Origin of the sequence: Variovorax ginsengisoli (assembly GCF_030486595.1) — a bacterium.
GTDB classification, from domain to species: Bacteria; Pseudomonadota; Gammaproteobacteria; order Burkholderiales; family Burkholderiaceae_C; genus Variovorax; species Variovorax ginsengisoli_B.
This window is the reverse complement of the sequence record NZ_JAUJZH010000020.1, coordinates 1-112,738: the sequence shown is the minus strand read 5'-3', so window position 1 is coordinate 112,738 and position 112,738 is coordinate 1. Positions and strand designations below refer to the sequence as shown.

The following is a 112,738-nucleotide window of genomic DNA, read 5'->3' as shown; positions in this document are numbered from 1 at the left end:
CAACTCGGTGGTCGGCCTCAAGCGCTTCGTGCGCAGCACCGACGGCGTCACGATCATCGGCGCCGGGCTGGCCGCGGCTCCGGAGATCGCGGCCGGGCACCTGGTGGCGCTGGAGCTGGCCCACCCGCTGTGCCGCTCGGCACAGGTCAGGCTGGTGGTGCGCCGCGGTCGGCCGCTGTCGGTCGCGGCGGGCAGCCTGCTGGGCGAGATCCGGACCGGGTTCTCCGCCTTCCAGGGCCGGCCGACACGCGCGCGGGCCTGAGCCAGGTCACCAGCTGTTGCGCAATTCGCGCAGCTTGGTGAACACCGTCTTCGGGTCCGGCTGGTCGGGAAGATCGGGGAAGGCCTCGCGCAGCGCAGCGATGACGCTCGGGCTGCTCAGGCGCAGGAAGGTGTTGATCTGCTTTTCTTCCTGCAGCGTCGTGACCCGGGCCGTCGCCGGGTCCTGCGCGGCCACCTGCGGCAGCAGCGCATGGGCGGCCGCGTTGTCGGGCTCGCGCGCGAGCGTGAAGCGCAGGTTGTTCTCGATGTAGTCGTGGCCCGGGTAGACGCGCGTGTCGGCGGGCAGCTTGGCGAGTTGGTCGACGAAGCTGGCGTACAAGTCCTCGACGTTGCCGCCGTTGTGGCAGTTGCCCGCTCCGGCGTTGAACAGCGTGTCGCCCGAGAACAGGGCCGGGCTGTCGGTGTGGGAGCGCAGGCAGATGTGGCACATGGTGTGGCCGGGCGTGTCGAGGCATTCGAGCTCGACGGTCCGGCCGACCTTGATCACGTCGCCGGCCTTGACGCCGCGGTCCACGCCGGCGATGCGCGAGCCCGACTGGTGGTGCGCGATCAGCTTGGCCCCGGTCGCCGCCACCACGGCCGCATTGCCGCCGGTGTGGTCGTGGTGCTCGTGCGTGTTGAGGATCTGCGTGATCTGCCAGCCCTTGTCCTTGGCGGCGGCCAGGCATTTCTGGTGGTCCAGCGGATCGATGGCCAGGGCTTCGCCGCTCTCCGGGCAGACGATGAGGTAGTTGTAGTTGCGGTAGGCGTTGCCGGTCCAGATGCGCTCGACGATCATGGGGATGCTCCAGGCTGTCAAAGAGATACGAGGCGGGAGCATACGTCGGGCGCCTGGATGCTGCGGGCGAAGGGGCAAGCCCCTCGCCCGCCCTCGCTCGCTCAGAAGCGGTCCGCCAGCCCCATCGCCGGATCGCTGACCGAATGCCGGCCGGTCTCCAGCCGGCCGGCCAGGCGGCGATAGAAGGCGGGGTCGGCATCGCAGGTCACGACGAAGTCGTACCACTGGCCGCTGGTGTCCAGGCTCCAGCGCATGCGGGTGTCGTCGCCGCCCTTGACCCGGACGCTCCACGAGCCGTCCTTGTTGCCGTTGTAGCGGCCGCGCTCGTCGCGGTCGTCGTTGCCATGGCCGTGGTCGTCGTGGCGGTCCTTGCCGCCGCCCTCGAAGGCCTCGGGGCGCGCATAGAGCTTGTTGGACTGCACGGTGAAGCGGCAATCGCGGCGGCCGTCGTTGCGCAGCTGCAGGTAGAGGTCGCCTTGGCGCCGCTCGTAGCCCACGCGGATCTCCGGCAGCGCCACGCCGCCGGCGCGCAGGCGGTTCAGGTCGCCCTTGAAGTGGCGGTGGAAGCCGTTCGGCCCCAGCACCCAGAGGTCGTACAGGCCGGCGTCGTCGGTCATCGACGCCCAGTCGCCGGCCAGTTGCTTGCCGGGCTCGACCACGTAGCGGCGCGGCAGCCGGTCCGACAGGTGCAGCTTGTCATAGACGTGGAACACCGCCGCGGCCCGGCCGCTGTTGGCGAACAGCAGCTGCACGCGGCCGTTGAGCGCGTCGGTGCGCGCGCTGGCGTGCAGTTCGTAGGGCAGCGCCCGCGAGGGCCGCACGCCGGTGGCCTGCACCGGCAGCGCGGCATCGGCGGCCGGGGTGATCTTCGGCAGCGCTTGCTGCGCGGCGGTCAGCGCGTCGGCGTCGCCCTTGGTCGTGTGCCCGGCCAGGGTCGGCAGCGGCTCGTTGTTGGGGCGCTCGAAATTGAATGCGCTGGTGAGGTCGCCGCAGACGGCGCGGCGGTACTTGCTGATCTGCGGCTCGACCACGCCGAAGCACTTCTCGAGGAACATCAGCGTCGACGTGTGGTCGCAGACCTGCGAGTTGACCCAGCCGCCGCGGCTCCAGGGCGAGACCACCCACATCGGCACCCGCGGGCCGGGCCCGTAGGGCCGGCCGTCGATCGCGGGCTGGCTCGTGGTGGCGGGCGCGAAGTCGTGGTACTCGACCGCCACGTCGGCAGCGGCCAGCGTGCAGGCGCCGGCCAGCGTGCCGTCGGCATTGCGCGAAGGCACGGCCGGCGACGGCAAGTGATCGAAGAAGCCGTCGTTCTCGTCGAAGTTGACCAGCAGCACGGTCTTGCTCCAGACCTCCGGGTTGGCGGTCAGCGCATCCAGCACTTCCTGCACGTACCAGCCGCCCTTGGCCGGGCTCGACGGCCCGGGGTGCTCGCTGTAGGCCGAGGGCGAGATGATCCACGACACCGCCGGCAGGGTGCCGTTCCTGATGTCCTCGCGGAAGGTCTCCAGGAAGCCTTGCGGCATGGTGTTGCCGAAGCCCTTGGCCAGCGGGCTGAGCGCATCGTCGACCGACGCGTCGTAGAGCGGGCCGGCGGCATCGACCGGCTGCGTGATGTCGGTGGCCGCCACGTAGACCGGGCGCCGCGCTGGCGGCATCTGCTCGATGGCGGCGCGCCAATGGCGGAAGCCCATCATCTCGTTGCAGCCGTAGTTGTCGATCAGGCTCTGGTAGACCTTCCACTTTACGCCGGCCTTCTCGAGCCGGTCGGCATAGGTGGTCCAGGTCCAGCCCTGGGTCGACGGGCCGATGTCGTTGCCGCCGTTGAACTGGTTGTTCAGCGCCGCCACCTGGACCTTGCTGCCGTCGACCGGGCTGATGCCGTTCGGGCCGTTGGTGCCGCTCCAGTAGAACAGGCGGTTCGCGATGGTGCCCGTGTGCATGCCGCAGTGATAGTGGTCGCACAGCGTGAAGGCTTCGGCCAGTGCCCGCTGGAACGGGACTTCGGCGCTGTCGTAGTAGCCCATCGACAGCAGGTTCTTGGCATCAGGCCACTTGAACATGCGGCCGTGGTCCCACGCCGCCTGCGAATCGGCCCAGGTGTGGGGCGTGCTGCCGGCGCGCTGCGCGTTGCCCTTGCTCTCGTCGAGCCGGTAGGGCACGTAGGTGCTGGGCGGCGTGGTCTTGGTATAGCTTTGGTGGAACACGTTCTTGCCGTTGGGCGCCGGGACCGCCATGCGGTCGCCATAGCCGCGCACCCCCTTGAAGGTGCCGAAATAGCTGTCGAAGGAACGGTTCTCCTGCATCAGCAGGACCACGTGCTTGACGTCCTTGATGGTGCCGGTGTCGTGATGGGCGGGGATGGCCAGCGCACGGCGGATGCTGGGCGGAAAGGCGGCCAGCGTGGCGGCGGCGATGCCGGTGGTGGCGGAACTCTGGAGGAAGTTGCGGCGTGAGGTCATGTCAGGGCGAGTGTCGGGGAATATCGAGCGGGGGGTCAGGGGGCGTAGCTGACGCTGGGCTGGCTGCTGGCGTCGGCGGCCGTCGACGCGGTGTCGGTCGTGGTCTTGGCGGTGGTGCCGGCCGCGGCGGCTGCCGTGCCGGTGCCCGCGGCGCCGCTGCTGCCGCCGCCGCAGGCGGTCAGGGCGCAGGCCAGGGTCGACAGCGCAGCCAGTGCGCGAAAGGTGGGCCATGGGTACATAGGGGAGCACTCCGTGTCTTGGAATCGTGGGGCGTTCAGCAGGCTAGGCGAGCGCCGTGACGTCGCGATGAAGCGACGATGACATCGCGCTGAGCGGGCTAAGATCGGCGCCTCTTTCAACCACCGACCGGAGGTCACCATGGAAAGCCACATCGCCCCATCCATTGCGCTCACCCGGTCCGTCGCGTCCCACCTGGCTGGCTGAAGCTGGCGGCCCTGCGCCGCTCCACTGCCTCGCCGCCTCGAACCGCCCGAGTCCCAGCTGCCGCTGCCGGCACGTGCCGGCAGCGGCCCTGTCGTCTCTAGAAATCAAGGCAAGCCCCATGTTTGGCAACGAAAGAGATTCGATCGCGGTCCACTACTTCGATCCCGAGGCCGCTTCACCCGAGGACTGGGCGAAGCTGCATTCATTCCGCCGCGCCCGCCATGCCGAAGACCTTCCCGGCGAGCCGGTGCTGCCCGACGCCGACTTCGAGCGCGAGTTGCGCCTGCATCGCCCGCTGGGCGAGCCGCGCCGCTTCATCGCCACCCGGCAGGGCGAATTCGTCGGCAACCTGATCCTGATGTTTCGCCGCGACGGCTCGCCCGGCTGCGAGGAGTTCGCGGCCCACGTGGACGCGGCCGGCGGCGTGCTGCGTGCCTGTCGCCGCCAAGGCATCGGCAGGGCGCTGGCCAGGACACTGCTCGCGTTCATGCAGGCGCGGGGCCGGACGACCGCCACCTTCAAGGTGCACCTGCCCGACGGCAACGCGTTCATGGCGGCACTCGGCGCCGTCGGCAAGTACCACAGCGCCGAGAACCGCCTGCGCCTCGATGCGCTCGATTGGCCGTCGCTCGCGCGCTGGCGCGAGGCGGTGCCGCTGGCCGCCGACGGACTGCGCTGGGAGGTGCACGCGGGGCGGGTGCCGATGGCGCGGCTGGGCCAGTTGATGGCGCCCTTCTCGGCGCTGATCAACGAGCAGCCGCTCGACGCGCTTGAGGTGCCCCGCATGCGCTACGAACTGCCGGGCTACGTGACCTGGTACGAAGACATGGACCGCCGGGGCGGCGAACACTTCCTGGTGCTGCTGTGCCACGGCGACGACGTGGCCGCGATGTGCGATGCGAGCTGGGACGCGCGCTTTCCGGAACGCGTCTACCAGCAGCTCACCGCCGTGGCCCGGCCCTGGCGCGGGCGTGGCCTGGCCAAGGCGGTGAAGGCCGCGATGCTGGAGCTCGTCCACACGCGGCACCCCGGCGTTCGAACGATGATCACCCACAACGCGCACGCCAATGCGCCCATGCTGTCGATCAACGAGCGGCTGGGCTTCGCGCGGCATCGCGACGACCGCACCTACCAGCTCGACCGCGCGGTGCTGGCGTCGGCGCTGGCGCGCTAGGGTCGTGGCGCGCGCCCGCGCAGCCGCAGCAGGATCGCCGCGTTGTCGAGTTCACCCTCGCCCTGCGCCACGGCCTCCTCCAGCAGCTGCGCGTGGACACGCGAGAACGGCAGCTCCAGCGCCGCGGCACCGGCGCTGTCGAGCATCAACCGCACGTCCTTCAGGTGCTGGCGGATGCGCGAGCGCGGCGCGAAGTCGCCTTCGACCATCAGCGGTCCCTTGATCCTGGCCGCCTCGGAACTCGCCGGGCTGGCCAGCACCAGTTCGAGGAACCGGCGGGGGTCGAGGCCCAGGCTCTGCGCGAAGGCCAGGCCCTCGGCGAAGACGGCGCGGTTGAGTCCCAGCACGAGGTTGGTGGCCAGCTTGGCCTTGGCGCCCATGCCGGGCGCACCGACATGGATCCAGCGGCTGGCGAGCGCCGACAGCACGGGCGCCGCCCGGGCCACGCCGGCGTCGTCGGCGCCGACGAGGGCCGTCGCTTCGCCCTCGCCGATCTGCTGGCTCGAGCCCGAGAGCGGCGCCTCGACGAGGTCGATGCCGCGCGCATGCAGCCGGCGCCCCAGCGCCACCAGCAGGTCCGGCGAGCCGGTGGAACAGTCGATCACCAGGCCGACCCGGCTGCCGGGCCCCAGCAGCCCCGGCTCGCCTTCGAGCACCTGGAGCGCGCCGTGGGTGTCGAACACGGCGAGCACCACGGTGTCGACCGAGCGGCCCAGCGCCGGCAGCGAGCCGGCGCCCTCCCCGCCCGCGTCCTCGAACGCCTGCACAGCCTCCGGCCGCAGGTCATGGCCCAGCGTGCGCCAGCCGGCCGCGCGCAGGCGCAGGCCCAGGGCCTGGCCGACCAGGCCGAGGCCGACGATGCCGATGGTCGGGGCGGGCACGTTCATCCTAGGTGCTCCACCACGTCTCGCATGACCCGTGACGCATGAAACCGGCGCAGCCAAACGCCAGGGATACCGCGGAACCGGCTTTGCCGGGCCGCTGGTATCGCCCCCCTTGAGGGGGGAGGCGCCGTAGGCGCATCGGGGGGTGTTTCATTCAGGCCTCCAGCGAAGCGCCGCCGCAGACCTGGATGTCCTGCCCGGTGATCGCCGCGGCGAGCGGCGAGAGCAGGAAGGCCACCAGCGCCGCGACTTCCTCGGGCCGGATCAGCCGCCCCATGGGCGTCAGCCGGGGCTGCGACGACTGGCGCCGCGGGTCCTGCAGCATGGCGGTCTCGGTGGCCGCCGGCGAGACCACGTTGACCGTGACGCCCGCGGCTGCGACCTCCGCCGCCCAGCTGCGCGCCAGCGAAACCAGGGCCGCCTTGGTGGCCGCGTACTGGCTGCGGCCGGCGATGCCGCGCGCCACCCGGCTGCCCACCAGCACCACCCGCCCGCCGCCGGCGCCCACCATCCGGGGCACCAGCCGGTCGGCCAGGCGGGCGGCGGCGTCCACGTGCAGTCGCCACATCTGCTCGCCCGCGGCGCCGTCGAGTTGGCCCAGCCGGCCGACGCGCAGCACGCCGGCCGCGTGCACCAACGCCTGCACCGGGCCCTGCGCATGCAGAGCGGCCTCGGTCGCGGCGGCGTCGCACAGGTCCAGCTCGACCGAACGGAAGCGGCGATCCTCGATCTGCGCCGGCGCGCGGTCGAGGCCGGTCACCGACCAGCCCTCTGCCAGCAGCGCACGGCTGATGGCCAGGCCGATGCCCGAGCTGCTGCCGCTCACCAGTGCCCGCCGTTCCTCACTCGACACGGATCTGTCCTTCGGTGATGATCTTCTGCGACTTGGCCATGTCGGCCGCCTGGAAGCGGGCGAAGTCCTCCACCGAGCCCGGCGTGAAGACCAGCCCCTGCTGCGTGAAGCGCTCGCGCAGTTCCGAGGCCAGCGCCTTGTTCACTTCGGCGTTGAGCCGCTTCACGATCTCGGGCGGCGTCTTGGCCGGCGCCCAGAAACCGTACCAGCTGTAGAACTCGAAGCCCGGCAGGCTCTCGGCCACGGTCGGCACCTCCGGCAGGCTGGCGGCGCGCTTGTCCGAGGTCACGGCGATCACCCGCAGCATGCCCGAGCGGTGGTATTGCAGCGAGCCGAGGATCGGGTCGATGAAGCCGCCGATCTGGCCCCCGATCAGGTCCTGGAAGGCCGGCGCCGTGCCCTTGTAGGGCACCACCAGGTAGTCGATGCCGGCCGAGCGCTTCAACAGCTCGGTGGCCAGGTGCCCGGCCGATCCGATCGAGCCGACGGCGAAGGTCATCTTGCCGGGATTGGCCTTGGCATAGGCTTGCAGCGAGGCGATGTCGGTCACCGGCAGGCTCTTGCTGATCGCCACCGACAGCGGCGCCTTGGCGACCAGCGCCACCGGCGCGAAGTCCTGCGTCACCGCATACGGCACCGACTTCATGGTCATGGGGGCGGTCACGAAGGTGGAGGCGTTGAACAGCAGCGTGTGGCCGTCCGCCGCCGCCTTGGCGACCTGGTCGGCACCGATCACGCCGTTGCCGCCCGCCCTGTTCTCGATCACGAAGGGCTGGCCGAGCTGGTCCTGCAGCTTCTGCGCCACCGCGCGGCCCAGGGTGTCGAGGGTGCCGCCGGGCGGGAACGGAATGATCACCCGCACCGGGCGCGAGGGATAGGTCTGGGCCGACGCCGACCAGGCGCAAAGGCCCAGCACAACGGCGCCGAGCAGGCGGGTGGCGATCTTCATCCTGTTGTCTCCTGTTGGGTCGGCGCGTCCCGCGGAAGGCGCGCCGTGGCCCTAATCTAGGAATGCAAGGCAATCAGGTCAAATAATGTTTTCTGACATTGCCATCAATCCAACTGATACCGTAGCGCATGGACCAGCGACAGATCCAGTACTTCGTCTGCCTCTACGAGGAGGGCTCGGTGACCCGGGCCGCCCAGCGGCTGCATATCGTGCAGCCGGCGCTGAGCATGCAGATCGCGAAGCTCGAGGAGGAGCTCGGCCGCCAGCTGTTCGTGCGCGGCAGCAAGGGCATGACGCCGACCGAGCATGCCACCCACATGTACGCGCTGTTCCTGCCCGTGCTGGCGGATTTCGAACGGGCGCGGGCCCAGCTGCTCGCGACCAGCAGCGAACTGGCCGGGCACGCGCGCATCGGCCTGCCGGCCAGCATCGCGCAGGACATCCTGGCACCGGCGCTGCTCGCGTTCTCGTCCCGGCACCCGCAGGTGCGCGTCTCGGTGACCGAGGCCTACACCGAGGCGCTGGTGCAGGGCGTGGCCGCGGGCCAGCTCGACGCCGCGATCGTCAACAAGCCGCGGCGGCTGATGCTGAAGGCGCAGCCGGTGCTGCGCGAGGGCCTGGTGCTGGTCACCGCGACCTCGCACCGGCCGCTGCCGGCCCAGGTCGGCTTTCGCCAGGCCGTGAAGATGCCGCTGGTGCTGCCGACGCGCCAGCACGGCCTGCGGGCGATCGTCGAGAGCGCCTGCGAGGCCACCGGCCTGCAGCTGCACTGCGCCTGGGAGGTCGATTCGCTGGGCGCGATCATGCAGCTGGTGCAGCAGCGGCCCGAACTCGCCGCGCTGCTGCCGCGCACAGCCGTGCGCAGCCGGCTGGCGGAGGGCAGCCTGCGGGCGCACCGGGTGGTCGGCCCGGCGCTGGCGCGCGAGCTGGTCTGCGTCTCGCATCCGACGCGGCCGGTCGCGCCGCCGGCGGCCGCCTTTCTCGAGGTGCTGATCGGGCAGATCCGCGAGAGCGGCGGGCGCTGAGGCCTACTTGGCGAGCCGGGCGGCCGTGTCCGCAGTGCCGACCCAGCGGCTGATCTTGCTGCCGTCCTTCCAGTTGAAGACCTGGACCCATTCGGTCTCGTGCACCTTGCCGTCGGGGCGCGCCCGGCCCTTGGTGCGGCCCAGCACCGTCACGTGGCCGGGGCCTTCGAGGAACTCGCGCGGCTCGAACTCCAGGATCTCGTCGGCCTGCGCCAGCTTGCCGAAGAACTCGGCCACCTGCTGCTTGCCCCTGCAGGTTCCGCCGTAGGGCGTGCCGGTTTCCGGGCTGGCCAGGAACCGCCATTCCACATCATCGGCAAGGAGCTCGAGCAGCGCCGGTATGTCACGGCGGCCGAACGCGGCGTAGCCCTGCTTCGCAATCTCGGTGGGAGTACCCATGGCGACTCTCCTTGCAGATTTGAGGGGCGAGTATTTTAGTACTTCATTCGAGAGGTGGCGGCATCGTCACAAGCGGCTGTCGAAGGTGGCGCGAGAGAAACGACGGCTGCCTCCATGCCGGCGATCGGCCTTTTCTTCCGGGACGACCGAGGCATTCAATGCGTCCGCGACATCCGTGAGCTTCTGCAAGGTGGCATCGAATTTCCGAAGCTCGGCAGGCGACAGCGCGCCGAGCACCCTGTTGTTGAACGCCACGGATTTCGGAAACAGCTCGTCATGGATGGTTCGTCCGGCGGCGGTGAGCGAAATCCTCGAGCGGCGCTTGTCGGTCGCAACGATCTGGCGCGTCACCAGCTTCTTTTCGGTCAGGTCGGCAACGTGGCGTGAGATTCGCGCGCGCGTGAGATGGGCACGTTGCGCCAGCGCAGAGGGGGACAGGCCGTCTTGCGACGCGAGCATGCAGATCAACCGCCATTCGCGCCGGGTGATGCCATAGCGGCCTTCGCACAGCCTCGTGACCATGGCGCCGCTGCTGGCGAGCAGGCGGCTGAGCTTGTAGTTCAGGAGGTCCTCGACGACGACAGGCTGGGCGAACGACATGACAGCAGGATCGATAGTTGTATAGAAGAACTACCGCATCGACTCCTAGACTCGCCCGCAACTTCCATGACGAAAGGGCGATGGGTGATGATTCAGCAGCTTGAGCGCGATGCCAGAGTGGCGGGTTCCGACGTTTTTGATTTGAGCACATCGTGGCGCGGCTACCGCATCAACAAGATGTGCAATGCACTGTCGCAGGCGCAGAACCGCGACGCCTGCGCACGGGACGAGGAAGCCTTCATGGCGGCCTACTCCCTCACGGACGACGAGAAGGAACTGATGCGCAAACGCGACTTCCCGGGCCTCCTGGCGGCTGGCGGAAACATCTACTTCCTGATCAAGCTGGGCGTGGTGACGCGCAACGGGCTCTATCACATGGGTGCCCAGATGCGTGGCGAAAGCTACGAGCAATTTCTCTCCACCCGCAACCAGAGAGAGGCCGTCTGATGGGACGCATCGTTGCAGGGATCAGAACCTCCCACGTGCCTTCGATCGGCGGGGCGTACGACCGGGGTCGCGACAGCACGCCGGCCTGGAAGCCGCTCTTCGACGCCTACGTGCCGGTGCGCGCCTGGCTGAAAGAGATGGAGGTCGACGCCGCCATCATGGTCTACAACGATCACGGCGCGGATTTCTTCTTTGACAAGTACCCGACCTTTGCGGTCGGCTGCGCGGAAAGCTACGCCATTGCCGACGAGGGCTTCGGCGTCAGGCCCTTGCCGGTCATTCCGGGGGACCTGGCGTTCTCGCAACATCTGTGTCGCTCGCTGGTCTATGACGAATTCGACATCACCATCTGCCAGGAGATGCGCGTCGAGCACGGCTTCCTGGTGCCGATGCACCTGTGCTTCGAGCACGGCGAGAGCTGGCCCGTGCCGACGATCCCGATCGCCGTGAACGTGTTGCAGCATCCATTGCCGACCGCGCGCCGTTGCCATCGGCTGGGCCAGGCGATTGGCAGAGCGGTCGCGTCTTTCGAGCGCGACATCCGCGTGGCGATCATCGGCACGGGCGGCATGTCGCACCAGTTGACCGGCACGGAGTTCGGAGCCATGCACACGGAGAACGACCTGGACTTCCTGGAGCGGATCGAGTCCGACCCCGACAGCCTGCTGCAGCTCACGCACCAGCAGCTGATGGAGAAATTCGGAGTGGAAGGCATCGAACTGATCATGTGGCTCGTGATGCGCGGCGCGTTGCCCGACAACGTGCGTCGGATCCATCGCAACGACTACGCGCCGATGACGACCGGCATGGGGCTGATCACGCTGCAGGGGGACGCATGAATCGCACACAGGTAGGCATCGTCGGTGCGGGTCCGGCGGGATTGATGCTCTCCCACATGCTCCATCTGGAGGGGATCGAATCGGTGATCATCGAACGCGCCGGGCGCGAACACGTGCAAGGTCGGCTGCGAGCCGGGGTCCTCGAGCATGGCACCGTCGAGATGCTCAGGGAGGTCGGCCTTGGCGGTCGCATTGCCAGCGTCGGCCTGGAGCAGCACGCCATCGACTTTCGCTTCGGCGGCGAGTCGCATCGAATCGACTTCCACGAAGCCACGGGCGGACGCAGCGCGTGGGTGTATCCGCAGCACGAGGTTGTCGCAGACCTGATGGCTGCCCGGCTGCGCGCCGGCGCCGAAATGCGCTTCGATACGCCGGTCGAGCGCATCGAAGGCATCGATACCGCGCGCCCCGTGCTGCACTACGCGCAGGACGGCGCGCCGCGCGAACTGCATTGCGATTTCGTGGTCGGTTGCGACGGGTTTCGCGGGATCAGTCGCGGGGCGATACCGCCCAGCGTGCTCAAGACTTGCGACCGGGTGTATCCGTTCGGCTGGCTCGGCATCCTTGCGGAGGCGGCACCCTCGACCAACGAAGTGGTCTGGGGCTGCGACGAAGGCGGGTTCGCGATGCAAAGCATCCGCTCGCCCAGCGTGACTCGGCTGTACCTTCAATGCGAGCCGGACGAGAACCCTGACAACTGGTCGGACGACCGCATCTGGTCCGAGTTGCACCAGCGCCTCGATGTGCCGGGCATGCCACCCATCAACGAGGGGCGGATCACCCAGAAAGGTGTGACCGCCATGCGCAGCTTCCAGTCGGAGCCCATGCAGCACGGCCGGCTGTTCCTGGCCGGCGATGCCGCGCACATCGTGCCGCCCACGGGCGCCAAGGGTCTGAACTCTGCGATGGCTGACGTCAAGGTGCTGGGCCGCGCGTTGACCGCGTACTACCGGCGTGCGGACGAAGGCCTTCTGGCACGCTATTCGCAGACCTGCCTGAAGCGCATGTGGCTGGTGCAGCGCTTTTCCGGCGGGCTGTGCACGATGGTTCATCGGTTCTCGGGCGACAGCGTTTTCGCGCGGCGCCTCAAGCGTGCAGACCTCGACTACATGACCGGCACGCCAGCCGGGCGCCTTCAGTTCTCCGAGAACTTCACCGGGCTGCCCGTCGAGGCTTGAACGCACGAGGCGCTTGAACAGCCTGTTCTCGAGCTGCGTTCGTCATTCGACGACCACGACCTCTTCGAGCAAGGGCGCCGCGCTGGCCAGGGCCAGTTCGATCGCCGTGATCACGAAGGGCGCGACACCCGGCGCCCGGAAGTCGAGCAGCAGCCTGCTCGCATGAATGGTGGCTTCATTGGCATGCAGGAAGGCGACGATCTGGTCCCTCAGGGCGATCGGGTCCTCGGCGGCGCGCACCAGCGCGCGCGGAACGGCGCTCACCGGTGCCCGCGGGTGCAGCGACCCGGGTTCGCCCAGCCGGTTGACGTCGTCCGCGAAGTCGCTCAGGGTCGTGCTGTCGATGCCGTATTCCCGCGCATAGGTGCTCAGGGGCGCCAGCCCTCCCTCGGCGTAGGTCAGAACGTGGAACTCCTTGCGGCGGGGCCAGATGGCGGCCTGCGTGGTCCGCTCGATGCCGAGTGCCGATCCGGCCTCCTGCGGCTGCCTCGGCGGCGCGCGCAGGCGGATCGACGTCGGCGACAGCACCTCCACCGAGATCGATGCCGACACCGTGGCCGCCGCCTGGAACCAGTTGCGAAGACCGACCCCGCCCATGATCCGTGGCGTTCCGTTGGTGTTGGCGCGGCGGTTGATGGTGCCGAGGATCGGCTGCGGATCGTCGCCCAGGAACATCTCGAGGGTCTCGCCGTCCTGGCCCAGCAGGCGCTGGGCCGCAACGCCGACATTGAAGAAGCCCTGCGCGAAGTAGGTGGGCTGGAGGATGAACGTGAAGCCGCCGACGGCGGAGGCCGCGGGCTCGGTCCCGTCCTCCTCGCCGCGGGCGCGCTCCTCGGGCGTCGCCGGGGGATGCACGCCGTCGTCCACCTGGCCGCCGTTCCAGGGCGGATCGATCACCCGGATGAGGTCGTCCTCCAGGGCGGCGGCCAGGTTCAGGTGGAACTGGCCATAGTGCAGCAGGCCGTTGTCGGGCAGGGCCAGGATCTCGACCGCCGAGCCGCGCTCGAGCAGGGCCCGGATGTTCTTGTGGTTGCGGGCGTTGGTGCTTTGCGTCGGCGCCGGCCTTCGGTAGCCGGCCATGCGCCGGGCCAGCGGCTGCACCGCCCTGCCGACATACATGACCTGGCCGTCGCACACGAACGCATAGAGGATGTTGCGCTGGGTCGAATGCCGCGCCAGCGAAAAGTCCAGCGCAACGCCGTCCAGGAGCCAATGCCCTGCAGGGTCGAAGCCGATCTCGAGCAATCTGTTCATGCGCGTGCCCCTTGAATCCGGCGGCGGGCGAGCCGGCGCAAGCGTACGCCAAACTGCCGCCGGGTTGGCGCAGAATGCTCCGCCCGCGCAGCAAAAAATGGGGCTCGCGGCTTCATCACCTCGAGACAAGGAGACGATCATGGCATTCAATGGTTCGGCCATCGCGGCCGTTCTGGACGCAGCAGTCGCCAAGGGCGCCCTGCACGGCGTGGCGGCGGTGGTGGTCGATCGCAACGGCCAGCTGTTCCATCACGCCGCCGGCGAAGCGAATGAACGCAGCATGTTCCGCAATGCGTCGATGACCAAGGCGGCGGCCACGACGGCCGCGCTGCAGCTCGTGGAGCAAGGGCGGCTCGGCCTCGATGCCACCGTCGAATCGGTCTTGCCGGAGTTCGGCCGGCTGCTGGTGCTCGACGGCTTCGACGGCGACACGCCGCGCCTGCGGCCCCCCGCCAGCCAGGCCACGGTGCGCCAGCTCATGACGCACACGGCAGGGCTGGGTTACTTCTTCACCAACGAGAAGCTGCTGCGCTACCACGCGGTGACAGGCGAGCCGAACCCGTTGTCGGGCCTGAAGCGCAGCCTGTCGGCGCCGCTGGTCAACGACCCGGGCACCGCCTGGGAGTACGGCGTCAACACCGACTGGCTGGGCCTGATCGTCGAAAAGATCTCGGGCCAGAGCCTGGGCAGCTACCTGCGCCAGTTCGTCTGGGGGCCGCTCGGCATGAACGACTCGACCTTCGAACCCAGCCCCGAACAGCGCGGGCGCCTGCTGCGCGTGATGCAGCGCCAGCCCGACGGCAAGCTCGCGCCCTCGGCGCTCGACCTGCCGGCCAGCTCGGAATGGGAAGCCGCCGGCCACGGCTCCTATGGCACGGTGCAGGACTACGGCCGCTTCGTGCAGGCCTGGCTCAACGACGGCGCCGGCATCCTGAAACCGGCCACGGTCGAGCTGGCACTGCAGAACCACATCGGCCGGATCCAGCTGCCGGCGCTGATGAAGTCGACCGTGCCGGAACTGTCGAACGACGTGCCCGGACTGCCGGTCCCGCAGGGCTGGGGCCTGGGCTTCCATCTGACCTTGGCCGACCTGCCGGGCATGCGCAGCAACGGCACCGGCGACTGGGCCGGTGTCTTCAATTCCTACTATTGGATCGACCGCGCGAAGGGCATCGGCGGCGTGCTGATGACGCAGCTGCTGCCCTTCTTCGACATGCCCGTCGTCGAGACGCTGATGGGTTTCGAGCTGGGGGTGTACCAGCAGGTGGGCGCGGCCGTGCCCGCGGCCTGAAGCCGCGCCCTTGGGCTACTTCTGCACGCCGACCGAGCCTGCGCCCTGAGCCTGGCCGTCGAGCTTCGCGCCCGAGCCGGCCAAGCCGCCGGCGGAGCCCGCCACGCCGCCCAGCGTGCCGCCCACGGTGTTCGTCACGCCGCCGATCGCGCCGCCTGCGGTGCTGTCCAAACCGCCAGTGGCGGGTGCGTGCATCCCGGTACCCGCACCGACACCGGCTCCGGCGCCGACACCAACGCCTGCGCCAGTCTTGCTGCGAGCGGCCGCCGCGGCCGCGTCGGTGCGCACGCGGGCATCCGCGCCGGCGGTCTGCTTCGGAACCGGTTTGACGTTGGCGTCGACGCCGGCGCCGGCAGCGACGCCCACGCCCAGGTTCGGCGTCGCGATCGCTTGGGCATGCGCGCCTCCGCCTGCCGCCAAGGCGCCGGCCAGCAGAGTGCCGAGAAGGATGCGATTGGCGTGTTGTTGCTTCTTCATGGTGATTGTCCTTTTCAAGTGGATGGGTCTTGCTCGACGAACCGGCCCTCGGCCCACGTTCTGCTCGAACCGTAAGGACCGGGGGCATGGCGCCCTGTGCGCCACCACCCCCGCTGCACGTGGGAACCGGCCGTCGGCGAGATCGAGGGCTGGCGCGTTCGGGTGCGTATCACGACCTATCATGTCGAGGCATGAAGACCCAGTACTACACCGCCTGCAGCCTGGACGGATTCATCGCCACGGACGACCATTCGCTGGAATGGCTGTTCCCGCTCGGTGACATCAACGACACCAGCTACCCCGTTTTCATCCGGGGCGTCGGTGCACTCGCGATGGGATCGTCGACCTATGAATGGATGCTGCGCCACGTCGTCGGGGCGGGGGCCGCATGGCCCTACTCGCAACCCGCATGGGTGTTCAGCAGCCGCGAATTGCCCGGTGTTCCCTCGGCCCCCATCCACTTCGTCCGAGGCGATGTGCGGCCGGTGCACGATGCCATGAAGCGGGCCGCCGGGGGCAAGAACATCTGGCTCGTCGGCGGCGGCGACCTGGTCGGGCAGTTTCATGACGCCGGACTGCTCGACGAAGTCATTGTCCAGGTCGGATCCGTGACGCTGGGCTCGGGCAGGCCCCTGCTTCCGCGTCGCATCGTGTCGCCGTCCTTGCAACTCACGGCGGCGAAGTTCGTCGGGCCGGGCTTTGCGGAGCTCACCTACTCGGTGCCTTCGGGCGCAGCCCCATCCAGACAGCCAAGCTGATATCTCCCATGGTCACCTGCTACCTGCGCTACCTCATCGATCCGTTCAAGCTCGAGGAATTCGAGCACTACGGCAAGCTGTGGATTCCCCTGGTCGAGAAGTTCGGCGGCAAGCACCATGGCTACTTCTTGCCATCGGAAGGCGCGAACAACATCGCGCTCGCGATGTTCACGTTTCCAAGCCTTGCGGCGTACGAGGAATATCGCACCTTGTCCGCGGCCGACGCAGAGTGCCAGGCTGCCTTCAAGTACGCGGAAGACACGCGCTGCATCCTCAGCTACGAACGCAGCTTCTTCAGGCCTGTCTTCGGGTGAGCGCCTGCGGCTGCAACGCCACGTGAATCCTGTAAGCGATCGTCTCACGCGATCGCTTCGCTGCGGCCTACGGGCATCGACTCACGCCTGATTTGAAATGCTGCATCTCCGGCGGGAGCCACGCGCGGAGGGCGCGAGTGGCTCGCCGGGCCCAAGGAGCGAACCATGCCCGATGCCACCGGCCCGAGTGCCCCGGAGAAGGAGCCGACCTCCACGCCGACGCCCGTCGAAGCCTCGCGCCGCGGCTTCATTCGAAACGCGATCCTCTACGCCATGTTCGCCGGCACCGGCGTCAGCATGTATGGCTGCGGCGGCGGAGGTAGCGGCGGTGGCGGTGGTGGCGGCCTTGTCGGAGGCGTTGGCGGCACGGGAAGTACGCCACCCGAGACGTCGCCGACCTTCGTCCACGGCGTCGGCAGCGGCGACCCGCTGTCCGATCGCGTGATCTTGTGGACCCGCGTCACGGTCGCCAGTCCCGGAGCGCTCAACCTGAGCTGGGAAGTCGCCAGCGATTCCAACTTCGGTGCCATCGTCGCGCGAGGCACGGTCGGCACCGGGCCCGAGCAGGACTACACCGTCAAGGTGGATGCGACCGGCCTGCGGCCCGCGAGCGTGTACTTCTATCGCTTCATGCTCGGCGCCGAGCTCTCGCCCGTGGGGCGCACGCAGACGCTGCCGGTGGGCAGCGTGTCGCGGCTTCGGCTCGGCATCGTCTCGTGCTCGAACTTTCCGTCGGGCTATTTCAATGTCTGTGCCGATCTCGCCAAGCGCACCGACATCGATGTCGTGTTGCACCTGGGCGACTACATCTACGAGTACGGCCCGCTCGGCTATGCCTCGCAGCTGGCGATCGCGATCGACCGCGAATCGGCGCCGTCTCACGAGATCCTGTCGCTCGAAGACTATCGGCGGCGCCATCGCCAGAACCGCGCGGACCCGGACCTGATCGCGCTTCATGCCAAGGTACCGGTGATCGCCATCTGGGACGACCACGACGTGGCGGACAACGCGTGGTCCGGCGGGGCGAAGAACCACGACCCGGCCACCGAGGGGAGCTTCGCCGCCCGGCGCGCCGCGGCGACACAGGCGTTCCGCGAATGGCTTCCCGTCCGCATGCCCGATCCGGCCGACTTGCAGAAGATCTATCGCTCGTTCGACTTCGGCACGCTGGCGTCGCTGCACATGCTCGACACGCGTCTGATCGGCCGCGACGAGCAGGTGAGCCTCGACAGCTATGTCGCGGGCGGTGCTTCCGCCCCGACGCGCCAACTGCTCGGCCCCGACCAGTCCGCCTGGTTGTCGACGCGAATGGCCGCTTCCGGCGCGACCTGGCAGGTGCTGGGCTCGCAGGTCCTGATGGCCCGCATGGAGATCCCGCTGAGCATCGCCAGCGCCTTCAACGCGCAGACCCTCGGCGCCTTCCTGCTGGCGCAGTCGACCCCCGAGCCGCTGCGCAGCGACGAGCAACGCGCACTGCTGGCGCAGCGGCGTGTTCCCTACAACCTGGATGCATGGGACGGCTACCCGGCGGCGCGCGAGAGCGTGCTGGCCGCCGCGCGCTCGATGGGCAAGAACCTCGTCTCGCTCGCCGGCGACACGCACAACGCGTGGGCGAGCAACCTGACCGACGCCAACGGCCAGCGCGTGGGCGTGGAGTTCGCGACCGCCTCCATCTCGTCGCCGGGCTTCGAGCGCGTGCTGCCCGTCATCAGCAGCACGGTGCTGTCCGATGCCTTCCCGAAGATGGTGAAGGACCTGCGCTATGCCGAGACGAGCAAGCGCGGCTATGTCATCATCACGCTGACGCCCGCCGAGGTCCGCGCCGATTTCATGGAAATCAGCACCGTGCTGAGTCACGACTACAGCACTCGGACCGCGATGAGCCTTCATGCCCTGCCGGGTGCCAGCGGCCTTGATGTGCTGCCGGCGTAGCAGGAAAGGAGGTCCAAAATGGAACGCATTTTCTGGATTGCGCTGTGGCTGGTCTGCGGAATGTTGGCCGCATACGAGATCGGCCTGCGCGACACGGCGTTGGAGAGCGACCCTGCCTTGGCGGTCTTGTATGGGGCGGCGGGCACCTTGGGGCTCTGGATGATGGTCCGGCGTGCGGTGCGCGCGAGGCGGCCGGCGCGCCTTGTTCCGCCTTTGGCGCTGAGCTTGGCCGGTCCGGCCGCCATCGCCTGGCTCATCCGCCAGGGAAAGCCTGCGCCGGAATGGATCGACACGCTCTTTGGCGCATCCAGCTTTCTCGCTTTCTCCGCCTGCGTCATCGTGGTCGGGATGATCATCGCGTGGCGACGGCGTGAATCGGATCGCGATCGGCGCCAAAGGGAGATGCGGGAGTCGGCACGACGGCGGTTGGAGGAGCGGCCGTCTTCGGGGCCGATGCAGGAGTTCGCCGACGAGCTGGAATATCCTCCCGCAGTGGATGAAGCTGAGCTGCTGCCTGCGCGAATAGTGAAACGCTGAGGTGGGTGGCCCGGCAGTGCTCGGCCGCAGCGGGTACCCTCCATGGCAATGAGCCAGCCAGAACCTCGCCCCGCCTCCGTCTGGAACCGCTTCTGGTCTCCGAAGAGCTTCCTCGAACGGTTTCCGCCCGAGGCCTCCGACGAAGAGGCAGAAGCCATCGCGCAACGCAACGATCTCTGGCTCAAGACCTACATGGACATGTACATCCTCCGCTGGGGCGCGCTATGGGCGGCCTCGGTGGTGGTGGCGCTGCTCCTGCTGGAAGCGGGGGGCCTGCTGTTCGCACTGGCCCTGGTGGTGAATCTCGCGGCGTTGGTGGGGCTGGCGGGGATGATCGCGACCTATAGGCGGGCGGCGCGGGCTGTGGTGGACCGGATTGGGAAACGCAAGTAAGGCGTTCCCGTTGATCGTCCGAGTTCATTGGCGGCTTACAGCTCGTCCCGGCGCTGTCTTCGGTCTTTGGTTGAACCGAGCGGAACTCGCCCGGCGATCACCTAAGCGAAATCGAAGCGAAGCAAAATTGCCGAGAAAGCAGCCCGGCACTCAAGCCTTCCGTTGTCCCTTGCCACGGCGGCACGCGAACCAGGCCGTAGGCCATCCGCCTACTTGGACAAGAAACCGGTGCACCACTGCTGCTCGCAGGGCACGCCGTCGTGGTTGCCGTCCATTTGAGTACCGGGACAATTCTTCAGGAAGAACTTGGCCTCGCTGCAGGATGTCATCTGCGAGCAATGGGTCCGACCATCGCATCGGTAGCCTCCCACCAACGGCTCGGCAATAACGGTCTCCGCAGACGGCAGCGCGGCAGCCGGCGCAAGCCGCGCCGAATGACGTTGGTATTGCGAATAGCCGTAGGCCCCGATGACGACCACGATCACGAAGCCGATGAGAGCGCTGATCGGCGAGCGCCTTGCGTCAGTCGTGGGCCGCGATGGCGAACGCGGATACGTGGACGGCCTGCCAAGTGCTTCCCGATAGACGTTCACCGCTTGCGGCCTCCCGTCCTTGCCGCGACCCAGTTCGTAGGTGACCGTCTCGCCCACAGTGGGCCGGGATCCGTCCCTTGGGAGCGCGCTGATGTGGACGAACAGTTCGCGGCCGCCGTCTCGTGGCGCGATGAAGCCGAAGCCACGCTCGTCGTTCCAGCTTCTGAGTTTTCCGGTGAGTGCCATGTTCGACCAAGCGTTGTTGCAGGAGGTGCCAGCACCGCAAAACTATACCGACAGTTTTCGGCGTGCTGCTCGGCCGGGAGGTGGGCGTACGTCAACGGACGCCGTACGGCGCGAACACTTCCACGGTCCAGTCGACAAAGGCGCGCAGCTTGGCGCTCGGGTGCCGACTGGACGGGTAGGCTATCGACACGGGCATCGGCGGCGGTTCCCAGTCGGCCAGCAACTCGACCAGTGCCCCACTCTCGACGTGCGGCTGCGCCATGAACGCAAAGGTCTGCGCCACGCCAAGCCCAGTCAGTACCGCCGTCAGGTGGGCCGTGCTCTCGTTGACCGCAATGACCGCATGCCCGTTGATCTCGATGCACTCATCGCCGCGCTCGTAGTGCGGAGGAATGTAGCGCCCCGTACGCGACGAGAAATAGCTCACCACCCGGTGTCCGTCGAGCAGGTCGGCCGGCGTCGCGGGCACGCCGTGGCGCTTCAGGTAGTCGGGTGTGGCGCAGGTCATGTAGGACATCCGAGCGACGCGACGTGCCACCAGCGACGGGTCGCTCAGCACCCCACCGCGGAGCACGCAATCCACCCCTTCGCCGATCAGGTGGACCGGCCGGTCACCCACGCCGAGCTCGAGCAGGATGTCCGGGTAGCGCGCGTGAAACGCCGGCAGCCTGGGGATCAGGATCCGGTTGGCCAGCGAGGAGCCGATGTCCACACGCAGCCGGCCTCTGGGACGGGTCTGTGCATTCGTGACATCGGCCTCGATGTCGTCGATCTCGTCCAGCACCCGCAAGATGCGCTCGTAGTAAGCCGCGCCCTCGGGCGTCACCGTGACACGCCGCGTCGTGCGCTGCAGCAGCTTCACACGCAAGTGGCTCTCCAGTTGCTGAACGAGCTTGGTCACGCTGGGCTTCGGCAGCTGCAGCAGATCGGCCGCCCGCGTGAAGGTGCCGGCTTCGACGACCCGGGCGAAAACGCGCATGGCTGCGATCTGGTCCACCGCCAGATTATTGGCGATCTGGAAATAAACATGTCCGGTTCACCGTCTTGGTCGCCTCAGGCTCGAAGCCGACACTTGCCGGCAAGCGATCCAAGCCCTATCGCGATGCCACTGGCGCAGGACGCACGCAAGCGTCGGCGCTCCAACTACAGGGCCAACCAGCCGAAAAGGAAATATCCAAATGACCACCAAGATCCAACAAGTTCTGATGACGGGCAAGACCCATACGACGGCCAGCCGCCGCGCAGGCGGCCCGCGCGACGATGCGCACGTCGACATCCGGATGTCGACGCCCGGAAAGACCGGCCATGAAATCGTGCTCGAGGCGGTCGAGCTGCATCCCACCGCAGAACAGTTGTTCGCCGGAGCCTGGTCGGCCTGCTACACCGGCGCGCTGGGCGTCGCAGCCAAGGCGAAGAAGGTGGCGCTGCCCGCCGACATGGCCGTCGACATCGAAGTCGACCTCGGCCAGACCGGCGGTGCGTACTTTCTCCAGGCCCGGATCGATGTGCGCATGCCCGGCGTCGCACATGACGTGGCCGAGGCCATCGCGCATGCGGCGCATCAGATGTGCCCTTATTCGAAGGCCGTCCACGGCAACATCGACGTCGCCACGAACGTGATCGCCGCGGAAGCCCTGGCTGCGCAATAACTCGGCCTCATCAGAAACCGAAGCTCGCTGTCGACTCGACAGCGAGCGCGACGAATCACTCATCCTCCTGGAGAAAACAATGTCCAAGCCCCTCTCTGACAAAGTAGCCCTCGTCACCGGCGGTTCACGCGGCATCGGGGCCGCCATCGCGCGCCGACTGGCGCACGACGGCGCCGATGTCGCCATCAGCTATTCGGCCTCTCCCGACCGCGCTGAAGCGCTGGTCAAGGAACTGCAGGATCTGGGCGTGCGCGCCGCAGCCTTTCAGGCCGACCAAGCCGATCCGCTGCAGGTCGAGGCGCTGGTCAACGACACCGCTCGCCGTTTCGGCAAGCTCGACATCCTCGTCAACAACGCCGGCGTGTTCGTGGTCGGCCAGGTCGGCGCGCCAGACAGCAACGTCGCCGCCCTGGAACGCCAGTTCGCCATCAACGTCGGCGGCGTGGCCGCTGCCGTGCGCGCCGCAGTGCCACTGATCAGCGACCATGGTCGCATCATCTCGATTGGCTCCGGCGCCGCCGATCGCACGCCCTGGCCAGGTGTGGCCGACTATTCGGCGACGAAGGCAGCTGTATCCGCCTACACCCGCGGCTGGGCGCGCGACCTCGCCCCACGCGGCATCACCGTCAACACCGTGCAGCCAGGCTCGATCGACACCGAGATGAACCCGCAGGACGGCGACTTCGCCGCCGTGCAGAAGGCAGCCATTCCGCTCGGCCGCTATGGCCGGCCCGAAGAGATCGCGGCGGCGGTAGCTTTCCTCGCAGGCCCCGACGCCAGCTTCATCACGGGCATTTCACTCGATGTTGACGGAGGCGCTGGGGCGTGATCGCCAGGCCTGGCAACAGCAGGGCGCCATCGAGTGGCGAGCATTGGGCTTGCACAGTGCTCTTGTTGCATCTCGGCTCGCGAACCTGCGCCCACAGCGCGGTGCCTGCAGTCAGCTGAACAGCATCGCGCCCACAGAATTGGGGATTCGGGCACCGGCGCTTGTGCCTAGGCTACTCGGCGCTGCAACAACCGGCCCAGGCGCGCCCGCGGGCCCGAATTTCCAACGAGGAGGAAGTCGATGTCCGCAAATCCGAACGCGAGCTGGAATGCCTTCGATGTCTGGCGCCAGTGGATGCAGCAGCCACCTGGTGCCTTCGTTCAGCCCATACTGCCCGGCTGGTCGCTGAACATCAACAGCAACAATTCCACGGCACCCGAGACCGAGGTCGACATCGTTGCCAAGCACAGCTACGGTCGCCAGATCGGCCGTATCTCGGATGCGCTTCGCGAATTGATCCAGGATGCACACCCCGAGTTGCCCGAGACCGGACCGCTGAAGGACTTCTTGACGATGTGGAACGACATCGAGAAAGTGAAGCTCGAAGCTGCGTCGGAACGACTCGGGCGGATTGCCTCCGACCTGGCGTTGCTAAAGGGCAAGGACCGCGACCGATACCGGAAGCTGCGCGATGCCTTGGGGCGGGCGCTGAAGCAAACCGAATAAACGGCTTCGGCGATGGCCTTGACCACCCTCGTCCGAATCATCCGGTCTTGTTCGTGCGTGCCGGATTTCGATCATTAACGCTGGGCCTCCGTCGTCCTCCCATCACCACAAGCGCGGCGCCACCCATCACCAGCGCAATGCCAACCAGGGTTACCGGCGCTGGCACTTCCTTCAGGAAGAGCATGCCGATCAAGACGGCAAAGCCCGGTGCGAGAGCGCCGAAGATCGCAGCCCTGGGCGCACCCAGCCGGCGCACGGCCTCCGTGTAGAAGTACATCCCCAGGATGGCCACCGCGATCCCCTGCGCGACCACCTGGAACGCCACGGCCGCAGGTGGTGCCGAGAAGAGCTTGGGCTTCAGCCAGATGAAATAGACGGGCGCGAACAAGACGGCGGAACACACGTTCACCAAAGCGGTCGCATGCCAAGGGCTGACGCCGGAACGCCGCTGGGCGATCGTGAAGCTGGCAAAGCACAGGCCGGCCAGCAGAAACAACAAGTCACCCCGCCACTCGCCCGCCGCCCGGTTCGCGAACAATGCATAGCCGCCGATGCAGAACACGCCTGCCACGACCACCCCCATGCCTGCCAACTGCGGCTTCGCGAACCGCTCTCCGAAGAAGAGACCGGACAGCACCGCGACCCAGATCGGCATGGTGCCGATCATGAGCGTGGCGACATGCGACGCAGGCGCAAACTGCATGCCCACCGACCCGAGCATCATGAAAGGAACGCCCGCACCGAGCACCATCACGAGCATTCGCACGACGCCGATTCTTTCGATCCCGAAGCCGTTTCGAACCAGGATCGGCCACAGCAAGAGCGCCGAAACACCGAAGCGCAGAAAGGTCACGTCGTGCGGCCCCAAAGTGGTGGTGACGGCAAAGCGCGTCGCGACCGACCAACTCGACCAGATCAGCGCGACAGCGAGGCCGCAGAGCACCCCAAGGACGATGGCCCGTCGACCGCCGGAGCCGGCCTGCGAATGATTGATTACCGCGGCCACCTCATCTTCCCTTGCGCAAGATCTTGATGATTCCGATGGCGTCGTCTTGCGCCAGCCCGGCCGCCATCGCCTCGGCGAACAACGAGTGATTGACCGTGGCGATCGGCAGCCACACGCCACGTTGAGCCGCCTCCTCGCAAACCAGACCGATGTCCTTGGCCACGTGGCGAATGGGCGCCTGCTGCGTGAAATCGTCCGCCACCAGCTTGGCGACCTTGGAGCGCAACACGTCGTTGGCAAGCGGCCCCGCCTGGGCCAGCTCCAGGAACAGCGGCACGTCGAGGCCAATGCCTGCGGCGAAGTGCGTTGCCTCGGAGATCGCCTCGAAGCATGCGATCAGCAAGAGTTGATTGGCGAGCTTCATCCGCATGGCGGTCGGGACCGGCCCGCAGCGCACCGTCTTCTTGCCGACGGCATCGAAGATCGACTGGACGTAGTCGATGTGGCTCTCTTCTGCAGCCGACGCCAGGATGACGAGTTGCGCCGTCTCCGCTGGCTGCCTGGAACCCGAAACGGGAGCCTCGACGTAGCGCGCGCCGACGGCTTCGAGGCTCTTGGCAAGCTCGACTGAATAGGCCGGCGCAACAGTGGCCATCAACACGATGGTCTTGCCCCACACCGGCGCCCGGATCGCGCCTTGCTGCGTACGCTCCAACGCCTGGTCGACTTCCACGTGACTGGGCACCATGAGGATGACGGCCTCGGAAACCTCGATGGCTTCGCGAGCGGACTCTGCAACCTGGATGCCCAATGGCCTCAGGGGATCGCATCGGCTTGGTGTTCGGTTGTAGACCGTGACGCCATGCCCTGCCTTGTGGAGATTTCTAGCCATGGGTTCGCCCATGACACCGACGCCGACTATTCCAACTTTCATGTGAGAGCTTTCCTTTGCCGCTTTAGCGGACCGATTCAGGCTGTACTCACTTTAGGCAAAACCCCACTTTCTAGAAAACGAGTTATCGAGAACGAAAAGTTCGGAACGGGCGATGTATGGAGCTATCTGATCTTCAAGTGTTCAGGGCAGTGATCAAGGCCGGCGGCATAGCGCGCGCAGGGGAAGTGCTGCATCGTGCTCAGTCGAGCGTGTCAGCGCGCATTCAGGTGCTGGAAGAGAAGTTGGGCGTGGAGCTGTTCACGCGGGAGGGCCGAAAAATGCATCTCTCGCCGTCCGGCCGAATCCTCGCGACCTACGCGGACCGCTTGCTGGATCTGGCCAGCGAGGCCGCGAGTGCTGTTCGGATGGATCGACCCATCGGAGTGATGCGGCTTGGCGCCATGGAGAGCACGGCGGCGGTACGTCTGCCGGAGCCGCTTGGTCGATTTCACGAGCGCTACCCGGAGGTCGCGCTGGAGCTCTACTCAGGGAACCCGCAGCAGCTGATCGACCAGGTTGTCGATGGCAGTCTCGATGCGGCACTCATCGCGGAGCCGGTGACGGACCGCAGGCTGGCGTCGATGATCATCTATGACGAGGAACTGGTCATCGTGGCCGAGGCGAAGCACGCCACGATCTCGGGGCCGAAGGACCTGTCTTCGACGACGATACTTGCCTTCCATCCAGGCTGCCCGCATCGCAAGCGACTCGAAGACTGGTTTGCGCGCGCGCACGTCACGCCAGAGCGCATCGTCGAAGTCGCCTCGTACAACCTCATCCTCGGCTGCGTCGCGGTCGGCATGGGGATCGCGCTGTTGCCTCGCAGCGTGCTCCAGGTCTATGCGGAGCGCGACCGGCTGAGCGTTCACAAGCTTCGCTCGACATTCGGGCATGCGAAGACCTGCCTGATCTGGCGCAAGGAGGCGCCTCAGGCGAATGTCCTTGCGCTGTCCTCGGTGTTGCTCGAACGGAGCAGGACTCAGCCTGCGACCAGCGAAGCGAAATCGAAACCAAGATGAGCCCGGTCCGATCGGGCGCGGGTACTCTCAAGGGCGTCGAAACGCCGCCGATGGCCGCTCACACGGGCACCGCATTCGCCACGATCAACCGCGAGGTCGCCCGCGTCGCCCCCACATAGAACAAGCGCATCTCCTCCAGCGGATCGCCCTCCTCCGCGGTATTGCGATCACCACCCGCCACGGCCTGCCGCGCGCCCATCACCGCCACTACCGGAAACTCCAGCCCCTTGCTCGCATGCAGGGTCATCACCTTGATGGTGACGGCCAGCGGGTCGAAGTCGCGCGCGCCCTTGCGCACCTTGTGCGGCAGGCGGCGGCGGCTTAGCGCCTTGGCGCATTCGTCCATCAGCGCCCAGCTGCGGCACAGCACCGCCATGTCGCCCCAGGCATGGCCTTCGTTGTGGGCGCTGGCCATCAGCTCGGCGATGCGCTCGGCCTGCTCGCGCGGAGTCGGCAGGTCGATGACGATCGGCTCGGCGCCGTCGCGGCTGCAGCTCACGGGGTGCAGCAGCGGGATGCCGTCGTCGTCCTGCTCCTGCGCGCGCAGCAGATCGGTCGCCATCGCGCTGGCGGCCTGCAGGATCTGGCGGGTGTTGCGGCAGTCGCCCGAATTTTCGGCACCCACCTTTCGTTCCATCAACTGGCAGGCATCGCCCTAACCAGAAGCCGCCAAAGCTGCTCATCGAAGTCCCGGTCCACCGCCGCCTGCCCCGTGCGCACGACAACCAGCTTGCGGCTCGGCACGACGAACAGCCTGCGGTCCAGCGCGCCCATCGCAGCCACCATGTCCGCAGGAGCGGCGGCGACCAACGGACCGGGCCGACGCCGCGCATTGGCGCCCACACCGACGGTCTCAGCGCCACCGTTGAGCCACCAGAGCCGTCCATAGGATGGATTCGTCTTCGTCCGCACGAAGAGCGCATCGAACTGCGCCTTGGAAATCACGCGCACGCCCGCGTCCGTCACTCCGCCGTTCAAAACGACCTGCCCCATGCGGGCGATGTCCCCCGGCGTCGTGACCAGTCCAGTCGGGTTGCCGACATCCGCCATCAGCGCCGGACGCTTGCGCCAGCCCGTGTCGTTCATGCCGGCGGGGCGCGCGAGCCAGGCTTGAGTGATCTCGGTCAGCGGCTGCTTGGCCGCCGCTTCGAGCACCGGCTTCATCACCGCGTAGCCCGGCGTGTTGTAGAAGAACTTCGCGTCCGGCGCCGCGTCGAAGCTCAGGTCTTCCTTCAAGCCCGAATTCATCTCCATCAGGTTGCGCACGGCAATCGCGGCCTCCTGCTGCGGCGTCGCCTTCGACCAGCCAGCGCCGATGTACGACGTCACCGGCCGCGAGACATCCAGCAAACCCTTGTCGACCGCGATACCGGCGAGGATCGCAACGAAGCTCTTCTGCTGCGAGGCGACGTCCTCCAGCGTTGCGCCGTCCGCCGCCGTGCCGTGCACGAAGGCGGCACGGAATCCCCTGGCGTCCGCGGCCGGCGGCCAGAGTTTCTCGGCGATGAGTTTGTCGTTCTGGACGATGACCAGGCCGGTCGACTTCTGGCGGGCGACATAGTCGATCACCGCATCGAGTGCCGCGGCGTTCCAGCCCGCGGCGACAGGGTCGACGCTGGCCGGCTCGGCGCGTGGCGCGCCGGCCGGCATCGCGATGGCGCACAGCGTGGCCAGCGCCACCGCGCAGAGGGCCGCCAGCGATCTGCGCATGGCGCCGCTCGCCCTCAAGCCAGCTTGAAAGGCAGCTCCCGCACCGGCTTGCCAGTGATCGCCGCCACCGCATTCGCAAACGCTGGCGCCAACGGCGGCAGGCCCGGCTCGCCCATGCCCGTAGGCGCATCCGCACTCGGCACCGTGAACACGGCGATCTGCGGCATGTCCGTCATCCGCGGCACCACGAAGTCGCCGAAGTTGCTCTGCTGCACCACGCCGTCCTTCAAGGTGATCGCGGCGCCCGGCAGGCACATCGACAGCGCCATCACCGCGCCGCCCTGCACCTGCGCCTCGACGCTCTTCGGGTTGACCACCAGGTTGCAGTGCACGCCGGCCGTCACGTTGTGCAGCGTGGGCGTGCCGTCCTTCACCGAGGCTTCGACCACATAGGCCACCACCGAGTCGAAAGACTCATGCACCGCCACGCCCCAGGCCCGGCCGGCTTCGAGCTTCTTCTTGCCATAGCCGGACTTGTCGACCGCCAGCTGCAGCGCCGCCTTGTGGCGCGGGTGCTTGTCGCCGATGAGCTTCATGCGGTAGGCGACCGGGTCCTGCCTGGTGGTGCGCGCGATCTCGTCGAGCAGCGTCTCCATGACGAAGGCCGTGTGGGTCGACCCCACGCTGCGCCACCACAGCACCGGCACGTTGAGCTTGGGGTGGTGCACCGTGAGTCGCATCGGCAGCGCATACGGCTCCTTCATGCCTTCGACCGCGGTGGCGTCGATGCCGTCCTTGACCATCATCGGCTCGAACATGCTGCCCATCAGCAGCGACTGGCCGACGATGACGTGGTCCCAGCCCGTGACGTTGCCCTGCGCGTCGAAGCCGATCTTGGCGGTGTGCAGATGCATCGGGCGGTAGTAGCCGCCCTTGATGTCGTCCTCGCGGCTCCACAAGGTGCGGATCGGCGCCTTGATGCCCGCCGCCTGCGCAGCCTTGACCACGCCGCAGGCCTCGACCACGAAATCACTTGTCAGCAAGCCGCGACGGCCGAAGCCGCCGCCCGCCATCTGCACGTTGACCTTGACGTTCTCGGGCGGCACGCCCAGCACCTTGGCCGCCGCCATACCGTCGATGCCCGGCATCTGCGTGCCGGTCCACACGACCGCCTTGCCGCCGACCAGGTGGACGGTGCAGTTGAGCGGCTCCATCGGCGCATGCGCCAGGTACGGGAAGACGAACTCGGCATCGATCTTGTGCGCCGCGCCGGCGATCTTCGAGACGTCGGCGTCGTACTTGCGGGCGCCCGGCTTGGTGGCGAGCTCGCGGTATTGCACCAACTGCTTCTCGCTGTCGACCTTCTCGACGCCGCTCGCGTCCCATTCGATCTTGAGCGCATCGCGGCCCTGCTTGGCGGGCCAGTAGCCATCGGCGACCACGGCCACGCCTTCGGCACCGCGGTCGAGCGGCACGCGCAGCACGGCCTTGACGCCCTTGATCGCCTTCGCGGCGCTGTCGTCGACCGACTTGATCTTGGAGCCGAACACCGGCGGATGCGCCACCACGGCGGTCAGCATGCCGGGCAGCTTCATGTCGATGCCGTAGTCCTGATGGCCGCTGGACTTGGCCTTCGCATCGAGCCGGCCGGTGGGCTTGCCGATGAGGCGGAAGTCCTTCGGGTCCTTGAGCTTGACCGTCTCGGGCACCGGCTGCTTCATCGCCGCTTCGGCCAGCTCGCCGTAGCCGAGCTTCTTGCCCAGGGGGCTGATGACGAAGCCGTCGCGCGTCTGCAGCGAGGCCGGGGCGAGCTTCCACTGGGCCGCCGCCGCGCCGACCAGCATGGCGCGCATGCGGGCGCCGAGTTCGCGGTACTGGGTGTACGAGTTCTTGATCGAGCCCGAGCCGCCCGTGATGTGCATGCCGAAGGCGGGGTCGACGTAGGCCGGGTCGTTGCTGCCGTGCACGCTCTTGACCTTCGACCAGTCGGCGTCGAGTTCTTCGGCCAGGATCATCGGCAGGCCGGTCTGCACGCCCTGGCCGAAGTCGAGCCGGTTGATGGTGATGGTGGTGGTGCCGTCGCGGTCGATGTGCACGAAGGCAGCCGGCTGCTGCAGCGGCTTCAAGCCCGCCGCGGCCTTGGCGGGTGCTGCTGCCGCTGCGCTCTTGCCGTCTTCCTGCGCCAGCACGGCCGTCGGGAAAACGCCGAGCGCGAAGCCGCCCGCCGCCGTGAGCTTGAGGAAGCTGCGGCGCGGGAGGCCCTGGGGTTCGGCTTGTTCATCGTCGCGCGTGGTCATCAGCGCGCGAAGATTGGCGGGCAGCTCGAAGGTGGTCGGGTCGAAGTTCATGGTGATCCCCTTGTCCTTCAAGCCAGTGCCTTGGCGGCGTCGGCCACCGCGGCGCGGATGCGGGCGTAAGTGCCGCAGCGGCAGATGTTGCCGGCCATCGCCGAATCGATGTCGGCATCGCTGGGCAGCTTGCCGGGCGCGATCGTCTTGAGGAAGGCCGTGGCCGACATGATCTGCCCGCTTTGACAGTAGCCGCACTGCGCCACGTCGTGCTTGACCCAGGCGGCGCTCACGGCCTTGCCGACCTTGTCGCTGCCGTCGGTGACGGCCTCGATGGTGGTGATCTTCTGGCCCGCCGCGGCCGAGATCGGCGTGATGCACGAGCGGATCGCCTGGCCGTTGAGGTGCACCGTGCAGGCCCCGCAAAGCGCCGCGCCGCAGCCGAACTTGGTGCCGGTCATGCCCAGCGTGTCGCGCAAGGCCCAGAGGATGGGGGTGGAGGGGTCGGCGTCGACCTGCCGGTCCTTGCCGTTGATGCTGAGGGTGGTCATGGTGGGCTCTCTTCTTTTGGGTGAACAAAAATTCGGCTAAACGATAGACCTGTGGCTTCGGCGGGTCAAGGGGTTTTCAGGCTTTGATGCCGTCCCAGCAGAGGCCGAAGGCCATGGCCAGGTTGGCGTCGGTGCGCTGGAGGGCGCCCGAGCGAAGCAGGTTGGCGGTCTCGCGCACCGAGCCGCCGAAGCTGTTGATGAGCAGCACGGTGGGCACATCCTTCAGGATCTGCTGCGACTTGGCGGTCTCGATCAGGTCGATCCAGGCCTTGATGAGCCGGGCCGAGAGGTTGCGGCTCTCTTCGCTGAACCAGGGGGAGTTGTAGTACTGCTCGATGAAGACGACCTGCGCATAGTGCGTGAGTCGGTGGTCGAGCCAGTTCATCCACATGTGCTGGAAGCGGCTGCGAAACGGCGCCTTGGGGTCGTCGCCGTGCATGAGGCTGGCCGTGGTCGAGGTCTTGGCCTGCTCGTAGAGCGCGACCATCAGCTCTTCCTTCGACTTGAAGTAGACGTACAGCGTGCCCGTGGCCAGGCCCGCCTCGCGCGCGATGGCCGCCATGGTGAGGCCGCTCAGGCCGGTCTGCTCGACCAGCGTGAAGGTGGCCTCGGCGATGGCGCGGAGCTTTTCGTCGTCCTTGGGTTTCACGGGGGCGATCTTAGTACTTTCTGGCGCTTTGGCGAACGATTATTCGCTCAACGGGCAACAATGGGCGGTGCATCGCATCGCCAGTCAGGGCCACAATCGACGCCGAATTCGTCGAAAGGAACAGATGGCGATGTCGAACGAAGCAGTGGTCGTCACCCAGGCCGTCGATGTCCCGGCCGACGTGGTCTACGCCTTCGCCCGCCAGATGGACAAGCTGCCGCTCTGGGCATCCGGCCTGGCCAAGGGCATCACGCAGCGCGATGGCGAATGGTTCGCAGACTCGCCGATGGGCGAGGTCAAGGTGGCGATGGCGCCCGCCAATGCCTTCGGCGTGCTCGACCACGACGTCACGCTGCCGAACGGCGTCAGCGTCCACAACGCGTTCCGGGTCACGCCCTGCGGCGACGGCAGCCTGCTGAGTTTCGTGGTCATTCGGCCGGCGGACGCCAGCGCGCAGAGCTTCGAGGCGGACGTCGCCCATGTGCGCCGGGACCTGGCGGCGTTGAAGCAACTGGTGGAGCGGCAGCACCCATGACCCCGATCCGGATCACCACCCAGCGGCTGCAGCTTCGCGAGTGGAAGGAATCCGATCGCGCGCCGTACGCCGAGATGAACGCGGATCCGATGGTCATGCGCTTCTTCGCTGGCCTGAAGACCCGCGAGGCCAGCGATCGCGAGCTGGACGGCTGGCAGGCCGGCTTCGACGCCCGGGGCTGGGGCAACTGGGCGGTGGAGACGCGCGAGTCCCCGGGTCTCATCGGCTTCATCGGCCTGTCGATCCCGCGCCGGGCCCTGCCCTTCATGCCGTGCGTGGAACTCGGCTACCGCCTGGCCCGGGCGCATTGGGGAAAGGGCTACGCCACCGAGGGTGCCAGGGCGGCGCTGCACGTGGCCTTCGAGCAACTTCGGCTCGAAGAAATCGTGTCGTTCACGCCGCTGGTCAACCTGCCTTCGCGCGCGGTCATGGCGCGCGTCGGCATGACCACCAACCCCGACGAGGATTTCGACCACCCCAATCCGGCCTTGCCGGAGGGCGAACTGAAGCGGATGTGCCTTTACCGGCTCAGCCGCGAGACCTGGCTGCGCAACCAGCGGGCTTGAGGCTGCCGGATGCCGGCGCTTCAATTCGGAATATTCGGCTCGACCAGCTGGGCCAGCGACACGAGCGACTCCTGCCAGCCCAGGTAGCACATCTCGACAGGAATCATCTCGGGGATGCCTTCCTGCACGATCGCCACGTCAGTGCCGCAGGACACGGCGGTGAGGGTCACGGTGGTCTTCATGGTGCCCGGCAGGTTGGGGTCATCGAAGCTCGCGTCGTAGGCGATACGCTGGCCGGGCACGAGTTCGAGGTACTTGCCGCCGAAGGAGTGGCTGTGGCCGCTGCTAAATGTGGTGAAGGACATGCGCCAGGCGCCGCCGACCACGGGCTCCATGCTGTGGACTTCGCCGGTAAAGCCGAAGGGCGGCAGCCAGCGCTCGAATGCCTTGGGTTCGACGAAGGCACGGTAGACCCGCTCGGGCGGGGTGCGCAGCACGCGGTGCAGACGGACGGTGTTGGTAGCCATGGTTGCGTTCTCCTGGATGTGAAGAGGATGACCCTCGATGGGTACGTCGAATGAGCCAGCGGCGATTCGACACCAGATCGAAAGAAAAAACCGCCCAACGCCCGCAGAACACACACCATCGTTCGGTTTTCCCGAAAGCCAGCATCGCCATTCGACGGCTACCCCAAACGACCCGTCAACCCCACACTTCGTACATCTCTTCAATCCACCTCGCCATTCAAAGGATCCACCATGAACCGCCTCGAAGGAAAAGTCGCCCTCATCACCGGCGCCAGCGCCGGCATCGGCCATGCCACCGCCAAGCTGTTCGCGGCCGAAGGCGCCAGGCTGGTCGTCGGCGCACGCCGCGCGGCCGAGCTCGACCAGCTGGTGGCCGAGATCCGGGCCGCCGGCGGACAAGCCGTCGCGCTCGCTGGCGACGTGCGCTCGGAAGACTACGCACGCGCCCTGGTCGCGCTGGCCGTTTCGACCTACGGCCGCCTCGACGTCGCCTTCAACAACGCCGGCACCCTGGGCGAAGGCGGTCCCAGCACCGGCGTCAGCGAAGCCGGCTGGACCGACACCCTGGCGATCAACCTGACCGGTGCCTTCCTGGGCGCCAAGCACCAGGTCGCGCAGATGCTGGAGAACGGCGGCGGCTCGGTGATCTTCACCTCGACCTTTGTCGGCCACAGCTTCGCCTTCCCCGGCGTGGCCGCCTATGCGGCGAGCAAGGCGGGCCTGATCGGCCTCACCCAGGCGCTGGCCGCCGAGTACGGCCCGCAAGGCGTGAGGGTCAATGCGATCCTGCCGGGCGCGGTCGACACCGACATGTACCGCACGATGAACGACACCAAGGAATCGCAGTCCTTCATCACCAACCTGCACGCGCTCAAGCGGGTCGCGCGGCCCGGGGAGCTGGCGCGCTCGGTGCTGTACCTGGCCTCGGACGACTCTTCCTTCGTCACCGGCACCGCATCGCTGGTCGACGGCGGTGCCTCCATCACCCGCACCTGAGGCAGCGAATGCGGCTCCTTGGCGCCCGGCGAGCAGGAAAGACTAAAGTGCTTGCCGTGCGTGACAACAAGGACCCTGGGCATGGTGAAGCTGGATGGCATGGCCACCTTCGTGGCGGTCGCGGAGTCTGGCTCCATCAGCGAAGCATCGCGGCGGCTGAACTTCTCCAAGTCGGTCGTCAGCGAGCGCCTGGCCGACCTTGAGAAAGAGCTCGGCGTCCGGCTGCTGCATCGCTCGACCCGCAAGCTCACGCTCACCGAAGACGGCGCCACTTTCCTGGCGCGGGCCTCGGCCATCATGCGCGAGATCGAGGAGGCCACCGCCGAGCTGGCGCAGCGGCGCGGCACGCTGGTCGGGCCCCTGCGGATCTCCGCGCCGGTCACCTTCGGGCGCATGCATCTCGGTCCGGCGCTCTATCCCTTCATCGCGGCCCATCCGGGCGTCGAGCTCACGCTCGAACTCGACGACCGGAGAGTCGATGCCGCATCGGATGGCTACGACGGCGTGGTCCGCAACGGACCCCTGGCCGATTCGCGCCTGGTGGCCTGGACGCTGGCCCGCAGCCGCCGCGCGCTGGTCGCCTCGCCGGACTACCTGGCCCAGCACGGCCGGCCCGCGAGCGCCGAGGACCTGCAGCGCCATCGCGGCGTCTTCTATACGAACCGCGGCGTGGCCGACTGGCAGTTCCGCCGCGATGGCGAGCTGGTGTCGGTGCGCGCCTCGCGCGCCCTGCGCGTGAACAACGGCGACATGATGCGCGACGCCTGCGAGGCCGGCCTGGGCATCGCGCTGCTGCCCACCTTCATCGTCGGCGAGTCGCTGCGTGCCGGCAGGCTGGTGGCCATCGACATCGGCCTGCCTTCCGAAGAAGAGTTCCTGTACGTGGCGCATCCGGAAGGTCGCTCGCCCTCGGCCAAGCTGCGGGCCATGACGGATGCGCTGAAGACCGCCTTCGGGGATCCGCCGTATTGGGATTCGGACGGCTGACGGCCGCCAGGGCGGCGCCTACTGCATCTGCCGCACGATATCCAACGCCTCCTCGATCCGCTCAACCGCGTGGATCGTCAGGCCCTCGATCTCCTTCGTGCCCTTGCGCGGCGCATTGGCCTTGGGCACCACCGCCACGCTGAAACCCAGCTTGGCCGCCTCACGCAGGCGCTCCTGGCCGCGCGGCGCCGGCCGCACCTCGCCGGCCAGGCCCACTTCGCCGAAGGCGATGAAGCCCTTGGGCAGCGGCTTGCCGCGCAGGCTGGACGTGATCGCGAGCATCACGGCGAGGTCGGCCGCCGGCTCGCTGATGCGAACCCCGCCGACCGCGTTGACGAACACGTCCTGGTCCATGCAGGCCACGCCCGCATGGCGGTGCAGCACCGCCAGCAGCATCGCCAGGCGGTCGCGGTCCAGGCCGACCGACAGCCGCCGCGGGCTCGGGCCGCCGTTGTCGACCAGCGCCTGGATCTCGACCAGCATCGGCCGCGTGCCCTCCAAGGTGACCAGCACAACGCTGCCGGGCACCGGCTCGGCGTGCTGGCTCAGGAAGATCGCGCTCGGGTTGGCCACGCCCTTCAGGCCGCGCTCGGTCATCGCGAAGACGCCGATCTCGTTGACCGCGCCGAAGCGGTTCTTGATGGCGCGCACCAGCCGGAAGCTCGAATGCGTGTCGCCCTCGAAGTACAGCACCGTGTCGACCATGTGCTCGAGCACGCGCGGGCCGGCCAGCGCGCCTTCCTTGGTGACGTGGCCCACCAGCACGATGGCGGTGCCGCTGGCCTTGGCGAAGCGCGTGAGGTGCGCGGCGCATTCGCGCACCTGCGCCACCGAGCCCGGGGCCGAGGTGAGCTGGTCGGAGTAGACGGTCTGGATCGAGTCGATCACCGCGATCGCCGGGCGGTGCACGTCCAGCGTGGCGATGATCTTCTCCAGCTGGATCTCGGCCAGCACCTGCACCTGCGAATGGTCGAGGCCGAGCCGGCGCGAGCGCAGCGCCACCTGCGCGCCGCTCTCCTCGCCCGTGACGTAGAGCGCGTTGCGCCCGGCGTGCTGCAGCGCATCGACCGCCTGCAGCAGCAGGGTCGACTTGCCGATGCCGGGGTCGCCGCCGATCAGGGTCACGCCGCCGTCGACGATGCCGCCGCCCAGCACGCGGTCGAGTTCGTCGATGCCGGTGGGCGTGCGGGCGATGTCGGTGGCCTCGATTTCCGAGAGCGTCGCCAGTTCGGCCGAGCCGGCCAGCGAGGAGAACTGGGTGCCGAAGCGGTTGTTGGCCGGCGCGCCCGGAGCGGGGCCGACCTGTTCGATCAATGTGTTCCAGGCGCCGCAGCTCGGGCATTTGCCGAGCCACTTGGGGCTGGTGCCGCCGCATTCGCTGCAGACGAAGAGGGTTTTTTCCTTGGCCATGGGGGGTGAGTGTAGGGATGCACGCGGGCCGCTTCGGGCAGACAATGCGGGCGGACTTGCAAGGAGCCCGACATGACCCCGACCCTGATGCTCGTGATCTACATGGCCATCCTGACCTGGCTCGCCCTGCTCGTGGCCAGCCTCATCCGGGTCAAGGGCTGGACGCCTTCGGGCACCCTGCTCGCGCTGGGCAACCGCGAGAACCTGCCCGCGCCCACGCCGATCGCTGGGCGTGCCGAGCGCGCGGCCCGCAACACGCTCGAGAACTTCGTGCTGTTCGCCGCGATCGCGCTGGTGGCGCATGCGGCGGGCGCGACCAGCCCGAAGGTGGCGACGGGCGCGCAGATCTTCTTCTGGGCGCGGGTGCTGTACCTGCCGGTCTACTGCGCCGGCATCACCTATCTGCGCACGGCGATCTGGGTGGTCAGCGTCGTGGGGCTGGCGATGATGGTCCTGGGCCTGCTTTGACCCGCAACCGCCCGGCAGCGGGTCAGCCCTGCCTTCGCCGCCCGCCGCGGTCTCCGTGGCGCGGAATCCAGTAGCCCAGCGTCGCCGCCGCGGCCAGGGCCATCAGCCCGACCACCGCGATCCCCGAAGCCAGCGACAGGCTGGCGGCCAGGAAGGACAGCAGCGCCGGCCCGCACGATGACCCGATGTCGGACATCAGCCGCCACACGCCCAGGAAGTGCGCGCGCCCGTGGCGCGGCGAGTGGTCGGCGCCGACGGTCATGATGATCCCCGAGCCGATGCCGTTGCCGAAGCCGATGGCCAGCGCCGCGCACAGCAGCGTCAAGGTGCCGGTGGTCAGGGGCATCAGCAGCATCGCCAGCCCCATGATCAGCATCGACGGCACCGCGACCCAGACCCGGCCCTTCAGGTCCATCACCTTGCCGGCCGGGTAGAACACCAGCATGTCGATGCCGCCGGCCAGCCCGTAGATCAGCGAGGCCACCGAGGGCGCCAGCGCCAGGTGGTCGGCCCACAGCGGGATCACGGCCTGGCGCGATGCGCGCACGGCGCTGATCAGCACCACGCCGATGCCCAGGGTCAGGAAGACGTGCTTGTGATCGCGCAGGGTCGAGGCGATGGTCGGCGCGGCCGCCGGCGCATGCCCGGGCGGCAGCGGCGGCGCCTCGAGATCCGGAATGCGCGCACCGACGATCGCCGCCCCCATGGCGCCGACGATGCCGACGACATAGGCGGCCTGCAGGCCGAAGCCATGCACCGTGGCCGCCGCCAGGAAGGGGCCGATGAACATGCCGATGCGCATCACGCCACCCAAGGTCGACAGCGCGCGCGCACGGTAGGCGATGGGCACGGCCTCGGTCATGTAGCTCTGGCGCGCCAGGTTGTAGATCGCCTGCGACATGCCGACCATGAAGCAGCCGGCCCCGAACAGGGCCAGGTGCGAGGTGCCGACGCACAGCGCCATGCCGAGCGCGCTCCACACGCCGGCCGCGACGATGGCCCAGCGCTCGCCCCAGCGCATCGTGATGAGCGAGGCCGGGATGTTGTTGAGCAGCGAGCCGATGCCGATCAGCGCGACCATCAGCGCCGCCATCGGGACGGAGGCGCCCAGGTCGCGCGCCGTGAGCGGCACGATCGGCAGGATGGCGCCCTCGCCGATGCCGAACAGCAGCGACGGCCCGAAGGCCGGGGCGGCGATGCGACGCAGGGAGAACGAGGACGACGACGGCGAGGCAGGCGAAACGGCGGACGGGGATGGCATGCGCGGAGGGGTTCGGGTGGGTGGCCGCGGCCCGCGCGGGCGGACAAAGGCGCGGCCATTGTCTCGCCGATGGCGGAAGTCTGCAGGGCCGGGGGCACTGCCGTGCCGGCCACGTTGACGTCGCGGTCCACGGCAACCTAGCATCGGCCAGCAACGCCCTCGGCGATGCGAAAGGGGACCGCCGATGACCTCCGCCTCATCCACCTTCGTCGCCAATGACGCCGATGCCTACGAAAAGCTCATGGGCCGCTGGAGCCGCCAGCTGGCACTGCCCTTCCTGGATTTCGTCGGCAGCGCCGATGGCGAGCGCGTGCTCGACGTCGGCTGCGGCACCGGGCACCTGGCCTTCGCGGTGACGCGCCGCACCGGGGCCGGCGAGGTGCGGGGCATCGACCTGGCCGAGCCCTACATCGCCCATGCCCGGCGCCACAACCAGGACCCGCGCATCGTCTTCGAGGTGGGCGACGCCTGCGCGCTGCCCTACCCGGACCGGCACTTCGACCGCGTGCTGTCGCTGCTGGTGCTGCACTTCGTTCCGGACACGGGCAAGGCGATCGCCGAGATGCGGCGGGTCGCCAAGCCGGGGGCGGTGGTCGGCGCGGCGGTGTGGGACGCGCGCGGCGGCTTCGTCTCGAACCGCATGTTCTTCGACACCGCGGCCGCGGTGGACCCGTCAGGAAGGGAGCGCCGCGCCAGCAGCTACACGCGGCCGATGACGCGGCCCGGCGAACTGGCCAAGGCATGGCGCGAGGCCGGGCTGAAATCGGTCGCCGAGACATCGCTCGCGATTCGCATGGAGTTCGCGTCCTTCGCGGATTACTGGACGCCCTTCGAAGGCCGTGACGGCCCGGTCGCCGAGTACTTGTCGACGCTGGACCCGGAGCAACGCGCCCGGCTGAGAGAGGCGGTCGAGTCGGCCTACCTCGACGGCGAGGCGGACGGGCCGCGCTCCTATGCAGCGCTGGCGTGGGCGGTCAAGGGACAGGCGCCAGCCTAAAGGCCGGTCAGCCCGCGTTCTTCAGCGATTGCTTGGCCTTGTCGGCCGAGGCCTTCGAACGGTTCTTGTGATAGCCCGACTTGACGTTGTTGACCGTCTTGCCGACCGGGCCGCTCTTCTCGGCCTCGCTGTCCGCGCGCTTCTCGTCGATCTTGTGCTTGGCCGCATCGGTGGCCTCCGAGGCAGCCTTGCCAACCTGGGCGCCACCGGTCAGGACGGTGAGGGAGGCGGCGAGTGCGAACAGCATCTTCTTCATTGGATCTTCCGGGGTAGTGTGGTGAAGACCGATGGTTTCATGCGGCCGGGCGAGGATGCGTCAGCACTGGCCGCGCTGGAGGTCGCCAAGGCGCCGACAACGCGTGTCAGGTTTTGGCGCGTGCGCCGCCTAAATCAGCACCCGCCTCAACGACCGTACGCGCTGCCACACTTGCGCCGGCGTATAGCTCACACCCATGACCCGCACGCACCGCTCCAGCCATCCAGCGCGTTCGCCCATGCGGTCGATCGCGCGCTGCAGGTCGCGGCGGATCGAATCGCCGTAAGCGCCCTCGGCCTTCGCGACCGCGCGGCGCAGCAGCGGCAAGGCGGGCTTCATCATCGCGAGGTCGATCAGGTCGCGGCTGAATACGCCATCGTCGGCCCAGCGGTCGGAGTTGGCGAGCAGCTTGGTGGTGCCCATGTCCAGCGACGTAAGCGTGGGCACGCCACACAATTCGTCGGCCCGGCCGGGTAGCTCCAGTGCGATTCGGGCCTCGAACACGACCTCGAACTTGATCGGCTGGCCCTCGACCAGCAGACGGGTGCGGATGCCGAATTGATCGGCGCGCAACTCGCCGGGCTGTACGTCCGAAGTCGCATCGGCCCGCGTGATGGCCTTCCATCCGCCGACGCCAGTCATGGCTTGTCGAAGCTCGCGGTACGCCGCCAGGTCCGACACCAGGAAGTCGATGTCCAGCGATTCGCGGTACTCGCCGAAGCGCAGCGCGATCGCAGTGCCACCGCCGAACAGGCAGCCCCGTTGGCGCAGCAGCGACCCGTCGAGCGTTTGGAGCACTCGTCCAATGCGGCGATGGTGCGGTCGATCAAACAATGGGATCACTCCCGAGCGCCGATCGCAAGGACTCGACCAGATCTCTCTCGTCATCGGACAGCGCTGCCGGGTCCAGGTGGCGCCAGTTGCGTTCGTAGATGCCCAGGGCTTCGCGCGGCGTGAGTTCCTGCGGACCGTGGACCTGCCACGCGAGTTGCCTGAGCCAGGGGTAGTCGGCAATGCGGATGCGCGCGGGCAGCCAGCCCGACCGATGCGCTTCGGCGGACTGCTGCGGCAGCCCCGCCGTCAGTTGGAGGCCGAGCGCCGCCAGCACCCGGAGGTAGGCACCGATGGTGACCGCGGACTCGCCCTTCTCGATGCGGTGCAGCGTCACGCGCGACAACCCGGCGGCCTCGGCCGCGGCCACCGCGCTGACCTTCAGATCCTTGCGCCGGTGGCGTACGGTGGCGGCGATGGCGGCGAGGTCAGCGGCGGATTGAGGGGTGAGTTCCGGACCGTGAGCAGGCATAAGTGTTTCCCATTCTTGGCAAATTCGATAATTTGTCAAGAATGAGAAACGTTTTCCTTGCATCGCAGCCTGGCTGGGTTTACCCCTAGTCCCGCGCGCTTGACCCAACTATTTAATATATTAAATAATCCACTCCAACATGGACATGCGCAGCACCGCCTTCTCCCACCGCAACCTGCCGCGCCTGCTGCTGCAGGCGCGCGAGGCGGTCATGGGCCATACGCGGCCGAGCCTGCGCGAGCACGCGCTGTCCGACCAGCAGTGGCGCGTGCTGCGGGTGCTGGGCGAGCATGGCGCGGTCGAGACCGGCCGGGTGGCGCGCGAGGCCTTCATCCTCGGGCCGAGCCTGACCGGCGTGCTGGCGCGCATGGAGCGCGACGGCCTCATCGCGCGCAGCCGCGACCCAGAAGACCAGCGCCGCACCGTGGTCGAGGCCACGGCCCGCGGCCACCAGCTGGTGACGCAGCTCTCGACCAGCATCGAGGCGCACTACGTCTGGATGGAAGAAGCGATGGGCAAGGAGAAGCTGGCCCAGCTCTACCAACTGCTAGACGAATTGATTGCATTGGAACAACCATGACCCCCACGTTCGGCACTTCGTGTCCTCTCTGCCCCCCGAGGGGGCGCGTTTCGCCTTGGGGCGGCCCGGCGGCGAAACCATGAGCTACCTACCATCCGGCACCGTCTACGGCGTGCTGCTGAACTTCCGCGCGGAAGTCGAGGCACTCGCGCCGCAGATGAACCAGCCGCCCTACAAGGCCCCACCGAAGGCCCCCGTGCTCTACGTCAAGACCGCCAACACCTGGAGCCCGCACGGCAGCGCGATCACCGTGCCGGCGCAGGTCGAAGCGGTCGAGATCGGCGCCACGGTCGCGATGGTGATCGGCGTCGACAACGACGTCGAAGGCTTCGTGCTGATGAACGACCTGTCGATCCCGCATGCGAGCTTCTTCCGCCCGCCGGTCAAGTTCAAGTGCGTCGACGGCTTCCTGGGCATCGGCGCGGCGATGCGCGATGCGCAGGAAGTGGCCGACCCGGCGCAGTTCCGGCTCGAGGTCCGCATCAACGGAGAGCTGAAGCAGTCGATCGATTTCTCGCAGACCGTGCGCAGCGCCGAGCAGCTGCTGGCCGATGTCGGCGAGTTCATGACGCTCGCGCATGGCGAGGTGCTGATGCTCGGCTGCGACGCCGGCCGCCCGCTGGCACGCCCCGGCGACCGCATCGAGATCGCGGCGCCGGGTTTCGAGACCCTGGTCAACACCCTCGTGAAGGAGCAGGCATGAAGCACGCGCGCATCCTGTTCGAAAACGCGGTGCACGACGCCGTGGAAGACGGCGGCCGGCTGCGCCTCGCCGACGGCCGCCAGGTCGAGGCCGATGCGGTCTCGTGGCTGCCGCCGCTCAAGCCCGTGCCGCGCCCGCGCACCATCCTCGCGCTGGGCCTCAACTACGCCGACCACGCCAAGGAACTGGAGTTCAAGGCCCCCGAGGAGCCGCTGGTCTTCGTCAAGGGCGAGAGCACGCTCACCGGCCACCGCCAGCTCACCTACCGGCCGTCGGAGGTGCAGTTCATGCACTACGAATGCGAGCTGGTGATCGTGGTCGGCAAGACCGCGAAGAAGGTGAAGCGCGACGACGCCTACGACTTCATCGGCGGCTACACGGTGGCCAACGACTACGCGATCCGCGACTACCTCGAGAACTGGTACCGCCCCAACCTGCGCGTGAAGAACCGCGACACCTGCACGCCGATCGGCCCCTGGCTGGTCGACGCCAAAGACGTGGCCGACCCCATGGCGCTGGCGCTCAGCACCACGGTCAACGGCAAGCTCACGCAGTCGGGCAACACGAAGGACATGATCTTCGACGCGCCCTTCCTGATCGAGTACTTCAGCGCCTTCATGACCCTGCAGCCCGGCGACCTGATCCTGACCGGCACGCCCGACGGCGTGGTCGATTGCCGCCCGGGCGACGTCATCGTGACCGAGATCGCGCAGATCGGCGCGCTGGTCAACACCATCGCCGCGGCCTGAGCGGCGCAGCAAACGGAGACAAGATGAAGAAGATGATCAAGCTCGCGACCGCGATGGTCGCGCTGGCCGCATCGGTGGTGGCGCTCGACGCACCGGCGCAAGGCTATCCGGCCAAGCCGGTGCGCTGGGTGGTCGGCTATCCGGCCGGCGGCGGCACCGACTTCCTGGCGCGCACCGCCGGCGCCCAGCTGTCGCAGCAGATCGGCCAGCCGGTGCTGGTCGACAACCGCCCCGGCGCCGCCGCCATCATCGCTTCCGAGAACGTGGCGCGCTCGCCCGGCGATGGCTACACCGTGTTCTCGGCCGACAACGGCGTGCTGGTCTACAACCCGGTGCTCTACAAGAAGCTGCCCTACGACAGCGAGAAGGACTTCGTCGCGCTCGGCATGATGGGGCGCTCGCCGCTCATCATCACGGCCGCGCCGGGCGCGGGCTTCGCCGACGCCAAGGCGCTGATCGCCGCGCTCAAGAAGGCGCCCGGCAAGTACAGCATCGCGACCCCTGGCGCCGGCAGCCCGCACCATCTCGCGCTCGAGCTGTTCCAGCGCGAGGCGGGCGTCTCGCTGCTGCACGTGCCCTACAAGGGCGGCGCCCCGGCGCTGCAGGATCTCATGGGCGGCCAGGTGCCGTTGATGATGCTCGACCTGCCGAGCGGCATCAGCGCCGTCAAGGCCGGCAAGGTGGTGCCGCTGCTCGCGATGTCGGGCGAGCGGGTGCCGCAGCTGCCGCAGGTGCCGACCGCGAAGGAACTCGGCTTCGCCGAGGTCGAGGCCTACACCTGGCAAGGCCTGGTGGCACCGGCCGCGACACCGAAGGACATCCAGCTGAAGCTCGGCACCGACCTGCTGAAGGCCATGAACGACCCCGCCGTGCGCCAGAAGCTGTTCGACGCCGGCTGGGAAGCCCGCCCCACCGACGCCGCCGACATGAGCCGCTACGTGCAATCGGAGCGCAAGAAGTGGCAGGCGCTGATCGCTTCGCGCGAGATCCGAATCGACTGACCCTGAAAGACATTCCCATGCAGATCGACCACCTCATCAACGGCAAGCCGGTCGCCGGCCGCGACTATTTCCAGACCGTCAACCCGGCTACGCAAGAAGTGCTGGCCGAGGTCGCCTCGGGCGGCGAGGCCGACGTTCACGCGGCCGTGGCCGCCGCCAAGGAGGCCTTCCCGAAGTGGGCCGGCCTGCCCGCGCCCGAGCGCGCGAAGCTGATCCGCAAGCTCGGCGACCTGATCGCCAGGAACGTGCCCGAGATCGCGCAGACCGAGACCAACGACTGCGGCCAGGTCATCGCCCAGACCGGCAAGCAGCTGGTGCCGCGCGCAGCCGACAACTTCTATTACTTCGCCGAGATGTGCACGCGGGTCGACGGCCACACCTACCCGACGCCCACCCACCTGAACTACACGCTGTTCCACCCGGTGGGCGTGTGCGCGCTGATCTCGCCGTGGAACGTGCCCTTCATGACCGCCACCTGGAAGGTCGCGCCCTGCCTGGCTTTCGGCAACACCGCGGTGCTGAAGATGAGCGAGCTGTCGCCGCTGACCGCCGCGCGCCTGGGCGAGCTGGCGCTTGAGGCCGGCATCCCGGCCGGCGTGCTGAACCTGGTGCACGGCTACGGCAAGGAAGCCGGCGAGCCGCTGGTGGCGCACCCCGACGTGCGCGCGATCTCGTTCACCGGATCGACCGCCACCGGCAACCGCATCGTGAAGAGCGCCGGCCTGAAGAAGTTCAGCATGGAGCTTGGCGGCAAGAGCCCGTTCGTGATCTTCGACGACGCCGACCTCGACCGCGCGCTCGATGCCGCCATCTTCATGATCTTCAGCAACAACGGCGAGCGCTGCACCGCGGGCTCGCGCATCCTGGTGCAGCAGTCGATCTATGCCGACTTCGCGGCGAAGTTCGCCGAGCGGGCGAAGCGCATCACGGTCGGCGATCCGCTCGACGAGAAGACCATCGTCGGGCCGATGATCTCGCAGGCCCACTTGGCCAAGGTGCGCAGCTACATCGAGCTGGGCCCGAAGGAAGGCGCGACCCTGCTGTGCGGCGGCCTCGGCGCGCCGGAGCTTCCCGATCGCGTGAAGAAGGGCAACTACGTGCTGCCCACCGTGTTCGCCGATGTCGACAACCGCATGAAGATCGCCCAGGACGAGATCTTCGGGCCGGTCGCCTGCCTGATTCCGTTCAAGGACGAGGCCGATGCGATCCGCCTGGCCAACGACATCGCCTACGGCCTGTCGAGCTATGTGTGGACCGAGAACATCGGCAAGGCGCACCGGGTCGCCGCCGCGGTCGAGGCCGGCATGTGCTTCGTCAACAGCCAGAACGTGCGCGACCTGCGCCAGCCCTTCGGCGGCACCAAGGCCTCGGGCACCGGTCGCGAGGGCGGCACCTGGAGCTACGAGGTGTTCTGCGAGCCGAAGAACATCGCGGTCTCGCTTGGATCGCACCACATCCCCCATTGGGGCGTCTGACCATGGGCAAGCTCGCACTCGCCGCCAAGATCACGCACGTGCCCTCGCTGTACCTCAGCGAGCTCGACGGCCCGCGCAAGGGCAGCCGGCAGGCCGCCATCGACGGCTTGAAAGAGATCGGCCAGCGCTGCCGCGACCTGGGCGTGGACACCATCGTGGTGTTCGACACCCACTGGCTGGTCAACGCCAGCTACCACCTGAACTGCGCGCCGCATTTCAAGGGCGTCTACACCAGCAACGAGCTGCCGCACTTCATCAGCAACATGCCCTACGAGGTGCCGGGCAACCCGACGCTCGGCAAGCTGCTGGCGCAGGCCTGCAACCAATGGGGCGTGGAGACGCTGGCGCACGACGCCACCACGCTCGGGCCCGAATACGGCACGCTGGTCCCGATGCGCTACATGAACGAGGACCTGCACTTCAAGGCGATCTGCGTCTCGGCGCTGTGCACCAGCCACTACCTGAACGACAGCGCCCGCCTGGGCTGGGCCATGCGGCGCGCGGTGGAGGACCACTACGACGGCACGGTCGCCTTCTTCGCCAGCGGATCGATGTCGCACCGCTTCGCGCAGAACGGGCTGGCGCCGCAGTTCGCCGACCGCATCTGGAGTCCGCTGCTCGAACGCATGGACCACGACGTGGTGCGGATGTGGGAGAACGGCGAATGGAATGACTTCTGCAGCATGCTGCCCGAGTACGCCGTCAAGGGCCATGGCGAGGGCTTCATGCACGACACGGCGATGGTGCTCGGCGCCCTGGGCTGGTCGGCCTACGACGGCCGCGCGGAGGTCGTGACGCCCTACTTCGGCTCCTCGGGCACCGGCCAGATCAACGTGGTGCTGCCGGTCACGCCGCAGGACGGCCGCGCCATTCCGAAGGCCCAGGCGTCCAGCGCCGAGGGCTTCCAGGCCGTCTCTCGCCTCTGAGGCCCCCATGCCGCACCTGGTCATTCTCTACACCCCCAACATCGAGCGCGAGACCGACATGTCGGCGCTCTGCCGCTCGCTCGCCGACTGCATGCTCGAACAGCGCGACGACGAGGGCCGGCAGGTCTTTCCGACCGGCGGCACCCGCGTGCTGGCCTACCCGGCGGCGCACCACGCGGTGGCCGACGGCAAGGCCGACTACGCCTTCGTCTACCTCAACCTGCGGATGGGCGCGGGCCGCTCGGCGTCTGTGCACGAGCGCGTCGGCGACGCCCTTCTGGGCGCGACGAAGGCGCACTTCGCGCCGGTCTTCGACCAGCGCCACATCGGCATCACGCTGCAGATCGACGAGAGCCCGGGCCAGGTCTACGACGGCAAGCACAGCAACCTGCATCCCCTCTTCAACAAGGCCTGAACCATGCTCGCACCCGAACTCATCCGGCAGCTGGCCGCCGAACTCCACGAGAGCGAGAAGACGCGCGTGCAGGTCGAGCATTTCTCGAAGCGCCATCCGGAGATGACGATCGAGGACGGCTACGCGATCTCGCGCGAATGGGTCAAGGCCAAGATCGCCGAGGGCCGCACCGTCAAGGGCCACAAGATCGGCCTGACCTCGCGTGCCATGCAGCTGTCGAGCCAGATCGACGAGCCCGACTACGGCACGCTGCTGGACGACATGTTCTTCGAGCAGGGCGGCGACATCCCGTTCTCGCGCTTCATCGCGCCGCGGGTCGAGGTCGAGCTGGCCTTCAAGCTCGGCAAGCGGCTCAAGGGGCCGAACGTAACGATCTTCGACGTGCTGGACGCCACCGACTACGTGGTGCCGGCGATCGAGATCATCGATGCGCGCATCGAGCAGTTCGACCGCCACACCAAGCAGATGCGCAAGGTGTTCGACACCATCGCCGACAACGCGGCCAACGCCGGCATCGTGACCGGCGGGCGGCCGGTGAAGCCGGACGCGGTCGACCTGCGCTGGGTCAGCGCGCTGCTCTACAAGAACGGCGTCATCGAAGAGTCCGGGGTCGCGGCCGCGGTGCTGAACCATCCCGCCACCGGCGTCGCCTGGCTCGCCAACAAGCTGGCGCCCTGGGACGAATGCCTGGAGGCCGGCGAGATCGTGCTCGGCGGCTCGTTCACGCGGCCGACCACCGCGCTGCCGGGCGATACATTCCATGCGGACTACGGCCCCCTGGGCGCGATCTCCTTCCGATTCGTCTGAAAGTCACGAAACCATGACCACACCCACCAACCCCTTCAAGCAAGCCCTGGCCGAGAAGCGCGCCCAGATCGGCCTCTGGCTCGGCCTGGCCGACGCCTACAGCGCCGAGATCTGCGCCGGCGCCGGCTTCGACTGGCTGCTGATCGACGGCGAGCATTCGCCGAACGGGCTGGCCAGCATCCTGCAGCAGGCGCAGGCGATTGCCGGCTATCCGGGCGTCAACGCGATCGCGCGCGTGCCGCTGGGCCACGGCGACGCGGGCGCGGCGCTGATCAAGCAGTACCTCGACCTCGGCCTGCAGACCCTGCTGGTGCCGATGGTCGACACGCCCGAGCAGGCGCGCGCGATCGTGCGCGCGATGCGCTATCCGCCCGAGGGCATCCGCGGCATGGGCGGCGCGCGCGCCTCGCGCTGGGGCCGCTATCCCGCCTATGCCAAGGAAGCCAACGACCGCGTCTGCCTGCTGGTGCAGGCCGAATCGCGCGAGGCGCTGGCCAACCTGGAAGCCATCGCGGCGATCGACGGCGTCGACGGCGTCTTCATCGGACCGGCCGACCTGTCGGCCTCGATGGGCCGCGTGGGCGACTCCGACCACCCGGAGGTGCAGGCCGCGATCGAGGACGCGATCGCCCGCATCCAGCGTGCCGGCAAGGCCGCGGGCATCCTCACGCCCAACGAGACGCTGGCGCGCAAGTACCTGGCGCTGGGCGCGACCTTCGTCGCCGTCGGGCTGGACACCAACCTGCTGGTGCGCAGCACCAGCGCGCTGGCGGCGAGTTTCAAGGACACGGCCAAGCCGGCAGCCAGCGGCGGGACCTACTGATCCCGGCCTGATGACTTCGGTACTCGATACGTGAGGTAAACGCGGGTGTGCGGCGCACCGAGTTGCGGGAAAAATACGCCCTTTCCAACGCATCGATCACCCGAGGAGACATCTCAATGACCATCACCCGCCGCCACCTGCTGCAGACCACCAGCGCCTCCGCGCTGCTGGCCAGCCTGGGCCAGAGCGTCTTTGCCCAGTCGCAGGGCTTTCCCTTCGAGACCGCGCGCCTGATCACCGGCTTCGCGGCCGGCGGCACCTCCGACACCACCTGCCGGCGTGTCGCGACCCGGCTGCAGCCCGACTACGGGAAGGCCGTGGTGGTCGAGAACCGCACCGGCGCGGGCGGCCAGATCGCGGTCACCTATGTCAAGAGCCAGCCGGCCGACGGCGCCACAATCCTGCAGACGCCGACCTCGATCCTCACGATCTATCCGCACATCTACAAGAAGCTGCCGTACGACCCGCTGGTCGACCTGTCGCCGGTGACGATCGCCTGCGTGTTCGACTTCGGCTTCGCGGTCGGGCCGGCGGTGCCGCTCACGATCAAGACCGTGCCCGAGTTCCTGGCCTGGGCCAAGACCCATCCCGAAGGCGCCAACTTCGGCTCGCCGGCCGCCGGCTCGACGCCGCACTTCATCGGCGCGCTGCTGGGCAAGAGCGCGGGCGTCGAGCTCAAGCACGCGGCCTACCGCGGCACCCAGCCGGCGATGCTCGACCTGCTGGGCGGCAACATCGCGGCGGTGTCGGGCCCGATCGGCGACATCACGCAGCACCTGCCCACCGGCAAGGTGCGCATCCTCGGCGTCTCGGGCGCCAAGCGCAGCCGCTTCGCGCCCGACGTGCCGACCTTCGAGGAGCAGGGCATCAAGGACATGACGCACAGCGAATGGTTCGCCTTCCTGCTGCCGGCCAAGGCCTCGCCCGAAGTGGTGGCGCGCGCCAATGCCTCCTTCAAGCAGGCGCTGGCCCAGAAGGACGTGATCGACGGCCTGGCGGGCTTCGGCCTGGAGGCGATGTCCTCGACGCCGGGCGAACTCACGGAGCTGATCAAGAAAGACACGGCCAAGTGGGCCCCCATCGTGAAACAGGTCGGCTTCACCGCAGAGGGCTGACCATGAAAAGGAACTGCAGATGAACACACTCGCCACCCCGTCGCCTTCGGCGCTGGTGCATCCCGCCCTCCACCCCGACGAGCGCGCCGCCCGGCTGCAGCTTGCCGCCTGCTACCGCGTGTTCGCGATGCTGGGCTGGACCGAGATGATCTACAACCACATCACGGTGCGGCTGCCCGACAGCGTGACCGGTGGCGAGAAGCAGTTCCTGATCAATCCCTTCGGCCTGCACTACAGCGAGGTCACGGCCAGCAACCTGGTCAAGATCGACCTGGAGGGCCGGGTGCTCGACGGCTCCACCCATGCGGTGAACCCGGCCGGCTTCACGGTGCATGCCGCGATCCACGACGGCCTGCCCGACGCGCATTGCGTGATGCACGTGCACACCACCGCGGGCGTGGCGGTGGCCTGCCTGCAGGGGGGGCTGCAGCAGACCAACTTCTATACCGCGCAATTGCACGGCATGGTCGCGTACCACGAGTTCGAGGGCATCACGATCCATGCCGACGAAGGTCCGCGCCTGCTGAAGAGCATCGGCGAGCGCAAGGCCGTGATCCTGCGCAACCATGGCTTGCTGGCCTGGGGCGAGATGCTGCCCCAGACCTTCGCGATCCTCTGGACCTTGCAGCGTGCCTGCGAGATCCAGCTGGCGACCTTGTCGATGGGCGCGCCGATCCCGGTCTCCGAGGCCATCGCCGAGCGCTGCACGCGCGATGCGCTGCAGTTCAACCCGGCGCACGGCGCCGGCCGGGATGTGTTCGACGCCCTGGTGCGCCAGGTCGACCGCATCGACGACAGCTACAAGCTATAGAGCTCCCCCCAGGTTGGCTCACTTCGTGTAGCCGCCCACCCCCTGCCGGGGGCAACACCAGCGGCCCGGCAGAGCCGGTTCCGCGGTGTTCCTGGAGGGGGCCAGGGCGAGCCTCAAGCCAAGAGCAAAGGAATCTCCCGAACATGAAAATTTGCATCTACGGCGCCGGCGCGATCGGCGGCTGGATCGGCGCCAAGCTCGCGCAGACCGGATCGGCGATCAACGTGGTGGCGCGCGGCGCCACTCTGGCCGCGCTGAAGCGCGACGGGCTCACGCTGGCCAGCGGCGACTCGCGCGTGAGCGTGCCGGTCAACGCCAGCGAGGACCCCTCGGCGCTCGGCGTCCAGGACCTGGTCATCGTCGCGGTGAAGGCGCCCTCGCTGCCGGCCGTGGCGCAGCGGATCGCGCCGCTGCTGGGCCCCGACACCATCGTGCTGACGGCCATGAACGGCGTGCCCTGGTGGTTCCTGCAGGGCGGCTTCGGTGGCCCGCTGGCCGGTGCGCAGCTCGAAGCGGTCGACCCGGGCGGCAAGATCGATGCGGCGATTCCCGCCCGGCACGTGATCGGCTGCGTGGTGCACGCGAGCTGCGCGCTCGACGCGCCGGGCGTGGTGCGGCACCACTTCGGCAACGGCCTGATCATCGGCGAGCCCTCGGGCGAGGCGACCCCACGGGCCAGGGCGCTGCTCGACCTGCTGGCCGGCGCAGGCCTCGACGCCAAGCTTTCGCCGCAGATCCAGAAGGACGTCTGGTACAAGCTCTGGGGCAACATGACGGTCAACCCGATCAGCCTGCTGACCGGCGCCACCACCGACCTGATCCTGGACGACGACCTGGTGCGCGGCTTCATCTCCACGATCATGCTGGAGGCCAAGGAGGTCGGCGCCCGGATCGGCGTGCCGATCGCCGACACGCCCGAGGATCGCCACGCAGTCACGCGCAAGCTCGGCGCCTTCAAGACCTCGATGCTGCAGGACGTGGAAGCCGGCCGCGCGGTGGAACTCGACGCGCTGGTGTCCTCGGTGCGCGAACTCGGCGAACGCGCCGGCGTGGCGACGCCGTTCACCGATGCACTGCTGGGGCTGGCGCGGCTGCGGGCGCGGCAGCTCGGGCTGTACTGAGCGGGCTCGGCGCCCCGTCGCCCGGTCGGGGCCGCCATGCTGCGGCGCACCAATCGAGCCGCCCGGCAGGCGCCTGCCGGGCGGATTTCAGTCCAGGACGACGGGTACGCGCGGCGCGACGGCGCACATGAGTTCGTAGCCGACGGTGCCGCCGGCCCGCGCCACCTCGTCGATCGACAGCACGGCGCCAGCCGACGAGCGGCCCCACAGCGTGACCTCGGAGCCGAAACCGGCGTCGGGCACCGGCGTCAGGTCGACCGTGATCATGTCCATGCTGACCCGCCCGACCATGCGCGTGCGCACGCCGTCGACCAGCACCGGCGTGCCCGTGCTGCAGTGCCGCGGATAGCCGTCGGCATAGCCGACCGCGGCGACGCCGATGCGCAGCGGGCCCTCGGCGCGGAAGCTGGAGCCGTAGCCGATGGTGTCGCCGGCCTGGAGCGTCTGCACGGCGATCAGCCGGGTGGCGAGCGTCATGGCTGGCTGCAGCTGCCAGTGGGCCGCGTCGTGCTCGGGGAAATCGGGGGCGCTGCCGTACAGCACGATGCCGGGACGCACCCAGTCGGCCCGGGTCTGGGCCGGGTGGCGCAAGGTCGCGGCGCTGTTGGCGACCGTGCGCTCGCCGGGCAGGTCCTGGGCGGCACGGTCGAAGACCTCGATCTGGTGGGCGATGCCGCGCTCGCCGTCGGCGTCGCTGAAGTGCGTCATCAGCGAGATTTCATCGACCTGCGGCAGGGCATTGAGCCGCGTCCAGGCCGAACGGAAGCGCTCGGGCGTGAAGCCCAGGCGGTTCATGCCGGAGTTCATTTTGAGAAAGACGCGCTGCGGCACCTGGGTCTTGTGGGCGGCCAGCATGTCGATCTGGGCGTCGCAGTGGACCGTGTGCCAGAGGTCGAGGCGGGAGCACAGTTCGAGGTCGCGCGGCTCGAAGACGCCCTCGAGCAGCAGGATCGGCCCGCGCCAGCCCAGGGCGCGCACCCGCTCGGCCTCCGCCAGGTCGAGCAGCGCAAAGCCGTCGGCCGCGCGGAAGGCGTCGAAAACCCGCTCGATCCCGTGCCCGTAGGCGTTGGCCTTGACCACCGCCCAGACCCGGGAATCGAGCGCGGAACGGCGGGCCCGGTCGAGGTTGTGGCGCAGGGCGGCGGCATGGACAGTGGCAAGGATCGGACGCGGCACTTCAAAAACCCGGTGAAAAGCTGAAAACACTCACACAACAAAGCCCGGCGTTGCGGCCGGAAAGCGCCATTCTGACATCGCGCACCCCATGCTATAACCGCGCACCCGCCTCTGATGCGGGCCCATTTCTTCACTACCGCCAGCCCTCCCCCAACTGGCCAGCCAGCTCATCGATGAAGCGCGGTTTCTACACCATCATGTCGGCCCAGTTCTTTTCGTCGCTGGCCGACAACGCGCTTTTCGTTGCTGCTGTGGAGCTGATGCGAACCAGCGGCGCGCCGGAGTGGCAGCGCGCCGCGCTGGTGCCGATCTTCACCGTCTTCTATGTGGCGCTGGCGCCGCTGGTCGGCGCCTTCGCCGACGCCTTGCCCAAGGGCCAGGTGATGTTCATCAGCAATGCGATCAAGGTGGTCGGCTGCGTGATGATGCTGTTCGGCTCGCATCCGCTGATGGCCTACGCCATCGTCGGGCTCGGCGCCGCGGCCTATTCCCCGGCCAAGTACGGCATCCTGACCGAGCTGCTGCCGGCCTCCCAGCTGGTCAAGGCCAACGGCTGGATCGAGGGGCTGACCATCGCCTCGATCATCCTGGGCATCGTGCTCGGCGGGCAGCTGGTCGGCCATGCGCTCTCCAGCCACCTGCTGGCGCTCGACTTCCCGTTCGTCGACACCGGTGTCAACACGCCGCCCGAGGCCGCGATCTCGGCGCTGATCCTGGTCTACATGGTTGCCGCCTGGTTCAACACCCGCATCCCGCTGACCGGCGTCGAGATGCGGCCGCTGCGCTCCAACCCGCAGCACGGCATCGTGCGCAACGTGTTCGCCCTGCTGCCCGACTTCTGGCAATGCAACTCGCGCCTGTGGCGCGACAAGCTGGGCCAGATCTCGCTCGCCACCACCACCCTGTTCTGGGGCGCCGGCGGCAACCTCAAGTACATCGTGCTGGCCTGGGCCTCGCTGGCGCTGGGCTACAACACGGCGCAGGCGTCGTCGCTGACCGGCGTGGTGGCGATCGGCACCGCGGTCGGCGCGATCGTGGCCTCGATGAAGATGCGACTGGACATGGCCACGCGGGTGATCCCGATGGGCATCGGCATGGGCCTGCTGGTCATCGGCATGAACTTCATCGGCAGCATCTGGCTCGCCGTCCCCTTCCTGATCCTGCTCGGCGGCCTGGGCGGATTCCTGGTGGTGCCGATGAACGCGCTGCTGCAGCACCGCGGCCACAACCTGATGGGCGCCGGCCGCTCGATCGCGGTGCAGAACTTCAATGAGCAGTCGTGCATCCTGGTGCTGGGCGCGTTCTACAGCGCCTGCACCGGCATCGGCCTGTCGGCCTACTCGGCCATCACCGCCTTCGGCGTCGTGGTGGCCGGCTTCATGTGGCTCATCAAGCGCTGGCACCAGCACAACCTGAAGCGCCATCCGGAAGAGGTCGAGCACCTGCTCGCCATCGCGCGCAGCGACAAGCACCACTGACCGGTTTCCGTTTCCATTGCCCGCTCTCGCGCTGATCTTCAACGCCTTCGTCTGGGGCGTCTCCTGGTTTCCCTTCCGTCAACTCGAAGGGCATGGCCTGCATCCGGTGTGGGCGACCTGCCTGATCTATGCCGCCGTCACGCTCGCCATGGCGCTGCTGCGGCGGCGCGTCTGGGGGCTGTTCGCCCGGCAGCCGGCGCTGCTGGCGCTGGGGCTGGCGGCGGGCCTGACCAATGTCGGCTTCAACTGGGCCGTGACGCAGGGCGACGTGGTGCGGGTGGTGCTGCTGTTCTACCTGATGCCGCTGTGGAGCGTGCTGCTGGCCTGGGCTTTCCTGGGCGAGCGGCCGAGCCTCGCGGCGCTCGCCCGGGTGGCGCTGGCGCTGGTCGGCGTCGCGGTGGTGCTGAAGTCGCCTGAAACCGACTGGCCGGTGCCGGCCAGCCTGCCGGACTGGCTGGGCGTGGCCGCCGGCTTCGGTTTCGCCGTGACCAACATCCTGCTGCGCCGGCTGCGCAGCGCCCCCGGCGAGGCCCGGGCGCTGGCGATGTTCGGCGGCTGCGCCGTGATGGCCGGCGCCACCGCCCTGGTCGGTACGGCGCTCGGCGCGATGGCGCCGCCGCCGTTGGCCGACCCGGGCTGGTGGGGCTGGGCCCTGCTGCTGGGCACCGGTTTCGTCTTCGCCAACATCTGCCTGCAGTACGGCGCGGCGCGGCTGGCGGCCAGCGCGACCTCGGTGATCATGCTGTCGGAAGTGCTGTTCGCGAGCGTCTCGTCGGTGGCGCTGGGCGCGGCCACGATGGAAACGCGGATCTGGCTCGGCGGCGCGCTGATCGTGGCGGCGGCGGTGTGGTCGTCGTTTGCACGCGCCCCGGCGGGCGACGATGATCGGCGGATGCTTTCCCCCCAGGACTTGCCATGACCAGCGTCTACGACTTCGAGGCCCGCCGCATCGACGGCCGGCCGGCCCCGCTTTCCGAGTACCGCGGCCGGGTGCTGCTGATCGTCAACACCGCCAGCCAATGCGGCTTCACGCCGCAGTTCGAGGGGCTGGAGGCGCTGTACAAGAAATACGCCGGGCAGGGGCTGGCCGTGCTGGGCTTTCCGTCCAACCAGTTCATGCACCAGGACCCGGGAACCAACGCGGAAATCGGCGCCTTCTGCACCGAAAAGTACGGCGTCAGCTTCCCGATGATGGAGAAGATCGATGTCAACGGCGCCGCCGCCGCGCCGCTCTACAAGTGGCTGGTCAAGGAGGCGCCGGGCCTGCTGGGCAGCACCGCGATCAAGTGGAACTTCACCAAGTTCCTGGTCGGCCGGGACGGCCGGGTTGTCAAGCGCTACGCGCCGCTCGACAAGCCCGAGTCGATCGCCCGCGACATCGAGGCGGCCTTGCAGGCCGCCTGATCAGAACCTGAAATCGGCGGTCTTGGGGCCGGCGCCCAAGGTCACGGCCTGGCTCTTGGTCACGCCCTCGCTGGCGGCCTCGACCGTGTAGCGGCCGGCCGGGAGGTCGACCAGGCAGACCGGGCCGCTGGCGCGCATCGCGAGCGCGGTGCCGCCCTTGTCGTCCTTCACCATGACGTCGACATCGGCCAGGTAGGCGCCGCTGGCGCGGGCGAACAGCAGCGACAGCGGGTGGTCCTTCATGGCGGCGCGCATCGCCACCGACTCGTCGGAGCCGACGCCGCCGCAGACGTAGCGACCGGCATCCTGGACCTTCATGGCCGGCGCCACGACCGGGGTCTGGGCCTGGGCCAACCAGGGGGCGGTTGCGCAGGCGCACAGCGCAGCGGCGCGCAACAGGGTTCGTGAAAAGGCATGCATGGAAATTCTCCCGGTAGGAACACGCCTTCATGCTGGCGCGGCGCCGTCGCGCCGGGCGTCGGACCAGAACCCCGGATGCTGTACGTTCAGGCCGCCAGCGCGGCGTCGAGCAGCTCGATCCAGTGCCGCACGGGCGTCTGCGTGCCGCTTTGCAGGTGCGTGATGCAGCCGATGTTGGCCGACGCGATGGCGCTGGGCTGCAGCTGGTTCAGGTGGCCCAGCTTGCGGTCGCGCAGCGGGTAGGCCAGCTCGGGCTGCAGCACCGAATAGGTGCCGGCGGAGCCGCAGCACAGGTGCGATTCGCTGGCCGCCACCCGGATGTCGAAGCCGAGCGCGCGCAGATTGACCTCGACCCCGTTGCGCAGCTTCTGGCCGTGCTGCAGCGTGCACGGCGGGTGGTAGGCGACGACGCCGGCCGGCGCCGCGACCCGGCCTTTCAGCGCCGGCACCAGTTCGGGCAGCAGCTCGCTCAGGTCGCGGGTCAGTGCGCTGATGCGCTCGGCCTTGGCGGCATAGGCCGGGTCGTCCTTCAGGATGTGGCCGTACTCGCGCACCGTGACGCCGCAGCCCGAGGCATTCATGACGATCGCCTCGACCGCGCCGCCCTCGACCAGCGGCCACCAGGCATCGATGTTGGCGCGCATCTGCATCCGGCCGCCGTCCTGGTCGTTGAGATGGAACCGGACGGCGCCGCAGCAGCCGGCGGCCGGCGCGACCACGGCCTGGATGCCGGCGGCGTCGAGCACCCGCGCGGTCGCGCTGTTGATGTTGGGCGCCATCGACGGCTGCACGCAGCCGGCCAGCATCAGCACCTTGCGCTCATGCGTGCGCGTGGGCCAGGCACCCGCGGGCCGCGGCGCCGGCACCTTGGCCTTGAGCGCGGCCGGCAGCAGGCCGCGCACCGACTGGCCCAGCTTCATCGCCGGGCCGAAGAGCGGCGAAGGCAGGGCCTCCTTGAGCGTCCATCGCACGGCGCTCTCGCCCATCGGCCGCGGCACCTTCTGGTCGACGATCTTGCGGCCGATGTCGACCAGGTGGCCGTATTGCACGCCGCTCGGGCAGGTGGTCTCGCAGTTGCGGCAGGTCAGGCAGCGGTCGAGGTGCAGCTGCGTGCTGCGTGTCGGCGCCTTGCCTTCGAGCACCTGCTTGATGAGGTAGATGCGCCCGCGCGGACCGTCGAGCTCGTCGCCGAGCAGCTGGTAGGTCGGGCAGGTGGCGGTACAGAAGCCGCAGTGCACACACTTGCGCAGGATCGCCTCGGCCTCGCGGCCGTCGGCGGTGCCCTGGAATTCGGGAGCGAGTTCGGTTTGCATGCGGAGCTTCAGTGCGCGGTGGTTCTTGCAGGAAGGAGCCGGCCGCGATCGAACACGGCATCGGGATCGAATTCGTTCATGAGCGCCCGGTGGATGCGCTCGATCGGCGCGCTCAGGGCGTCGAAGCGGGGCTCGTGGCGGGCCCCGGGCGCGGGCCTGAAGAGCGTCGCATGGCCACCGGCCGCGCGGGCCGCGGCACGCACCCGCTGCGATTCGCCGGGTGTGGCCAGATACCAGCGCTGGCCGCCATGCCACTCGACGAGCGGCGCGCCGTCGAGGTCGAGCACCGGCGCGGTCTGCGGCACCGAGAGCCGCCACAAGGCGCCCGCGCCGGCGCTGAACCAGGGGTGCTGCTGGTCGCGCAGCGACTGCCAGCTGGCCGCCGCGCGCTCGGCATCCTGGCGCTCGCCGCCCAGCTGCGCGCAGGCCGCCTCGACCGCCGCCACTGCGCCGCGCAGGCGCAGCGACAGCACGCCGACACCGTCGCGCATGCGCCAGGCACTGGCATTGAGCGGCAGCGGCCGGCCGCCCCACTCGTTGAGCAGGCGCAGCGCATCGGCCTGGCTGCAGGCGAACTCGAGCGTGGCCTCGGCCGGTGCCACCGGCAGCACCTTGAGGCTGGCCTGCGCGACCAGGCCGAGGGCACCCATCGAACCGGCCAGCACCCGAGACACGTCATAGCCGGCGACGTTCTTCATGACCTGGCCGCCGAACACCAGCACCTCGCCGCGGCCGTTGACCAGCGTGAGGCCGAGCAGGTAGTCGCGCACCGCGCCGACGCTGGCGCGCGCGGGGCCGCTGAGCCCGGCCGCGATCATGCCACCTACGGTCGCTGCGCTCCCTGCGGCGGAGCCGCCGTCCAGGACGCGCTCGCCCAAGGGCTCGACGCGGGTCCCGCCGGCCGCGAAGCGCGGCGGCTCGAACGGCAGGCACTGGCCCTGCCCGGCCAGCAGCGCCTCGAGTTCGGCGAGCGGCGTGCCGGCCCCGACGGTGACGACCAGCTCGCTCGGTTCATAGCTGACGATGCCGGCGAGCGCGCCGGTCTCGAGGGGCTCGCCGTGCGCGGCTTCGCCGTAGAAGGCCTTGGTGTTGCCGCCTCGGATGCTCAGGGTCGTGCGGTCGGTTGCGGCGGCGCGGATGCGGTCGGCGATATCTGTGAGGGCTGTGGATTCCATCGTCTTGATCAGTTGAGGACAGAGCAAAAACTGCTGCGCAGTTTCTTGGTCTGTCCCGCAAGGTATTCAGAACCTCGGCAGGTCCGCAAAGGGCATCGCCTGCCCCGCGCGGAACACCTGCTTGCCGTACTCGGCGCAGCGCGACAGCGTGGGGATCACCTTGCCCGGGTTCAGTAGCCCCGCAGGATCGAAGGCCCGCTTGACGCCGAACATCTGCTCGTTCTCGGCCGCGGTGAACTGCACGCACATGCTGTTGAGCTTCTCGACGCCGACCCCATGCTCGCCCGACACCGTGCCGCCCATCGCGACGCTGGTCTCGAGGATGTCGGCGCCGAACAGCTCGCAGCGGTGCAGCTCGTCGGGGTCGTTGGCGTCGAACAGCACCAGCGGATGCAGGTTGCCGTCGCCGGCGTGGAACACGTTGCAGCAGCGCAGGCCGTACTTGATCTCCATCTGCTGGATCGCGAGCAGGATGTCGGCCAGCCGCTTGCGCGGGATGGTCGAGTCGAGGCACATGTAGTCGGGGCTGATGCGGCCCGAGGCCGGGAAGGCGTTCTTCCGGCCGCTCCAGAAGCGCAGCCGCTCGTCCTCGTTCTCGCTGCAGGCGATCGCGGTGGCGCCGCACTGGCGCAGCACCTCGGTCATGCGGCCGATCTCTTCCTCGACCTCCTCGGGGGTGCCGTCCGATTCGCACAGCAGGATGGCGGCCGCGTCGAGGTCGTAGCCGGCGCGCACGAAGTCCTCGACCGCGGCGGTCATGGGCTTGTCCATCATTTCGAGGCCGGCCGGGATGATGCCGGCCGCAATGACCGCGGCCACCGCATCGCCGGCCTTCCGGACATCGTCGAAGCTGGCCATGATGCAGCGCGCCAGCTGCGGCTTGGGCACCAACTTGACAGTGACCTCGGTGGTGACGGCCAGCATGCCCTCGCTGCCGATCACCAGCGCCAGCAGGTCGAGGCCGGCGCAGTCGAGCGCCTCGCCGCCGAATTCGATCGCCTCCCCCTCGGCCGTGAAGCCGCGCACCCGCAGCACGTTGTGCAGGGTGAGGCCGTACTTGAGGCAGTGCACGCCGCCCGAGTTCTCGGCCACGTTGCCGCCGATGGTGCAGGCGATCTGGCTCGATGGGTCGGGCGCGTAGTAGAGGTTGAAGGGCGCCGCCGCCTCGCTGATCGCGAGGTTGCGCACGCCGCACTGGACCACCGCGGTGCGGCTGACCGGATCGATCCTGACGATCCGGTTGAACTTGGCGAGCGACATGGTCACGCCCAGCGCATGCGGCATCGCGCCGCCCGAGAGCCCGGTGCCGGCACCGCGCGCCACCACCGGCACGCCGAGTCCGTGGCAGGTCTTGAGCACGGCCGCGACCTGGGCCTCGGTCTCGGGCAGGGCCACCATCAGCGGCCGCTGGCGGTAGGCCGTGAGGCCGTCGCACTCGTAGGGCACGGTGTCCTCGTCGTGCCAGATCAGCGCATGGGCGGGCAGGAGCGGCCGCAGCGCCTGCACCACCTGGGCCTGGCGGGCGGAGGCGGACAACGAACGCTGTTCGGCGGAACTGAGCGGCGCATTCATTTCAAAGCCTCATTTCATTGGACTTGCACGAAGCCCGGCGAGCACCGGCCCCTTCGTGAGACACCGCGGAACCGGCTTTGCCGGGCCGCTGGTGTCGCCCCCTTGAGGGGGAACTCGCTACACGCAGTGAGCGAGATTCGGGGGTGGGCTTCATCGGACGACCATCAAGGTGAAGGGCCAGACGTAGGCCTGCATCGTGACGAACAGGCCGACCAGGCAGGCCAGCGCGATCGAGTGGAAAAACACAAAGCGCAGGATATCGCCTTCGTGGTTGAACCAGCGGGTGGCGGTGGAGGCGACCACGATCGACTGGGCGTCGATCATCTTGCCCATCACGCCGCCCGAGCTGTTGGCCGCGCCCATCAGGTTGGGCGACAGGCCGAGCTGCTCGGCCGCCACCTTCTGCATGCCGCCGAACAGCACGTTCGAGGCGGTGTCGGAGCCGGTCATCGCGACCCCGATCCAGCCCATCAAGGTGCCGAAGAAGGGATAGAACGCGCCGGTGTTGGCGAAGGCCAGGCCCAGCGTGGTGTCGGTGCCCGAGAAGCGCGTGAGCGTGCCGAGCGCCAGCATGAGCACGATGGTCAGCAGCGAGTAGCGCACAAGCCACAGCGTGCGAAAGAAGATGCGCACGATCTCGACCGGGCCGTAGCGCATGAAGAAGGCGCTGACCACGGCCGACAGCAGGATCCCGGTGCCGGTCGCCGACAGGATGTTCAGCACGTAGACCGCGCCTTCCTTGGTCGGCGTGGCCACCACCGGCGGCATCTTCTCGATCATGTTGTGCAGGCCGGCCATCGGGAACGAGGGCGCGAAGAGGCCGTTGAGGGCGGTCTTGACCGAAGGCAGCCCCCAGACGAAGACGAACACCGACAGGATCAGCCACGGGGTCCAGGCGCGGACCAGCGCGGCCCGCTCGTGCACGACCACCGGCGCCGGCGGCTTGGCTTCGTGGGCGCTGACATCGTGGCCCTTAAGCGAGGGCGAACGCCAGATCTTGCGCGGCTGCCAGACGCGCAGGAACAGCACCAGGCAGACCATCGAGACGATGGCCGCGATGATGTCGACCAGCTCGGGGCCGATGAAGTTCGACACCAGGTACTGCGGGATCGCGAAGCTCAGGCCGGTAACCAGGATCGCCGGCCAGATCTCCCACATCGCCTTGCGGCCGGCAAAGGCCCAGATCAGCCAGAACGGCACCAGCAGCGAGAAGAAGGGCAGCTGGCGGCCGATCATCGCCGTGACTTCCATCAGGTCGTAGCCATGCACCTTGGCCAGCGTGATGACCGGCGTCCCGAGCGCGCCGAAGGCGACCGGTGCAGTGTTGGCGATCAGGCTCAGGCCGGAGGCCGCCAGGGGCGAGAAGCCCAGCCCGATCAGGATGCCCGCGGTGACCGCGACCGGCGTGCCGAAGCCGGCCGCGCCCTCGAAGAAGGCGCCGAAGCAGAAGGCGATCAGCAGCAGCTGAATGCGCCGGTCTTCGGTGATGCCCGAGAGCGAATCCTGCAGCACCTTGAAGCTGCCGTTCTGCTCCGCCAGCTGCTGCAGGAAGATGATGTTGAGCACGATCCAGCCGATCGGCAGCAGCCCGGTGAAGCCGCCGAACAGCGCCGCGCGGCCCGCCATGTCGACCGGCATGCCGTAGGCGAAGACGGCAACCGCGATCGCCGCCAGCAGGCCCAGGCCGGCCGCGATGTGGGCCTTGATGTGGAAGAAGCCGAGGCAGGCCAGCATCACCACCACCGGAATCGCGGCGAGCGCGGTGGAAATGATCATGTTGCCGAAGGGATCGTAGATTTGCTGCCAGGTCATGGCTAGTCTCCCGAAAATTGGTGTCTCGCTTGTGCGATCCGAACTCTAAGGAAACCGAAGGCCGCCGAATTGAAGGTTTTTTGCGGCAGCCTTGAAATCTGCTCGATCTATCTCAGGGTTTGTACGAGCCACTCGGCGAAGGCCTCGCATTCCCAGCGCTCCAGCGTGCCGGGCTGCCAGCAGATGTAGTGGCGCAGCGGCGAGGGCACGGGCCGGTCCGACAGCGGCACCAGCCGCCCCGACTCGAGCCATTGCGCGCCCAGTTTCTGCCGCACCAGCGCCACGCCGAAGCCGCTGGCGGCGGCGTCGTAGACCAGGCCCAGGTCGTTGAACTGGGCGCCGACCTGCGGCTCGGGATGGTCCAGCCCGCAGCTCGCGAACCAGGTGCTCCAGGGCTCCAGGGGGCTGCGGATCAGCCGCGCGGCGGCGATCTCGGCCTCGGTGCGAAAGCCGGTGAAGGGTCCGAACTCGTTGAGGTAGCTCGGGCTGCAGGCCGGCACCACCGATTCCTCGAGTACCAGCCGGCTCTCGCAGTCGGCGTAGTTGCCGCTGCCGTAGCGCACTTCGAGGTCGGCCTGCTCGGCGGTCACGTCCAGCAGCGGGATCGAGACCTGCATCACCAGCTCGACGTCGGGGTAGATGTTGCGGAACAGCTCCAGGTGCGGCATCAGCATCTGGCGGCTGAAGGTCGGCGTGACCGCCAGCCGCAGCTGCGTCGTGCGCCGCGTGGCGTCGCGGTTCGGCACCGCCTGCAGGGCCGCCAGCCCGGTACGCACGTTGGCGAGGTAGACCGCGCCGTCGGCCGTCAGGTTGAAGTCGCTGCGGCCGAAGAGCTTGATGCCCAGATGCGATTCGAGCTGGCGGATGCGATGGCTCACCGCGCTCGGGGTGACGCACAGCTCGTCGGCCGCGCGGCCCGCGTGGCGCAGCCGCGCCACCGCCTCGAAGGTCAGCAGGCACTGGATCGGCGGGATGTGCTGGAGAGCCAATTCAGTCCTCGAAGAAGGCGACCGGCCGGCCGGGCGTATCGACGCGCATGCGGATCACGCAGCCCGAGGCCGGCCGCTCCTCGAGTTCGGCCGCCGGACGGCCGCGGCGGGCGCTGGTGACGAAGAGCGTGCGCAGGTCGTCGCCGCCGAAGCAGGGCATGGTCGGGCACTGGACCGGGGTCGCCAGCGCCGCGACCCGCTCGCCCGAGGGCGCGAAGCGCAACAGCTGGCCGCCCTCGAACATCGCCGCCCAGTAGTGGCCCCGCGCATCGACAGTGGCGCCGTCGGGCCGGCCTTCGTAGCGCAGCGGCGAGGCCGGCGTCCAGCCGGCGGGCTTGTCCTCGAACTGCTGGAAGACGCGCTCGTGCGACAGGGTGTTGACCCGCGCGGCCCAGTTCCAGGCGCGCACCCGGTGGGCCGCGGTGTCGGCCCAGTAGACGGTGGCGTCGTCGGGCGCGAAGGCCAGGCCGTTGGCAGTGGTGGCCTGGTTGGCCATCGGCCGCAGCGCCGGCGCCCGGCCGCCACGCGCGTCCATACAGTAGAGCGTTGCGTTGGCGCGGTCCTTGGCTTCGTTGATCGTGCCGGCCCAGAACCGGCCCAGCGAGTCGCACTTTCCGTCGTTGAAGCGCATGGTGCGGATGTCATGGTCGACCCGCGCCAGCGGCCGCAATTCAGCGCCCCACTCGGCCGCGCGGTAGATCCCGTCGCGCAGCGCGATCACCAGCCCGCCGCGCCGCGCCGGTGCCATGCAGCCGGGCTCGGTCGGCAGGTCCCAGCGCTCGACGGACGGCCTGCCGTCGATGTCGCCGCGGGTCCGCAGCACCGCGCGGCCAGGAATGTCGAGCCAGTAGAGCGAGCGTTCGCCGGGATGCCAGAACGGCGATTCGCCGAGCTGGCTCAGACTGTCGTCGAGGGTGGTCCACATGCGCGAGAGCTTAGGCCAATTCGCCCGCCTTGCGACCCCCCCAAAAAAACAGCCCGCAGGCCGAAGCGTGCGGGCTGAACTTCCAGAGGAGACTCTCGCAGACAAATTCTTGCCGCGGAAGCGGGCCGCACACGGCGGCCCGGAGGCTTCAGCGGTTGTAGGCGGTTTCGCCGTGGGAGGTGATGTCGAGGCCTTCGCGCTCTTCTTCTTCCGACACCCGCAGACCGATGGTCAGGTCGGCGATCTTGAAGGAGATGAAGGCCACCACGCCCGACCAGACGACGGTCAGCAGCACGGCCTTGAGCTGGATCCAGACCTGGGCACCGATGCCGTTGGAGATCACGCCTGCCGTGACCCAGTCGCCGACCAGGCCGGGGCCGCCGAGGGCCTGGGTGTTGAACACGCCGGTGAGCAGCGCGCCGACGATACCGCCGACACCGTGCACGCCGAAGACGTCCAGCGAGTCGTCCGCCTTGAGCATCTTCTTGAGGCCATGAACGCCCCAGAGGCAGGCGAAGCCGGCGACGAAGCCGATGATGATCGCGCCCATCAGGCCGACGTTGCCGGCGGCCGGGGTGATCGCCACCAGGCCGGCGACGGCGCCGGAAGCGGCACCCAGCATCGAGGCCTTGCCGCGCATCAGCGCTTCACCGATGGACCAGGCGAGCACGGCGGCGGCGGTGGCCGAGAACGTGTTCATGAAGGCCAGCACGGCGCTGGTGCCGGCTTCGAGGGCCGAGCCGGCATTGAAGCCGAACCAGCCGACCCACAGCAGCGAGGCACCGACCATCGTCAGAGTCAGCGAATGCGGCGTGAACGATTCCTTGCCGTAGCCGATGCGCTTGCCCACCAGGTAGGCACCGACGAGGCCGGCGACGGCGGCGTTGATGTGCACCACGGTGCCGCCCGCGAAGTCGAGCGCGCCCCACTGCCAGATCAGGCCGGCCTTGTCGTTCATCTGATCGACCACTTCCTTGCTGGCATACGCGTCCGGGCCCATCCAGAACCAGACCATGTGGGCGATCGGCGCATAGCTGAAGGTGAACCAGAGCACCATGAACAGCAGCACGGCCGAGAACTTGATGCGCTCGGCGAAGGCGCCGACGATCAGGCAGCAGGTGATGCCGGCGAAGGTGGCCTGGAAGGCGGCGAACAGCAGTTCGGGAATGTAGACGCCCTTGCTGAAGGTCGCGCCGGGTGCGAACACGCCGGTGGCCGGATCGAAGATGCCCTTCATGAAGAGCCGGTCGAAGCCGCCTATGAAGGCGTTGCCTTCGGTGAACGCGAGGCTGTAGCCGTAGATCAGCCACAGCACCACGATCATCGAGAACGTGACCATGACCTGCATCAGCACCGACAGCATGTTCTTGCTGCGCACCAGGCCGCCGTAGAACAGCGCCAGGCCGGGCACGGTCATCATGATCACGAGCAGGGTCGAGACCATCATCCAGGCGGTGTCGCCCTTGTTGAACGAGGGCGCCGGCGCGGCGGCGGCGGGTGCCGCGGCTGCATCGGCGGCCGGTGCTGCCGCGGCCGGCGCAGCGGCGGCCGGTGCGGCCGCTGCGGGCGCCGACGCTTCAGCCGCGGGTGCCGCTGCTGGCGCCTGCGCGAAGCCGGACGTGCCGGCGCCGAGCAGGCTCAGGCCCAGCGCGAGTGAGACAAGGAATTTTTTCATTTCGGATTGTTCTTTCGTGCCTTGCGTGTCAGAGGGCTTCGCGGCCCGTTTCACCGGTGCGGATGCGCACGACCTGCTCCAGGTCGTAGACGAAAACCTTGCCATCGCCGATCTTGCCGGTGCGCGCCGCGCTCTCGACCGCCTCGATCACGCGCTCCACCAACTCGTCGGCCACGGCTGCTTCGATCTTGACCTTCGGCAGAAAGTCGACGACGTACTCGGCGCCGCGATAGAGCTCGGTGTGGCCCTTCTGGCGTCCGAAGCCCTTGACCTCGGTGACCGTGATGCCCTGCACGCCGATGGCGGACAGCGCCTCGCGCACTTCGTCGAGCTTGAAGGGTTTGATGATGGCTGTGACCAGCTTCATGATGTTTCTCCTGCGGATGAAAGGGACGGCGCAGCCCCGGGCCACGCCTTTCTATGACTAGAGGGTCTTGGTCAACGTGACGATGAAACGCGTCACATTCGGCGAGAAGGTGGTCTGGCCGATCGGTCCGAAGACCGTACCCGTGGGGATGCCCGGCGTGGCGATCAGGTTGAAGGCGCTTTGGTTGTTGCCCCCCTGCACCGAGCCGGCCAGGGCCAGGCCGCTGCCGAAGTCATAGGACACGCCCACGTTGTAGTCCAGGTAGTCCTTGTAGCCCAGGCTCTTGATGTCGCTGGTGAAGAAGGTGTAGCCAATGGCCGTCTTGAACGTCAGCTTGGGCACGATCTCCTTGGTGTACGCCAGGTTCAGATAGCCGGTGTTCTGGCCGTCCAGCCCCGAGCCACGCTGGTTGCCGGCGTAGTTGAAGTAGTCGTTGGAGACGGTCCAGGAGTACTTGGCAGTGAAGGCGCCGAACCTCTCGTCGGACCAGGTGCCCGCGCCGTAGATCTCGGTGGTATTGCCCGCGGTGTTGCCGGGGTAGTAGTACTGATAGACGCCGACGTCCCAGTCGATCGGGCCGCCCTTGAACTTGTAGCCGCCGTAGAAGTCCATCTCAACCGAGTTGCCGGGCAGCCAGTCGACGCTGGAGTTCCAGTTGCCGACATAGAAGCCGCTGTCCCCGAAGGCATAGTCGATGCCGCCCTGGATGGCGGGCTTGAACCAGCTGGTCTTCGCAAAGCCGTTGTTGCCGATGACGTCCTGGTCCTGGCCACGGAACTTGTAGTTGGTCGTCAGCGCGACGTTGCCCGTGAGATTCGGCGCCGGTGCGGCAGCCGCGTCGGCCGCAGCCTGCGCGCTGGCGAGCATCGGCAGGGCGGCGAGCGCGCCCAAAGCCAGGATCTGGACGGATTTACGGTGCATCATCGAGCGGACTCCTCGTGTTTTGAAAAGTGTTTAGGAATCCTTCTCAAAGCAGGGAGCGTGCCAAAGCGCATCCTCCCGAGGAGGCAGGGTTTGACGCCCGATGCACTTGGTCACAATCAAGAACAAGAGATGGCACGCACCATCTTGGTGAAAGGGAGCGAAATGAGTCTGTGTTTGGTGCAGAGCCGCGCTTTGCTGGGCCTCGAAGCCGCCGAAGTCACGGTCGAGGTGCATCTGGCGAACGGATTGCCCAGTTTCACGCTGGTCGGGCTGGTCGACGTCGAGGTCAAGGAGGCCCGCGAGCGGGTCCGGTGCGCGATCCAGAATTCCGGGCTCGACTTCCCGACCAACAAGCGCATCACGGTCAACCTGGCCCCGGCCGACCTGCCGAAGGACTCCGGCCGCTTCGACCTCCCGATCGCCCTCGGCATCCTGGCGGCCAGCGGCCAGATCGAGGCCGCGCAGCTGGCAGGCCATGAATTCGCCGGCGAACTCTCCTTGTCGGGGCAGTTGCGGCCCGTGCGTGGTGCACTGGCCATGGCGCTGGCCCTGCACCTGCGCGGCATCGGCGCGCGGCTGGTGCTGCCCGCCGAGAGTGCGCAAGAGGCCGCGCTGGTGCCGGATGCCGAGGTCTATGGGGCCCGCCACCTGCTGGACGTGGTGCGGCAGTTCCTGCCGGCCGACGCCGTGCCGCCGGCCCTCGACGCCGCCGGCAGTGGCGAAGGCTGGGCCCGCGTGCTGGCGGCGCCGCCCGGCCCGGCCTCGCGCCCGCCGGACCTGGGCGACGTCAAGGGACACGCGGGCGCCAAGCGGGCGCTGGAGATCGCCGCGGCCGGCGGCCACAGCCTGCTGATGGTGGGCCCGCCCGGCTCTGGCAAGTCGATGCTGGCCCAGCGCTTCGCCGGGCTGCTGCCGGCGATGAGCGTGGACGAAGCGCTGGAGAGCGCGGCGGTCGCCAGCCTGGGCGGTCGCTTCGAGACCGGGCAATGGATGCGGCGGCCGACCGCCAGCCCGCACCACACGGCCAGCGCGGTGGCGATGGTCGGCGGCGGGTCGCCGCCGCGGCCGGTGAGTTCCTCCAAAGTTGTCTCGCCTGGTTACCCAGGAAAATCAACAACTTAGGAAGCCGTTTTTCAAATTTACACCCCCCGGTTTTTCAAATTTAGGCCGGCTCCTCCAGGCTTTGACTCGGTGCGCGTCAGTCGCTAGGATTTGGCGCACACACGAAATGAACGCCATGCCGCACTCTTTCCGGACGACCACCGTCACCCCGCAGATACGCATCTGCGGGTGCATGCACGCGCGGCATGAGACGAATCGATCGCGAGTTTCGGAAACCTCGAACTCCCTCGCCTCCCCCAATCGTTCAACTCCAGGAGCCTGACTCCCCGGGCTCCTCCCCAGGAGCCCATCGTGTTCTCGATACAAGACGACCTACTGGCAGGCTTCCGTCTCTTTTCAATCGCTCGCGCCTATCCGGACAAGGCGTTCGAGTTGCTGTTGCCGGTGCCCCTCGCGCATGCACTGCAGGAGAAGCGGGAAGAGTGCGTCAGGATCGCGCAGGCCGCCCATGAGGCGAAAGAAGACCTCCGGCGGGAGGAATTGCACACCCGGACGAACCCTCCGGCGCAAGCGCCAGCCGCACCTCTGCCGAACCAAGTCGCGTTCGTGAAAGCATTCGAGCGCGGGGTAGCGCGTCGCCGGCGAGATCGGCGCCACCCAGTCCTTCGCGGCGAGGAACTGTTGCGCGTAATCGGGCGAATCGCCACGCTGCGCGACAAAGACTATCAAAAGCGCGAACTGGAGCTCACAAAGAAGCTGGAGCTCGCTGGCGCTCTGCGCGAAGTCGCCAACCCGGCGTTCCGCCCGGAGAAGTGGGCGAAATCCCTCGAGTATCTTCGCGGAGCCCATCCGCACTTTGCCGAAGTCACGGAGTTCGTGGCTCGCCGCGTGACACTTTCGACGCACGGGCGCCAACCGCTGAAGATCCCACCACTTCACCTATGGAGCGTTCCTGGGCTCGGCAAAACTCACTACGTCAATGATCTGGCACAGGCCCTTGGAGCGCCGATCCGTCACCACTCCATGGAGAACGCTCAAACCACTTCGCTGCTCCTCGGCACGGAACGGCATTGGAGCACTGCCACGCAAGGACTCATCTTTCAACAGATCTGCCTCGGAACGGTAGCCAACCCGGTGTTCCTGATCGACGAACTCGACAAAGCGCCACGGGGATCCCAATACGACCCGTTGGCGCCCCTCCATTCACTCCTTGAGCCGATCACGGCAAGCAGGGTCCGGGATGCGTCGCTCGATATCGAGTTCGATGCAAGCTTGGCAACGTACATCGCGACGTCAAACGACCCGGCGAGAGTGCCTGACTCGCTGCGATCTCGATTTCGTGAATTTCATATCCTGCCGCCAACTGGTGCCCAGGCGCTGCAGGCTGCTCGGGTGGTTGCAATTGCTGCGATGCAGCAGCTTGAAATTCCTGGATTTACCTCCCCCGAGTCCGCGATCTGCAACAAGCTCGCTCACCTGACAGCTCGGGAGATCTATCAGACGGTACAGGATGCCGTAGCTCGAGCTGTCGAGGCCGGAAGACTCCGTCTCACACTGGACGACCTTCCCGCGGCCGTCTTGGACGAGTGCACGGTTCGAAGCGTCCTCCATTGATCTGGAAAAATCCGGAGCGCAAGACCCTGCGAGGCTCTCCAGCCGCCTCAACCCTCTTCGGTAACCTGATGGCCAATGCCGATAGGGAGTGTGTTGAGGCGATCTCGAGAGTTCGGAATTCGGCTTCGCGGCGTCAGCCGTCGTTCAACAAGCGCGCCTGGATCTCGACAACCGGCCAGGTGCAGTCATTCGCCCCGCGGCGGCGGACGACAGGTCCGGACTGACAGCGGAAATTCACCAGTGGCTGCCTTGCGACACCAGTGATCCCAGCGGGCTGCGCAAGGCGCTGCCGCCCATCCGCAGCACATGGATGTAGATCATGGTCGTCCAGCAGTTGATGCTCACCCTGCAACCTGGCCAGCACCGACAACATTTCATCGACGCTGAGCACGACCGGTAAGCGCCGCTTGGGCACGGGACGGTCGATCTCCTGCATCCAAGGCAACCGCAGGCCCAGCACCTTGTCGTAGAGAAACGAGAGCGCAGAGCAAGGAAATGTACAAGCTTCGAGTCGGGATGACCAATCACGCCATCATGCTCAGCGTTCTGGCCATGGTTGCGATTCCCATTGGCTTGGCCTTCTTCCTGCTCCCGCGTGTGCTCTATATCCACGCCCTCTGGAAGGCGTGGGTCCCGGTTACCTGTTGCCCAACCGGCGAAGAAATCCGCTCAACGGTCGAGAAGTTGCCCGACCTCTCAACGATGGCAACTGAAGAATTCCGGAAGGCGGCGTCGTAGGAATACCGCTTTGACCCAACGGATCCAGCCAAACCTTGGAACCTACGGAGTGCAACCTGAAACGTGAGCCGCGGTGATCGCCATCGGCGAACACAGTAGTGACAGTTCAGTCCGCCGCGGAGTACCGGCTGTATGAACTTCTAAAGCTGCTTCCAACCGGTGTCCACCGACTGATCCATCGGCGGCCTCAGCGCCAGCGGCGTTTCTCCGTTGTCGACACAGTTCCACGCGTACACGGTCTTTCCGTTGAGCAGCAAGGTGTAGTTTGGAAAGCCATCGTGATCGCCCTTCACGATGTACTCGATCGCCGTCGCAGTCTTGCGCAGACCCACGACGATCTCTGCGTTGATTCCAGGGGCCAGGGAAAGCAGTGGGTTCGGTCCGTTCACGACGAACTTCACCGCGTGCGTCGCATCGGCGATCTGAGAGAACTGAACGTCAAGATTTTCCGGCGCCCGTACCAGCTGTTGGCTCTCACGCTCGGGGGCACCGCTGCGAAGCGAACGATACCAATCGGGCTTTCCGGCAACGACGATGGCGTCGGCTTCGTCATACCGTTTAGTGGTGGACCAAGTGAGCGCAGGCACTGTCATGGAGACTGAACCCGCCTTGTCCAGGTCTACCGTGGGTTTGGGATTGCACTTTGTCCCGCCATTAAAGGCGCCGCCGTAGCCCAGCAAGCTGTAAAGGACCACGGCAGACGGGATGCCAATGCTCAATTCGATGGTGACGTTCGTAGGCATGTGCACATTCTCCGCGTTTCAGATCCAAAGCGGTCAGGGTTTTCCAGCAACGCCGGCCCTGACTACTCCTCTAAACAGAAGTTGCGCCGAGACGCGCGCGCAGATATGTTCCCTTGTCACTGGATCACGGGAGGGCCCCATGTCTCGTTGCGTCTTCATGCTGCACGGAAAGTTCGCTTGGCCGCCGACCGTCGAGCGGAATCGGGCGACCTGCACGGCGATAGGTGTCGTGGAGATCCACTATGACAAGGCACCAGACGGCAAGTACGTCGCATTCCTGCGATGGAGGCCATCTGGTGTCGCAGACAGAGCTCCTCCTATGCCCGTCGGCAACGTCTTCGACGGAGACGACGCGTCGGAGCTGTTCGAAGCGTCCGCCAACAGGGAAGTCTGTGTCTGGATCGATCCGCGACAGAAGAGCGAGGTCCACGTCCGCCTGGTGTTTCGGGGGGCCTTCCTATTCACACAGAGGGAGTACGCGACTGGAGAGACCGGTGACGGCTCTCTGCTTCGCTGGCCAGTTGTGCCGTCGTGTTCGTACTCAGAGGCGGGAACCCCTGTGTTCTCGCAGTTGGTGGTCGGGCAGCCAGGGGACACGCCGAACGGCCAGTTCCGCTTTGACCTGCACGTTCCCACGCCGTTTGACCAGACGGACATTTCAGACAAGAAGGTTGCCGCACTTCCGTTCTCCGTGCTCTTCAATCCCGTAGTAGATGCACTCAAGGACGCCACGCACTTCACGACGCTGGTTGGTGGACCAGTCGGAACCTCCATAGGCAAGGCTTCCTTCATCTTCAAATCGAAGACGATTCCATCTCAGTCTCTGAACGACTTCGGCTTCGCTCCTGCCACGGACAAGGTCTCCAACGGTCCGTTTGCGGAGTACAGCAACAACAATCACGGCAGCATCTTCAAACCCGTAAGACCCGAGCGATTCTGGTCGTCCTTGTCTTCAGGTTGGTCCGACCAAGGGTGCTTCAGCGTCCTTCGACACATGGGTTTGCGGCTCACCGAGACCCCGCTGCTCTTCGTCGAGGACGTCGACGCCGGCGGCACTGCGGGATCCGTGAGCCTGCTCTTGCCGCCGGCTGTCGAGTATGCCAATCGCAACACTCAGGGAGTCTGGAAGCTTCGCTACCGCGTCACGCTGGCCGTCGACGGCAAGAAGGGTCAGACCGGCGATATCTCATGGCGGGATGGAAAGATTGCTGTCTTACTCGAAGAGGAGATAGGGGGCTACCTTCTCACCGACTCCACAAAACTGCAGCTCGATTGCGAGGTGACCTGGACGATCACCGACGACACGGCGTTCTCACCCGACAAATGGTTTCCGCAGGCCAGATTGCGCGTCCACTGGCAGGAAGACATCCCGGCCGGGGCGGTGGCGGGACCCCCAACGATCGCCTTTGGCTCTGCTCGCCTGCCGGCGTTCCGCTCTGGGATGCTCGCAGCAGCCGCCGAGACGCTGCAAGGCGCCCCTGGTTCGCTGTCCCAGGTGGAGTCTGGTCAACCTCAATCCTTCTTTCCGCAGCTGGCCTGGAAGAAGGCACAAAGCGTCCGGTTTTCGCTCTATGCCCCACCGGTAGAACTGTCTCGCAAAGACGGGATGCTTCGGTGGCCGGCGGTGCCAACGTCCCGGGCACCGCTTCTGCGGCTGTCGCTCGCCTCGAACGACGATCTACTGCCGCAATGGGATGGACTCGCGGAGCCATCGATTCAGCTAAGCGCAACCTTGCGCAGCTTTTTCACCGACGCCCAACAACCGACCATTGAGCTCCTACTTCGACACCTGCCAAGCTGGGCGCCTGCGACGCGTGAGTCTGCTCGGTCGGGAGACCCTTTCTTCGCCGGCTTCACCATTGCTAGCCTGAAAGCTGAAAGTGGCCGGGGACGAATCTCGTCCCTGGAGTTCCTTTCGAGCTCCTATGAACGCGATGGGGCGGGTCGACTGCTCGCTGGTGGCCGCGGGGTTGCTACGCATCCGCTGCCGCCGCCAGTTCCCCCAGCGGACTATCCATTCCCCTTCGCGACGAGACTTCAATTGGACTTGAACGTCCGACGAGTCATCCCCCTTGGACCGGGCAGCAGCCGTGGCGACGACGAAAGGGCCACCCCGCTGCTGATCCCACTGCGCGCCGAAGCCCTCGCGGATAAGGACTCTTTCTACCTTCACGTGACAGAGACAATAGCTCCGTTCGCCGATCGAAGCCTTGACATCGAGTTGCTTGAAGACGCGACTCTTGCAGATCCTGAAGAGCTCTCCTACGCGCTCCTCTCAAGCGAACCGTTTGGCATTGCTCGCTTCTCACACAAGCCTCTTGCGGCCCGCGGTGACGCCGGTAAAGGTGTCGTTGCTACGTACTCCAGCGTCGACCGCATCTGGCGCTTCTCCGCATCAAAGTACTACAGATACTCGTTGCCACCGCAGGGCATCGGTGAGAGCGCAGACAAGCCGCGCCGACTTGAGCTTCATGACTGGCTGGATGTACCAGCAAATGATGATCCAGGCGACTCTACATATAGAGGTGTTCCTCGCCCCTATCGCGTGCGTGTTTCGGGAGGAGCACCGGTCTATGACGGGCTGCAGCGCCGAGCAGTCGAGTTCAGGCTCACGCCTTCTGCAGAGATCTGGATTCAACCGAGCGACGTCCAGCTAGGCTACTTCATGCCCGAGTGGCAAAGCCACGAGATCTTCCGTCAGCGCGGCGAGCTAGGACTCGGCGCGGCGCTGACCGCATTCCGCGCCGAATTTCTATATGGCCTTTCGGTCGGTGTTGACGTCGCAAAGGAAAAGGGGCCAGCCAGGCGCGCGCGCCTGGCTGAGATCGAAGCTCTAACGGGTCGATTTCTTCCAACGGCACAAGGCCAGTCTGCTCCTGAACTCCGCTGGAATAAGTTGCGTCAGGCCTTGCTACAACGGCCGGAGCGGCTCGAGGCTTGGGCGCACGACCCAGACGCGGTCGTCGAGTTTGCACCAGCTCACTTCTCGAGTGGCGTGAGTTTCGCTTTGCGCAGTACAGCGCTGTTTCGCGCCCCGCTCGCGTCCCTTGACCGCTCAGACCGCCTGTCACCGGTAGGCGAGGACTCGTCCCGCCCTACGTTCCGCTATCACCCACAAGGACTCAGTGGAGGAGCTCTCTGGCCTGTCGAATCGGCCAACCTCTTCCGCGCGCTCGCCGAGAACCCTCAGTCGAGCGGCGGAACACTTGACGACGTGGCCTTTTCCCCATTGGGTGGCGACGCGACGCAGAAAGCCCTTTTCCTGAACGGGAAGGTCACGATTATCAGCAAGACCCGGAACGGGTTCATCGAGAGTCAACGCGTGGAGGTCATTGGTCGAGTGGGCGCCCTCTGGCACCGGGCGAAGCACGTTGTTGTCTATGAGCGCACCGTCAACCCTTCAGCACAGTTCGCCCCCGAGTTTGAAGAGGATCCGCAGCGGACACGTAGCCGTAGACCTGTTCTGCGCAAGGTTCGCGAGTTCGTGGAGATATTGCAGCGTGAGCGCGCGTACCCCGACTTCGCGAAGGCATCTGCGCGATCCATAGGTTGTCTCGAGAGAGTCCGGTTCAACACCATCATCATCAACGTCGACAGTGCATGGAGCCGCGACGTTGAAGACTACGGCTGGGAAATTCCGCTATGGAATCGAGCTGCCGCGATACGTCGCCCTCAGGTCTATCCCATGCCTGACGCCGCCTTCTGCTCGCATTCGGAAGGGGAAGGCGAAACGCCAACAGTTGCCCAAGAGTGCCAAGACAGCGACTACCTGTATTTCTTCGCGGACTTCCGTACGCCTACGGCGGAGACGGATGAGTGGCCAGAGCGGCTTGGTGTCGACTATCTCGACCTACCCGCCGCCAGCACGATTGCAAGCTTCGTCGACCGCCGATCGTCAGAAGATCCGTCGGAGTCGACAGGTGCACCGAAGCGCAGGCGACCAGTTAGTAGGTTTCTCCCTGGAATGCGCCGATTTACGTGGCGGCTGGCGCCTGCGTGCCGAAAGGTGGCGATCAACGCCGGGAGATCAGCCTCTCCGGTATATGTTGGGTTGGAGAGCGTCACATTCATGCGCGCCGCGGCCACCGCCGGCGCCGAAAAGGTGTTTGAGCAAACCTTCGGGTCGATATTGGATTTCGCCGCTAGAGCCGCTGGTCAAACCGCGGCACTACCGGAACGTTGGCCGGCAAGAGGCGGCAATGTCAACGGTTTGAAGGCGGTATTCTCCAGTCTTGTCGCAAGTGTTCGCGATGCTGCTTCAGACGCCGATGTCCGGACATCGGCCGCTACGCTGCAGAACTGGCTTCTAGCGAACGCCACAACGCTTCGCGGAGAACTGCACACCGAGCTGGGTCAAGGCCTCACGAATGCGGCGAACAACCTGTTCGCCGGGATGACAGCCGCGCCGGAGTTCATCAAACAGGGCCGGTCGCACTGCGACCAGATGAAGGCAGATGCGCTGGGCCTGATACACGGCAAGGCCATGCTCGTCGAGTCGCTGGTACGGGACTGGGAGGCCGGCATCGACGTCTGGACATCAACAGCCCCAACCAAGACCAAGTTGATCGCGAGCCTAGCGGACGAGCTTGTAAAGCAGATTCAACCTGCCTTTGACGCAGCACAAGAGGTTGTTGCTCACGCACGCGAGGATGCCGAGTCGGCTCGCGCAATCCTGGCTGAACTCAAACTTCAGGCAGATAGTTCCTTTGCAGGTTTGAAAGCGCGAATACACGAATACAGAAGATCCTACGACGACACTAAACCCTGGTCGGAGAGCCGCCGCGCCCAGTTCCAGCAGGGGCTCTTCGCAGTTGGTGCTTCGCTCGCCGATGACTTGTCCGCACGGCTCGAAGAGGCTCGCCAGCGGCTCGGAATGGAGATGGGCGATCTGTCACAGCAGGTGGCAGGGTCCGTAGGAGCTGCACTTCGTGTCCTGGATCAAAAGCAGTCAGAAGCGCTGGACGAGGTCGCCGATTTTGGTACCGCCATGCGTGGCTATCTCCAGACTGCGACCGACAAGCTTGTCACTGCGCAGTTTGATGCAGTCATTGCCGAGCTGACCGAGGCGCAGAACAAGCTCATCGGGAATACGAACCCGGGCGTGCAGGACCTTGACACTCTTCTCAAGGCTGCCAAGGAAGGTGCAACGAAGTTGCGTGACGCTTCGTTGGAGGGGCAAGCAGATCTGATCGAGACGACCGCCGGCCTCGCGCGGTACGAGCAAGGCGCCGTTGCAGGCGTTCAACGCGTTGGAGCGTTCCTAGATGCGATGCTTCAAACGGTCAACACCGCCTCGACGGCCCTTATTACAGCCGCGGACGATGCCACTGCACTTGCACTCACAGACGTAGCGAATGACATTGGTCAGGGCCGCTCGGCCTACTTAAACTGGGCGGCGGACGTTTCGGATGCAGCGAATAGATATGTGTCGGCGGCCGGACAGCCTGTCGACCTAGCCGTAGCTCAATTCGAGGGAGCTGTGGAGGCGGTGCTGCTGTTAGTCCACACGAAGATCGAGACGGCGTCGAACACATTGGACACCGTCGCTGGTGAAGTGACAGAAGCCATGCGCGAGGCAGAGAATGCACTTGCCCCAGACGCGCTTCTCAGGACGGTAGTGCGAGATCGCGTGATCGTTCCAGTGCTCGATCAACTTCTTGCTCCGCTGCCAGAGGCAATCGACGCGGGTCAGTTAAAAGAAGCGCGACTGCGATTGGTATCGACAAGCGCGTCGATCGGCGATGCGGTTCGGAAACTAGAAGCAAATGCGCTGTCCGCGGTCGGCGACATCACAGCATTGTGCTCGTCGGTATTCGATGCCGCCGACTCCGCATACGCCTATGCACAAGACCTGAGTAAGGGGGCGACAGCCTATATCGACGATCAAATCAAGAAGGCCACAGATGCTCTTAATGACGCCCTCGGCGGTGCCATCAGCAGCATTGACAAGATTCGCGCGAGCGTGACCGCAACCGATCAGGCAATCCGCCGGATCCAGAACGACCTCTCCCGATCCGCTGAGAGCGCGCGCGCGTACGGTGACCGCGTAATGGACGCGGCGGGCAAGCTGGGCACCGGCGGACTCTTGGCGGCGCCAAGCAACATCCTGCGCCTGTACTCGGCTGTGAGCTCCGCACCAGAACTGGCGGCGATGAGGGCCGACATCGACAGGCTCCGAGCGAGCTTTGATGAACTCAGCGATGTCATTGGCACGACGCGCGTCACGGCGCTATTCAATCGGCTTGGCGACGAGCTCAAGGCACTAGGGTTGTCGCTTCCCTTCGACGGCATTGGCGACCGTCTACTCCCCGTAGACCTTTCTTCCTTGGATGTTGGGAAAGTCTTCCGCAACCTCGGTGGCGCAAAGCTAGACGACTTCTTCAAGGGCAGCAAGCTCCCACGAGGAGCATCCGATTCCATCGTCCTTACGCATGAGCTGAATCCTGCAAAGGGTCGCGCTTGGATTCAGATCGACATCAACGTGCCCCTGCCGGGCCGCCGTAGCCTCTTTTCGGTCGAGGTCTTCAAGGCAGACTTCATCGACACGGTACTGACAGCGAATGTTCGATTTGAAACGAGTCAAGACGATCCCAACGTGACTCAGACCGGGTTCGGAAGAATCGAAACCGTTGTGGACCTATCAGTCGCCGGGCAATCCATGGTTCGTTTCGAGAAGTTTGGGCTGGCGTTCACGCGCGAGCGCGGCCTGGAAGTCGAGTTCGACCCGAAGGCGATCCGTATTAACCCCTCACTGCAGTTCGTGCAGGACTTCCTATCGATGCTGTTCCCCGATGAGATCGGTGGGATGAAGGTCATCAAGCGTGACGGCGTTCCAGTCGGCCTCGAGCACGAGTTCGCGATGCCACCGATCTCGCTCAACTTTGGTACGAGCGGCATCTCAAACATCTGCATCTCCAATTCGTTCCAGCTAACGGCGTATCCAGACTTTGTTCTCGGCGATCAGTTCTGGCTCTCGCGGCCAGAGCGACCATTCATCTTCTCTTTCTTCATCATCGGCGGAACTGGCTACATCCATGTCGAGGCCGAATACAAGCCGTTCCACTCCGATCTGGTTGTGACTGTGGAGGCGGGCGCCGGAGGCTCTGCCGCATTGGCCTTCGCAGTTGGCGTCTTCTCCGGTCAGGTCTTCATCACCCTGTCGATCTCGCTGTCGTACCAAAAGCGAATCGGCAGCCCAGGAGGGGGGCTTTCGATTGGCTCAGTTCTGGTCATCGCAGGCTACGTCGATGTGGCTTGCATAGCCACCGTCGGCATCTGCCTGATGCTACGCATGACTTACCGCGACTCCGGGCAAGTTGACGCTGACGGATCACTGTCCGTCACGATAAGGATCTCGCGCTTCTTCAAGCTCACCGCGCGTGCAAATGCTCAGTACACGCTGCGAAATGGTCAGTCGCAGTCCAGTACGTCAGCGAGCGCCGATTTGGAGCCTGAGTCCGACATCGCACAGAAGGTAAAGCGCCTGCAGAAAGCAAGGGGTTGAAGATGGCACAGACGAAGCGCATTCACTGCGTGTCCGATCAGGAACCTACGTCGTATCACGCAGGATCGGCCTACGCCATAAACCTCAACATCGAGTGCTCAGGCAACGCGATTGACGCCGCAGAAGCCACCGCCGCGAAGGCCGCCTTTCACAACTTTCTGGCGGCTTTGCCAAGGGTGGAGTTTCACCTCTATGAGCTGAAAAGGCCCGGGGCTGATTGGGAAGCCCATCGCGATGTTCAGCTGCAAACGTTCGGGACATCTCCCAGTTCAGATCCAAGGGCAATTGTCGACTGGCTTGATAGTCTGCAACCCACTGGCGAGAACGGGTATTGGGTCTTGTCTACCCAAACGGCTGGGATCTTGGACAAGGCGGACAAGGCCGTTGAGCAAGCTCACTTCGGTGCAACACACCTGCTTCGCGGGTCGCACTCATGGAGCGCTCCAGTCGGCCATCGATTTGGCCTCACGCGTCTCATCGAAGCGTCAGTCCCCGCGTCCGCCACGAGAAAGTTCATCGCTCTACCGCACATTCCTGGACACATCCCAGCATCTCCCATCCCTGCTGCTCAGGTCGATACGGACCGCTGGGACGTGGACTACCCGTTCGACGATGTCCTCGGCGATGTAACTTGCCGCTCAAACAGCCTCTCGCCGCAGTCTTCAACGTTGCCCTTTCTCACGCCCGAGGGGTTCCTCAAAGTCAATAAGCACGCGATGGAGCTGCGACGCTTCCTCGATGACTACGAAACGGGGTGGACTGGCATCGTCGCTTCACTTCCGGCGCTGCTTGGCGCCGCCTTGAGTCATGACTCGCTGCCTTGGACGGTCGATCCCAATCACGGAACTTGGACGTTTGCCCACAGCGTCCCGGCTTGGCAAGTAATCGCCGGCCTCACAACCGCCCTCGATCCACTGATCGTCGCCCTCTTGCGTCCTGGTTCAGCCGCTGGTGCTGGGGACGAAATCGTTGGCGACGTACTGCTGTCTCTCGTGACCGATGTACTTGAGGCCGCGGCTGAAATGCCACCAGAGAAGTTGGAATTGACCCCTGGCGCGGTTGCAGGTGCCCTGCGCGACCTTTTGCGCCACAGTCCGCTACTGGATCACACGGCAACGCCACGGGAGTTCATCAGCGCGCTGCGAGACGCACACGGCTTGACAGGCGCGACCGATGGAAGCGGTGTGGCCGGCCGCCTGGTGGATGTATTGCTGAACGCGGTCGCAGACGGCGCGTTTGCTCCTCTGTCGTGGGATGAAGCGAAGGCTCTCTCAGGGTCTCACTCGGAGACCGGTGGCGTAAAGACCGCTACCGGCTTCCTGCAAGACCCCTACGGTGTCGTGATCGATGCGAATCACCGGCTGCATGAGGAAGCAGGCGCCGAGAGAACGATCCTTCGACTCTTCAACTTCGCAGCAGCAGAGCTCGGAGGCATCGTGCCGGACCTGCTATTCAGAGCGCTGGTTCCGAACCCGCCGTCGAACGACCCTGACCACGACGAGTTTCGACGCAAGTTATTGGCGGCTTGGAACTCCTACGGCTCGCGCCTTGAAGGATCCTTCAACGGGGCGGAGGCGATTCGCAGATCAGCCAGCGCCGACTTCGTCGACGTCTTGCAACGTGATGCCGCGCAATATGCCGAACCCGCGCCGTCTGACCTGATCGCCACGCTGGAAGCAGCAGATTTCTTCTCGGCTCGCATTGCCGGCACAAACACAGGGGTGTTCGGTGGCATCGCAAGCGCTTTGCCAGTTCCTCTGATGGGCCTTCTTGGCAACCCGCCACCCGATCTGCAGTTTCGTGCACGCTACCTCGAGGCGCTTGGATCTTTGAAGCGCCACGCTTCCACGGATGCAGTCTTTGTTGCCGATACAAAACCTGCACCCCTGCCTATCCAGGTATCGGCATCTCTCAGCGCCTCCGATCTCGATAGCTTCTCGACCGACTTCAACGGCATATGCATTGCACTTCGTCGCATTGACCATCCGGCGGACTCCACGCTGGACGCTTGGTCGCACGCGAATCTTGCAGAACTCGCATGGAGCCACGGTGGACATAGAGGCAGCGTTCTAGGTCTTCGCCAATGGCTTCCCTCCGTCCAAGATGCGAGAGCTCCAGCGTTTATCGACTACGACGGCTTTCCGTTCGCTAGTCAGACCATTGCGCGCGTTTCGGCCTCGGGCACCCAGCAGCAATTAAGGAAGCCGTTCTACTCGGCGGATGTAGCCCAAGAGACTGCGTTTGACGGCGGCTGGGCTCCTTCGCCATCTTTGGTGTATGGGAGGAATTTCGAAGCGTATTCGTTCGCAACAACGAACAGCGGAAGCATCCCCAATGAAATCCAGGAAGCCAACCAGCCATGGATGCCCGCGAAGGCACTCGCACCGGTCAACGCTCCCATAGCGAGGGCGAGCTACAGCAGACGCACGAATATCGGCACGGCATCAATCGACGAGCTGGGCACGTCGAAGCGATTTGCTAAGAGCCTACCGAATGTCAGGTCGTTGGCTGCCGACTACCCACGAGTAGCACTCTCCGCCAGCATGGGCGCCCTAGGATCGGCAGACCTGCTGCGAGAGCCTGATGGCAGCGGGATCCTGGCGTTTCCCTCGGCACAGGAGGGTGTTCAGGTGGAGTTCACGGACCTGCAATGGTCCGGTGAGCCAGCGATGATCCGAGTGCTCTTCTTCGACAAGGCGGCGCTCATCGGAAGCGCTGACCCAGTGAGCTTGCAGTTCGACAGCAATGATCTCGCCCAGCTCCATTCAGGGTCCGCCATCACTCTTACATTGAGCGGCAACGGAAGATTTCGCGCTCGGCTGGGGAGCGGTGCGCCGAAGGAGGAGACGCGAGTAGGAGCCAGCAGCAGACTTTGGTGGATTCGAGTCCAGCTTGAAAGCAAATCCAGTGCGAACTTTTCATTCTCAAATCCGTTTCCTCGCTCAAACGCAAGTGGCGCAACACCACCCCTATTGATGGCGCCATCAAGTGTCGGGTGGACCGATGGTCTTGCAGACAAGGTGAGCGCGAGGATCTCGTCTCCCCGTGTCGTCTTCTTCGATTTCGAACGCTGGTACCGAAATCCTGCGCTACTCCGTCGAACTTTCGGGGCAGCGACTTCCAATGGCAAGCGCCTGCAGGACTGGTTGCTACTCGCGTATGTCCGCCGTACCGAATTGTTAAACGTGGATGGCAAGGAGAACTTTTCGTCGGCTCTCGACCGGCTGCCGGACCCCGCAGTCGAAAAGTTGAGGGTAGAGCTTGTCTGCTTGGACTCACTGAACGCTACGCTCCCACTACCACCCAAATGTGTCGAAATCGACCTAAAGAAGAGGGTTGCCTCATGGGCCACTAACTGCACAGCCGAGGTCGAAACGCTCAAGCTTCCCGCGCTGCGGAAGATGTTTGATGACCTTGCTACCTTGATGTCCCTATCGGTGGAGATCGAGTCGACCCATCCCGTCCTAGAGCTCAGTGCCTCTGTGGAAGGGAGCTGCAAAGTGAATGTGCCCGCGGGCGTCGTCGCGGAGCTGCGCGTCTCTGCACTCGTTCCCAAGTCTCACTTTGAAGTGATAGATGGTCATCCACCGGTCATCGACCCGGGCGTCTCTGAATCAGCGGTACTTGACGGCAACTGGCAAGTCTTCCACGGCAATGCGCTGCAGATCGAGACGATGCTTGATGGCCTCGTAGGCGCCAAACCCATCGAAATGGCAAGCCGCGTCATATCTTGCAGCCCGCAGCCACAGGTCCGAGAGTACAAGGTGATCTCGGACGGAAGTATTGGCGACGCAGACCTTCGCCGTCGCTGGCGGCTCGTCAGTGACGCTGCCGTCTCGACTCAACGGTGGCGCCCGGGTGGTCTACCGCTGTACAACGTGATCGATCCGAGGAGATGGGCCGATGGCAACGACCAGAACGCAGCCTTGCCGATTCGCAACCCTGGTCAATCCCCCACGGATGAGCTACGGCTATTCGAGGACGAGATCTTTCTCGCGCGTGGACCTGAAGAGGCCGAAACCGTTTGGAAGTCGATTGACCCTCAGATGCCGGAATACAAACTTGGACACAGCCAGCCGGCATGCACCGTACTCCAGTCGATTCCATGGGAAGCTCCGTCGGCAACCTACATGCGCCACCGGTTCCAGTTGAGGTCGCGCTACGCTGGCGCTCTGACATCTGTAGCTCGAGGGACCGTAGCCGCTTGGCAGCCAGGCGCCGAGGGATCCGAAGCATGGACGCGCCGCGTGGCAGTGCTTGCAGATCGCAATCGCGCGTTGGTCACCAGACCTCAACTGCGCGCCCTATTGCCACTCACGACTTCGCCGCACGAACGAGGGACGCCTCCCATCATCGCGTTCCTGCAGGAGCCGCCGTTCTCAGAAGGGGGTTTGGCGGACCGGGTCGCCGCGGACATGAAGCTCGGTTTCGGTTTTGGCTTCTCCAATGGCGCGGGCACCGTAGGAATTCTCGATGCGCGCAAGGAATTCGGGCCGGACCCGGGACTGGACTACCGGCGCATCTCGGATTCGGAGGCCGTAGATTTTTCGCTGGCGAGTGAGGGACCTGTTGGCCTGACGTTCGATATACCTCGTGCGAACGCTGCAGCCTTCTCTAACTCGATCATCTCGATGACGCCCGCACGCTCCGATGGCACCGTTCTCGAACGAAAGTACGAAGAGCACTTCACTGGAATTTTCTTGCGGCGGTATCTCGCACCCGAGTGGCTTTCAGATCAAGATCCGACCACAGAGGCCGTCCCGGTATCGACATGTCTTTGGTTCGACCTGGATGCCATTGGTTCGCCTGCAACGCAGGTTGTGTTTGAGTCTGGAAGCGAACATGTCTTGCGCGCCACTGCGGGATATTTTGAGGTCAGCACCGCACTGATCGATAAGAGTGGGAGGGACGCGGGCCGCGACTGGGTGCCTGTCGCCCCCTGCACATCCAGAGGCCGGTATTCGGTGCTGCATGCTCCGGTAGCTCCCGGCCGCTTCTCAGCGTCCATTTTCCTGTCCAGAAATCAAAGCGCTCCCAGCCTCGGGACGACGAACCAGCCACTCCTCATTGCCAGCTTCGAGTGGAGTTTGCCGAAGGAAGATGCGCGCGCAACCGTGCAGGCACCGGGAGGTAGGGCACGCCACTGCGTAGCGAGCTTCCCTACGTCGCTCGCATGGAGTCGGACTGCCCGTGATTTCAAAACGGTCCTTATCGAGCCGCAAAGGCTGGGCGGCAACAACGATTTACAGGAGGTGCAGGCGGAGTTCCTAGTCGCGCGGCTTACAAAAGGAGGCCTGCGGTTCGAAACGAGCGAGGGTGGAACACAGAGAGCTGTGACTGTTCGTCCGTCGACTCTTCCCGAGTTCCTCCTTTACCGCCACAGGCACCTCGCAGTTATTGGTACACGCCCTGCCGCCGGGCTCGGCAAGCCAGTACAGGTATTCGCGGGAACCGCAATGGTCAGGAGACGCGCAGAGACCTTCCCTGTCCCGGCAGACTTCGGCGTGGCTTCGCAGCTGCACCTTGCCGAATATGAGGTCCGTAGCCAGCCACTCGCATCAGCGTTCTCGCTTTCGGCCGACGGAAAGTGGACGCCAGTCGCCTCCATCCCTGCAATGGCAGCCACAGCCTATGTTGATCTCACAGCCACAGCCGCTTCGTGGGACCGTGAGCTATGGCTATTCTTTCGCTTCGCATCGGAAGCACGAAAGGACAAGTTTTCTAAGCTGGGGTTGCGGGTGGAACTGCCAGACGTTGAAGAGGTGGACGGCGATGGCCTTCAGACCATCAAGTCACAGCCAGGTGGCACCACATTTGTTGTGGATCTACCGGCGGACAGCGCCGCATTCGGAGTTGAGCTCCTGCTTCTGCCCGATCCCAACGGCACTACAAAGGCTCTGTTGACGCTCGTGCATGCGGACGGTGGTCGTCAGCAAATGTCGGTCAACAATTTCCCGCGACCAGACAAGAAGACAAAGGGGTTCCTGCTCAGCCTGGCGGCCCAAAGTGAGTTCTGGACCGACTTTTCGATGCTGCACTTCCCAAGCGGCCATCTGACGAAGAGTCCAGCAGCCTGGGAATTCAACTTCGAGCTGCTGTTCTCGAAAACCTCCGATCTTCCGGCCGCTAAGGCTGTTCAAGCCGAAAACAATTCGGCTCGTGACGAGGTTCAGGCGCGGATTGTCTCGATGTCGCCGCCCATCCCGATCATCAGATAGGGAGCAGTTCCGCCGACTGTCTCGGCTCGGCAGTCAAATGCGTCACCGCCTTCACCGGTGCGTAGGCGGCCAGCGAAGTCATGTTGATCCGCTAGGCGGCCCTACCGATTTGGTAGGTCAAGGGGTAAATCGCGGCACGCTGCAATTTACCCCTTACCTCGAACGTTGAACGACTGCTTAACGGTGTCGAGTTCAACAAATCGCAGGACCGCACCTCACTGCGCTGCTGACGTGCAGGTCGATGAATCGGATGACTGCAGAGGGCCCATCTGCGCCATCCACGGGTCGCAAGCGACCGGCAGCAACCAGTCTAAAGCGCGGGTTCGATCTACGGCCTCAGTCCTGCCGTCAAAGAGCGGACGTCGGGTACAGATCTGGCGTCGGCCACGCTTTTCAAGATCAGGGAAACATCGTCGCGATGCTCCTGGGTCACTCGCAGGCAGAAGATCCATTTCTGTCAACGAGTCGGCTCCGGCGCCGCCCCTCTTCCCGCCGGTACCGCGGGGTCGCGTCCCATCGCGCCGTTATCGTCAACCGATCGGGTCGGCGTCTTCGTCCTCGCCCGGCGCCCTCGGCCCGACACGCTCATCCGGCACCAGCTTGAAAAGCTCTACACAGCCATCCTTGCAGATGAGGTACTCGATGACGCTGCGCGATCGAAGCTCGGCTTGGTGCGCGCTGTCTCGGCTGTTGCAGAGGCGGGAAGAGCAGCTATTCCAGGCGGGTCCGGCAGGAAGCCTGTCGGCGCGTTCAGCGCCCTGAGGGCGTCCGACTTCTGTGCTCGACGTGCGAAACCTTAGCCTGGCGACTGCCTGACCAGTGAGCAGCCATGGAAGAAGACGTTCGCCTAGTCTGATTTATGCCGTGTCGCGCCCCCACATTGAAGCATGCACTTCTTTTCGCTTGGTATCGACAATCTGGTATCGCTGCAACATCGAGGAACTCACATGCCTTGGACCGACCACGGAAAAATAGCTGGCGCCCTTGTCTTGGTCGTGACGCTCGCCCTCATGCTTCCTATGTTGCGCTACCTTCGCTCCGGATGGGGAGCCAAGCGCCTAGACATCATCGATGGCCTCAGCGGTGAAGCTCGATTGGCCTATTTTCAGATGTTCAATCGTACAAATTCGCCAGCGAACGCGGGAGATGCTGTCGGCGCGTTCGAAGACCTCTACAAGCATTGGTTCGGGCGTCGCTATTTTCTTTGGCCAGGTGTCCTCTTCTTCGTAGTCGGATTCCTTTCCGTGGCGCTGGCCGTTTCTGGTGGGTTGCACCGGCTGGACTTTATCGACGGCGGCCCATTGTGCAACCTCCCTGACAATGCGATTTATGCCTTGGCCGGCGCCTACCTTTGGGTCGCCGACGATCACATCTCCAGGGCCAGAAGATTGGACTTCTCGCCCGCCGACGTGCACTGGGCGACACTGCGGTTCATCATCGCCATTCCAATGGGTTATGCCTTCGTGGGGTGGGCGGGTGACAAAGCGGGCTTTGTGGCGTTCGCCCTTGGCGCGTTCCCTTTGGGCACCCTTATTTCGATGATTCAGCGAGGTTTTAGGAAGGTGATCGGCGATACGGACCCGGACAAGGAGGGTGCGCACGACAGCGTGATCCGCCTGCAAGGGGTGAACTCGTCCATCGCGGAGCGCCTCGCCAATGAGGACATCACCACGATCCCCCAATTCGCCTACTGCGATCCAGTTCGCTTGGTCATGCGTTCGAACTTGTCTTTCAACTTCGTCACCGACTGCATGAGCCAAGCGCTCGCCTGGATCTACTTCGAGACGCACCTAGCCGAACTCCGAGTGATGGGGCTGCGGGGCGCGGTAGAGATCAAATACTTGATCGATGAAATTGACGATCTGGACAGTGAAGACCCCGCGGCGAGAGCGTGTCAGGCTGCTGCCGCGGCGACATTGCAGGCGCTGGCCGTAAAGCTCGACATGACCACCGACACAGTTCAAAACGCCTTGCGTCAGATCGCCGAGGACCCGTTCACCATATTTCTCCAGGAGGTATGGACAACGCCGGAGACCTGACCAGCAGCTCAAGAAGCATCGCGCGCACGTCGTGAGCTGTCGGACGGGCGCATACGGGCTTTACTTGGCAAAGTCCTGCAAGGACCGACCGCTTTCGAGTGCGGCGCGCAGCCAGCGCGGCCTGGGACCTCGACCGCTCCAGGTGTTGCCAGACTCGTCGGTATAGACGGTCTTGGGAGGCGGACGCTTGAGCTTCTCCTTCTTCGCCTTTGTCATCCCCTTCTTTGCAGAAATCGGTTCTGGACCAGAGCCCGTCCCGAGGCGGAACTCTTCAAGCGAATGCCCAGCAGCCAACGCGTCCCTAAGCCAATGCGGATGCGGTCCCCGGCCTGACCACACGTTCCCGGTCGAGTCACCGAAAGCAGACTTCGCCTTACCGGGTGCCTTCTTTGTCGGAGTCGATTTTTTGGCGCCCCCTCTCGGCTCCAGGCCAAGATCCGCAGCGGTGAGGCCATAGTGCGCAATCGCCACCTTTATCCGTTCGACCACGCCAGAGACCTCGCGATCGCGCAGGCTCTCCGCTTGCTTTTGAAGCTTGTCGATCTGCTTCTGGATTGTCCGGTATGTGGTCGCCATTGTTCAATGCAAAGAATGCGGATGCCCGACAGCTTACTACTTTTGCCTCGCGTCGCATCGGAGCGGACAGATCGGACATTGACTTTCTGAACCAGTGGCAATTAACAAAGCCGCGCGGCGCGGCAAGCACTGTCAGCCGGCCAAGGTCCCCTAGCCTCTTTCCTGGCTTTGTTACCAAGCACACTCGGTCCGGTGGAACGGTCAGCGCCTGCCGCGATTTCAGTTCCACTCGTTCGTGGGCGACAGTGGGTAGTAGGTGCGCGCGCTTGAGCGCGCCACTGGATCAGCTTGCGTACGACCCGACAGCGCCGCGAGGAGCTCCGAGCCTGCTCGGCCCTCCGGCCCCGGCTCCATCCGCGCCCGTGATAAGCCAGGTTGTGTTCGTGACCGCCTTCGAGCGTGGGGTGATACTTCGCAGGCGTGAACGTCGCCGTCCCATCCACGCTACTGCGTCCTCAGGCGCTCTTCATCTAGTCATAGACCCTTCGCGTGGGCGCCGATTGCTCGATCGCAGCAGCCGCACGCAGCATGAGGATTTCCCGGAAAGGCGCACCGACGATCTGCACTCCCAACGGCAAGCCGTCATCCTGCCCCACCGGCACATTCAGTCCACCCAGACTTAGCGCCGCGACCGAAATGAGTGGGGACTGGTCGTCCAGCAACTTCCTTATCACCTCTTCTCCTCCAAGATCATCATCCCATTTCATGGGCAATCGGCACGATGTGGGCATCAGTAGAAGAGGATGCCGAACGAAGAGAGCTTGCCACTTTCGGCGCAACGCATCACGCTTTGCGAGGGCCGTCACGTAGGTACGCAGATCCGGATTCGGCGCACAAGAGGCCATCGCGTGTATGGATGTCGAACTCACGTGATCGTCCATCGCGTCGACATCGGCCATCATTCCCAATCGGTTTTCCGTGATCACGATCGAAAGCCAGAGTTCCAACGCGTCCCGCATCGAAGGTACTTTAACCGGATCAACCTTGTAGCCTGCGGCTTCCAGGGCCCGAGCGGCAATATCCAGCGCGCTCCGGATCTTCGACGGGAGAGCGACACCTTCGATTTCATCGATCAAACCTACGGGACATGCTGCGTTGTCGTCCGGGTAGTCCAGGGGTGTGTTGATCCAGATCGGATCCGCCTGCCCATCCACTGCCATCGCTCGCAACGTGAGTTCAAGATCGCGCGAGGTTCGAGCGAGCGGCCCTTGCGCCGAAAACAACTGCAGGCCTGCAAAGCGCGCGGGCACAGTGCCGTTCAACGCGGGCACGCGCCCTGGCGTAGGGCGAAGACCAAGAACGCCGTTCACGTACGCAGGGTATCGGATCGATCCAGCGATATCGGTGCCGTGAGCCACTGCCCCCATGCCTGAGGCCACAGCCACAGCCGCGCCGCCACTGGATCCGCCGGACGTGATGTCGTCACTCCAAGGGTTGAGCGTCCGCCCATGTATCGGGTTCTCAGTGAACCACCGATGCGAGAACGGCGGCACGTTGGTTCGCCCTGCGATGATCGCGCCCGCACGCCTCAAGTTGGCCACGACCAGACTGTCGTGCTCCGCCACGCGCACCTTGTAGGCAGGCACGCCGTTGGTGGTTGCCTGTCCTTCAACATCGGCATTCAGCTTGATGGTGATCGGCACACCATGCAGAGGCCCGACTGGAGCGACACTAGAGGTGAGTTCGGCGTCGGCCCGGAGCGCAGCGGAGATCTCCGCGTCTCGGTCGGCCTGGACAATCGCATTCAGCCTTGGGTTGACTTCATCAATTCGTGTGTGAAAGGCGACCATGACTTCCAACGAAGAAATGGTGCGCCTCTTGATATGCGCCGCCAAGTCGGTCGCGTCCCATTTCCAGAGCTCGGGCGGCAGAGAGGCCACAGGGCGAACAGACATCATTCCTCTTTCCATGGAGCGCTCTCAGTCCAACTTGATGTTGTATCGGGCAACAACGCCCTGGTACCCGGCAGCTTTGGCGTCTAGCTGGCGACGCAGTTCCTGAGGGGTCCAGGACACGGCTTCGAAGTTGAAAGTCTTGAAGCGCGCTTGCACCTCCGGACTGTCGACTGCCGCCTTGACGTCGCGGTTGATCCGGTCATTGATGGCCGCTGGCGTGTTCTTGGGCGTGAGCAAGACCACAACGCCGCTGGCCTCAACGTTCGGCGGCCCCCCCGCCTCGGCTAGGGTTGGGACATTCGGGAGCGACGACAGGCGGCGCGACCTCGCGATGGCCAGATACTTCACACGCCCACCCTCGTAGACCGATTGAGTCGAAGCCATTGCGCCGAGTGCCCAGTCCGTCTCCCCCGTGCTCACGGCTGTGTAAAGCTGTCCCATCTCCTTGTAGGGAACATGAAGCATCTGGACGCCAGCAGCAGTCTCGAGCATCGCTGACTGGAGATGCGCCGTCGTGCCGACGCCCCAGGTTCCGTAAGTCACTGCATCGGGCTTCGCCTTGGCCGCTGCAAGAAGGTCGCCGACGTTCTTCCACGGGGAGCTTGCCGCCACCACGACGAAGAACGGGGTGCTATACAAGGCCCCTGCCGGCTCAAAACTGTCGAAGACGCGAAAGTTCCTGCTCTTGAACAGCGTAGGCAAGGCGCTCATGGCGTCCCCATCGTGCATCAGGATGGTGTGACCATCAGGTGCCGCGGCCTTCGCTGCGTTGATCGCAATGAACCCAGCGCCCCCCGGCCGGTTGTCGATCAAGACAGGCTGCTTCCACTTTGCGCTCAATACTTCACCGACCGCCCTCATCATGGTGTCGGGACCGCTCCCGGCCGAGAAGGTCGTGAGGATCGTCACCGGCTTCGAGGGAAACGATGGTCCTCCAGTGTCAGCTTCTGCACCCCCTACGAAGGCCAGGGCAAGCGCAGCAGTGAGAACAGAAGCGGCCAAGTATCGATGTGCAAGCAGCGCCATGGAGTGACTCCCGGTTGTGATTAGGTGAATGTCTCGGAGAGATTCTTGTCCGCAGCAAACGGCTCCGGCAACACGCGGCCCGGATACCATCTATCGAAATTCTTGATATCTCGGAGCTCTGAAATGGCCGCACTTGACCTCGAATGGATCGCCGTTTTCGATGAGGTGTACAAAGCGTCGAGCGTGACGAAGGCCGCCGAACGACTAGGTTTGACACAGGGCGCTGCCAGCACGGCGCTGAATCGACTTCGGGGTTTCTACGGCGACCCTCTGTTCACCCGAACGTCCCGCGGAATGCTGGCAACGCCTCGGGCGGACGAGCTTCAACCCGTGCTTCGTCAAATCAGGGAGAGCCTGGAGGGCACGCTCACCGGGACCAACGGCTTCGACCCTTCCACTTCGCGACGGGCCTTTCGGATCTGCATGACTGATCTTGGAGAGACCTCTCTCCTCCCTGCTCTTCTGAACACCCTGCAGTCATCCGCCCCCGGCGTGCGGATCGACGCGGAACGCATTGGGAGTGAAAGCAGGCGCAGGCTGGAGGAAGGGCTCGTCGACCTTGCAGTCGGCTACATGCCTCAGCTTGATGCTGGTTTCTATCAACAATCCCTGGTCGAGCAGGATTTCCGATGCATCGCGGCTGCATCCCATCCGCGGCTACGACGGCGTTTGACGGATCAGATGTACAGCGCCGAACGTCATATCGAGGTCCTGACAGAGGGTACGGGGCATACCGGGGTCATACAGAACGCGATCCGTGCGGAGGGGATCGTGCGTCAGGTCGCGCTCCAGGTACCGAGCTTCCTGGCGGTTGCCCAGATCGTGAGCGAAACCGATCTGCTTGCGATGGTTCCTACGCATTACGCGCTCGTAACCCAGCGGCGGGAATCCATCAAGGTGTACCGCCTCCCGTTTCCCTCGCCGCGATATGTCATCAAGCAGCACTGGCATTCGCGATTTCATCGGGACCCCGCAAACATCTGGCTTCGCCAGACCGTGGCCAAACTCATGCCTTCCACCGTGCGACGGGAGTCGTTAACAGACAGGCAAACCGGCAAGTAGGTCCATCAGACGACCCGGCGCGCGGGTTCAGAAATCGTGCACGTTCCACTCGTAGTCGATGGCGACTTCACCCAGCAGCTTCAGTCGGTTCTCAGGCGTGCTCGCGAGGGCTTCTGTGATCTTTGCATTGAAGTTCACCAGGGTCGCCTTGGCGCGATCGGCGAACTCGCCCGTCACCCCTTGATCCTCGTAACTGCGGACGTAGGACCGGGTCGCAATCCCGACCACGAAGTACAACCCCAAGTTCTCAGGATCGTGCTTCATCAACTCGAAGGCGTCCTTGTATAGCGCCTTGAACGCATCGGACCCCGAGCCCGTGGTTGCGAATCGTGTGGAAATCTGGTGAAAGTTCCAGCCCTCCGGCCCCGGCCGCACCTGTGCCGAACCAGGTCGCGTTCGTGAAGACATTCGAGCATGGGGTAGCCCGCCGCCGTCGAGATCGGCGCCACCCGGTCCTTCGCGGCGAGGAGCTGTTCAGGGTAATCGCAAGCATCGCCACCCTTCGCGACAAGGACTACCAGAAGCGCGAGCTGGAGCTCACCAAGAAGCTGGAACTCGCTGGCGCCCTGCGCGATGTCGCCAACCCGGCGTTTCGGCCACAAAAGTGGGAAAAGTTGCTCGCCTACCTTCGCGAGGCGCACCCGCATTTCATCGAAGTCACCGACTTCGTTGCTCGGCGCTCGACGCCGTCGACCCGAGGGCGCGAACCCCTGAGGATTCCGCCCCTGCATCTATGGGGCGAGCCCGGGCTGGGCAAGACGCACTATGCAAACGACCTGGCCCAGGCCCTTGGCACGCCGATCCGACGGCATTCCATGGAGAACGCTCAGACGAGCTCCCTGCTCCTTGGGACGGAGCGGCATTGGAGCACGGCCACGCAAGGGCTCATCTTCCAGCAAATCGGCCTTGGAGCGGTTGCCAATACCGTTTTCCTGATTGACGAGCTGGACAAGGCGCCCTGAGGATCGCAGTACGACCCCTTGGCACCTCTGCATTCACTTCTTGAACCGATCACGGCTAGCAAGGTGCGAGATGCGTCGCTTGATATCGAGTTCGACGCGAGCCTGGCCACCTACATCGCCACGTCCAATGACCCGGCAAAGGTGCCCGAATCGCTACGTTCCCGATTTCGGGAGTTCCATATCCTGGCTCCGTCTGGGGCCCAGGCGCTAGAAGCGGCGCGTGTGATTGCAGCTGCTGCGGTACAGCAACTCAATATCCGCGAGTTCGCTAGGCCTACGCCTCTGATCACCAAGGAGCTGGCCCATCTGACGGCACCCGAGATCAGTCAAGTGCTTCAGGACTCTGTCGCTCGAGCCGTCGATGCCGGAAGGCTCTATTTGAAGATGTCCGACCTACCAGCTGACGTTCTTGATGACGACATTCAGAGCGTCCTGCATTGACCTGCGGGTCGCCTCGAGCCGCGGCTTCGGGCGTGGTTTGGGCGACTGCCGCGCATAGATTCGACCCTGCCTTCAAGGGAAGAGGACCGGTGCACCATTGCTGTCCGCAAGGCACGTCATCCTGGTTCCCATCCATTTGGGTGCCAGGGCAGTTCTTGAGGTAGAACTTTGCCTCAGTGCATGACGTCATCTGCGAGCAATACTTGCGTCCGTCGCACCGGAAGCCACTAGACAGGGCATCGAGGCCTGCCGCGTGATGCCACCGCAGGACTCGGCCACGACTGTGAGACGTACCGGTTGTAATTTCCATAGCCGAATGCGGCCAATGCACGACAGAAAACTCCAATCACGGCATGGCCAGGTCCAGACCCATCCTAATGCAGATTTCAAAGGTGAGGAACAACATGAGGAACGCAGCAGCGACGAACGCTGCGCCCACCTTGATAGATGTCAGCACCACTGCAGCTGTCTTTTGATTCTTGTCCTTCTGTCCCCGGTCGTAATGCCACTTGACGGCCAAATACATACCCACGCTGAGCACGAGAACCTTGAAAATAATAAAAGAGATAGGGATTGATTCCATGATCTAAAAAATATTAAGGGTGACAGACGGCGAAGCCTGAGTGCGGCGAGTAGCTCAATAGACCGATGAAGAAACGGAAAACGATCTGGCGACGCAGTTGCTGTGAACTGAATGGGCGGGCAAGGCGCGTCGAAAGACACGAAATACATCGGTCGAAAGGCGGAGCAGTCCGCCGGCACCGCAGAAGCACTCTCATGGTGCTGGGGAGTGTTCATCTTCCAGGCTGATACGTACAGAACCAGATCGCCTGAAAATTTTCGTATCAGATCCAAGAAGGCCGGTCGTCGCTCCGGCGGACGCGCGAGTGATGGGATTGATCGACAGGGCTGGCACGCCGACGTCTGATAGGAAAATCTCGGGAGCGGTTCAGAACGACCGTATCAGAATGAGATGCCCACGCCCATGAACCGCTACGAGAAGCTTGCCGACAACATCGCTCAGCGCATTCGCGCGGGTAACCTAAAGGCGAACGATCGCCTTCCCTCCGTGCGCGAATTGAAGTCGCAGATGGGCATCAGTGCATCCACAGTGTTCTCTGCTTACTACCTGCTGGAGGCGCAAGGGCTTGTCGAAGCGCGGCAGCGGTCGGGATACTTCGTCCGAGCGCGCGCGGAAGTGCCGTCCAACGAACTCGCCGCCAGCGAACCCGTCCTCGGGTCCATGTCGGTCGACGTCTCGTCGCTAGTCTTTCAGGTCCTCGCACAGGCTCGCGAGCGCGACATGGTCCCGCTCGGCTCGGCTTTTCCATCGCCAGAGCTGTTCCCCTTAGAGCAACTTGCCGCCGGCCTGACGCGAGCGCTCAAGCGGATGGATCCCTGGCAGACCATCGAGGATTTGTCACCAGGAAACGCCCTTTTGCGCCATCAGATCTCCCTCCGTTACGGCAGCGTCGGGATGGATGTTCCTGCGTCAGAGCTGGTCATCACTAGCGGGGCGATGGAAGCCCTCAATCTTGCGCTCGAATCGGTGACGCAGCCAGGCGACGTCGTGGCGATCGAAACCCCAACCTTTTATGCTGCGTTGCAGGCACTAGAGCGGCGCGGTCTTCGCGCGGTCGAGGTTGAGACCCACCCGCGAACAGGCGTGGATCTCGGCTCTCTTGCTCGCGTGATCGACCAGCATCCGGTGAAGGCCTGCTGGTTCATGCCGACCTTCCAGAACCCAATGGGCTGCACCATGAGCGACGCAGCCAAAGAGCAACTGGTCAACATGCTCGCCACTCGCGCCATACCGCTGATCGAAGACGACGTGTACGGCGAGCTCGCGCATGGGCCTCGAAGACCGCCACCGGCCAAGGCCTGGGACCGGGCCGGCTGGGTGCTGCACTGCAGTTCTTTCTCGAAATCCCTGGCACCCGGATATCGCATCGGATGGGTAGCGGGCGGTCGCTTCGCAGCTACCTTGGGTCGGAACAAGTTGATGAGTTCGCTGGCAACGGCACTTCCCTCGCAACTGGCCTTACAGGAGTACCTGCAACACAAGAGTTTCGATCGTCACCTGCGCGCCCTGCGGCATTCGTTCAGCCGCCAGCAGGCCGCCTGCTTACGATATATCGATCGATACTTTCCGACTGGAACGCGGGTCACGCGCCCCGAGGGCGGCTATTTCCTGTGGCTCGCGCTGCCGGAAGGTGTCGACGCGCTCGCACTGCACAAGGACGCTCTTCGGCTCCGCATAGGCGTAGCGCCCGGCCATTTGTTTTCAGCCGACCGGCGATACACCCGGCACTTGCGCATTAACTACGGGTATCTCGGCGACCCGCGCTTGGAAGGGGCTATCAGGAGTCTTGGAGATCTAGCCAACGCGCAGCTTAAATCCGCAACTGGAAAATCGGGGCCAAGCTTCAAAGGACGATCGTAGAGACCCTAGTTGGCGTCAATGCAGTTCGAGGTCCGGCCCCTTCGACTGACTCTCAACGTCACGAGCGCCGTTTCTGGCCCAGGACCGATCGGTAGACCTCGGCTCAGAAGCAGAGGGGCGATGGAGAAGCCAGTCAGCAGATCCTGTCAGGGACCGCGGCGCCAATGGCGCTGCAGCAAAGTCCCGATGTACGGGTGCAATCTTTACCTGCGAACCACCGCGAACTGAGAGATTTGCATACCCAAAGCTCTCCAATTACGGGCCCTTACTTCGTGGCGTCCAAGTCGCAGCTCCCCGGGTCTGAACCGGACGCGACGGAACTCGGAACGCAACGGGCGAGGCCACGGCACCTTCCAAAAACTAAGTCCGACAGCAGCACTATCTCGCACACGTCCGGCACGTGAAGCAAAGGCGCTCGCCCACTTTTCGACCGTCGCCATGTGGCGGAAACCACTTTGATCACAAAGCGCGGCGCGCCTCCTGGTTGAGGACCAAGTGAATGTCAGGTTCGGGCAGCATTGAGTCTTAGCAGCTTGTCTTGCCTGAGAATTGCCTTCGGTACTCGCTGGGGCTCACGCCGACGCGGCGATTGAAGGCACGACTGAACGCATCCAGATTCGCGTACCCGACGTTCGCTGAAAGCCTCTTCAGGGGATCGTCGGAGTCCTCCAGCTGGCGCCGCGCCTCATCGATCCTGGCCTTTTCGACGAACTGCGACGGCGTCATGCCTGTCTCCTCGTGGAATACCCGGGTGAAGTTTCGCTCACTCATCCCAGCGAGCATGGCGAGCCGCGGCACCGACAGGTCGGTCATTAGGTGCGATAGCACGTGCTCCTGTACTTCCCGAATGTGCGACTTCTCCGCTGTCTGCGCGGCAAGATAGGCGCTGAACTGGCTTTGCCCGCCTGGGCGCTTGAGAAACATGACCAATTCCCGCGCGACGCGCAATGCGAGATCGCGCCCGTGGTCTTCCTCGACCATCGCAAGGGCCAGATCCAATCCTGCGGTCACGCCTGCTGACGTGTAAAGGCTACCGTCCTTCACGTAAATCGCGTCGGGCTCCAGAAGCACTTGAGGGTTCTGGACGCTCAACTGCGCAACTTCGTTCCAGTGGGTCGTCGCTCGTCGGCCATCCAGAAGGCCGGCAGCCGCGAGGACAAACGCTCCCGTGCACACAGATCCCAACCGCCGCACGGAGCGCGACTGCATTTGCAGCCAACGATGCAATTCCTGGCCAGAGCGCAGCGCCTCAACTTCAGGGCTGCCCGCAACGAGCAGGGTGTGGAGCTTTCCGCGAACGGTCGAGACGGTGGCATCCACGGCCAGTCGTAATCCGCAGCTACTGCGAAGCATGCCCGGCTCAGTGCCGATCACCTCCACGGAATAAGCCCGGGGATCACCCAGCTGCCGTGCCGCTTCAGCGAACACGTCCGCGGGACCCGAGACATCGAGCAGTTGGAAGCCGGGGAAAGCAAGGAGTCCTATGCGCATGGCGGAAGTCGCTGCAAGTTTGGCGGAAAACACCGGTATCGGGCCAACCGGCCGCGGCGATTGTGGCGGAAAATTCCCGCAACGGCAACTCACGCCACGCGGCGACTCAACCCACGGCAGGAAACCATGAACGCATCAATCACTGAAGCAGAGCGCGTTGGAAGCGCATTTTCGGAGGACGGGATGCTCGCTGCGCGCCAGTTCACCCGTACAGCAATCCAGCAAATCGCTGAAGCAGTGCGCCCGGGGATGCTCGAGGAAGACGCCGTGGAACTCGCCAAGAGCGTGCTCGCAAAGTTGGGTCTGCGTGCGACTTGGCACCCGGTGCGCGTGCGGTTCGGCATCAACACCATCAAGGCGATGAAACAGCCTTCTGTGCCCGGCGTCGTTCTGAAGGAGAACGACATCTTCTTCGTGGACATCGCCCCGCGCTACGAAGCATGGGAAGGCGACGGCGGCGCGACCTTCGTGGTCGGACGCGACCAGGAACTGGATCGCTGCGCACGCAACGCGGAGGAACTGTTCCACGAAGTTCGCGCAGCCTGGCGGCGGCACAACTGGACTGGCACCCGTCTCTACGAATACGCCGAAGAGCGCGCGAGGCAAATGGGCTGGGAGTTGAACTTCGATCTGCCTGGCCACCGTCTGTCCGACTTCCCTCATGCGGCGATTCACACAGGTTCGCTGGCGCAGGCCGCGTTCTCGCCGTCGCCCTCACGGTGGGTGCTTGAGATCCACTTGCGCGATCCGGAGCGTCGATTCGGCGCGTTCTTCGAGGACCTGCTCCTGGACGACCGCTTCTACGAGCAATGAATGATGTTCAATCTAAATGGAGCACAGAGTTCAGTTCCATTCAACTTGATCTTTGCGGATCATCGGCGAGCTGGCCACCGCGCGTGGTGAGCCGCCCGCTGCATCGCACCTCTCATCGTCTCGTCAAGGAACTCCCCACAGACCCTGGTCTCCGTTTGGATCGTACACGCCGGACGATCCCTCTTCTTTGACATTCGTGCGGACGGCGTTGCACGGCTAAAGCAGGAGCTGCAGGATGCATGCCTCGCTTCATGAATCACCGCGATCCGTTCGGGCGGACCAATCCCGTTCTCCAGCGGCGGAAGCCGCACCAAGAGCGTTCTTTATCTTGCACTTCGAATCCCTGTCCCATTCTGGGAGGGCGCTCGCGTTTCCCTCCGACGAAAACGGTTTGGTGAATCTGGACGCCATGCCCACGCGTACCCGAAACAACTATCTATATGCGCGGGCCATGCTCGGACGCGAATTTGCATGGCCTAGTATCCGTTACGTGAATGCGGATTGATCCTCCTGAGCGTCGCAGCAAATCGCTGCATAAGGTTCTCGTCACCATGATACGAAGTGCCGCAAAGCCCAGAATGCCTAGTCTGAGCGGCGTTCAAATCGCAATGGCGTGCCCATCACCGGCGGCGAGCGCCCTTGTTTCGCATCGGGTGGTGGATCGGCTTTCCGAGTACTCGCACGCCCGTTGTTGCTCAATCAAAGCGTAGCTCTCGCAGAAGTCTGACTCGGTCAGCTGCAGGGCACCCGGCGCTTCATTCGCCCATCTTCTCACTACTGCAAGGAAAACATCATGTCTCGTCTCCATACCGTCGAAATGTCCGAAGCCACAGGGCGCGCGGCCGAACTGTTTAGCGCGGTCAAAGCAAGTGTCGGCAAGGTGCCGAACTCATACATTGCAATTGGGGCCAATAGTCCGGTCGCACTGGAGGCAGTTCTCAGTCTTGAGGCATCGCTGAAGAAGAGTAGCTTGAGCGCCACAGATATCGAAGTCGTTAAGCTCGTCGTTAGCGAGACAACCGGCTGCGACTATTGCCTCGCTGCACACACGCTGCTGAGCAAAAAGTTGGGCCTGGATCGTGAAGCCATTCTGGCGTTGCGTCAGGGCCGGGCGTCGGGCAATGCGCGCAATGATTCGTTGGCCAAATTTGTACTCCACCTGCTGACAACCACCGGGACAGTCCAAGCCGAGGTAGTAGCAGAGATCAAGCATTCAGGTGTCACCGATGCGCAAATTGTCGACGTCACGATGACTGTAGCCAGCATTGCCTTGACCAACTTGTTCAACCGTATCAATGACACGACGCTCGACTTTCCTGCCGCAGACTAGCTCGAAGCGCAGCGCCTGCGACGCGAACGTAGAGCACGCCTATGAGAAGCGCCGCCTTCGAGACAACAGCGAAAAGGACAATCGAAAGCGCGGCTCCAATCATCAAGGTGTTGGCTAGTCTGCCAAGTTGGTCGCGGCGTATCGACACGCTCGTCAACGAATGACCCATTGACGGCTGGAGTTCCAGTGATGTTAGGGGCTGCTTTAGGGGAAATGCTGAGCAAGTCCAAGTCCTGCGTCAGCATACTGCTCCCTCACCTACGTTCGTACCCGCGCAGTATTGAGCTTGGCAGTCGGAGGCCATCAAGCACGCTGCTTCGGCAGGCCTCGGCCTCGCATGCTTGTCCGAATGGGTGGTTGCAGACCTACATCGCAGCGGGCCGACTCAGGAGGAACGAGACCACTCTCGCGAAGATGATCCGGCGATGCCTCCGGGTTAACCAGCGCGCTGATAGAACTCGTTAGACACGGCACAGGACACGTAAGACCCTCAACGCCCTTCACCAGGCTGCGGGCGCCGCGCGAGCTTGTTCGAGGAGAATTGCCATCTACGACTACGCGTTCTCGATATGACCGACAGACCACCCGACCTCCCGGACATACTGCGAAACCAGGGGGCAGATTTGGTGTACTCGACGTACAGCCTGCAGCCGTCCTTGGAGCGGCGCGTCATAGTCGCCAACCGGTACGCTCCCGCGCATGAATTCCTGAATCCGGGAACCCCCGACCTGATGGTTATGGCTGTACCGCAGTTCCGTGTAACGGAAGCTTTGTTCAATCTTGGAACCGGGTGGCGCGATCACTTTTGTTCGGAGCCTCAGCCGCTGCATGTTCTTCCGCCCGACACCCCATATGCTTGGCGGGTCAATGGCAAGTCGCTCACGGTCATGTTCGCATTTCCAATGACCGATGTGTACGCAATCCTGAAGGAGCTCGACGCGCCCGATCCCATGTCTAGCTTATGGGCCGTAATGGATCGCGGCTTCATTGATCCGATGGTCTACGAGATCATCATGCGCCTGTGGATGCGGACAAAGGCGCAGGAGCCATGCTCCACGCTCCTGTTGCAAAGTTACCAGGTCGCTATCTTGAGTGCATTGACTGGTCGCGGTGGCGCGCGATCCGCGGATTCGAAAGTTCGAACAGGGCTTTCGACCAACAAGCTCAACGCCGTTCTCGACCTCATCGAAGCGAGGCTCGGCGATGATCTTGGGCTTCCCGAACTCGCAGGTCTTTGTGAGATGAGTCGCTTTCATTTCGTTCGCCTGTTTCGTCAGTCCACTGGGTACACACCTTACCACTATCTTTTGCTGCGACGTTTGGAGAAAGCGCGCGTATTACTGATATCAAGCACGATGCCCGTGGCTGAGGTCGCATTGGAAGCTGGCTTTGGTGATGCAGGTCATTTCTCTCGCACCTTTGCTCGTCACATGGGGACGAGCCCACAGCGATTCCGCGCGAGCGTGCGTTGACGCAATTTTCGACATGTAGCGCAACTTTCCGCAGGTGGTGGTGTGAATGCTCCTTTAGAGTCTGGCAAGCAACGACCTACAACTGCGAGGAGATCCAATGTCGATCAAGCCAGGAGACAACGAAATATGCAGGTTGGACGCCACTACGCTGGCTCGCCGAATTAGGGCAAAAGAAATTTCAGCGCTCGAAGCTACCGAAGCGGTGCTTCGACGCATGGATTTGGTCGAGCCGCATATTCATGCCTTCTGTACATCGACTCCGGACCTTGCCAGGCAAGCCGCGGCAAAGGTCGACGCCAAGATTGCCCGTGGAGAGGTGATCGGGCCGTTGGCAGGCGTGCCCATCGGCATCAAGGATCTCGTATCGACCAAAGGCATCAAGACCGCGATGGGCTCACCCCTCTACAAGGACTTCATTCCCGAAGAGGATGACATTGTCGTCGAACGGTTGAAGGCAGCCGGGGCCATCATTGTTGGCAAGACCAATGTGCCGGAATTTGGCTATAGCGGGACCGGCCATAACCCCGTGTTCGAAACGACGCGGAATCCTTGGAACCTTGAGCTGACGCCGGGAGGATCGAGCGCCGGAGCCGGGGCCTCGGTCGCTGCCGGCTTGGGCCCGTGCGCGATTGGCAGCGATGGTGGCGGTTCGGTGCGGATTCCATCGTCATTCTGCGGCCTGTACGGCATAAAGCCCTCCATGGGACGTGTTCCTTTGTACCCGAGTTGTCGTGATGAGCGGTACCCCGGCGGCTCTAGTTGGGAGACGCTGGAGCATATCGGTCCCATGACTCGAACTGTCACGGACTCCGCTCTCATCCTGAGTGTGATTGCCGGCCCGGATCCGCGCGATCGTCATTCGATCCCCACCGGAGACATCGACTGGCTAGATGCCGTTCGGGGCGACGTAAGCGACCTTCGCATTGCTTACAGCGAAGACCTGGGGTTTGCAGCCGTTGACCCGGAAGTACGCCGTGTCGTGCGCGATGCGGTCGCCGTTTTCGAGAAGGAGTTGGGATGCGTGGTCGAGCGTGCCGACCCGGGCTGGGGCCCTGCGATCGCAGGCACATTCTGGGCGCTGACAGCCGCGGACACGGATCTCACGGGCTTGCGCCGGATGAGCCAAGGCCGCGAGCACGAAATGGCGCCCAATGTTGCCGATTTCCTGAGTCGGCCATGGACCGCCGAAGAGCTAACGTCCGCCCACACCCAGCGAAAGAAACTCTGCAACAGCATGTGGCGCTTCATGGCGGATTTTGACTTGCTGCTCACGCCAACACTTGCAACGCCCGCGTTCCCGGTCCATATGCAAGGTCCGGAAGTTATCGAGGGCCGTATGGGGCGCAACTCTGATTGGATTTGTTTCACATTTCCTTTCAACATGACGGGTCAACCCGCCGCGTCGGTACCTGCGGGCTTTACCCGCGATGGCCTCCCAGTGGGACTTCAGATTGTTGGCCGCCATCTCGATGACAGGCTTGTTCTGAAGGCGTCACGTGCTTTCGAGCGCGCACGTCCTTGGGAGCATCACTGGCCATCTCTGATGGAAGAACTTGGGCTCTAGCCGCGAACGCCCTTCAATGGGCTGCACCTCCGCCACCATGCAACGATGCAGACTCGGCCTACTGATCAAATTAACGGAGAATCCCCGAGGTGTTGAATTGCAATAGGTTGTCCTCGACCAAGCTCTCGTTGCGATAGTGGATCGAGGTGAGCGAGCGAGTGCAGAGTTCGGTATAGGGCTTCGTGTCCTTCATGCGGCGTTCTCGTTGTGAAGCTTGTGGCTGAGGGTCAGGATGTGAGTCCTCCCGGTCCTTGCAGAGAAGCTTTTGCAGCGGCTTCGCAACCTGGACGATGCTGTGCGCATGCGGACCAGCACGATGTCAAATGGCGCGGAGCGCAGTGCCTGCGGGGCGCCCTCCGCATCCCACCGCACGGCAGCCATGCCTCGAGTCTTCGAGACTGCATCCAGGATGCAATGCCGCCGGCGCACCGTCTTTTTCCGCGATCGGCGCCCGCACCTTCCGGCAGGATCGGCGCGTGCTTCAGCCGTGGAGCTTAGTCGCGATCGTGGCGACGTGACGGCCCTGGAACTCCGCCATGCCCAACTCCTGCTCGCTGGGCATGCGCTCGCCCTGGCCACCGGCGATAGTTGCCGCCCCGTACGGGCTGCCGCCTTTGATCTCGTCGATGCCCATCTGGCGCCTCTCCGCATAAGGCAGGCCGACCACGACCATGCCATGGTGCAGCAGGGTCGGAAGGAACGTGAGGATGGTGCTCTCCTGGCCGCCGTGCTGGGTTGCCGAGGAGGTGAACACGGACCCTACCTTTCCAACGAGTGCACCACTCATCCAGAGCGGTCCAGTCTGGTCGATGAAGGTGCGCATCTGTGCGCTGACGTTGCCGAAGCGGGTGGGAGCGCCGAAGACGATCGCGTCGTAGTTCGCGAGTTCTTCGGGCTTCGCGAGCGCGGCGGCCTGGTCGGCCTTGCCACCCGCTCCGCGGAACACGTCCGGGGGCACCGTTTCGGGCACCCGCTTCAAGTCCACCACGGTCTCGGGAACGCTGCGCGCACCGAGCGCTACGGCTGCCGCCATGGTCTCGATGTGGCCGTAGAAGCTGTGGTACAGGACGAGGACTTTTGCCATTTGATTTCAGGTATTCGGTGATTCGTTGGGAAAGGCCACCAAAGTATTGGCCGCCACACGGCGACACCATTGCGGGATCGGCAACGGTGCGACGAAGAATTGCGGGTGAACTGGCTCGGATCGAGCCCGAGGGTCTACTTCTTCAGGACGGCCTGCGGCGTGTTGCGGAAGCTGATCGCCATACGGTTGTAGGTGTTCATCAGCCCGATTGCCAGGGTGAGGTCCACCAATTCCTTCTCGGCGAAGACGTCGCGCGCGGCTTCGTAGTCTTCATCCGGCACGCCGGTGTCGGCGACGCGAGTCACCGACTCTGCCCAGGCGAGTGCGGCCCGCTCCCGCGGGTCAAAGAGATTGCCGGCCTCCCGCCATGCCTGCAGCAGCGCGAGTTTCTCGATCAGCAAGTCCTTCTTCAGCAAGTCGCGCGTGTGCATGTCCAGGCAGAACGCGCAGTTGTTGATCTGGGACACGCGCAGGTAGACGAGGTCCACGAGGGCGGGCGAGAGGCCGCTCTGCGCGACGTAGCCATAGAGGGTGCCGAGCGCCTTAGCGCCAGCGGGAGCGAGTTGGTTGTAGTCGAGACGCATGGTCATGGCTTGTTTTCCGAAGATTCGGTTGAGGTAATGGGAGTAGTGAGAGGGGCGTCCCCGGTGTCCAGCACGAAGACGGCGAGCAACCTGGCAGGCTCGGTCTTGCTCGCGTTGCGGCTTACGACGTGTCTTGCGCCCGGGGGCTCATAAAAGCTTTCCCCCGCATGCAGGACCTGCACAGGGCCGTCGTCGATCCGAGATTCGATTGCGCCAGAAAGCACGTACGCGTAGATGAACGCGGACTTAGCATGCACGTGCGGACGCGATGCAGCGCCGGGCGCGTAGTCCACCACGACTGAGATGAGCGACTTTCCGGGAATGTTGGGGATGGCTTGCCGGAATGCGGGGGTGACCTTCTCGGTCGTCTCATGGGCCGAGACGGAAGCGGGGCCAAGTGCGCCCATCGTGACCGCCACGACCCAGGCGAGCAGTGTGTTCTTCAAGTGAGTTCTCCTAGGTTCATTCGGGAAAGCCGACCATGCGAGCGAAATCCTGCACGCGCTCGCGCGACATCGCCGTCTGGTTAACGGGTGCATCGGGCTCGCCGTAGCCCATGGACATGCCGAAAGCCGTCACTTCCTCAGGTGCCATCCCGACATGCGAGGCGATCACGTCGTGGAATGGGGCGAAAGAGACCTGCGGACAAGTGTCGATGCCCCGCGCCTTGGCAGAGATCATCAGGTTCTGCGCGAAGAGACCGAGATCGATCCAGCTGTGCGGCTTCAGGCGGCGGTCGATACTGAAAAGGAGGCCGACTGGCGCGCCGAAGAACGAGAAATTCCGTTCGGACTGGCGGGTGCGTGCCGCCGCGTCGCTGCGTTCGATACCCAGGGATGCGTAGTACCGAGCGCCGAAGTCCTGCAGCCTGGCGCGGAACACCTCGGGCAGCGGTTCGGGAAAGTGCGCGGGCGCGGGAGTCGTCCCGGACCGCGACGCCGCGACCAGCGCCGCAGCCAATTCCTCCTTGGCCGCTCCGGTCACGACATACACCCGCCAGGGTTGGACGTTGGCGCCGCTCGGCGCGGTGGCCGCGTCCGACAAAATCTCCTCCACCAGCTTGCGTTCGAGCGGTTTCTGTTTGAAGGCGCGCACCGCCCGGCGGGAGCGCACGACGCTCGCCACACATTGCGCGACGGCCTCCTGGGCCCATTCACGAGGGTTCGTGGTCATGGCTCACTCCTGCGGCGCGGCGTGATACGAGATCCGGCCCGAAGGCAGGAAGAAGAGCGCGATGACGGCGCCTCCCTTCGCTTCGGGATAGTGCTGGCTGCCGGGCGAGGGCGCGGTCCACCCGCCGAAGCACCAGCCGTTCGGACCGTTCAAGGCTGCACCGGGCGTGACGGGCACAACCATGTTGAATTCGCCGTAGGGGTGGCCATGGTATTGGCCGCGGAACCGGTGGTCGGGATGGCCCTGCTCGTTCCCCGTGCTGTTCATGTACACCGCAGTGATGCTGAAGTGGAGGATCTTGTCCGAAGGTTCGGCGATGCGGCTGCGACGGTAGTGCGGGCCGTCGATCTCCACATTCGCCGCCCAGCCGTCTTCCACACCCTTCCTCACGAGGCTCGCGAGCGTCTGGTACAGCTCGCTGTCCGGCCCGTACTTCTGGTTCAGCCAGCGCTCGACCTCGGTGCTCGCCGTCATGTCCTTAACTTCCGCGAGGAAGGGAATGCAGCGGTCGATCAAGGCCTCGCGGTCCTGTATGAGTGTTTCGGTGATCATGGTGTGAGCTCCTGATTGGCTGGTCGCAATGATGGGCAAGCCTCCCCGGAAACGGAACTGATCTCTCTGCAAGCCCATAATGCATGCCGTTCATTAGCTGGAGGACGAACATGAGCATCGGTCGGACCGACCTCAACCTGCTCAAGGTCTTCGATGCGGTGTACGAGGAACGCAACCTGGTGCTCGCAGGCAAGCGGCTGCACATATCGCAGTCAGCGGTGAGCCATGCCCTCGCCAGGCTTCGTGAACTGGTGGGGGACGAGCTCTTCATGCGCACGGGAAAAGGCATGGTCCCCACCGGCCGTGCCGCGGCGATGGCCCCTGCCTTGCGCGACTCGCTGCGGCGGATCGAGGCCACACTGGGCGTCGAGCCGTTCTCTCCGCAACAATCGACGCGGCGTTTCGTCATCGCCGCGAATGACCACCTGACGACAGTCATCGTCGCACCGCTCTCGCGCGAGCTGCAGCGCTCGGCACCGGGCGTGGACCTCGTCATCCGTCCTTTCACCCGGCTCGACCTCGCGGAGCAGATCGACCTGCGCCGCATCGATCTGGCCATCGGCATCTTCTCGCAGGTGCCTGGCCGGCTGAACTCCCGCACCCTCATGTCGCAGGGCGAAGCGATCCTGATGCGCAAGGGGCATCCTGCTTCGCGCCGCAAGCTCACGCTCCAGGACATGGCGAAATTCCCGCTGGTCACGCTTTCGGTTGGGGGCGAGGAAGAAGGCGCGGTGGGCGGATTCATTCTGGAGCGTGGCCTTGCGCGGCAGTCCGAGATGTTCGACCGCCACGCGCTGGAGGAGGCGCTGCTTACGGCACAGAAAGTCCCGCGCGCGCGCGTGACAGTTCCACACTCGCTGGCCATCCCCGCCCTGCTGCGCGAGACCGAGATGTTGTCCATCGTGCCCGCCTCGCTTGCCATGGCACTGGCGAAGAACAGCGACCTGCTGCGACGTCAACCCCCTTATCAGGCAGGAACGTCCACCATTCGGGCGGTCTGGCACCGCCGCGACGAACACGACGAGGGCCATGTCTGGCTGCGCGAAGCGGTGGCCGCAATGGCACGTCTCGCCGAGGACGCGCTCGGCTAGCGGCGCAAACGGGCAAATTGAATGGCATGCACTTTGCCCATGCAAAGACTTCAGTTCCAACTCGCGCGCCAGCCGACCATGATTCGGTCATACCAATCATTTAGCGAAGCGAGGTGCGGAATGGACGCAATCAATCGGCGCGCTTTTGCGCGCATCGCCCTGGCCGTGCCGGCCGCGGGCTGGCTACCGCCGGCGTTGTCCCAGACGGGCGTGGGCAAGCTGGTCGTCGGCTATCCCCCGGGGGGAACTCTCGACACGACGGCACGCCACCTGACGGAGGCCTGGCGCAAGCAGGGGCGCCAGTACATCGTGGACAACCGGGCGGGGGCCGCCGGCCGCATCGCCAACAGCCAGTTGAAACGCGAGCGCGCGGACGGCAGTGTGCTCCTGTGCACGCACGCATCCGCGCTCACGATCTACCCGCACGTCTATGCGCGGCTCGCGTACGATCCAGCGGCAGACTTGGTGCCGGTGTCGCCAGTGGTCACGGCGACCTGTGCGTTTGCCGTGAGCAGCGCTGCGCCGGCCAGCGTTCACGACCTGCAGACGTATGTCGACTGGGTGCGTCGCACGCCGAGCTCCGCCACCTTTGCGTCGCCCGCTGCCGGCTCCTTCGCGCACTTCCTCGGATACCAGCTCTCCGACACTGCGGGTCTGAAGCTGCAACACGTGGGCTATCGCGGATCCGCACCGGCGATTCAGGACCTGATCGGTGGGCAGATCCCGGCGTACTTCGGGTTCATCGCCGACTTCTTGCCTTACCTGCAACAAGGCAAGCTCAGGATCCTGGGTGTCTCCGGCGAGAAGCGCTCCGCCTTCCTGCCAAAGGTACCCACCTTCATCGAGCAGGGATACCCAAAGGTCGTCGGGGTGGAGAACTATGGGATCTTCGCGCCACCCGGGACCTCCGAGTCGACCGTGCAGGCGGTGCACGCGTCCATTGTTACCGCCGCCAAGGATCCGGCGCTTCGCTCGGCCTTGGAGCAGGTCGGCCTGGAAACCCTGACGCTTCCGCCCGGCGAGTATGCGAAGCAGCTGCAGTCCCAGCGGGAGTTCTGGCGTCCCATCGTGCAGGCTTCCGGTTTCCGCTCCGAGGACTGACATGGACACGGAGCACCGCACGCAGGCGGAAATTGCGCGCTGTGTCGACCGGGTGCTGCAGTCACGCCGGTCCACGCGCGCATACCGACCGGACCCGCTCCCGGCAGAGACGGTGCTCGAGATCCTCGACGCCGCCGCGACGGCGCCCAGCAATTCGAACACGCAGCCGTGGCGCGTGCACGTGCTGGCGGGCGCCGCCCTGCGCGAGTTGGGCGACGCGCTGGTAGCGAGCTTCAGGGAAGGAAGTCTGCCCCCGTCGCCCCATTTTCCGGATCCGCTCCCCCCGGAATTCGGCGAACGACAGGCGGACTTTGCAACACGCTACTACGGCTGTCTCGGAATCGACCGGCACGACGCCGCCGCGCGCGCCGCACAGACCGAGAAGAACTTCCACTTCTTCGGCGCGCCGGTCGGCCTGCTCTTCAGCATTGACCGGCGCCTGACGGCACACAGCTGGCTCGACCTTGGCCTGTTCGTGCAGAGCGTGATGATCGCAGCCGGGGCACGCGGCATCGCCACGTGCCCGCAGGTCTCGTTCGCACGCTTCCATCCGGTGATCGCTTCCTACCTTGGCATGTCCCCGGACAACCTGACCGCGTGCGGGATGTCCATGGGCTTCGCCGAAACGGTGGCGGCGGTGAACCAGGTCCGAATGCCGCGACAGGGTGCGCGCGAGTTCGCTCAGTTCGTCGGCTTCGAGCCTGCCGCGCCTGCACGCGAGGCGACTGTGCTCAGTCCGCGAACTGCTTCCGATCCTCGCGTGGACTCACGCCGAACCGCCGGCTGAACGCGCGGCGGAAGGCCTCCACGTTCGCGTAGCCGACGTTCGTTGCCCGCCGCTTCAACGGGCATCCGAGTCCTCCAGGCGGCGAGCCTCGTCACTGCGCGCCTCTTCCCCGCCTCAATTCAGGACGCCAGCAGGGCGTTCCTGAAGCCGCAGCGGCATCAACCCTGCCACTTCGACGCGTAGATGACTGCGCACATGTCGACCCGCTGGAAGTGAGGGTCCTTGTGCGCGAGGAAGTCATCATTGAAGGTGCCGACGGTGCTGGCGGGTCGGTGCTTCATGCCTTCGTAGAAGGCATCGATGATTCCGCTCTTGAAGTCGTCTTCGCGGGGAAAAGCAGCAAGCACTGACTGGCGTTCCGCGTCCGTGAACTCATCGTATCCCCGCCCGGCAACGTCCATGCCCGCGCCTGCTTGGACGAGGGCGATCTCCGCTCGCATGAACTGCGGGATGCCGGGGGTGCTGTGCAGGGCCACGGCATTCCAGACCGTCTCGATGTCCGTTTCGGAAATGCCATGGCTCCGGAGGAAATCACTCGCCGCATTCGCGCCGTCCACTTCGAAGCGAAGCTGACTGTTCTCGTACTTGGCCGTCAGGCCGATGTCGTGGAACATCGAGGCGGCGTAGAGCAGTTCGGCGTCGTACTTCAGCTCTTTGCGGCGGCCCGCGAGGCAGCCCCAGCAGTAGCAGCGCAAGGAGTGGTTGTAGAGCAGGTCGCTCTCGGTGTCGCGAACGAACTCTGTCAGCTCGCGAGCGAGCTGACTATCGGGGATGCGTATTCCGGAAACTTCTCTGGGAGTCATGACTTTCCTCGACGGGTGGTAACGGTGGCAGTGGACGTCGTTGCCGTTGCAACTCGCCAAAGCGGTTGCCCGGCACCGCGATGGCGTCATCATCAGCGGCCAGGGCACGAAATGGAACTGAACTCTGTGCAAGGACAACTTGCAGGCGGCTCAAGTCATCGGCGCGCGGAGTCACTCGAGACCCGCGTGGGTCAAATCATCTGCCCGCCGCTGACCTCCAGCCGCTGTGCGTTGACCCATGCAGCCGCCTCCGAGCAGAGAAATGCGACGACCGGGCCGATGTCTTCCGCCTGTCCCATTCTTCCAAGCGCGGTGTTCTGGGCGATCATGATCGGCAATTGCGGGTTGGCTTCATACACCTCGCGGCTGAAGTCGGTGGCAATGGCCCCGGGTGCGATCGCGTTCACGCGGATTTGGCGTGGGCCGAGCTCCTTGGCCCAGTAACGCACGAGTGTTTCCACGGCCGATTTCATCGCCGCATACGGGCCGTACCCCGGTATCGCGATCCGCGTCAGGCCTGAGGAGACGCACACGATCGCCCCTCCGTCTGCAATCTGCGCAAGCAGCTGCTGCGTCAGGAAGTACACGCCCTTGAAGTGGACGTTTGCGAGCGCATCGAACACGCCTTCTTCCGTTTCGCCGAGCTTGCCCTGTCCATTTGTGCCCCCGTTGTTGACAAGGAAGTCGATGGTTTGGCGGTCCCAATGCCTCTTGAGGACCTCACGAAGCTGGGCTGAAAACACGGGGAATGACCCCAGGTCAGCGACGTCCAACGGCAGGATGGCCGCTCGCCGCCCCAGAGCTTCGACCTGCGCCTGCACGTCCGCGGCTTCGTCTGCGCGCGTCCTGTACGTCACGATCACATCGTGGCCTTCGCGCGCAAGATGCAGGGCCATGTTGCGGCCGAGCCCGCGGCTGCCGCCCGTCACGAGGGCAATTTTTCCACTGTTCATGAAGTCCTTTCGGTGTGTTTTTGCGACAGGATGCATGGTCGGCTGTAGGCGACGGCGGATCAATGAACGCTCATCGACATCACTATTCAATAATCACAAACAGTGATGCACTTCCCGCTCACACGAAGACGAGAACTCCATGGATCGCATTGACGTCATGCGGCTGTTCACGCGAATAGTGGATCTCGGCAGCTTCACCGCAGCCGCCGAGGACATGAACCTGCCGCGCGCGACCGCCACCCACGCCATCCAGCAGCTCGAACGCCGCGTGGGGGTGCGCCTCCTGCACCGCACCACCCGCCATGTCAGCCCCACATTGGAAGGACAGGCGTACTACGAGCGGTGCCAGCGCGTGCTTGGCGAAGTCGAGGAGGCCGAGTCCTGGCTCGGGGACGCGGCGGCGAATCCGGGCGGGCGGCTGCGCGTCGACTTAGGAGGGGCGATTGGGGCAGCCTTTCTGCTGCCGCATCTGGGGGAATTCTGCCGCCGGTACCCGAAGATCGATCTTGAGATCGGCACGACGGATCGCCTCGTCGACCTCCTGCGCGAAGGCGTCGACTGCGTCGTCCGCGCGGGTGCGCCGCGCGACATCGGCCTCGTTGCGCGTCGCGTGGCGCTGATGCCGACCGTGACCTGTGCCAGCCGCAGCTACGTGGAGGAGCATGGGATGCCTCGCTCCATCGAGCAGTTCCGTACGCACCAGGCGGTGAACTTCCTGTCATCGGCGACGGGCAGGCATTCGCCGTTCGCGTTCGTTGTGAGGGGCAAGGTGCGCAGCGTAACGCTCAAGGGACGCGTATCGGTGACCAGCACGGACGCATACACGGCGTGCTGCCTCCAGGGTCTCGGATTCATCCAGGCCCCGCAATACCGGCTGGAAACATACCTTGCCGACGGTGAGCTGCTGGAGGCACTGCCGAAGTCTCCCCCGCCGCCCATGCCGGTCGCCGTGATGTACCCGCGCCAGCGCCAGCTCGCTCCGCGCGTGAGGGTGTTCGTCGATTGGGTAGTGGAAAAGCTGAAGCCGATGCAACCCGCATCGGCTGTTCCGCGTCGCTCGTGTGGACCGGAGCCTTGCGCCTTCCCGCCTGCTCCCCCGCCTTCTCCCGCTAGTTCCCGCTGGCCCAGGGCGAGTGGCGCACCAGGCTGCTGAAGTCCCTGCGTTGGAAAGCAGGGTCCTGGGACGCCATGACGTCCGCCAGGCCGGTGCCCTGCGTCGTCTCCGGGCGGTGCTTCAGGCTTTCGTATACGTCGCGCAGGAAGTCTTCCGCGAACGATGCCGGACGCGGGTGGGCAGCCTCGACCGCGCGCCGCTGCGCGCTCGTGAAGTCGCCAAAGCCTGCCCCGACGAGGTCCATGCTGGCACCCTCGGCCAAGACCTGTGCGAAGGGGTCGAGATGGCGAGAGATGCCATTCGTCGTATGCAGTGCGATCGAGAGCCAGACTCTTTGGGCTTCGGCCTCCGGCCTGCCGTGCCTGCGCAGGAACTCCCGTGCGGCGTTGGCTCCATCCACTTCGAATCGGAGATGGCTCTCTCCATAGCCGGCCGTCAGCCCGTAGTCGTGGAACATGGCAGCGACGTAGAGAAGCTCGGGGTCAATGGGCAGGCCCTTGCGCTTTGCGGCCAAGGCGGCCCAGTAGTAGACCCGCATCGAGTGCTCGAATAGAAGGTCGCCCTCCGCCTGGCGGATGGCCCGCGCCGCGTCGCGCGCCAACGCAGTGTCGGGAATCCTCGTTTCGGAGAGCGGATGGCGTTCGTTCAGGACGGTCCCGTCCCGCTGTGGCGCGATCGCCTGTGCGTGAGCGCACGGTGCCGCGACGCATGCGGCCAGCGTGAGCGCGAGAGAGATGCAGCGTAGAGTTTCACGAATCCTCATGGCGTTTCCTTGCGTAGCGGACGACTTGTCCATGGGGTGAATGGTGAGCCTTGGCGCCCGTGAATGGAACTGATGTCTCTGCACGGGTTAGATGCATTTCGCTCATTTCGCCTGCCGGGTTGCGGGATGCGTTTACTCGCAAGCCCGCGCAGCCCGGTGGCGCTTACCAAATCATCAGATGGCCTGCGTTCGCCGGCCCGGATGAGGCTTACGCGGATCGCTCACCATGGCCTGGTCGGGATAGCCTGCCACGCAGCTCGGCCACCAAGGTGCGCCGCAGCCAGCGGTTCTTGGCATCCTCCTGCATGCTGGGGTGCCAATACACGCAGGTGTCGAATCGCGGCATGTGGAACTCGGCGCGGACGATTCGAGGATTGCTCATCATCGCGACGATGTTTGCAACGCCGTCGGGGACGGTGGCGATGAGCTGGGTTCGCGCAACGATGGCAGGAGCGCTCATGAAGTGCGGCGTGCGCAGTACGATCTTTCTGCGGGCACGTTGTCGCGCCAGAAAGTTTTCTAGCAACTCTTCGCTGGGTGACTGGCCCTCCACCAGCACGTGATCCCCCGCGAAATACTCTTCCCGGGAGATGGTTGAGCCGCGAATGGGATGGTCCGCAGAAATGAGGCAGCAGAACGACTGGGTAGAGATGACTTGCTTGTAGTAGTTGACAGAGCTCAGGTCCGGGAAGAAGCCGAGGGCCAAGTCAACGGCACCCTCTTCCATCGCGCTCTGAAGTTCGGGGATCGTGTAGGACATCGATCGGATGTCCGCATTGGGGCAGTGTTTGGCGAGTGCCACCAACACCGAGGGGAGTAGGATCGCCTCCCCCGCGTCCGTCAAAGCGAGCTTAAACTCGCCGCGATAGGAGCCCGGATCGAATTCGGCGGCACTCTCCACATCCCGGTCCACCGTCTCCATGATGAGCCTGAGCGATGGCAACATCCGCCTGGTTCGCTCGGTGGCCTCCATCCTCTTGGAACCTCGGATGAAGAGTGGATCATTCAACGCACTGCGCGCGCGCTGCAACGCAGCGCTCAAGCCGGGTTGACTCATATCAAGCGCGTGCGCCGCGGCTGCGATGCCGCCATGGTCGTAAACCGACAGAATAACTCGTAGCAGATTGAGATCGAGTGACATTCCGCGTTGTGAACACCAGGAAGACGCAAGCAAAAGTATGTCCGGGTCGCCGCTGGATTCTCGTGAGTGGATCTCCTTAGTGGCTGAGCGCGGGGCGGGGTCTGCGTGCGATGCACAAGCCGTCAACTCGCAGCGCCAGCCGAGCGATTTGCAAACCGGGTGATACGGCGGCCGCCGCCACCGGTGCGGCCCGAGCCTTCAAGGCGCCTGGCGGAACACCGCTTCGCCCTCCACCGCGCGGCCACTGAGTCCAGCTTGTTGGCGCCGGCCGAAATTTGACCCACCTGTGAGGGTTGTGCCGGTTCAAATTTGACCCGGGTGTTCAGCCTACCCTGCTGCTTTTTTAAGCGGTGGGGGTATGAGGATT

At 65.3% G+C, this 112,738-nt stretch carries 108 protein-coding genes and 1 pseudogene (1 of these 109 cut by a window edge); 55 read left to right on the top strand and 54 right to left on the bottom strand.

Annotation, left to right across the window (positions count from 1 at the left end; all coding sequences use genetic code 11):
- Positions 1–262, top strand: the final stretch of a protein-coding gene (locus QZH52_RS24940) for a LysR substrate-binding domain-containing protein (protein WP_301813277.1). It extends 674 nt beyond the left edge of the window; 262 of the gene's 936 nt are visible here — the last part of the coding sequence; its start codon lies beyond the left edge, outside the window; it ends in the stop codon at positions 260–262.
- Positions 263–268: 6 nt separating this feature from the next.
- On the opposite strand, the gene QZH52_RS24935 is transcribed toward QZH52_RS24940, so the two are convergent.
- From QZH52_RS24935 to QZH52_RS24925, 3 genes are all read right to left on the bottom strand, one after another.
- Positions 269–1,060 (bottom strand): hydroxyacylglutathione hydrolase, encoded by a 792-nt coding sequence (locus QZH52_RS24935; protein WP_301813276.1) that lies wholly within the window; start codon positions 1,058–1,060, stop codon positions 269–271.
- Between the two features lie 101 nt (positions 1,061–1,161).
- Entirely contained in the window at positions 1,162–3,522 is a 2,361-nt protein-coding gene (locus QZH52_RS24930; RefSeq protein ID WP_301813275.1) for a phosphocholine-specific phospholipase C, read from the bottom strand.
- Between the two features lie 35 nt (positions 3,523–3,557).
- Positions 3,558–3,761: a hypothetical protein gene (locus QZH52_RS24925; protein ID WP_301813274.1), complete on the bottom strand. Its 204-nt coding sequence runs from the start codon at positions 3,759–3,761 to the stop codon at positions 3,558–3,560.
- A gap of 323 nt (positions 3,762–4,084) precedes the next feature.
- Between QZH52_RS24925 and QZH52_RS24920 the strand changes: the two genes are divergently transcribed.
- Positions 4,085–5,140 carry a GNAT family N-acetyltransferase gene (locus tag QZH52_RS24920; RefSeq protein WP_301813273.1) on the top strand — a complete coding sequence of 352 codons (1,056 nt, stop codon included), beginning with the start codon at positions 4,085–4,087 and terminating at the stop codon, positions 5,138–5,140.
- Here QZH52_RS24920 and QZH52_RS24915 read toward each other — a convergent pair.
- The 3 genes from QZH52_RS24915 to QZH52_RS24905 form a co-directional block, all read right to left on the bottom strand.
- Positions 5,137–6,027: an NAD(P)-dependent oxidoreductase gene (locus QZH52_RS24915; protein ID WP_301813272.1), complete on the bottom strand. Its 891-nt coding sequence runs from the start codon at positions 6,025–6,027 to the stop codon at positions 5,137–5,139. The two genes, QZH52_RS24920 and QZH52_RS24915, sit on opposite strands and share 4 nt — an antisense overlap.
- Positions 6,028–6,178: 151 nt before the next feature.
- Positions 6,179–6,877, bottom strand: coding sequence for an SDR family NAD(P)-dependent oxidoreductase (locus QZH52_RS24910; RefSeq protein WP_301813271.1), 699 nt, complete (start codon positions 6,875–6,877; stop codon positions 6,179–6,181).
- A complete protein-coding gene (locus QZH52_RS24905) occupies positions 6,867–7,826 on the bottom strand; it encodes a Bug family tripartite tricarboxylate transporter substrate binding protein (RefSeq protein WP_286521790.1) in 960 nt (319 codons plus the stop codon). Before QZH52_RS24905 ends, QZH52_RS24910 begins: the two co-directional genes overlap by 11 nt.
- A gap of 128 nt (positions 7,827–7,954) precedes the next feature.
- Here QZH52_RS24905 and QZH52_RS24900 point away from each other — a divergent pair, with 128 nt between their 5' ends.
- Positions 7,955–8,851, top strand: coding sequence for a LysR family transcriptional regulator (locus QZH52_RS24900; protein ID WP_301813270.1), 897 nt, complete (start codon positions 7,955–7,957; stop codon positions 8,849–8,851).
- A 3-nt stretch (positions 8,852–8,854) separates the two neighbouring features.
- Here QZH52_RS24900 and QZH52_RS24895 read toward each other — a convergent pair whose 3' ends face one another.
- Together QZH52_RS24895 and QZH52_RS24890 are read right to left on the bottom strand one after the other, a co-directional pair.
- Positions 8,855–9,250, bottom strand: coding sequence for a nuclear transport factor 2 family protein (locus QZH52_RS24895; RefSeq protein WP_301813268.1), 396 nt, complete (start codon positions 9,248–9,250; stop codon positions 8,855–8,857).
- A 66-nt stretch (positions 9,251–9,316) separates the two neighbouring features.
- Entirely contained in the window at positions 9,317–9,850 is a 534-nt protein-coding gene (locus tag QZH52_RS24890; RefSeq protein ID WP_301813267.1) for a MarR family winged helix-turn-helix transcriptional regulator, read from the bottom strand.
- A gap of 87 nt (positions 9,851–9,937) precedes the next feature.
- On the opposite strand from QZH52_RS24890, the gene QZH52_RS24885 reads away from it, so the two are divergent.
- The 3 genes from QZH52_RS24885 to QZH52_RS24875 are packed head-to-tail and all read left to right on the top strand — an operon-like array spanning position 9,938 to position 12,314.
- Positions 9,938–10,297, top strand: a complete 360-nt coding sequence (locus tag QZH52_RS24885) for a protocatechuate 3,4-dioxygenase (RefSeq protein ID WP_301813265.1) — start codon at positions 9,938–9,940, stop codon at positions 10,295–10,297.
- 35 nt (positions 10,298–10,332) lie between these two features.
- Positions 10,333–11,136: a class III extradiol dioxygenase family protein gene (locus tag QZH52_RS24880; protein ID WP_366919319.1), complete on the top strand. Its 804-nt coding sequence runs from the start codon at positions 10,333–10,335 to the stop codon at positions 11,134–11,136.
- Positions 11,025–12,314, top strand: coding sequence for a 4-hydroxybenzoate 3-monooxygenase (locus QZH52_RS24875; protein WP_301813261.1), 1,290 nt, complete (start codon positions 11,025–11,027; stop codon positions 12,312–12,314). The genes QZH52_RS24880 and QZH52_RS24875 overlap by 112 nt, the downstream gene beginning before the upstream one ends.
- Positions 12,315–12,356: 42 nt before the next feature.
- Here QZH52_RS24875 and QZH52_RS24870 read toward each other — a convergent pair whose 3' ends face one another.
- Complete coding sequence (locus QZH52_RS24870; protein ID WP_301813259.1) at positions 12,357–13,568, bottom strand: GIY-YIG nuclease family protein; 1,212 nt, start codon at positions 13,566–13,568, stop codon at positions 12,357–12,359.
- 139 nt (positions 13,569–13,707) lie between these two features.
- Between QZH52_RS24870 and QZH52_RS24865 the strand changes: the two genes are divergently transcribed.
- Complete coding sequence (locus QZH52_RS24865) at positions 13,708–14,859, top strand: serine hydrolase domain-containing protein (protein ID WP_301813257.1); 1,152 nt, start codon at positions 13,708–13,710, stop codon at positions 14,857–14,859.
- Between the two features lie 15 nt (positions 14,860–14,874).
- On the opposite strand, the gene QZH52_RS24860 is transcribed toward QZH52_RS24865, so the two are convergent.
- The gene (locus QZH52_RS24860) at positions 14,875–15,336 is read right to left on the bottom strand and encodes an adhesin (RefSeq protein WP_301813255.1); all 462 of its coding nucleotides are present in this window, start codon (positions 15,334–15,336) and stop codon (positions 14,875–14,877) included.
- A gap of 191 nt (positions 15,337–15,527) precedes the next feature.
- On the opposite strand from QZH52_RS24860, the gene QZH52_RS24855 reads away from it, so the two are divergent.
- The 5 genes from QZH52_RS24855 to QZH52_RS24835 all read left to right on the top strand — a co-directional run bounded on the left by QZH52_RS24855 (position 15,528) and on the right by QZH52_RS24835 (position 19,270).
- On the top strand, positions 15,528–16,094 hold the full coding sequence (locus tag QZH52_RS24855; RefSeq protein WP_301813253.1) for a dihydrofolate reductase family protein: 567 nt from the start codon (positions 15,528–15,530) through the stop codon (positions 16,092–16,094).
- A gap of 8 nt (positions 16,095–16,102) precedes the next feature.
- Positions 16,103–16,408, top strand: coding sequence for an NIPSNAP family protein (locus QZH52_RS24850; RefSeq protein ID WP_301813251.1), 306 nt, complete (start codon positions 16,103–16,105; stop codon positions 16,406–16,408).
- 165 nt (positions 16,409–16,573) lie between these two features.
- Positions 16,574–18,340, top strand: a complete 1,767-nt coding sequence (locus QZH52_RS24845) for an alkaline phosphatase D family protein (RefSeq protein WP_301813249.1) — start codon at positions 16,574–16,576, stop codon at positions 18,338–18,340.
- 18 nt (positions 18,341–18,358) lie between these two features.
- Entirely contained in the window at positions 18,359–18,877 is a 519-nt protein-coding gene (locus QZH52_RS24840) for a hypothetical protein (RefSeq protein ID WP_301813248.1), read from the top strand.
- Between the two features lie 42 nt (positions 18,878–18,919).
- The gene (locus QZH52_RS24835; protein ID WP_301813246.1) at positions 18,920–19,270 is read left to right on the top strand and encodes a hypothetical protein; all 351 of its coding nucleotides are present in this window, start codon (positions 18,920–18,922) and stop codon (positions 19,268–19,270) included.
- A gap of 209 nt (positions 19,271–19,479) precedes the next feature.
- On the opposite strand, the gene QZH52_RS24830 is transcribed toward QZH52_RS24835, so the two are convergent.
- Positions 19,480–20,049, bottom strand: a complete 570-nt coding sequence (locus tag QZH52_RS24830) for a cold shock domain-containing protein (protein WP_301813244.1) — start codon at positions 20,047–20,049, stop codon at positions 19,480–19,482.
- 91 nt (positions 20,050–20,140) lie between these two features.
- On the bottom strand, positions 20,141–21,046 hold the full coding sequence (locus tag QZH52_RS24825; RefSeq protein ID WP_301813242.1) for a LysR family transcriptional regulator: 906 nt from the start codon (positions 21,044–21,046) through the stop codon (positions 20,141–20,143).
- A 181-nt stretch (positions 21,047–21,227) separates the two neighbouring features.
- Between QZH52_RS24825 and QZH52_RS24820 the strand changes: the two genes are divergently transcribed.
- From QZH52_RS24820 to QZH52_RS24810, 3 genes are all read left to right on the top strand, one after another.
- A complete protein-coding gene (locus QZH52_RS24820; protein WP_301813239.1) occupies positions 21,228–21,698 on the top strand; it encodes an Ohr family peroxiredoxin in 471 nt (156 codons plus the stop codon).
- 79 nt (positions 21,699–21,777) lie between these two features.
- Positions 21,778–22,527: an SDR family NAD(P)-dependent oxidoreductase gene (locus QZH52_RS24815; RefSeq protein WP_301813237.1), complete on the top strand. Its 750-nt coding sequence runs from the start codon at positions 21,778–21,780 to the stop codon at positions 22,525–22,527.
- 240 nt (positions 22,528–22,767) lie between these two features.
- Entirely contained in the window at positions 22,768–23,193 is a 426-nt protein-coding gene (locus tag QZH52_RS24810) for a hypothetical protein (RefSeq protein WP_301813235.1), read from the top strand.
- 37 nt (positions 23,194–23,230) lie between these two features.
- Here QZH52_RS24810 and QZH52_RS24805 read toward each other — a convergent pair whose 3' ends face one another.
- Both QZH52_RS24805 and QZH52_RS24800 read right to left on the bottom strand, forming a co-directional pair.
- Positions 23,231–24,199 carry a DMT family transporter gene (locus QZH52_RS24805; RefSeq protein ID WP_301813233.1) on the bottom strand — a complete coding sequence of 323 codons (969 nt, stop codon included), beginning with the start codon at positions 24,197–24,199 and terminating at the stop codon, positions 23,231–23,233.
- Between the two features lies 1 nt (position 24,200).
- Positions 24,201–25,112 (bottom strand): NAD(P)-dependent oxidoreductase, encoded by a 912-nt coding sequence (locus QZH52_RS24800; protein WP_301813326.1) that lies wholly within the window; start codon positions 25,110–25,112, stop codon positions 24,201–24,203.
- A gap of 77 nt (positions 25,113–25,189) precedes the next feature.
- Between QZH52_RS24800 and QZH52_RS24795 the strand changes: the two genes are divergently transcribed.
- Positions 25,190–26,092: a LysR family transcriptional regulator gene (locus QZH52_RS24795; protein ID WP_301813231.1), complete on the top strand. Its 903-nt coding sequence runs from the start codon at positions 25,190–25,192 to the stop codon at positions 26,090–26,092.
- 58 nt (positions 26,093–26,150) lie between these two features.
- Here the strand turns inward: QZH52_RS24795 and QZH52_RS24790 are convergent, their stop codons facing one another.
- The 5 genes from QZH52_RS24790 to QZH52_RS24770 form a co-directional block, all read right to left on the bottom strand.
- Positions 26,151–26,717, bottom strand: a complete 567-nt coding sequence (locus QZH52_RS24790; RefSeq protein WP_301813229.1) for a 3'-5' exonuclease — start codon at positions 26,715–26,717, stop codon at positions 26,151–26,153.
- A gap of 11 nt (positions 26,718–26,728) precedes the next feature.
- The gene (locus QZH52_RS24785; RefSeq protein ID WP_301813227.1) at positions 26,729–27,772 is read right to left on the bottom strand and encodes a serine hydrolase domain-containing protein; all 1,044 of its coding nucleotides are present in this window, start codon (positions 27,770–27,772) and stop codon (positions 26,729–26,731) included.
- 44 nt (positions 27,773–27,816) lie between these two features.
- On the bottom strand, positions 27,817–30,090 hold the full coding sequence (locus tag QZH52_RS24780) for a xanthine dehydrogenase family protein molybdopterin-binding subunit (protein ID WP_436411629.1): 2,274 nt from the start codon (positions 30,088–30,090) through the stop codon (positions 27,817–27,819).
- Positions 30,091–30,107: 17 nt separating this feature from the next.
- Positions 30,108–30,581: a (2Fe-2S)-binding protein gene (locus QZH52_RS24775; RefSeq protein ID WP_286535094.1), complete on the bottom strand. Its 474-nt coding sequence runs from the start codon at positions 30,579–30,581 to the stop codon at positions 30,108–30,110.
- 76 nt (positions 30,582–30,657) lie between these two features.
- Positions 30,658–31,230, bottom strand: coding sequence for a TetR/AcrR family transcriptional regulator (locus tag QZH52_RS24770; protein ID WP_301813225.1), 573 nt, complete (start codon positions 31,228–31,230; stop codon positions 30,658–30,660).
- Positions 31,231–31,360: 130 nt separating this feature from the next.
- Here QZH52_RS24770 and QZH52_RS24765 point away from each other — a divergent pair, with 130 nt between their 5' ends.
- Together QZH52_RS24765 and QZH52_RS24760 are read left to right on the top strand one after the other, a co-directional pair.
- Positions 31,361–31,765, top strand: coding sequence for an SRPBCC family protein (locus QZH52_RS24765; RefSeq protein ID WP_301813223.1), 405 nt, complete (start codon positions 31,361–31,363; stop codon positions 31,763–31,765).
- Complete coding sequence (locus tag QZH52_RS24760; RefSeq protein WP_301813221.1) at positions 31,762–32,331, top strand: GNAT family N-acetyltransferase; 570 nt, start codon at positions 31,762–31,764, stop codon at positions 32,329–32,331. Before QZH52_RS24765 ends, QZH52_RS24760 begins: the two co-directional genes overlap by 4 nt.
- A 20-nt stretch (positions 32,332–32,351) precedes the next feature.
- On the opposite strand, the gene QZH52_RS24755 is transcribed toward QZH52_RS24760, so the two are convergent.
- On the bottom strand, positions 32,352–32,798 hold the full coding sequence (locus tag QZH52_RS24755; protein WP_286535098.1) for an SRPBCC family protein: 447 nt from the start codon (positions 32,796–32,798) through the stop codon (positions 32,352–32,354).
- A 231-nt stretch (positions 32,799–33,029) separates the two neighbouring features.
- On the opposite strand from QZH52_RS24755, the gene QZH52_RS24750 reads away from it, so the two are divergent.
- Together QZH52_RS24750 and QZH52_RS24745 are read left to right on the top strand one after the other, a co-directional pair.
- Positions 33,030–33,794, top strand: a complete 765-nt coding sequence (locus tag QZH52_RS24750) for an SDR family oxidoreductase (RefSeq protein ID WP_301813220.1) — start codon at positions 33,030–33,032, stop codon at positions 33,792–33,794.
- Between the two features lie 81 nt (positions 33,795–33,875).
- On the top strand, positions 33,876–34,781 hold the full coding sequence (locus tag QZH52_RS24745) for a LysR family transcriptional regulator (RefSeq protein WP_301813219.1): 906 nt from the start codon (positions 33,876–33,878) through the stop codon (positions 34,779–34,781).
- An 18-nt stretch (positions 34,782–34,799) separates the two neighbouring features.
- On the opposite strand, the gene radA is transcribed toward QZH52_RS24745, so the two are convergent.
- Entirely contained in the window at positions 34,800–36,191 is a 1,392-nt protein-coding gene (radA, locus tag QZH52_RS24740; protein WP_301813216.1) for a DNA repair protein RadA, read from the bottom strand.
- A 72-nt stretch (positions 36,192–36,263) separates the two neighbouring features.
- Between radA and QZH52_RS24735 the strand changes: the two genes are divergently transcribed.
- The gene (locus QZH52_RS24735; protein WP_301813215.1) at positions 36,264–36,659 is read left to right on the top strand and encodes an MAPEG family protein; all 396 of its coding nucleotides are present in this window, start codon (positions 36,264–36,266) and stop codon (positions 36,657–36,659) included.
- A gap of 22 nt (positions 36,660–36,681) precedes the next feature.
- On the opposite strand, the gene QZH52_RS24730 is transcribed toward QZH52_RS24735, so the two are convergent.
- On the bottom strand, positions 36,682–37,920 hold the full coding sequence (locus tag QZH52_RS24730) for an MFS transporter (RefSeq protein ID WP_301813214.1): 1,239 nt from the start codon (positions 37,918–37,920) through the stop codon (positions 36,682–36,684).
- Between the two features lie 184 nt (positions 37,921–38,104).
- Here QZH52_RS24730 and QZH52_RS24725 point away from each other — a divergent pair, with 184 nt between their 5' ends.
- Positions 38,105–38,917, top strand: coding sequence for a class I SAM-dependent methyltransferase (locus QZH52_RS24725; RefSeq protein ID WP_301813212.1), 813 nt, complete (start codon positions 38,105–38,107; stop codon positions 38,915–38,917).
- 7 nt (positions 38,918–38,924) lie between these two features.
- On the opposite strand, the gene QZH52_RS24720 is transcribed toward QZH52_RS24725, so the two are convergent.
- The 3 genes from QZH52_RS24720 to QZH52_RS24710 form a co-directional block, all read right to left on the bottom strand.
- Entirely contained in the window at positions 38,925–39,173 is a 249-nt protein-coding gene (locus QZH52_RS24720; RefSeq protein ID WP_301813210.1) for a hypothetical protein, read from the bottom strand.
- A gap of 129 nt (positions 39,174–39,302) precedes the next feature.
- Positions 39,303–39,971, bottom strand: coding sequence for a nucleotidyl transferase AbiEii/AbiGii toxin family protein (locus QZH52_RS24715; RefSeq protein WP_301813209.1), 669 nt, complete (start codon positions 39,969–39,971; stop codon positions 39,303–39,305).
- 28 nt (positions 39,972–39,999) lie between these two features.
- The gene (locus QZH52_RS24710; RefSeq protein WP_301813208.1) at positions 40,000–40,476 is read right to left on the bottom strand and encodes a helix-turn-helix domain-containing protein; all 477 of its coding nucleotides are present in this window, start codon (positions 40,474–40,476) and stop codon (positions 40,000–40,002) included.
- A 139-nt stretch (positions 40,477–40,615) separates the two neighbouring features.
- On the opposite strand from QZH52_RS24710, the gene hpaR reads away from it, so the two are divergent.
- From hpaR to QZH52_RS24650, 12 genes are all read left to right on the top strand, one after another.
- The gene (hpaR, locus tag QZH52_RS24705) at positions 40,616–41,056 is read left to right on the top strand and encodes a homoprotocatechuate degradation operon regulator HpaR (protein ID WP_436411628.1); all 441 of its coding nucleotides are present in this window, start codon (positions 40,616–40,618) and stop codon (positions 41,054–41,056) included.
- 79 nt (positions 41,057–41,135) lie between these two features.
- Positions 41,136–41,759, top strand: coding sequence for a fumarylacetoacetate hydrolase family protein (locus QZH52_RS24700; RefSeq protein ID WP_301813207.1), 624 nt, complete (start codon positions 41,136–41,138; stop codon positions 41,757–41,759).
- A complete protein-coding gene (locus tag QZH52_RS24695; RefSeq protein ID WP_301813204.1) occupies positions 41,756–42,508 on the top strand; it encodes a fumarylacetoacetate hydrolase family protein in 753 nt (250 codons plus the stop codon). The genes QZH52_RS24700 and QZH52_RS24695 overlap by 4 nt, the downstream gene beginning before the upstream one ends.
- A gap of 23 nt (positions 42,509–42,531) precedes the next feature.
- Complete coding sequence (locus tag QZH52_RS24690) at positions 42,532–43,509, top strand: Bug family tripartite tricarboxylate transporter substrate binding protein (protein ID WP_301813202.1); 978 nt, start codon at positions 42,532–42,534, stop codon at positions 43,507–43,509.
- A 17-nt stretch (positions 43,510–43,526) separates the two neighbouring features.
- Positions 43,527–44,984, top strand: coding sequence for a 5-carboxymethyl-2-hydroxymuconate semialdehyde dehydrogenase (gene hpaE, locus QZH52_RS24685; protein ID WP_301813200.1), 1,458 nt, complete (start codon positions 43,527–43,529; stop codon positions 44,982–44,984).
- 2 nt (positions 44,985–44,986) lie between these two features.
- Positions 44,987–45,910 (top strand): 3,4-dihydroxyphenylacetate 2,3-dioxygenase, encoded by a 924-nt coding sequence (hpaD, locus tag QZH52_RS24680; protein ID WP_301813198.1) that lies wholly within the window; start codon positions 44,987–44,989, stop codon positions 45,908–45,910.
- 7 nt (positions 45,911–45,917) lie between these two features.
- Positions 45,918–46,325, top strand: coding sequence for a 5-carboxymethyl-2-hydroxymuconate Delta-isomerase (locus tag QZH52_RS24675; protein WP_301813195.1), 408 nt, complete (start codon positions 45,918–45,920; stop codon positions 46,323–46,325).
- A 3-nt stretch (positions 46,326–46,328) separates the two neighbouring features.
- Positions 46,329–47,132, top strand: a complete 804-nt coding sequence (gene hpaH, locus QZH52_RS24670; protein ID WP_286521739.1) for a 2-oxo-hept-4-ene-1,7-dioate hydratase — start codon at positions 46,329–46,331, stop codon at positions 47,130–47,132.
- 13 nt (positions 47,133–47,145) lie between these two features.
- The gene (locus QZH52_RS24665; RefSeq protein WP_301813194.1) at positions 47,146–47,955 is read left to right on the top strand and encodes an HpcH/HpaI aldolase/citrate lyase family protein; all 810 of its coding nucleotides are present in this window, start codon (positions 47,146–47,148) and stop codon (positions 47,953–47,955) included.
- A 116-nt stretch (positions 47,956–48,071) separates the two neighbouring features.
- On the top strand, positions 48,072–49,070 hold the full coding sequence (locus tag QZH52_RS24660; protein WP_301813192.1) for a Bug family tripartite tricarboxylate transporter substrate binding protein: 999 nt from the start codon (positions 48,072–48,074) through the stop codon (positions 49,068–49,070).
- A 19-nt stretch (positions 49,071–49,089) separates the two neighbouring features.
- Positions 49,090–49,881: a class II aldolase/adducin family protein gene (locus tag QZH52_RS24655; protein WP_301813189.1), complete on the top strand. Its 792-nt coding sequence runs from the start codon at positions 49,090–49,092 to the stop codon at positions 49,879–49,881.
- Positions 49,882–50,024: 143 nt separating this feature from the next.
- Positions 50,025–51,002, top strand: coding sequence for a 2-dehydropantoate 2-reductase (locus QZH52_RS24650; RefSeq protein ID WP_301813187.1), 978 nt, complete (start codon positions 50,025–50,027; stop codon positions 51,000–51,002).
- A gap of 87 nt (positions 51,003–51,089) precedes the next feature.
- Here the strand turns inward: QZH52_RS24650 and alr are convergent, their stop codons facing one another.
- On the bottom strand, positions 51,090–52,178 hold the full coding sequence (alr, locus tag QZH52_RS24645; protein ID WP_301813185.1) for an alanine racemase: 1,089 nt from the start codon (positions 52,176–52,178) through the stop codon (positions 51,090–51,092).
- 173 nt (positions 52,179–52,351) lie between these two features.
- On the opposite strand from alr, the gene lplT reads away from it, so the two are divergent.
- Genes lplT through QZH52_RS24630 form a run of 3 tightly spaced genes read left to right on the top strand, consistent with a single transcriptional unit; the run spans position 52,352 to position 55,060 of the window.
- The gene (lplT, locus tag QZH52_RS24640; RefSeq protein WP_301813183.1) at positions 52,352–53,656 is read left to right on the top strand and encodes a lysophospholipid transporter LplT; all 1,305 of its coding nucleotides are present in this window, start codon (positions 52,352–52,354) and stop codon (positions 53,654–53,656) included.
- A gap of 16 nt (positions 53,657–53,672) precedes the next feature.
- Positions 53,673–54,575 carry a DMT family transporter gene (locus QZH52_RS24635; RefSeq protein ID WP_301813180.1) on the top strand — a complete coding sequence of 301 codons (903 nt, stop codon included), beginning with the start codon at positions 53,673–53,675 and terminating at the stop codon, positions 54,573–54,575.
- Positions 54,572–55,060 carry a glutathione peroxidase gene (locus tag QZH52_RS24630; protein ID WP_301813179.1) on the top strand — a complete coding sequence of 163 codons (489 nt, stop codon included), beginning with the start codon at positions 54,572–54,574 and terminating at the stop codon, positions 55,058–55,060. Before QZH52_RS24635 ends, QZH52_RS24630 begins: the two co-directional genes overlap by 4 nt.
- On the opposite strand, the gene QZH52_RS24625 is transcribed toward QZH52_RS24630, so the two are convergent.
- The 10 genes from QZH52_RS24625 to QZH52_RS24580 form a co-directional block, all read right to left on the bottom strand.
- On the bottom strand, positions 55,061–55,480 hold the full coding sequence (locus tag QZH52_RS24625; RefSeq protein WP_301813177.1) for a carboxypeptidase-like regulatory domain-containing protein: 420 nt from the start codon (positions 55,478–55,480) through the stop codon (positions 55,061–55,063).
- An 86-nt stretch (positions 55,481–55,566) separates the two neighbouring features.
- Entirely contained in the window at positions 55,567–56,793 is a 1,227-nt protein-coding gene (glcF, locus tag QZH52_RS24620) for a glycolate oxidase subunit GlcF (RefSeq protein ID WP_301813174.1), read from the bottom strand.
- An 8-nt stretch (positions 56,794–56,801) separates the two neighbouring features.
- Entirely contained in the window at positions 56,802–57,968 is a 1,167-nt protein-coding gene (glcE, locus tag QZH52_RS24615) for a glycolate oxidase subunit GlcE (RefSeq protein ID WP_301813170.1), read from the bottom strand.
- 66 nt (positions 57,969–58,034) lie between these two features.
- Positions 58,035–59,540: an FAD-linked oxidase C-terminal domain-containing protein gene (locus QZH52_RS24610; protein WP_301813169.1), complete on the bottom strand. Its 1,506-nt coding sequence runs from the start codon at positions 59,538–59,540 to the stop codon at positions 58,035–58,037.
- Between the two features lie 150 nt (positions 59,541–59,690).
- Positions 59,691–61,352, bottom strand: coding sequence for an L-lactate permease (locus tag QZH52_RS24605; protein WP_301813168.1), 1,662 nt, complete (start codon positions 61,350–61,352; stop codon positions 59,691–59,693).
- A 107-nt stretch (positions 61,353–61,459) separates the two neighbouring features.
- Positions 61,460–62,341, bottom strand: coding sequence for a LysR substrate-binding domain-containing protein (locus QZH52_RS24600; protein WP_286535127.1), 882 nt, complete (start codon positions 62,339–62,341; stop codon positions 61,460–61,462).
- 1 nt (position 62,342) lies between these two features.
- The gene (locus QZH52_RS24595) at positions 62,343–63,266 is read right to left on the bottom strand and encodes an SMP-30/gluconolactonase/LRE family protein (RefSeq protein ID WP_301813165.1); all 924 of its coding nucleotides are present in this window, start codon (positions 63,264–63,266) and stop codon (positions 62,343–62,345) included.
- A 148-nt stretch (positions 63,267–63,414) separates the two neighbouring features.
- A complete protein-coding gene (gene amt, locus QZH52_RS24590; RefSeq protein WP_301813164.1) occupies positions 63,415–64,941 on the bottom strand; it encodes an ammonium transporter in 1,527 nt (508 codons plus the stop codon).
- A 28-nt stretch (positions 64,942–64,969) separates the two neighbouring features.
- Positions 64,970–65,308 carry a P-II family nitrogen regulator gene (gene glnK / locus QZH52_RS24585; RefSeq protein ID WP_162565354.1) on the bottom strand — a complete coding sequence of 113 codons (339 nt, stop codon included), beginning with the start codon at positions 65,306–65,308 and terminating at the stop codon, positions 64,970–64,972.
- A 57-nt stretch (positions 65,309–65,365) separates the two neighbouring features.
- Positions 65,366–66,229, bottom strand: a complete 864-nt coding sequence (locus tag QZH52_RS24580) for a TorF family putative porin (protein WP_301813320.1) — start codon at positions 66,227–66,229, stop codon at positions 65,366–65,368.
- Positions 66,230–66,394: 165 nt separating this feature from the next.
- On the opposite strand from QZH52_RS24580, the pseudogene QZH52_RS24575 reads away from it, so the two are divergent.
- A pseudogene (locus QZH52_RS24575) lies at positions 66,395–67,300 on the top strand (YifB family Mg chelatase-like AAA ATPase); the annotation flags it as partial.
- Positions 67,301–67,645: 345 nt separating this feature from the next.
- Entirely contained in the window at positions 67,646–68,908 is a 1,263-nt protein-coding gene (locus QZH52_RS24570; protein WP_301813159.1) for an AAA family ATPase, read from the top strand.
- Positions 68,909–69,041: 133 nt separating this feature from the next.
- Here QZH52_RS24570 and QZH52_RS24565 read toward each other — a convergent pair whose 3' ends face one another.
- On the bottom strand, positions 69,042–69,344 hold the full coding sequence (locus QZH52_RS24565) for a hypothetical protein (RefSeq protein WP_301813157.1): 303 nt from the start codon (positions 69,342–69,344) through the stop codon (positions 69,042–69,044).
- A gap of 80 nt (positions 69,345–69,424) precedes the next feature.
- Between QZH52_RS24565 and QZH52_RS24560 the strand changes: the two genes are divergently transcribed.
- Positions 69,425–69,646 carry a hypothetical protein gene (locus tag QZH52_RS24560; RefSeq protein ID WP_301813155.1) on the top strand — a complete coding sequence of 74 codons (222 nt, stop codon included), beginning with the start codon at positions 69,425–69,427 and terminating at the stop codon, positions 69,644–69,646.
- Positions 69,647–69,786: 140 nt separating this feature from the next.
- Here QZH52_RS24560 and QZH52_RS24555 read toward each other — a convergent pair whose 3' ends face one another.
- Positions 69,787–70,389, bottom strand: a complete 603-nt coding sequence (locus QZH52_RS24555) for a hypothetical protein (protein ID WP_301813153.1) — start codon at positions 70,387–70,389, stop codon at positions 69,787–69,789.
- A 319-nt stretch (positions 70,390–70,708) separates the two neighbouring features.
- On the opposite strand from QZH52_RS24555, the gene QZH52_RS24550 reads away from it, so the two are divergent.
- The 3 genes from QZH52_RS24550 (at position 70,709) to QZH52_RS24540 (ending at position 86,150) form a co-directional block, all read left to right on the top strand.
- Complete coding sequence (locus QZH52_RS24550; protein WP_301813151.1) at positions 70,709–77,893, top strand: hypothetical protein; 7,185 nt, start codon at positions 70,709–70,711, stop codon at positions 77,891–77,893.
- Positions 77,894–77,895: 2 nt separating this feature from the next.
- Entirely contained in the window at positions 77,896–84,111 is a 6,216-nt protein-coding gene (locus QZH52_RS24545; protein ID WP_301813150.1) for a hypothetical protein, read from the top strand.
- A gap of 947 nt (positions 84,112–85,058) precedes the next feature.
- On the top strand, positions 85,059–86,150 hold the full coding sequence (locus QZH52_RS24540) for a hypothetical protein (RefSeq protein WP_301813149.1): 1,092 nt from the start codon (positions 85,059–85,061) through the stop codon (positions 86,148–86,150).
- A gap of 60 nt (positions 86,151–86,210) precedes the next feature.
- On the opposite strand, the gene QZH52_RS24535 is transcribed toward QZH52_RS24540, so the two are convergent.
- From QZH52_RS24535 to QZH52_RS24525, 3 genes are all read right to left on the bottom strand, one after another.
- Positions 86,211–86,726, bottom strand: coding sequence for an H-NS family nucleoid-associated regulatory protein (locus tag QZH52_RS24535; protein WP_301813146.1), 516 nt, complete (start codon positions 86,724–86,726; stop codon positions 86,211–86,213).
- Positions 86,727–87,196: 470 nt separating this feature from the next.
- On the bottom strand, positions 87,197–88,636 hold the full coding sequence (locus QZH52_RS24530) for an amidase (protein WP_301813142.1): 1,440 nt from the start codon (positions 88,634–88,636) through the stop codon (positions 87,197–87,199).
- Positions 88,637–88,645: 9 nt separating this feature from the next.
- Positions 88,646–89,647, bottom strand: coding sequence for a Bug family tripartite tricarboxylate transporter substrate binding protein (locus QZH52_RS24525; protein ID WP_301813140.1), 1,002 nt, complete (start codon positions 89,645–89,647; stop codon positions 88,646–88,648).
- A gap of 123 nt (positions 89,648–89,770) precedes the next feature.
- Between QZH52_RS24525 and QZH52_RS24520 the strand changes: the two genes are divergently transcribed.
- Positions 89,771–90,709 (top strand): LysR family transcriptional regulator, encoded by a 939-nt coding sequence (locus tag QZH52_RS24520; RefSeq protein WP_286519399.1) that lies wholly within the window; start codon positions 89,771–89,773, stop codon positions 90,707–90,709.
- Positions 90,710–90,736: 27 nt separating this feature from the next.
- Here the strand turns inward: QZH52_RS24520 and QZH52_RS24515 are convergent, their stop codons facing one another.
- The gene (locus QZH52_RS24515) at positions 90,737–91,117 is read right to left on the bottom strand and encodes a hypothetical protein (RefSeq protein ID WP_301813138.1); all 381 of its coding nucleotides are present in this window, start codon (positions 91,115–91,117) and stop codon (positions 90,737–90,739) included.
- Here QZH52_RS24515 and QZH52_RS24510 point away from each other — a divergent pair.
- Together QZH52_RS24510 and QZH52_RS24505 are read left to right on the top strand one after the other, a co-directional pair.
- Positions 91,108–91,671 carry an AAA family ATPase gene (locus tag QZH52_RS24510; protein WP_301813136.1) on the top strand — a complete coding sequence of 188 codons (564 nt, stop codon included), beginning with the start codon at positions 91,108–91,110 and terminating at the stop codon, positions 91,669–91,671. The two genes, QZH52_RS24515 and QZH52_RS24510, sit on opposite strands and share 10 nt — an antisense overlap.
- A gap of 18 nt (positions 91,672–91,689) precedes the next feature.
- Positions 91,690–92,112 carry a P-loop NTPase family protein gene (locus tag QZH52_RS24505; protein WP_286520237.1) on the top strand — a complete coding sequence of 141 codons (423 nt, stop codon included), beginning with the start codon at positions 91,690–91,692 and terminating at the stop codon, positions 92,110–92,112.
- On the opposite strand, the gene QZH52_RS24500 is transcribed toward QZH52_RS24505, so the two are convergent.
- Both QZH52_RS24500 and QZH52_RS24495 read right to left on the bottom strand, forming a co-directional pair.
- Positions 91,994–92,422 carry an excalibur calcium-binding domain-containing protein gene (locus QZH52_RS24500; RefSeq protein WP_436411627.1) on the bottom strand — a complete coding sequence of 143 codons (429 nt, stop codon included), beginning with the start codon at positions 92,420–92,422 and terminating at the stop codon, positions 91,994–91,996. The genes QZH52_RS24505 and QZH52_RS24500 overlap by 119 nt on opposite strands.
- Positions 92,423–92,458: 36 nt before the next feature.
- Entirely contained in the window at positions 92,459–92,695 is a 237-nt protein-coding gene (locus tag QZH52_RS24495) for a hypothetical protein (RefSeq protein WP_286519403.1), read from the bottom strand.
- A gap of 402 nt (positions 92,696–93,097) precedes the next feature.
- On the opposite strand from QZH52_RS24495, the gene QZH52_RS24490 reads away from it, so the two are divergent.
- Complete coding sequence (locus QZH52_RS24490) at positions 93,098–94,555, top strand: aminotransferase-like domain-containing protein (RefSeq protein WP_286519404.1); 1,458 nt, start codon at positions 93,098–93,100, stop codon at positions 94,553–94,555.
- Between the two features lie 525 nt (positions 94,556–95,080).
- Here QZH52_RS24490 and QZH52_RS24485 read toward each other — a convergent pair.
- Positions 95,081–96,046, bottom strand: coding sequence for a GlxA family transcriptional regulator (locus QZH52_RS24485; protein WP_301813129.1), 966 nt, complete (start codon positions 96,044–96,046; stop codon positions 95,081–95,083).
- Between the two features lie 126 nt (positions 96,047–96,172).
- Here QZH52_RS24485 and QZH52_RS24480 point away from each other — a divergent pair, with 126 nt between their 5' ends.
- From QZH52_RS24480 to QZH52_RS24465, 4 genes are all read left to right on the top strand, one after another.
- Positions 96,173–96,859: a M24 family metallopeptidase gene (locus QZH52_RS24480; RefSeq protein WP_286519405.1), complete on the top strand. Its 687-nt coding sequence runs from the start codon at positions 96,173–96,175 to the stop codon at positions 96,857–96,859.
- Positions 96,860–97,652: 793 nt separating this feature from the next.
- Positions 97,653–98,189, top strand: coding sequence for a carboxymuconolactone decarboxylase family protein (locus QZH52_RS24475; RefSeq protein WP_301813127.1), 537 nt, complete (start codon positions 97,653–97,655; stop codon positions 98,187–98,189).
- Between the two features lie 656 nt (positions 98,190–98,845).
- Positions 98,846–99,661, top strand: a complete 816-nt coding sequence (locus QZH52_RS24470; RefSeq protein WP_301813125.1) for an AraC family transcriptional regulator — start codon at positions 98,846–98,848, stop codon at positions 99,659–99,661.
- Positions 99,662–99,758: 97 nt separating this feature from the next.
- Positions 99,759–101,225, top strand: a complete 1,467-nt coding sequence (locus QZH52_RS24465; protein WP_286519408.1) for an amidase — start codon at positions 99,759–99,761, stop codon at positions 101,223–101,225.
- 481 nt (positions 101,226–101,706) lie between these two features.
- Here QZH52_RS24465 and wrbA read toward each other — a convergent pair whose 3' ends face one another.
- The 5 genes from wrbA to QZH52_RS24440 all read right to left on the bottom strand — a co-directional run bounded on the left by wrbA (position 101,707) and on the right by QZH52_RS24440 (position 104,618).
- Positions 101,707–102,309, bottom strand: coding sequence for an NAD(P)H:quinone oxidoreductase (gene wrbA / locus QZH52_RS24460; protein WP_286519409.1), 603 nt, complete (start codon positions 102,307–102,309; stop codon positions 101,707–101,709).
- 134 nt (positions 102,310–102,443) lie between these two features.
- A complete protein-coding gene (locus tag QZH52_RS24455) occupies positions 102,444–102,899 on the bottom strand; it encodes a carboxymuconolactone decarboxylase family protein (protein ID WP_301813121.1) in 456 nt (151 codons plus the stop codon).
- Positions 102,896–103,300 carry a cupin domain-containing protein gene (locus QZH52_RS24450; protein WP_301813319.1) on the bottom strand — a complete coding sequence of 135 codons (405 nt, stop codon included), beginning with the start codon at positions 103,298–103,300 and terminating at the stop codon, positions 102,896–102,898. Before QZH52_RS24450 ends, QZH52_RS24455 begins: the two co-directional genes overlap by 4 nt.
- A 55-nt stretch (positions 103,301–103,355) precedes the next feature.
- Complete coding sequence (locus QZH52_RS24445; RefSeq protein WP_301813119.1) at positions 103,356–104,066, bottom strand: nitroreductase; 711 nt, start codon at positions 104,064–104,066, stop codon at positions 103,356–103,358.
- A gap of 3 nt (positions 104,067–104,069) precedes the next feature.
- Complete coding sequence (locus QZH52_RS24440; RefSeq protein ID WP_301813118.1) at positions 104,070–104,618, bottom strand: 4-hydroxylaminobenzoate lyase; 549 nt, start codon at positions 104,616–104,618, stop codon at positions 104,070–104,072.
- Positions 104,619–104,728: 110 nt separating this feature from the next.
- On the opposite strand from QZH52_RS24440, the gene QZH52_RS24435 reads away from it, so the two are divergent.
- The 3 genes from QZH52_RS24435 (at position 104,729) to QZH52_RS24425 (ending at position 107,597) form a co-directional block, all read left to right on the top strand.
- The gene (locus QZH52_RS24435) at positions 104,729–105,709 is read left to right on the top strand and encodes a LysR family transcriptional regulator (protein ID WP_301813117.1); all 981 of its coding nucleotides are present in this window, start codon (positions 104,729–104,731) and stop codon (positions 105,707–105,709) included.
- A 120-nt stretch (positions 105,710–105,829) separates the two neighbouring features.
- Positions 105,830–106,810, top strand: a complete 981-nt coding sequence (locus tag QZH52_RS24430; protein WP_301813114.1) for a tripartite tricarboxylate transporter substrate-binding protein — start codon at positions 105,830–105,832, stop codon at positions 106,808–106,810.
- A 1-nt stretch (position 106,811) separates the two neighbouring features.
- The gene (locus QZH52_RS24425; RefSeq protein ID WP_301813113.1) at positions 106,812–107,597 is read left to right on the top strand and encodes a nitroreductase; all 786 of its coding nucleotides are present in this window, start codon (positions 106,812–106,814) and stop codon (positions 107,595–107,597) included.
- 158 nt (positions 107,598–107,755) lie between these two features.
- On the opposite strand, the gene QZH52_RS24420 is transcribed toward QZH52_RS24425, so the two are convergent.
- Together QZH52_RS24420 and QZH52_RS24415 are read right to left on the bottom strand one after the other, a co-directional pair.
- A complete protein-coding gene (locus QZH52_RS24420) occupies positions 107,756–108,400 on the bottom strand; it encodes an HD domain-containing protein (protein ID WP_301813111.1) in 645 nt (214 codons plus the stop codon).
- A gap of 191 nt (positions 108,401–108,591) precedes the next feature.
- Positions 108,592–109,353 carry an SDR family NAD(P)-dependent oxidoreductase gene (locus tag QZH52_RS24415; RefSeq protein WP_301813109.1) on the bottom strand — a complete coding sequence of 254 codons (762 nt, stop codon included), beginning with the start codon at positions 109,351–109,353 and terminating at the stop codon, positions 108,592–108,594.
- 139 nt (positions 109,354–109,492) lie between these two features.
- On the opposite strand from QZH52_RS24415, the gene QZH52_RS24410 reads away from it, so the two are divergent.
- Positions 109,493–110,506: a LysR family transcriptional regulator gene (locus tag QZH52_RS24410; RefSeq protein ID WP_301813108.1), complete on the top strand. Its 1,014-nt coding sequence runs from the start codon at positions 109,493–109,495 to the stop codon at positions 110,504–110,506.
- Here the strand turns inward: QZH52_RS24410 and QZH52_RS24405 are convergent.
- Together QZH52_RS24405 and QZH52_RS24400 are read right to left on the bottom strand one after the other, a co-directional pair.
- On the bottom strand, positions 110,463–111,230 hold the full coding sequence (locus QZH52_RS24405) for an HD domain-containing protein (protein WP_301813107.1): 768 nt from the start codon (positions 111,228–111,230) through the stop codon (positions 110,463–110,465). The genes QZH52_RS24410 and QZH52_RS24405 overlap by 44 nt on opposite strands.
- A 208-nt stretch (positions 111,231–111,438) precedes the next feature.
- Complete coding sequence (locus tag QZH52_RS24400; protein WP_301813106.1) at positions 111,439–112,371, bottom strand: LysR family transcriptional regulator; 933 nt, start codon at positions 112,369–112,371, stop codon at positions 111,439–111,441.
- Positions 112,372–112,738 lie beyond the last annotated feature (367 nt).

Coding starts and splice junctions, on each gene's coding strand:
- QZH52_RS24935 (WP_301813276.1), bottom strand. CDS start 1,060: ATGATCGTCGAGCGCATCTGGACCGGCAACGCCTACCGCAACTACAAC.
- QZH52_RS24930 (WP_301813275.1), bottom strand. CDS start 3,522: ATGACCTCACGCCGCAACTTCCTCCAGAGTTCCGCCACCACCGGCATC.
- QZH52_RS24925 (WP_301813274.1), bottom strand. CDS start 3,761: ATGTACCCATGGCCCACCTTTCGCGCACTGGCTGCGCTGTCGACCCTG.
- QZH52_RS24920 (WP_301813273.1), top strand. CDS start 4,085: ATGTTTGGCAACGAAAGAGATTCGATCGCGGTCCACTACTTCGATCCC.
- QZH52_RS24915 (WP_301813272.1), bottom strand. CDS start 6,027: ATGAACGTGCCCGCCCCGACCATCGGCATCGTCGGCCTCGGCCTGGTC.
- QZH52_RS24905 (WP_286521790.1), bottom strand. CDS start 7,826: ATGAAGATCGCCACCCGCCTGCTCGGCGCCGTTGTGCTGGGCCTTTGC.
- QZH52_RS24900 (WP_301813270.1), top strand. CDS start 7,955: ATGGACCAGCGACAGATCCAGTACTTCGTCTGCCTCTACGAGGAGGGC.
- QZH52_RS24895 (WP_301813268.1), bottom strand. CDS start 9,250: ATGGGTACTCCCACCGAGATTGCGAAGCAGGGCTACGCCGCGTTCGGC.
- QZH52_RS24890 (WP_301813267.1), bottom strand. CDS start 9,850: ATGTCGTTCGCCCAGCCTGTCGTCGTCGAGGACCTCCTGAACTACAAG.
- QZH52_RS24885 (WP_301813265.1), top strand. CDS start 9,938: ATGATTCAGCAGCTTGAGCGCGATGCCAGAGTGGCGGGTTCCGACGTT.
- QZH52_RS24870 (WP_301813259.1), bottom strand. CDS start 13,568: ATGAACAGATTGCTCGAGATCGGCTTCGACCCTGCAGGGCATTGGCTC.
- QZH52_RS24865 (WP_301813257.1), top strand. CDS start 13,708: ATGGCATTCAATGGTTCGGCCATCGCGGCCGTTCTGGACGCAGCAGTC.
- QZH52_RS24860 (WP_301813255.1), bottom strand. CDS start 15,336: ATGAAGAAGCAACAACACGCCAATCGCATCCTTCTCGGCACTCTGCTG.
- QZH52_RS24855 (WP_301813253.1), top strand. CDS start 15,528: ATGAAGACCCAGTACTACACCGCCTGCAGCCTGGACGGATTCATCGCC.
- QZH52_RS24850 (WP_301813251.1), top strand. CDS start 16,103: ATGGTCACCTGCTACCTGCGCTACCTCATCGATCCGTTCAAGCTCGAG.
- QZH52_RS24845 (WP_301813249.1), top strand. CDS start 16,574: ATGCCCGATGCCACCGGCCCGAGTGCCCCGGAGAAGGAGCCGACCTCC.
- QZH52_RS24840 (WP_301813248.1), top strand. CDS start 18,359: ATGGAACGCATTTTCTGGATTGCGCTGTGGCTGGTCTGCGGAATGTTG.
- QZH52_RS24835 (WP_301813246.1), top strand. CDS start 18,920: ATGGCAATGAGCCAGCCAGAACCTCGCCCCGCCTCCGTCTGGAACCGC.
- QZH52_RS24830 (WP_301813244.1), bottom strand. CDS start 20,049: ATGGCACTCACCGGAAAACTCAGAAGCTGGAACGACGAGCGTGGCTTC.
- QZH52_RS24820 (WP_301813239.1), top strand. CDS start 21,228: ATGACCACCAAGATCCAACAAGTTCTGATGACGGGCAAGACCCATACG.
- QZH52_RS24815 (WP_301813237.1), top strand. CDS start 21,778: ATGTCCAAGCCCCTCTCTGACAAAGTAGCCCTCGTCACCGGCGGTTCA.
- QZH52_RS24810 (WP_301813235.1), top strand. CDS start 22,768: ATGTCCGCAAATCCGAACGCGAGCTGGAATGCCTTCGATGTCTGGCGC.
- QZH52_RS24795 (WP_301813231.1), top strand. CDS start 25,190: ATGGAGCTATCTGATCTTCAAGTGTTCAGGGCAGTGATCAAGGCCGGC.
- QZH52_RS24780 (WP_436411629.1), bottom strand. CDS start 30,090: ATGAACTTCGACCCGACCACCTTCGAGCTGCCCGCCAATCTTCGCGCG.
- QZH52_RS24775 (WP_286535094.1), bottom strand. CDS start 30,581: ATGACCACCCTCAGCATCAACGGCAAGGACCGGCAGGTCGACGCCGAC.
- QZH52_RS24765 (WP_301813223.1), top strand. CDS start 31,361: ATGTCGAACGAAGCAGTGGTCGTCACCCAGGCCGTCGATGTCCCGGCC.
- QZH52_RS24760 (WP_301813221.1), top strand. CDS start 31,762: ATGACCCCGATCCGGATCACCACCCAGCGGCTGCAGCTTCGCGAGTGG.
- QZH52_RS24755 (WP_286535098.1), bottom strand. CDS start 32,798: ATGGCTACCAACACCGTCCGTCTGCACCGCGTGCTGCGCACCCCGCCC.
- QZH52_RS24750 (WP_301813220.1), top strand. CDS start 33,030: ATGAACCGCCTCGAAGGAAAAGTCGCCCTCATCACCGGCGCCAGCGCC.
- QZH52_RS24745 (WP_301813219.1), top strand. CDS start 33,876: ATGGTGAAGCTGGATGGCATGGCCACCTTCGTGGCGGTCGCGGAGTCT.
- radA (WP_301813216.1), bottom strand. CDS start 36,191: ATGGCCAAGGAAAAAACCCTCTTCGTCTGCAGCGAATGCGGCGGCACC.
- QZH52_RS24735 (WP_301813215.1), top strand. CDS start 36,264: ATGACCCCGACCCTGATGCTCGTGATCTACATGGCCATCCTGACCTGG.
- QZH52_RS24730 (WP_301813214.1), bottom strand. CDS start 37,920: ATGCCATCCCCGTCCGCCGTTTCGCCTGCCTCGCCGTCGTCGTCCTCG.
- QZH52_RS24725 (WP_301813212.1), top strand. CDS start 38,105: ATGACCTCCGCCTCATCCACCTTCGTCGCCAATGACGCCGATGCCTAC.
- QZH52_RS24720 (WP_301813210.1), bottom strand. CDS start 39,173: ATGAAGAAGATGCTGTTCGCACTCGCCGCCTCCCTCACCGTCCTGACC.
- QZH52_RS24710 (WP_301813208.1), bottom strand. CDS start 40,476: ATGCCTGCTCACGGTCCGGAACTCACCCCTCAATCCGCCGCTGACCTC.
- hpaR (WP_436411628.1), top strand. CDS start 40,616: ATGGACATGCGCAGCACCGCCTTCTCCCACCGCAACCTGCCGCGCCTG.
- QZH52_RS24700 (WP_301813207.1), top strand. CDS start 41,136: ATGAGCTACCTACCATCCGGCACCGTCTACGGCGTGCTGCTGAACTTC.
- QZH52_RS24695 (WP_301813204.1), top strand. CDS start 41,756: ATGAAGCACGCGCGCATCCTGTTCGAAAACGCGGTGCACGACGCCGTG.
- QZH52_RS24690 (WP_301813202.1), top strand. CDS start 42,532: ATGAAGAAGATGATCAAGCTCGCGACCGCGATGGTCGCGCTGGCCGCA.
- hpaE (WP_301813200.1), top strand. CDS start 43,527: ATGCAGATCGACCACCTCATCAACGGCAAGCCGGTCGCCGGCCGCGAC.
- hpaD (WP_301813198.1), top strand. CDS start 44,987: ATGGGCAAGCTCGCACTCGCCGCCAAGATCACGCACGTGCCCTCGCTG.
- QZH52_RS24675 (WP_301813195.1), top strand. CDS start 45,918: ATGCCGCACCTGGTCATTCTCTACACCCCCAACATCGAGCGCGAGACC.
- hpaH (WP_286521739.1), top strand. CDS start 46,329: ATGCTCGCACCCGAACTCATCCGGCAGCTGGCCGCCGAACTCCACGAG.
- QZH52_RS24665 (WP_301813194.1), top strand. CDS start 47,146: ATGACCACACCCACCAACCCCTTCAAGCAAGCCCTGGCCGAGAAGCGC.
- QZH52_RS24660 (WP_301813192.1), top strand. CDS start 48,072: ATGACCATCACCCGCCGCCACCTGCTGCAGACCACCAGCGCCTCCGCG.
- QZH52_RS24655 (WP_301813189.1), top strand. CDS start 49,090: ATGAACACACTCGCCACCCCGTCGCCTTCGGCGCTGGTGCATCCCGCC.
- QZH52_RS24650 (WP_301813187.1), top strand. CDS start 50,025: ATGAAAATTTGCATCTACGGCGCCGGCGCGATCGGCGGCTGGATCGGC.
- lplT (WP_301813183.1), top strand. CDS start 52,352: ATGAAGCGCGGTTTCTACACCATCATGTCGGCCCAGTTCTTTTCGTCG.
- QZH52_RS24630 (WP_301813179.1), top strand. CDS start 54,572: ATGACCAGCGTCTACGACTTCGAGGCCCGCCGCATCGACGGCCGGCCG.
- QZH52_RS24625 (WP_301813177.1), bottom strand. CDS start 55,480: ATGCATGCCTTTTCACGAACCCTGTTGCGCGCCGCTGCGCTGTGCGCC.
- glcF (WP_301813174.1), bottom strand. CDS start 56,793: ATGCAAACCGAACTCGCTCCCGAATTCCAGGGCACCGCCGACGGCCGC.
- glcE (WP_301813170.1), bottom strand. CDS start 57,968: ATGGAATCCACAGCCCTCACAGATATCGCCGACCGCATCCGCGCCGCC.
- QZH52_RS24610 (WP_301813169.1), bottom strand. CDS start 59,540: ATGAATGCGCCGCTCAGTTCCGCCGAACAGCGTTCGTTGTCCGCCTCC.
- QZH52_RS24605 (WP_301813168.1), bottom strand. CDS start 61,352: ATGACCTGGCAGCAAATCTACGATCCCTTCGGCAACATGATCATTTCC.
- QZH52_RS24595 (WP_301813165.1), bottom strand. CDS start 63,266: ATGTGGACCACCCTCGACGACAGTCTGAGCCAGCTCGGCGAATCGCCG.
- amt (WP_301813164.1), bottom strand. CDS start 64,941: ATGAAAAAATTCCTTGTCTCACTCGCGCTGGGCCTGAGCCTGCTCGGC.
- glnK (WP_162565354.1), bottom strand. CDS start 65,308: ATGAAGCTGGTCACAGCCATCATCAAACCCTTCAAGCTCGACGAAGTG.
- QZH52_RS24580 (WP_301813320.1), bottom strand. CDS start 66,229: ATGCACCGTAAATCCGTCCAGATCCTGGCTTTGGGCGCGCTCGCCGCC.
- QZH52_RS24565 (WP_301813157.1), bottom strand. CDS start 69,344: ATGCAGGAGATCGACCGTCCCGTGCCCAAGCGGCGCTTACCGGTCGTG.
- QZH52_RS24560 (WP_301813155.1), top strand. CDS start 69,425: ATGACCAATCACGCCATCATGCTCAGCGTTCTGGCCATGGTTGCGATT.
- QZH52_RS24555 (WP_301813153.1), bottom strand. CDS start 70,389: ATGCCTACGAACGTCACCATCGAATTGAGCATTGGCATCCCGTCTGCC.
- QZH52_RS24550 (WP_301813151.1), top strand. CDS start 70,709: ATGCCCGTCGGCAACGTCTTCGACGGAGACGACGCGTCGGAGCTGTTC.
- QZH52_RS24545 (WP_301813150.1), top strand. CDS start 77,896: ATGGCACAGACGAAGCGCATTCACTGCGTGTCCGATCAGGAACCTACG.
- QZH52_RS24540 (WP_301813149.1), top strand. CDS start 85,059: ATGCCTTGGACCGACCACGGAAAAATAGCTGGCGCCCTTGTCTTGGTC.
- QZH52_RS24535 (WP_301813146.1), bottom strand. CDS start 86,726: ATGGCGACCACATACCGGACAATCCAGAAGCAGATCGACAAGCTTCAA.
- QZH52_RS24530 (WP_301813142.1), bottom strand. CDS start 88,636: ATGGAAAGAGGAATGATGTCTGTTCGCCCTGTGGCCTCTCTGCCGCCC.
- QZH52_RS24525 (WP_301813140.1), bottom strand. CDS start 89,647: ATGGCGCTGCTTGCACATCGATACTTGGCCGCTTCTGTTCTCACTGCT.
- QZH52_RS24520 (WP_286519399.1), top strand. CDS start 89,771: ATGGCCGCACTTGACCTCGAATGGATCGCCGTTTTCGATGAGGTGTAC.
- QZH52_RS24515 (WP_301813138.1), bottom strand. CDS start 91,117: ATGTCTTCACGAACGCGACCTGGTTCGGCACAGGTGCGGCCGGGGCCG.
- QZH52_RS24500 (WP_436411627.1), bottom strand. CDS start 92,422: ATGGAAATTACAACCGGTACGTCTCACAGTCGTGGCCGAGTCCTGCGG.
- QZH52_RS24495 (WP_286519403.1), bottom strand. CDS start 92,695: ATGGAATCAATCCCTATCTCTTTTATTATTTTCAAGGTTCTCGTGCTC.
- QZH52_RS24490 (WP_286519404.1), top strand. CDS start 93,098: ATGAACCGCTACGAGAAGCTTGCCGACAACATCGCTCAGCGCATTCGC.
- QZH52_RS24485 (WP_301813129.1), bottom strand. CDS start 96,046: ATGCGCATAGGACTCCTTGCTTTCCCCGGCTTCCAACTGCTCGATGTC.
- QZH52_RS24480 (WP_286519405.1), top strand. CDS start 96,173: ATGAACGCATCAATCACTGAAGCAGAGCGCGTTGGAAGCGCATTTTCG.
- QZH52_RS24475 (WP_301813127.1), top strand. CDS start 97,653: ATGTCTCGTCTCCATACCGTCGAAATGTCCGAAGCCACAGGGCGCGCG.
- QZH52_RS24465 (WP_286519408.1), top strand. CDS start 99,759: ATGTCGATCAAGCCAGGAGACAACGAAATATGCAGGTTGGACGCCACT.
- wrbA (WP_286519409.1), bottom strand. CDS start 102,309: ATGGCAAAAGTCCTCGTCCTGTACCACAGCTTCTACGGCCACATCGAG.
- QZH52_RS24455 (WP_301813121.1), bottom strand. CDS start 102,899: ATGACCATGCGTCTCGACTACAACCAACTCGCTCCCGCTGGCGCTAAG.
- QZH52_RS24450 (WP_301813319.1), bottom strand. CDS start 103,300: ATGGGCGCACTTGGCCCCGCTTCCGTCTCGGCCCATGAGACGACCGAG.
- QZH52_RS24445 (WP_301813119.1), bottom strand. CDS start 104,066: ATGACCACGAACCCTCGTGAATGGGCCCAGGAGGCCGTCGCGCAATGT.
- QZH52_RS24440 (WP_301813118.1), bottom strand. CDS start 104,618: ATGATCACCGAAACACTCATACAGGACCGCGAGGCCTTGATCGACCGC.
- QZH52_RS24435 (WP_301813117.1), top strand. CDS start 104,729: ATGAGCATCGGTCGGACCGACCTCAACCTGCTCAAGGTCTTCGATGCG.
- QZH52_RS24430 (WP_301813114.1), top strand. CDS start 105,830: ATGGACGCAATCAATCGGCGCGCTTTTGCGCGCATCGCCCTGGCCGTG.
- QZH52_RS24425 (WP_301813113.1), top strand. CDS start 106,812: ATGGACACGGAGCACCGCACGCAGGCGGAAATTGCGCGCTGTGTCGAC.
- QZH52_RS24420 (WP_301813111.1), bottom strand. CDS start 108,400: ATGACTCCCAGAGAAGTTTCCGGAATACGCATCCCCGATAGTCAGCTC.
- QZH52_RS24415 (WP_301813109.1), bottom strand. CDS start 109,353: ATGAACAGTGGAAAAATTGCCCTCGTGACGGGCGGCAGCCGCGGGCTC.
- QZH52_RS24410 (WP_301813108.1), top strand. CDS start 109,493: ATGGATCGCATTGACGTCATGCGGCTGTTCACGCGAATAGTGGATCTC.
- QZH52_RS24405 (WP_301813107.1), bottom strand. CDS start 111,230: ATGAGGATTCGTGAAACTCTACGCTGCATCTCTCTCGCGCTCACGCTG.
- QZH52_RS24400 (WP_301813106.1), bottom strand. CDS start 112,371: ATGTCACTCGATCTCAATCTGCTACGAGTTATTCTGTCGGTTTACGAC.